This window comes from Lentzea miocenica (assembly GCF_033949945.1).
In the GTDB taxonomy this organism is placed as follows: Bacteria; Actinomycetota; Actinomycetes; order Mycobacteriales; family Pseudonocardiaceae; genus Lentzea; species Lentzea miocenica.
This window is the reverse complement of record NZ_JAXAVW010000036.1, coordinates 1-111,407: the sequence shown is the minus strand read 5'-3', so window position 1 is coordinate 111,407 and position 111,407 is coordinate 1. Positions and strand designations below refer to the sequence as shown.

115 protein-coding genes and 4 pseudogenes (1 of these 119 running past the window's edge) are annotated in these 111,407 nt (G+C 68.7%); 65 read left to right on the top strand and 54 right to left on the bottom strand.

The genetic code is table 11. From position 1 onward, the window contains the following. Window positions 1-1,839, top strand: the 3' portion of a protein-coding gene (locus SK803_RS35990) for a S9 family peptidase (protein ID WP_319970654.1). 24 nt of this gene lie to the left of the window's left edge; 1,839 of the gene's 1,863 nt are visible here — the last part of the coding sequence; the start codon falls outside the window, past its left edge; its stop codon occupies window positions 1,837-1,839. Window positions 1,840-1,884: 45 nt separating this feature from the next. On the opposite strand, the gene SK803_RS35985 is transcribed toward SK803_RS35990, so the two are convergent. The 5 genes from SK803_RS35985 to SK803_RS35965 form a co-directional block, all read right to left on the bottom strand. Next, the gene (locus SK803_RS35985) at window positions 1,885-2,349 is read right to left on the bottom strand and encodes a hypothetical protein (protein ID WP_319970653.1); all 465 of its coding nucleotides are present in this window, start codon (window positions 2,347-2,349) and stop codon (window positions 1,885-1,887) included. Between the two features lie 118 nt (window positions 2,350-2,467). After that, a complete protein-coding gene (locus SK803_RS35980) occupies window positions 2,468-3,832 on the bottom strand; it encodes an NAD(P)/FAD-dependent oxidoreductase (RefSeq protein WP_319970652.1) in 1,365 nt (454 codons plus the stop codon). 84 nt (window positions 3,833-3,916) lie between these two features. Beyond that, the gene (locus SK803_RS35975; protein WP_319970651.1) at window positions 3,917-4,294 is read right to left on the bottom strand and encodes a hypothetical protein; all 378 of its coding nucleotides are present in this window, start codon (window positions 4,292-4,294) and stop codon (window positions 3,917-3,919) included. Between the two features lie 4 nt (window positions 4,295-4,298). After that, entirely contained in the window at window positions 4,299-4,955 is a 657-nt protein-coding gene (locus SK803_RS35970) for an RES family NAD+ phosphorylase (RefSeq protein ID WP_030466547.1), read from the bottom strand. Window positions 4,956-4,983: 28 nt separating this feature from the next. Then, window positions 4,984-5,568, bottom strand: coding sequence for a DNA-binding protein (locus tag SK803_RS35965; RefSeq protein ID WP_319970650.1), 585 nt, complete (start codon window positions 5,566-5,568; stop codon window positions 4,984-4,986). Window positions 5,569-5,724: 156 nt separating this feature from the next. Here SK803_RS35965 and SK803_RS35960 point away from each other — a divergent pair, with 156 nt between their 5' ends. Continuing rightward, entirely contained in the window at window positions 5,725-6,894 is a 1,170-nt protein-coding gene (locus SK803_RS35960) for a glycosyltransferase 87 family protein (RefSeq protein WP_319970649.1), read from the top strand. On the opposite strand, the gene SK803_RS35955 is transcribed toward SK803_RS35960, so the two are convergent. After that, window positions 6,836-7,381, bottom strand: a complete 546-nt coding sequence (locus SK803_RS35955; protein WP_319970648.1) for an HdeD family acid-resistance protein — start codon at window positions 7,379-7,381, stop codon at window positions 6,836-6,838. The genes SK803_RS35960 and SK803_RS35955 overlap by 59 nt on opposite strands. Window positions 7,382-7,435: 54 nt before the next feature. Here SK803_RS35955 and SK803_RS35950 point away from each other — a divergent pair, with 54 nt between their 5' ends. Continuing rightward, window positions 7,436-7,960, top strand: coding sequence for a hypothetical protein (locus SK803_RS35950; protein WP_319970647.1), 525 nt, complete (start codon window positions 7,436-7,438; stop codon window positions 7,958-7,960). Here SK803_RS35950 and SK803_RS35945 read toward each other — a convergent pair. The 7 genes from SK803_RS35945 to SK803_RS35915 all read right to left on the bottom strand — a co-directional run bounded on the left by SK803_RS35945 (window position 7,957) and on the right by SK803_RS35915 (window position 15,769). After that, window positions 7,957-8,886, bottom strand: coding sequence for a hypothetical protein (locus SK803_RS35945; protein ID WP_319970646.1), 930 nt, complete (start codon window positions 8,884-8,886; stop codon window positions 7,957-7,959). The genes SK803_RS35950 and SK803_RS35945 overlap by 4 nt on opposite strands. Window positions 8,887-9,077: 191 nt before the next feature. Continuing rightward, window positions 9,078-9,521: a hypothetical protein gene (locus tag SK803_RS35940; protein ID WP_319970645.1), complete on the bottom strand. Its 444-nt coding sequence runs from the start codon at window positions 9,519-9,521 to the stop codon at window positions 9,078-9,080. Window positions 9,522-9,556: 35 nt separating this feature from the next. Then, complete coding sequence (locus tag SK803_RS35935; RefSeq protein WP_319970644.1) at window positions 9,557-10,030, bottom strand: hypothetical protein; 474 nt, start codon at window positions 10,028-10,030, stop codon at window positions 9,557-9,559. Beyond that, entirely contained in the window at window positions 10,005-14,381 is a 4,377-nt protein-coding gene (locus SK803_RS35930; RefSeq protein WP_319970643.1) for a hypothetical protein, read from the bottom strand. Before SK803_RS35930 ends, SK803_RS35935 begins: the two co-directional genes overlap by 26 nt. Next, window positions 14,381-14,686 (bottom strand): type VII secretion target, encoded by a 306-nt coding sequence (locus SK803_RS35925; protein WP_319970642.1) that lies wholly within the window; start codon window positions 14,684-14,686, stop codon window positions 14,381-14,383. Before SK803_RS35925 ends, SK803_RS35930 begins: the two co-directional genes overlap by 1 nt. A gap of 35 nt (window positions 14,687-14,721) precedes the next feature. Further along, on the bottom strand, window positions 14,722-15,252 hold the full coding sequence (locus SK803_RS35920) for a YbaB/EbfC family nucleoid-associated protein (protein ID WP_319970641.1): 531 nt from the start codon (window positions 15,250-15,252) through the stop codon (window positions 14,722-14,724). A 142-nt stretch (window positions 15,253-15,394) separates the two neighbouring features. Further along, entirely contained in the window at window positions 15,395-15,769 is a 375-nt protein-coding gene (locus SK803_RS35915) for an FKBP-type peptidyl-prolyl cis-trans isomerase (protein WP_319970640.1), read from the bottom strand. A 169-nt stretch (window positions 15,770-15,938) separates the two neighbouring features. On the opposite strand from SK803_RS35915, the gene SK803_RS35910 reads away from it, so the two are divergent. Further along, window positions 15,939-16,748 carry a S1 family peptidase gene (locus tag SK803_RS35910; protein ID WP_319970639.1) on the top strand — a complete coding sequence of 270 codons (810 nt, stop codon included), beginning with the start codon at window positions 15,939-15,941 and terminating at the stop codon, window positions 16,746-16,748. A gap of 76 nt (window positions 16,749-16,824) precedes the next feature. After that, a complete protein-coding gene (locus SK803_RS35905) occupies window positions 16,825-18,774 on the top strand; it encodes a beta-propeller domain-containing protein (RefSeq protein WP_319970638.1) in 1,950 nt (649 codons plus the stop codon). A 10-nt stretch (window positions 18,775-18,784) separates the two neighbouring features. Here the strand turns inward: SK803_RS35905 and SK803_RS35900 are convergent, their stop codons facing one another. After that, the gene (locus tag SK803_RS35900; RefSeq protein WP_319970637.1) at window positions 18,785-19,564 is read right to left on the bottom strand and encodes an EI24 domain-containing protein; all 780 of its coding nucleotides are present in this window, start codon (window positions 19,562-19,564) and stop codon (window positions 18,785-18,787) included. Window positions 19,565-19,704: 140 nt separating this feature from the next. On the opposite strand from SK803_RS35900, the gene SK803_RS35895 reads away from it, so the two are divergent. The 3 genes from SK803_RS35895 to SK803_RS35885 all read left to right on the top strand — a co-directional run bounded on the left by SK803_RS35895 (window position 19,705) and on the right by SK803_RS35885 (window position 21,549). Continuing rightward, a complete protein-coding gene (locus tag SK803_RS35895; RefSeq protein WP_319970636.1) occupies window positions 19,705-21,033 on the top strand; it encodes a helix-turn-helix domain-containing protein in 1,329 nt (442 codons plus the stop codon). Window positions 21,034-21,118: 85 nt separating this feature from the next. Next, window positions 21,119-21,280 (top strand): hypothetical protein, encoded by a 162-nt coding sequence (locus SK803_RS35890; RefSeq protein ID WP_319970635.1) that lies wholly within the window; start codon window positions 21,119-21,121, stop codon window positions 21,278-21,280. Between the two features lie 26 nt (window positions 21,281-21,306). Then, complete coding sequence (locus SK803_RS35885; RefSeq protein WP_319970634.1) at window positions 21,307-21,549, top strand: hypothetical protein; 243 nt, start codon at window positions 21,307-21,309, stop codon at window positions 21,547-21,549. Here SK803_RS35885 and SK803_RS35880 read toward each other — a convergent pair. After that, window positions 21,532-22,209, bottom strand: coding sequence for a GNAT family N-acetyltransferase (locus SK803_RS35880; RefSeq protein ID WP_319970633.1), 678 nt, complete (start codon window positions 22,207-22,209; stop codon window positions 21,532-21,534). The two genes, SK803_RS35885 and SK803_RS35880, sit on opposite strands and share 18 nt — an antisense overlap. Before the next feature lie 104 nt (window positions 22,210-22,313). Between SK803_RS35880 and SK803_RS35875 the strand changes: the two genes are divergently transcribed. Both SK803_RS35875 and SK803_RS35870 read left to right on the top strand, forming a co-directional pair. After that, a complete protein-coding gene (locus tag SK803_RS35875; protein WP_319970632.1) occupies window positions 22,314-22,751 on the top strand; it encodes a nitroreductase/quinone reductase family protein in 438 nt (145 codons plus the stop codon). After that, window positions 22,748-23,113, top strand: coding sequence for a hypothetical protein (locus SK803_RS35870; RefSeq protein ID WP_319970631.1), 366 nt, complete (start codon window positions 22,748-22,750; stop codon window positions 23,111-23,113). Before SK803_RS35875 ends, SK803_RS35870 begins: the two co-directional genes overlap by 4 nt. Here the strand turns inward: SK803_RS35870 and SK803_RS35865 are convergent. After that, window positions 23,084-24,010, bottom strand: coding sequence for a YihY/virulence factor BrkB family protein (locus tag SK803_RS35865; protein WP_319970630.1), 927 nt, complete (start codon window positions 24,008-24,010; stop codon window positions 23,084-23,086). The genes SK803_RS35870 and SK803_RS35865 overlap by 30 nt on opposite strands. Then, a complete protein-coding gene (locus SK803_RS35860; RefSeq protein ID WP_319970629.1) occupies window positions 23,997-24,185 on the bottom strand; it encodes a hypothetical protein in 189 nt (62 codons plus the stop codon). Before SK803_RS35860 ends, SK803_RS35865 begins: the two co-directional genes overlap by 14 nt. Before the next feature lie 92 nt (window positions 24,186-24,277). Here SK803_RS35860 and SK803_RS35855 point away from each other — a divergent pair, with 92 nt between their 5' ends. Continuing rightward, a complete protein-coding gene (locus SK803_RS35855) occupies window positions 24,278-25,879 on the top strand; it encodes a hypothetical protein (protein ID WP_319970628.1) in 1,602 nt (533 codons plus the stop codon). Between the two features lie 5 nt (window positions 25,880-25,884). Here the strand turns inward: SK803_RS35855 and SK803_RS35850 are convergent, their stop codons facing one another. From SK803_RS35850 to SK803_RS35835, 4 genes are read right to left on the bottom strand one after another with little or no spacing between them, the layout of a single operon-like run. Continuing rightward, the gene (locus SK803_RS35850) at window positions 25,885-27,027 is read right to left on the bottom strand and encodes a cysteine desulfurase-like protein (protein ID WP_319970627.1); all 1,143 of its coding nucleotides are present in this window, start codon (window positions 27,025-27,027) and stop codon (window positions 25,885-25,887) included. A gap of 4 nt (window positions 27,028-27,031) precedes the next feature. Beyond that, complete coding sequence (locus SK803_RS35845) at window positions 27,032-27,628, bottom strand: TetR/AcrR family transcriptional regulator (protein ID WP_319970626.1); 597 nt, start codon at window positions 27,626-27,628, stop codon at window positions 27,032-27,034. After that, entirely contained in the window at window positions 27,616-28,281 is a 666-nt protein-coding gene (locus tag SK803_RS35840; protein ID WP_319970625.1) for a YqeB family protein, read from the bottom strand. Before SK803_RS35840 ends, SK803_RS35845 begins: the two co-directional genes overlap by 13 nt. 39 nt (window positions 28,282-28,320) lie before the next feature. Continuing rightward, entirely contained in the window at window positions 28,321-29,460 is a 1,140-nt protein-coding gene (locus tag SK803_RS35835; RefSeq protein ID WP_319970624.1) for a GNAT family N-acetyltransferase, read from the bottom strand. Between the two features lie 55 nt (window positions 29,461-29,515). Between SK803_RS35835 and SK803_RS35830 the strand changes: the two genes are divergently transcribed. From SK803_RS35830 to SK803_RS46650, 3 genes are all read left to right on the top strand, one after another. Then, window positions 29,516-30,019 (top strand): DinB family protein, encoded by a 504-nt coding sequence (locus SK803_RS35830; RefSeq protein ID WP_319970623.1) that lies wholly within the window; start codon window positions 29,516-29,518, stop codon window positions 30,017-30,019. Between the two features lie 79 nt (window positions 30,020-30,098). Continuing rightward, on the top strand, window positions 30,099-31,013 hold the full coding sequence (locus SK803_RS35825) for an NADP-dependent oxidoreductase (protein ID WP_319970622.1): 915 nt from the start codon (window positions 30,099-30,101) through the stop codon (window positions 31,011-31,013). 71 nt (window positions 31,014-31,084) lie between these two features. Continuing rightward, window positions 31,085-32,218: an endonuclease gene (locus SK803_RS46650; protein WP_406601631.1), complete on the top strand. Its 1,134-nt coding sequence runs from the start codon at window positions 31,085-31,087 to the stop codon at window positions 32,216-32,218. Here the strand turns inward: SK803_RS46650 and SK803_RS35810 are convergent. Further along, window positions 32,205-32,651: an NUDIX domain-containing protein gene (locus SK803_RS35810; protein WP_319970621.1), complete on the bottom strand. Its 447-nt coding sequence runs from the start codon at window positions 32,649-32,651 to the stop codon at window positions 32,205-32,207. The two genes, SK803_RS46650 and SK803_RS35810, sit on opposite strands and share 14 nt — an antisense overlap. A gap of 10 nt (window positions 32,652-32,661) precedes the next feature. Between SK803_RS35810 and SK803_RS35805 the strand changes: the two genes are divergently transcribed. After that, a complete protein-coding gene (locus tag SK803_RS35805) occupies window positions 32,662-33,726 on the top strand; it encodes a DNA polymerase IV (RefSeq protein WP_319970620.1) in 1,065 nt (354 codons plus the stop codon). A gap of 28 nt (window positions 33,727-33,754) precedes the next feature. Further along, window positions 33,755-33,970, top strand: coding sequence for a hypothetical protein (locus tag SK803_RS35800; protein WP_319970619.1), 216 nt, complete (start codon window positions 33,755-33,757; stop codon window positions 33,968-33,970). A gap of 4 nt (window positions 33,971-33,974) precedes the next feature. On the opposite strand, the gene SK803_RS35795 is transcribed toward SK803_RS35800, so the two are convergent. Beyond that, window positions 33,975-34,712 (bottom strand): class I SAM-dependent methyltransferase, encoded by a 738-nt coding sequence (locus tag SK803_RS35795; protein ID WP_319970618.1) that lies wholly within the window; start codon window positions 34,710-34,712, stop codon window positions 33,975-33,977. Window positions 34,713-34,785: 73 nt separating this feature from the next. Here SK803_RS35795 and SK803_RS35790 point away from each other — a divergent pair, with 73 nt between their 5' ends. The 4 genes from SK803_RS35790 (at window position 34,786) to SK803_RS35775 (ending at window position 38,853) form a co-directional block, all read left to right on the top strand. Then, window positions 34,786-35,613 (top strand): hypothetical protein, encoded by an 828-nt coding sequence (locus SK803_RS35790; RefSeq protein ID WP_319970617.1) that lies wholly within the window; start codon window positions 34,786-34,788, stop codon window positions 35,611-35,613. 156 nt (window positions 35,614-35,769) lie between these two features. Next, entirely contained in the window at window positions 35,770-35,949 is a 180-nt protein-coding gene (locus SK803_RS35785; protein WP_319970616.1) for a DUF397 domain-containing protein, read from the top strand. 168 nt (window positions 35,950-36,117) lie between these two features. After that, window positions 36,118-36,984, top strand: coding sequence for a helix-turn-helix domain-containing protein (locus tag SK803_RS35780; RefSeq protein ID WP_319970615.1), 867 nt, complete (start codon window positions 36,118-36,120; stop codon window positions 36,982-36,984). 282 nt (window positions 36,985-37,266) lie between these two features. Then, complete coding sequence (locus tag SK803_RS35775; protein WP_319970614.1) at window positions 37,267-38,853, top strand: toll/interleukin-1 receptor domain-containing protein; 1,587 nt, start codon at window positions 37,267-37,269, stop codon at window positions 38,851-38,853. Window positions 38,854-38,920: 67 nt separating this feature from the next. On the opposite strand, the gene SK803_RS35770 is transcribed toward SK803_RS35775, so the two are convergent. From SK803_RS35770 to SK803_RS35760, 3 genes are read right to left on the bottom strand one after another with little or no spacing between them, the layout of a single operon-like run. Next, window positions 38,921-39,802, bottom strand: a complete 882-nt coding sequence (locus SK803_RS35770; RefSeq protein ID WP_319970613.1) for an SRPBCC domain-containing protein — start codon at window positions 39,800-39,802, stop codon at window positions 38,921-38,923. 4 nt (window positions 39,803-39,806) lie between these two features. Beyond that, the gene (locus tag SK803_RS35765) at window positions 39,807-40,118 is read right to left on the bottom strand and encodes an ArsR/SmtB family transcription factor (protein ID WP_086664002.1); all 312 of its coding nucleotides are present in this window, start codon (window positions 40,116-40,118) and stop codon (window positions 39,807-39,809) included. A gap of 37 nt (window positions 40,119-40,155) precedes the next feature. Beyond that, window positions 40,156-40,611, bottom strand: coding sequence for a GyrI-like domain-containing protein (locus SK803_RS35760; protein WP_319970612.1), 456 nt, complete (start codon window positions 40,609-40,611; stop codon window positions 40,156-40,158). 74 nt (window positions 40,612-40,685) lie between these two features. On the opposite strand from SK803_RS35760, the gene SK803_RS35755 reads away from it, so the two are divergent. Continuing rightward, window positions 40,686-41,822: an aminotransferase-like domain-containing protein gene (locus SK803_RS35755; protein WP_319970611.1), complete on the top strand. Its 1,137-nt coding sequence runs from the start codon at window positions 40,686-40,688 to the stop codon at window positions 41,820-41,822. Between the two features lie 535 nt (window positions 41,823-42,357). Here SK803_RS35755 and SK803_RS35750 read toward each other — a convergent pair. Continuing rightward, a complete protein-coding gene (locus SK803_RS35750) occupies window positions 42,358-42,780 on the bottom strand; it encodes a PPOX class F420-dependent oxidoreductase (protein ID WP_319970610.1) in 423 nt (140 codons plus the stop codon). A 102-nt stretch (window positions 42,781-42,882) separates the two neighbouring features. Here SK803_RS35750 and SK803_RS35745 point away from each other — a divergent pair, with 102 nt between their 5' ends. Continuing rightward, window positions 42,883-43,575: an SDR family NAD(P)-dependent oxidoreductase gene (locus SK803_RS35745; protein WP_319970609.1), complete on the top strand. Its 693-nt coding sequence runs from the start codon at window positions 42,883-42,885 to the stop codon at window positions 43,573-43,575. Then, window positions 43,575-44,366: a helix-turn-helix transcriptional regulator gene (locus SK803_RS35740; RefSeq protein ID WP_319970665.1), complete on the top strand. Its 792-nt coding sequence runs from the start codon at window positions 43,575-43,577 to the stop codon at window positions 44,364-44,366. The genes SK803_RS35745 and SK803_RS35740 overlap by 1 nt, the downstream gene beginning before the upstream one ends. Window positions 44,367-44,616: 250 nt before the next feature. Here SK803_RS35740 and rnhA read toward each other — a convergent pair. The 3 genes and pseudogenes from rnhA to SK803_RS35725 all read right to left on the bottom strand — a co-directional run. Continuing rightward, window positions 44,617-45,054: pseudogene (gene rnhA, locus SK803_RS35735) on the bottom strand (ribonuclease HI); the annotation flags it as partial. 11 nt (window positions 45,055-45,065) lie between these two features. Beyond that, complete coding sequence (locus SK803_RS35730; RefSeq protein WP_319970608.1) at window positions 45,066-45,443, bottom strand: DUF1801 domain-containing protein; 378 nt, start codon at window positions 45,441-45,443, stop codon at window positions 45,066-45,068. Next, window positions 45,427-46,038, bottom strand: coding sequence for a TetR/AcrR family transcriptional regulator (locus SK803_RS35725; RefSeq protein ID WP_319970607.1), 612 nt, complete (start codon window positions 46,036-46,038; stop codon window positions 45,427-45,429). Before SK803_RS35725 ends, SK803_RS35730 begins: the two co-directional genes overlap by 17 nt. Before the next feature lie 61 nt (window positions 46,039-46,099). Between SK803_RS35725 and SK803_RS35720 the strand changes: the two genes are divergently transcribed. After that, window positions 46,100-46,642: an NADPH-dependent FMN reductase gene (locus SK803_RS35720; protein WP_319970606.1), complete on the top strand. Its 543-nt coding sequence runs from the start codon at window positions 46,100-46,102 to the stop codon at window positions 46,640-46,642. On the opposite strand, the gene SK803_RS35715 is transcribed toward SK803_RS35720, so the two are convergent. The 3 genes from SK803_RS35715 to SK803_RS35705 form a co-directional block, all read right to left on the bottom strand. After that, on the bottom strand, window positions 46,639-47,289 hold the full coding sequence (locus SK803_RS35715; RefSeq protein ID WP_319970605.1) for a hypothetical protein: 651 nt from the start codon (window positions 47,287-47,289) through the stop codon (window positions 46,639-46,641). The genes SK803_RS35720 and SK803_RS35715 overlap by 4 nt on opposite strands. A 79-nt stretch (window positions 47,290-47,368) precedes the next feature. Beyond that, entirely contained in the window at window positions 47,369-47,689 is a 321-nt protein-coding gene (locus tag SK803_RS35710) for a hypothetical protein (RefSeq protein WP_319970604.1), read from the bottom strand. Beyond that, complete coding sequence (locus tag SK803_RS35705) at window positions 47,686-48,639, bottom strand: amidase (protein ID WP_319970603.1); 954 nt, start codon at window positions 48,637-48,639, stop codon at window positions 47,686-47,688. Before SK803_RS35705 ends, SK803_RS35710 begins: the two co-directional genes overlap by 4 nt. A 10-nt stretch (window positions 48,640-48,649) precedes the next feature. Between SK803_RS35705 and SK803_RS35700 the strand changes: the two genes are divergently transcribed. After that, window positions 48,650-49,225 (top strand): DUF7711 family protein, encoded by a 576-nt coding sequence (locus SK803_RS35700; protein ID WP_319970602.1) that lies wholly within the window; start codon window positions 48,650-48,652, stop codon window positions 49,223-49,225. A gap of 4 nt (window positions 49,226-49,229) precedes the next feature. Here SK803_RS35700 and SK803_RS35695 read toward each other — a convergent pair. Then, a pseudogene (locus SK803_RS35695) lies at window positions 49,230-49,444 on the bottom strand (MBL fold metallo-hydrolase); the annotation flags it as partial. A gap of 37 nt (window positions 49,445-49,481) precedes the next feature. Between SK803_RS35695 and SK803_RS35690 the strand changes: the two are divergent. Continuing rightward, window positions 49,482-49,760, top strand: coding sequence for a type II toxin-antitoxin system Phd/YefM family antitoxin (locus SK803_RS35690; protein WP_319970601.1), 279 nt, complete (start codon window positions 49,482-49,484; stop codon window positions 49,758-49,760). Then, window positions 49,753-50,157, top strand: a complete 405-nt coding sequence (locus SK803_RS35685) for a type II toxin-antitoxin system VapC family toxin (RefSeq protein WP_319970600.1) — start codon at window positions 49,753-49,755, stop codon at window positions 50,155-50,157. Before SK803_RS35690 ends, SK803_RS35685 begins: the two co-directional genes overlap by 8 nt. A gap of 41 nt (window positions 50,158-50,198) precedes the next feature. Here SK803_RS35685 and SK803_RS35680 read toward each other — a convergent pair. Together SK803_RS35680 and SK803_RS35675 are read right to left on the bottom strand one after the other, a co-directional pair. Then, window positions 50,199-50,390, bottom strand: a pseudogene (locus SK803_RS35680) (MBL fold metallo-hydrolase); the annotation flags it as partial. A gap of 36 nt (window positions 50,391-50,426) precedes the next feature. Further along, window positions 50,427-51,677, bottom strand: coding sequence for an ATP-binding protein (locus SK803_RS35675; RefSeq protein WP_319970599.1), 1,251 nt, complete (start codon window positions 51,675-51,677; stop codon window positions 50,427-50,429). 335 nt (window positions 51,678-52,012) lie between these two features. On the opposite strand from SK803_RS35675, the gene SK803_RS35670 reads away from it, so the two are divergent. Continuing rightward, window positions 52,013-52,354, top strand: coding sequence for a hypothetical protein (locus tag SK803_RS35670; protein ID WP_319970598.1), 342 nt, complete (start codon window positions 52,013-52,015; stop codon window positions 52,352-52,354). A 380-nt stretch (window positions 52,355-52,734) separates the two neighbouring features. Here the strand turns inward: SK803_RS35670 and SK803_RS35665 are convergent, their stop codons facing one another. Next, window positions 52,735-53,412 (bottom strand): MBL fold metallo-hydrolase, encoded by a 678-nt coding sequence (locus tag SK803_RS35665; RefSeq protein ID WP_319970597.1) that lies wholly within the window; start codon window positions 53,410-53,412, stop codon window positions 52,735-52,737. Between the two features lie 139 nt (window positions 53,413-53,551). Between SK803_RS35665 and SK803_RS35660 the strand changes: the two are divergent. After that, a pseudogene (locus SK803_RS35660) lies at window positions 53,552-54,511 on the top strand (acyltransferase family protein); the annotation flags it as partial. Between the two features lie 47 nt (window positions 54,512-54,558). Here the strand turns inward: SK803_RS35660 and SK803_RS35655 are convergent. Then, window positions 54,559-55,311: a maleylpyruvate isomerase family mycothiol-dependent enzyme gene (locus tag SK803_RS35655; RefSeq protein ID WP_319970596.1), complete on the bottom strand. Its 753-nt coding sequence runs from the start codon at window positions 55,309-55,311 to the stop codon at window positions 54,559-54,561. A 225-nt stretch (window positions 55,312-55,536) separates the two neighbouring features. Between SK803_RS35655 and uvrA the strand changes: the two genes are divergently transcribed. From uvrA to SK803_RS35640, 3 genes are all read left to right on the top strand, one after another. Beyond that, window positions 55,537-58,416, top strand: a complete 2,880-nt coding sequence (gene uvrA / locus SK803_RS35650) for an excinuclease ABC subunit UvrA (RefSeq protein WP_319970595.1) — start codon at window positions 55,537-55,539, stop codon at window positions 58,414-58,416. After that, window positions 58,413-58,601, top strand: a complete 189-nt coding sequence (locus tag SK803_RS35645; protein ID WP_319970594.1) for a hypothetical protein — start codon at window positions 58,413-58,415, stop codon at window positions 58,599-58,601. Before uvrA ends, SK803_RS35645 begins: the two co-directional genes overlap by 4 nt. 129 nt (window positions 58,602-58,730) lie before the next feature. Then, complete coding sequence (locus SK803_RS35640) at window positions 58,731-59,198, top strand: SRPBCC family protein (RefSeq protein ID WP_319970593.1); 468 nt, start codon at window positions 58,731-58,733, stop codon at window positions 59,196-59,198. Here SK803_RS35640 and SK803_RS35635 read toward each other — a convergent pair. After that, window positions 59,195-59,791, bottom strand: coding sequence for a TetR/AcrR family transcriptional regulator (locus SK803_RS35635; protein ID WP_319970592.1), 597 nt, complete (start codon window positions 59,789-59,791; stop codon window positions 59,195-59,197). The genes SK803_RS35640 and SK803_RS35635 overlap by 4 nt on opposite strands. A gap of 75 nt (window positions 59,792-59,866) precedes the next feature. Between SK803_RS35635 and SK803_RS35630 the strand changes: the two genes are divergently transcribed. Both SK803_RS35630 and SK803_RS35625 read left to right on the top strand, forming a co-directional pair. Further along, the gene (locus tag SK803_RS35630; RefSeq protein ID WP_319970591.1) at window positions 59,867-61,018 is read left to right on the top strand and encodes an FAD-dependent oxidoreductase; all 1,152 of its coding nucleotides are present in this window, start codon (window positions 59,867-59,869) and stop codon (window positions 61,016-61,018) included. 70 nt (window positions 61,019-61,088) lie between these two features. Next, window positions 61,089-62,246, top strand: coding sequence for a hypothetical protein (locus tag SK803_RS35625; RefSeq protein ID WP_319970590.1), 1,158 nt, complete (start codon window positions 61,089-61,091; stop codon window positions 62,244-62,246). A 46-nt stretch (window positions 62,247-62,292) separates the two neighbouring features. On the opposite strand, the gene SK803_RS35620 is transcribed toward SK803_RS35625, so the two are convergent. From SK803_RS35620 to SK803_RS35605, 4 genes are all read right to left on the bottom strand, one after another. Next, the gene (locus SK803_RS35620; protein WP_319970589.1) at window positions 62,293-64,383 is read right to left on the bottom strand and encodes an alpha-galactosidase; all 2,091 of its coding nucleotides are present in this window, start codon (window positions 64,381-64,383) and stop codon (window positions 62,293-62,295) included. A gap of 98 nt (window positions 64,384-64,481) precedes the next feature. Beyond that, the gene (locus SK803_RS35615; RefSeq protein WP_319970588.1) at window positions 64,482-65,879 is read right to left on the bottom strand and encodes a GntP family permease; all 1,398 of its coding nucleotides are present in this window, start codon (window positions 65,877-65,879) and stop codon (window positions 64,482-64,484) included. Beyond that, entirely contained in the window at window positions 65,876-67,459 is a 1,584-nt protein-coding gene (locus SK803_RS35610; protein ID WP_319970587.1) for an N-acyl-D-amino-acid deacylase family protein, read from the bottom strand. Before SK803_RS35610 ends, SK803_RS35615 begins: the two co-directional genes overlap by 4 nt. A gap of 12 nt (window positions 67,460-67,471) precedes the next feature. Then, window positions 67,472-68,752, bottom strand: a complete 1,281-nt coding sequence (locus SK803_RS35605; RefSeq protein WP_319970586.1) for an amino acid deaminase — start codon at window positions 68,750-68,752, stop codon at window positions 67,472-67,474. A gap of 97 nt (window positions 68,753-68,849) precedes the next feature. On the opposite strand from SK803_RS35605, the gene SK803_RS35600 reads away from it, so the two are divergent. The 5 genes from SK803_RS35600 (at window position 68,850) to SK803_RS35580 (ending at window position 72,272) form a co-directional block, all read left to right on the top strand. Beyond that, a complete protein-coding gene (locus SK803_RS35600; protein ID WP_319970585.1) occupies window positions 68,850-69,815 on the top strand; it encodes a sugar kinase in 966 nt (321 codons plus the stop codon). Further along, window positions 69,816-70,562: an IclR family transcriptional regulator gene (locus SK803_RS35595; RefSeq protein ID WP_319970584.1), complete on the top strand. Its 747-nt coding sequence runs from the start codon at window positions 69,816-69,818 to the stop codon at window positions 70,560-70,562. A 15-nt stretch (window positions 70,563-70,577) separates the two neighbouring features. Beyond that, the gene (locus SK803_RS35590; protein ID WP_189159655.1) at window positions 70,578-70,958 is read left to right on the top strand and encodes a RidA family protein; all 381 of its coding nucleotides are present in this window, start codon (window positions 70,578-70,580) and stop codon (window positions 70,956-70,958) included. Between the two features lie 76 nt (window positions 70,959-71,034). Next, window positions 71,035-71,625, top strand: a complete 591-nt coding sequence (locus SK803_RS35585) for a hypothetical protein (protein ID WP_319970583.1) — start codon at window positions 71,035-71,037, stop codon at window positions 71,623-71,625. Next, a complete protein-coding gene (locus tag SK803_RS35580) occupies window positions 71,622-72,272 on the top strand; it encodes a hypothetical protein (protein ID WP_319970582.1) in 651 nt (216 codons plus the stop codon). Before SK803_RS35585 ends, SK803_RS35580 begins: the two co-directional genes overlap by 4 nt. Here SK803_RS35580 and SK803_RS35575 read toward each other — a convergent pair. Further along, a complete protein-coding gene (locus SK803_RS35575) occupies window positions 72,266-72,607 on the bottom strand; it encodes a DUF1844 domain-containing protein (RefSeq protein WP_090012317.1) in 342 nt (113 codons plus the stop codon). The two genes, SK803_RS35580 and SK803_RS35575, sit on opposite strands and share 7 nt — an antisense overlap. Before the next feature lie 287 nt (window positions 72,608-72,894). On the opposite strand from SK803_RS35575, the gene infC reads away from it, so the two are divergent. From infC to SK803_RS35550, 5 genes are all read left to right on the top strand, one after another. Then, window positions 72,895-73,503 (top strand): translation initiation factor IF-3, encoded by a 609-nt coding sequence (gene infC / locus SK803_RS35570; RefSeq protein ID WP_319970581.1) that lies wholly within the window; start codon window positions 72,895-72,897, stop codon window positions 73,501-73,503. Window positions 73,504-73,552: 49 nt separating this feature from the next. Further along, window positions 73,553-73,747, top strand: a complete 195-nt coding sequence (gene rpmI / locus SK803_RS35565) for a 50S ribosomal protein L35 (RefSeq protein WP_319970580.1) — start codon at window positions 73,553-73,555, stop codon at window positions 73,745-73,747. Between the two features lie 82 nt (window positions 73,748-73,829). Beyond that, on the top strand, window positions 73,830-74,219 hold the full coding sequence (gene rplT / locus SK803_RS35560; RefSeq protein ID WP_319970579.1) for a 50S ribosomal protein L20: 390 nt from the start codon (window positions 73,830-73,832) through the stop codon (window positions 74,217-74,219). 83 nt (window positions 74,220-74,302) lie between these two features. Next, window positions 74,303-75,061, top strand: a complete 759-nt coding sequence (locus tag SK803_RS35555) for a TrmH family RNA methyltransferase (RefSeq protein ID WP_406601633.1) — start codon at window positions 74,303-74,305, stop codon at window positions 75,059-75,061. A 124-nt stretch (window positions 75,062-75,185) separates the two neighbouring features. Further along, window positions 75,186-76,136: a S41 family peptidase gene (locus SK803_RS35550; protein ID WP_319970578.1), complete on the top strand. Its 951-nt coding sequence runs from the start codon at window positions 75,186-75,188 to the stop codon at window positions 76,134-76,136. A gap of 36 nt (window positions 76,137-76,172) precedes the next feature. Here SK803_RS35550 and SK803_RS35545 read toward each other — a convergent pair whose 3' ends face one another. Continuing rightward, window positions 76,173-78,881 carry a hypothetical protein gene (locus SK803_RS35545; RefSeq protein WP_319970577.1) on the bottom strand — a complete coding sequence of 903 codons (2,709 nt, stop codon included), beginning with the start codon at window positions 78,879-78,881 and terminating at the stop codon, window positions 76,173-76,175. A gap of 2 nt (window positions 78,882-78,883) precedes the next feature. Continuing rightward, entirely contained in the window at window positions 78,884-80,653 is a 1,770-nt protein-coding gene (locus tag SK803_RS35540; protein WP_319970576.1) for an HSP90 family protein, read from the bottom strand. A 147-nt stretch (window positions 80,654-80,800) separates the two neighbouring features. Here SK803_RS35540 and pheS point away from each other — a divergent pair, with 147 nt between their 5' ends. The 7 genes from pheS to SK803_RS35505 all read left to right on the top strand — a co-directional run bounded on the left by pheS (window position 80,801) and on the right by SK803_RS35505 (window position 87,004). Further along, entirely contained in the window at window positions 80,801-81,868 is a 1,068-nt protein-coding gene (gene pheS / locus SK803_RS35535) for a phenylalanine--tRNA ligase subunit alpha (protein WP_319970575.1), read from the top strand. 5 nt (window positions 81,869-81,873) lie between these two features. Then, complete coding sequence (gene pheT, locus SK803_RS35530) at window positions 81,874-84,351, top strand: phenylalanine--tRNA ligase subunit beta (RefSeq protein ID WP_319970574.1); 2,478 nt, start codon at window positions 81,874-81,876, stop codon at window positions 84,349-84,351. Between the two features lie 222 nt (window positions 84,352-84,573). After that, entirely contained in the window at window positions 84,574-85,014 is a 441-nt protein-coding gene (locus SK803_RS35525; protein WP_319970573.1) for a hypothetical protein, read from the top strand. Between the two features lie 3 nt (window positions 85,015-85,017). After that, window positions 85,018-85,407 carry a hypothetical protein gene (locus tag SK803_RS35520; RefSeq protein ID WP_319970572.1) on the top strand — a complete coding sequence of 130 codons (390 nt, stop codon included), beginning with the start codon at window positions 85,018-85,020 and terminating at the stop codon, window positions 85,405-85,407. Then, entirely contained in the window at window positions 85,404-85,868 is a 465-nt protein-coding gene (locus tag SK803_RS35515) for a hypothetical protein (protein WP_319970571.1), read from the top strand. Before SK803_RS35520 ends, SK803_RS35515 begins: the two co-directional genes overlap by 4 nt. Next, entirely contained in the window at window positions 85,865-86,224 is a 360-nt protein-coding gene (locus tag SK803_RS35510; protein WP_319970570.1) for a hypothetical protein, read from the top strand. The genes SK803_RS35515 and SK803_RS35510 overlap by 4 nt, the downstream gene beginning before the upstream one ends. Before the next feature lie 282 nt (window positions 86,225-86,506). Then, on the top strand, window positions 86,507-87,004 hold the full coding sequence (locus SK803_RS35505) for a hypothetical protein (protein WP_319970569.1): 498 nt from the start codon (window positions 86,507-86,509) through the stop codon (window positions 87,002-87,004). Here SK803_RS35505 and SK803_RS35500 read toward each other — a convergent pair. Continuing rightward, window positions 86,973-87,536, bottom strand: coding sequence for a GNAT family N-acetyltransferase (locus SK803_RS35500; protein WP_319970568.1), 564 nt, complete (start codon window positions 87,534-87,536; stop codon window positions 86,973-86,975). The genes SK803_RS35505 and SK803_RS35500 overlap by 32 nt on opposite strands. A gap of 175 nt (window positions 87,537-87,711) precedes the next feature. Next, window positions 87,712-88,380, bottom strand: coding sequence for a DNA alkylation repair protein (locus tag SK803_RS35495; RefSeq protein WP_319970567.1), 669 nt, complete (start codon window positions 88,378-88,380; stop codon window positions 87,712-87,714). A gap of 144 nt (window positions 88,381-88,524) precedes the next feature. On the opposite strand from SK803_RS35495, the gene SK803_RS35490 reads away from it, so the two are divergent. Beyond that, the gene (locus SK803_RS35490) at window positions 88,525-89,529 is read left to right on the top strand and encodes a hypothetical protein (protein WP_319970566.1); all 1,005 of its coding nucleotides are present in this window, start codon (window positions 88,525-88,527) and stop codon (window positions 89,527-89,529) included. Here SK803_RS35490 and SK803_RS35485 read toward each other — a convergent pair. Further along, on the bottom strand, window positions 89,495-90,538 hold the full coding sequence (locus tag SK803_RS35485; RefSeq protein ID WP_319970565.1) for a 2-oxoglutarate and iron-dependent oxygenase domain-containing protein: 1,044 nt from the start codon (window positions 90,536-90,538) through the stop codon (window positions 89,495-89,497). The genes SK803_RS35490 and SK803_RS35485 overlap by 35 nt on opposite strands. A gap of 83 nt (window positions 90,539-90,621) precedes the next feature. Between SK803_RS35485 and sthA the strand changes: the two genes are divergently transcribed. Next, window positions 90,622-92,037: a Si-specific NAD(P)(+) transhydrogenase gene (gene sthA, locus SK803_RS35480; protein ID WP_319970564.1), complete on the top strand. Its 1,416-nt coding sequence runs from the start codon at window positions 90,622-90,624 to the stop codon at window positions 92,035-92,037. Here the strand turns inward: sthA and SK803_RS35475 are convergent, their stop codons facing one another. The 3 genes from SK803_RS35475 to SK803_RS35465 are packed head-to-tail and all read right to left on the bottom strand — an operon-like array spanning window position 92,038 to window position 95,658. Further along, entirely contained in the window at window positions 92,038-92,679 is a 642-nt protein-coding gene (locus SK803_RS35475; RefSeq protein ID WP_319970563.1) for a response regulator transcription factor, read from the bottom strand. A gap of 10 nt (window positions 92,680-92,689) precedes the next feature. Beyond that, window positions 92,690-94,171, bottom strand: a complete 1,482-nt coding sequence (locus SK803_RS35470; protein WP_319970562.1) for a sensor histidine kinase — start codon at window positions 94,169-94,171, stop codon at window positions 92,690-92,692. After that, window positions 94,168-95,658, bottom strand: coding sequence for a sensor histidine kinase (locus SK803_RS35465; protein WP_319970561.1), 1,491 nt, complete (start codon window positions 95,656-95,658; stop codon window positions 94,168-94,170). The genes SK803_RS35470 and SK803_RS35465 overlap by 4 nt, the downstream gene beginning before the upstream one ends. 115 nt (window positions 95,659-95,773) lie before the next feature. Between SK803_RS35465 and argC the strand changes: the two genes are divergently transcribed. From argC to SK803_RS35420, 9 genes are read left to right on the top strand one after another with little or no spacing between them, the layout of a single operon-like run. After that, window positions 95,774-96,787 (top strand): N-acetyl-gamma-glutamyl-phosphate reductase, encoded by a 1,014-nt coding sequence (argC, locus tag SK803_RS35460; protein WP_319970560.1) that lies wholly within the window; start codon window positions 95,774-95,776, stop codon window positions 96,785-96,787. Then, on the top strand, window positions 96,784-97,956 hold the full coding sequence (argJ, locus tag SK803_RS35455; RefSeq protein ID WP_319970559.1) for a bifunctional glutamate N-acetyltransferase/amino-acid acetyltransferase ArgJ: 1,173 nt from the start codon (window positions 96,784-96,786) through the stop codon (window positions 97,954-97,956). The genes argC and argJ overlap by 4 nt, the downstream gene beginning before the upstream one ends. Further along, window positions 97,953-98,825, top strand: a complete 873-nt coding sequence (argB, locus tag SK803_RS35450) for an acetylglutamate kinase (RefSeq protein ID WP_319970558.1) — start codon at window positions 97,953-97,955, stop codon at window positions 98,823-98,825. Before argJ ends, argB begins: the two co-directional genes overlap by 4 nt. 20 nt (window positions 98,826-98,845) lie before the next feature. After that, complete coding sequence (locus SK803_RS35445) at window positions 98,846-99,979, top strand: acetylornithine transaminase (protein WP_319970557.1); 1,134 nt, start codon at window positions 98,846-98,848, stop codon at window positions 99,977-99,979. Continuing rightward, window positions 99,976-100,908: an ornithine carbamoyltransferase gene (argF, locus tag SK803_RS35440; RefSeq protein WP_319970556.1), complete on the top strand. Its 933-nt coding sequence runs from the start codon at window positions 99,976-99,978 to the stop codon at window positions 100,906-100,908. The genes SK803_RS35445 and argF overlap by 4 nt, the downstream gene beginning before the upstream one ends. After that, window positions 100,905-101,390 (top strand): arginine repressor, encoded by a 486-nt coding sequence (locus tag SK803_RS35435; RefSeq protein ID WP_030474027.1) that lies wholly within the window; start codon window positions 100,905-100,907, stop codon window positions 101,388-101,390. The genes argF and SK803_RS35435 overlap by 4 nt, the downstream gene beginning before the upstream one ends. Then, a complete protein-coding gene (locus SK803_RS46645) occupies window positions 101,383-101,649 on the top strand; it encodes an argininosuccinate synthase (protein WP_406601630.1) in 267 nt (88 codons plus the stop codon). Before SK803_RS35435 ends, SK803_RS46645 begins: the two co-directional genes overlap by 8 nt. Before the next feature lie 28 nt (window positions 101,650-101,677). Continuing rightward, a complete protein-coding gene (gene argH, locus SK803_RS35425) occupies window positions 101,678-103,069 on the top strand; it encodes an argininosuccinate lyase (protein ID WP_319970555.1) in 1,392 nt (463 codons plus the stop codon). Next, window positions 103,059-103,661: a DNA-3-methyladenine glycosylase gene (locus tag SK803_RS35420; protein ID WP_319970554.1), complete on the top strand. Its 603-nt coding sequence runs from the start codon at window positions 103,059-103,061 to the stop codon at window positions 103,659-103,661. The genes argH and SK803_RS35420 overlap by 11 nt, the downstream gene beginning before the upstream one ends. Here SK803_RS35420 and SK803_RS35415 read toward each other — a convergent pair. Next, window positions 103,653-104,693: a toll/interleukin-1 receptor domain-containing protein gene (locus SK803_RS35415; RefSeq protein ID WP_319970553.1), complete on the bottom strand. Its 1,041-nt coding sequence runs from the start codon at window positions 104,691-104,693 to the stop codon at window positions 103,653-103,655. The two genes, SK803_RS35420 and SK803_RS35415, sit on opposite strands and share 9 nt — an antisense overlap. Window positions 104,694-104,703: 10 nt before the next feature. After that, the gene (locus SK803_RS35410; RefSeq protein WP_319970552.1) at window positions 104,704-105,153 is read right to left on the bottom strand and encodes a hypothetical protein; all 450 of its coding nucleotides are present in this window, start codon (window positions 105,151-105,153) and stop codon (window positions 104,704-104,706) included. 124 nt (window positions 105,154-105,277) lie between these two features. On the opposite strand from SK803_RS35410, the gene SK803_RS35405 reads away from it, so the two are divergent. From SK803_RS35405 to tyrS, 3 genes are all read left to right on the top strand, one after another. Continuing rightward, on the top strand, window positions 105,278-106,495 hold the full coding sequence (locus SK803_RS35405; RefSeq protein ID WP_319970551.1) for a calcium-binding protein: 1,218 nt from the start codon (window positions 105,278-105,280) through the stop codon (window positions 106,493-106,495). A gap of 63 nt (window positions 106,496-106,558) precedes the next feature. Then, entirely contained in the window at window positions 106,559-109,654 is a 3,096-nt protein-coding gene (locus tag SK803_RS35400) for an AfsR/SARP family transcriptional regulator (protein WP_319970550.1), read from the top strand. A 43-nt stretch (window positions 109,655-109,697) separates the two neighbouring features. Continuing rightward, entirely contained in the window at window positions 109,698-110,972 is a 1,275-nt protein-coding gene (gene tyrS / locus SK803_RS35395; RefSeq protein WP_319970549.1) for a tyrosine--tRNA ligase, read from the top strand. Window positions 110,973-111,407 lie beyond the last annotated feature (435 nt).

Sequence of the window (111,407 nt, the reverse complement as noted above, 5' to 3'; positions counted from 1 at the left end):
CTCACCACGCCCGGCACCGTCGCCGTGTCCGGAGACCTGGTGCTGGTCAGCATCACGACGCCCGACCTCGACAAGAACACCTACCGGGGCGGTCTGCACCGGGTGTTCCCCGATGGCACGACAACGCCGTGGACACACGGTGATCGAGACAATGCGCAGCGCATTTCTCCGGATGGTCGCCTGGTCGCGTTCCTGCGCGTTTCCGGTAAGTCCAAACCGCAGCTCTACGTCGTTCCCGTGGACGGCGGCGAGCCCCGCCGGCTGACCGATCTGCCGCTGGGCGCCGGTGCCCCGGTGTGGTCGCCGGACTCGTCCCGCCTGGCGTTCGTGGCCCGTGTCCCCGAAGCCGGCCGCTACGGCACGACCGACGACGGCCCCGAGTCCGAGGCGCCGCGCCGCATCACGCGCCTGGACTACCGCGTCGACGACGTCGGCTTCCTCGCCGACCGCCGCACGCGCCTGCACGTCGTCGACCTGGACGGTTCGGTCTCCGAGGTGACCGACGGTTCGTTCGACGTCTCCGACCCGGCCTGGATCGACGACTCGACGCTGGTGTTCGTGGCGCAGCGCGATCTCGGCGTCGTCGAGACCCTGCACTCCGACCTGTACACCGTGCCTGCTGCCGGTGGTGACGTGTCGCTGCTCGTGCGCGGTGCCGGTGAGGTCTCGATGCCGTTCGTGGCCGGGTCCTCGCTGTACTGGCTGGGCACCGAGTTCACCGGGATCGACGTGGTGGCGCGCAACCACGGCCTGTGGCGGTGGTCGCTGGACGGGTCCTCGGATCCGGTTCGGCTCACCGATGTCGAAACCGTTGACGTGGAACGGCTTTCGGGTCAGCCCGTGGCCGATGCCTCGGGTGTTCTGCTCGTCGTGCGCAACCGCGGTGCGCTGGAACTCCAGCGGATTCCGTTCGACGGTGGGCCCGGTGAGGTCCTCGCCGGATCCTCGGCCGCGGTTCGCTCGTTCGCTTCGGACGGGTCCACTGTGGTCGCTGTCGTGTCCACTCCGGACAGCCCCGGTCAGGTCGAGTTCGTCGGAACCGGTGTGCGCACGTCGTTCTCGTCGGTGCCGGCCTGCCGAGTCGTCGAACTTTCCGGTTCGGCCTCCGACGGCTACCCGGTGCACGGCTGGCTGGTGCTGCCGGAGGGCGACGGCCCGCACCCGGTCGTCATGGCCGTGCACGGCGGTCCGTTCATGTACCACAGCTGGGGTTTCTTCGACGAGGCCCAGGTCTACGCCACCGCCGGATACGCCGTCGTGCTGCCGAACCCGCGCGGCTCGGCGGGCTACGGCCAGGCCCACGGCCAAGCGGTGATCGGCAAGTTCGGCACCGTGGACGTGGACGACGTGCTGTCCCTTTTGGACGTGGCGCTGGCACGGCCTGACTGCGATCCCGAGCGCGTCGGCGTGATGGGCGGCTCCTACGGCGGCTTCATGACGTCCTGGCTGTCCGCGCACCACGGCGAACGCTTCAAGGCCGCCTGGAGCGAGCGCGCCGTGAACGCCTGGGACTCGTTCTCCGGCTCGTCCGACATCGGCTACTTCTTCACCGACGCCTACTGCGGCACCGACCCGGAGGCTCAGCGCGTGATGTCGCCGCTGACCTACGTCGAGAAGATCAACCTGCCGTTCGCCGTCGTCCACTCCGAACAGGACTGGCGCTGTCCGCTCGAACAGGCCCAGCGCATGTTCGTGGCGCTGAAGCGGCGCGGGGTCGAGGCGGAGATGCTGATCTTCCCGGGCGAAGGCCACGAGCTGACCAGGTCGGGGCAGCCGCGGCACCGCAGGCAGCGCTTTGACGCGGTGCTGGAGTGGTGGGGCCGCTACCTCAAGGCCTGACGCGGGCGGGCTGCTCCGGCGGGGATCGCCGGAGCAGCCTCCCGGTCAGCTGATCTGGACGCAGGTGGCCCTGTTCTGCCAGTTCACGCCGCCGAGCCGCAGGTCCTCGCTCCGGTCGATCCACGTGGAGCGCAGGCCGCCGCCGGGGCAGTCGGCCGCGTCGAAGAGCCTGACGTCGCACTGGTGGGCGGTCGTCACGGAGCCCGCACGGTTGTCCCAGCCCCAGGCGGCGAGGTTGAACTGCCCGTTGATGTCGCTGGTGGACGCCGAGCAGTTGCCGTACTTCCAGAACGTGATGCAGGCACCAGAGCGTCCGGTGCCGTCGAAAAGGGTGAACGCGTCCACCGTGTTCGCCACCTTGCCGACGTTGGTGCACGCCACGGCCTGGGCGGCCGGAGCCGCCTGCGCGCCCGTCGTCCCCGTGATCAGCGCACCGACGGTGAACGCCAGCGCGACGGTCGGCCCGGCCGCCCTGCGCACCGACCGCGCCCCCTGCTCCTTCGTGATCATCCCCGGATCCCCTCTCCTCGTGGCCGCGGCTTCACCGCCTCGGCTGGGAGTGATCGTGGGAGGCCGATCGTGCAGAACCCTTGCACGATTCCTGCAATGACCAGGTCGGGTCGCTGCCTCAAGACCTGACGAGCTCGTCGGTGACGGTCCGGAGCAGCTGCTCTCGCGGCGGTCCACAGGGCGTGCGGGTGAGCTGCGGCCAGATCCGTTCGATGCGGTCGTGCAGGTCGCTGTCGGTGTCGAAGACGGAGACCGGGTCGAGCAACCCGACGCGGCCGACGGTCCGGCGCAGCACGTGGTCGTCGTGCGGTGCGGTGGCCAGCGCCGCCGCGAAGGCGAACAGCGGATAGCAACCGTCGCGGCGGCTGACGTCGACCGGCGTGCCGCTCCAGGCGAGCGTGCGCGCAGCGTCGGTCTCCAGCGCGAAGGTGTGGCGTTCGCGGGCTTCCGGCCCGACGTCGGCGAGATAGGCCTCGGTGAGGTCCTCCGGTGTCGTGTGCGCGGCACTGGCGCGACCCAGTGCCTGCGCGTGCACCAACGAGAAGGACAGCCCGTAGGCGAACGCGGGATCGGTGTGGCACAACGCGTCGCCGACGGGGACGAGCCCCGCGACACCGGACCCCGCGGTGCGGTCGATGTTGGCCAGGCCGCCCATCGGCATCACGTCGGTGATCGGCAGCGCGTGCTCCGGTGAGGTCATCACGTCCAGCGGGGTGATGGCTCTGGCCGCGGCCATCCACGCGCGGTCGTCCCGCAGCACCCGCAGGTCGTGGTCGGCGGTCGGCACCAGGAAGATCACCGCGAAGGTCCGGTTGTCCCCGCGGAACGTGTTGAACCCCATGTACCCGAGGTCGCCACGCGGGTTGAGCAGCCACGGTCCCGTGACGTGCTCGGCGCCGGGAACGAGCGCGAAGTAGCGGCAGTAGTAGATCGCGCCGCACTCGCTGGGCCGGGCCGCGGCGCGTGGCCAGCCCGGCGGGACGCGGTACCGGCCGAGCGCGTCGACCACCACGTCCGCGCAGATCTCCTGCCCGTCGTCGAGGTGGAACCCGCCCGCACCGGGCACGAAGCCGGTGATCTGCCTGCCCGCGACCAGCCGCACTCCGGGTTCGGCGGCAGCGGCGCGGCGCAGGGCCCATTCGACCATCGGGCGCCGCACCCAGAGGTAGACCAGGTCGTCGTCGCCAGGCACGCGGGGACCTGACAGCTTGGCGGACAGGTCCTGTTCCTCCGCGCCGGCGTCGAGCAGCGTGGCGATGACGTCCGGTGCGAGGTCGCGCAACACCCGGCGGCCCCGCGGCAGGAACGTGTGCGGCTGCTGGAAGTGCGGAATGCCCTTGCGAACGACGTCGAACGCACCGTCCGGCTCGTCCTGCGCCATCACGTGGTCGCGTTCCACCACGACCGCCGAATGCCCGGCACGCGCCACCGCCAGGCCGGCGGCCAGCCCGGCGACACCACCCCCGGCGATCGCGAACCGCATCCGTTCAGGCTAGGCGTGCGGCCGATCGGCCTACCAGGGTCATCGGGCCCCTGTCCGTCCCGAGTGGACCGGAGGTAGCGGCGGTCACCCTGGAGCGGTGCCGGCCCGGCTGAGATCCGGCGGAAGCTCGAAGGCCTGGAAGCGGGCCAGCAGTTCCTCGGCCCACACGGATTTCGGGTCGAACGGCACGAGGCGCTGACGGTGGCCCGGCTCCCGTACGCCCACCCAGTTGCACCGGTAGCAGAACTCGAGGTCGAACAAGAGCGAGTCGTCGGCCGCGTACGCCCAGATCGCGTAGCCGGGGTTGAAGCAGCGCATGCCTTCCCCGGCGGGGAAGGCCGCGACCAGTTCGAGCACCGCCGCCGCGGCCGAGCCTTCCCAGGTGCCCAGCAGGTCGCCGGCGATGTTCCACGCTTCGAGGCGGTGAGCCCTCGAGAAGCTGTCCGGCAAGTCGTCCCGCACGTCATCACCCCAGCAGCGTGTAGTTGAGCTCCTCGCACACCCGCGCCAGCGGCAGATCGAGCCCGGGGTGGTCCAGCGGCAGCAACACGTCCGGCGCCGCGGGCAGGCCGGAAGCCCCCGGCGGGTCCCAGAGGCAGATGGCAGGGTCGCCGGAGTCCATCGATGACCGGTACCAAAGCCCGTCCAGCTCCGGATAGGCCGCCCGGATCGCCCGCGACCAGGCCTGCGTCACCAGCTTCGGCCCCGTGGAGATCTCCTGCGACGCACCCACGCGCGTGGGCCACAGTCCGCCGAGGTCCAGCAGCCGCAACGTGCGGCGCGGACGCAGGACCACGAGGAACGGGCTGCGGGTGCGGCGGTCGACGATCGAGGTGGCCTGGAAGACCTCGGCGATCGACGTGCGCACGGACAGGCCGAAGTAGAGGACGCCGTTCTCGTGGTCCTGGACGGGGGAGCCGTCGTCGGCCGGTTGTTGCGCGTCGAAGCGGGCGTGGGGGAGCGGGCCCGTGTAGCGGAACGTGTTCCAGCGCTGGGGGTGGGAGCCCTTTGCCGTGAACACGCGGACCAGGCGGGTTGCCCGGTGCACCGCCACCACGTCCTCGGTGCGGCGCAGGTGTGCTTGCAGCACGGCAGGGGCAGGCGGCTGCGGAAGCCGTGACATTCGGGTCCTGTCGGGTGTTCGGGAGCGCTCAGGCGGGGGTGCCGAGCACGGAGGCCAGGGTGGCGACTCGGCGCGGGTCTCCTCCGGCGAGGAGCCAGTCGCGCGGGGTCGCGGGCTTGCCGTCCACTGGCAGGTCCTCCTGGAGGGTGGTCATGAACGCCGCTACCACCAGTGCCGGTTGGTCCGACGGGATTTCCGTCAGCACGGTCTCCAGGCCTGGCAGCACGCCGGTCCCCGCGAACTGCCACGCGGGCAGGCGCCAGCTGCCGCGGTCCTTCCAGCCCACCAGCCTGCCCACGCCCAGGCGGTGCCGGATGCGGCTGGTGTCGACCTGGAGCTGGCGCGCGGCCTCGGCGACGGTCAGCGCCGAGTCGCGCAGCACGGCGTGAGCCACGACCGTGCGGGTGCGGGGCTTGGCGTCGGCAGGGCCGGCCGGGGACAGGTCGAGGCCCACGTCGGTGAGCGCTGCCTGCTGGTCCGGGGTGAAGTACGTGGCCGGTTCCGGGTGTGGTGGAGCGAGCCTTCGCGCCGCGTCGGTCACGAGGGCGAGGAACTCGTCGGGGCTCACCTGCAGGCCGGCCTTGGCCAGCACCGTCTCCAGTGCGGGACTCATGCGCACAGAATAACCCGCGCGTGCGCATCTGTGCGCCCTACGAACGGCTTAAGCAGGAACGTTCCACGGTGCGCGCTCACGCGACGACGCTACGTGAGTTTTGCCGGTCCAGACCGGTGACGTGGGCCTCATGTGGCACATCGATACCATTCCCCGATGCACCTGGACCGCACCGCCAAGCGGGTCGTGGTGGCGTGGGCCGCCGTCATGGTCGCCACGCTCACCTACGTCATGATCCGCCCGCCGGGGTGGTCGCTCGACCTGCGCGTCTACCGCAACGGCGGCGATGCGCTGCTGCAGGGCCTGCCGCTGTACGTCGAGGGTTTCGCGAAGCCGCTCGGTGGTCCTGACCTGCCGTTCACCTACCCGCCGATCGCGGCGGCGCTGTTCAGCCTGCTGGCGCTCGTGCCGCTGGTCGTCGCCATCTTCGTGGTGGCCGCGGCGAACCTCGCGATGCTCACGGTGTTGTGCCTGATCGCGGCGCAACGGGTGCTCGGCTGGGGTCCCGAGGCGGTGAAGTGGGGTCTGGGCGCCGCGGCGGTGTCGTCGATCTTCGACCCGCTGCGCGAGACGCTCTGGTTCGGTCAGATCAACCTGCTGCTGGCCGTGCTCGTGATGGCCGACTGCCTGCTGGAACGCACCCGCTGGTGGCCGCGCGGCGCGCTGATCGGGCTGGCCGCCGCCATCAAGCTGACGCCGGCGTTCTTCGCGTTGTACTTCGTCGCGCGACGGCAGTGGAAGCCCGTGTTCGTGTCCATCGGGTCGTTCTTCTTCTTCGGTCTGGTGGGGTTTCTCATCACGTTCGGCGACGCGAAGGAGTACTGGACGCACGCGCTGCTCGACCCGAGCCGGGTCGGACGCCTGACCTACGCGTCGAACCAGGCGATTCGCGGCACGTTGGCGCGCTTCGGTTTGGAGAACACCGCCCAGGTCGCCGTGTGGGTCGTGCTGGCGCTTCTGGTCGTGGCGACGGTGTGGTGGTTGGCGTCGCGTCTGGGCGAAGTCGAAGCCTTCTTCGTGGTCGCGATCGGTGGTCTGCTGATCTCGCCGGTGTCATGGGGACACCACTGGGTGTGGATCGCGCCCGCGCTCGTGTTGCTGTCGCGCCCCGCGTTGCGCCGCCACTGGGCGCCGTGGGTGATCGTGGCGGTGTTCGCGATCGGGCCGCACTGGCTGTTCCCGCGCGACAACGACGTCGAGCGCAACTGGGCGTGGTGGCAGCAGGTGATCGGCAACCTCTACGTGTTCGCCGGGGTCGCCGTGCTGGTCACGCTCGCGGTGCAGGTGGTGCGAGACCGGCGTCGAGCCGCTTCAAGCGCAGGCTGAACAGCACCAGCACCACGCCCCACAGGATCGCGAACGCGCCGATCGTGATCACGAACGCCAGCGCGCCCGCCGTCGGGTTCACGATCAGGATGATGCCGAGCAGCACCGTCAGCGCGCCGGTGATGACGTAGAACCACTCGTTCGTCATCACCTTGCGCAGGCGGATGGCGTCGACGATCTGCAGCACGCCGGTGACCAGGGCCCACGCCGCGATCAACAGCAGCAGCGCGGTCGCCGTGATGCCCGGCCAGAACAACGCGATCAAGCCCGTGACCAGGCCCAATACGCCGATGAGGCCGAGCGCCCACCGGGCGGGCCACTCCTTGTGGGTCAGCGTGAGGTACAGCATCATCGCGCCGTCGATGAACGCGTAGGCACCCCACAGGATGATCAGGGCGAGCAGCGTGAGGCCGGGCCAGATCAGAGCGGCCAGGCCGAACAGGACAGCGAACACTCCGCGCACCGTGAAGAGCCACCAGCGTTGCATGGTCTCAGATCGTCTCGGCTGTCGGCGGGGTCGGCAACCTGAGACCCTCGTTCGGTGCTGATCCGAGTGGCTGACTGGGAACGGATCCGTTCCGGCGAGGTCACGCTGCAGTTCCGGCGGTGGAAGCGGCCGACGGTGCGTGCCGGCGGGACGTTGCGCACGTCGTTGGGCGTGCTGGCGATCGACGCGGTGGACGTCGTGTCGCGGGTGACGAGGGCAGAGGCGGTGGCGGCCGGGTTTCCGACGGTGGCCGCACTGATGTCCTCAGTGGACAGACGTGAGGGCTCGCTTTACCGGATCCGGCTGCGTTTCGCGGGCGAGGACCCGCGGATCGAGCTGCGTTCGTCGTCCGATGTGGACGGACTGGAGCTGACGGAACCGGCCGTGGCGCTGCTGCGGCTGATCGCGGCGAACCCCGGTGTGCGGGCCGCGGATCTGGCCGCCTCGGTGGGCCGCGAGAAGCTGCCGTTCAAGGCGGACGTCCGCAAGCTCAAGGCGAAAGGGCTCACCGAGTCGCTCGAGGTGGGGTATCGCCTCTCCCCGCGGGGAGAGGCGTACCTGCGAACAATTGCTGACTAACCCTGGCCCGTGATGAGCGACACCGCGAGATCCTGCGTCTGCTCGGTGACCTCACCGACCTGGAAGTCGTGCGCCACCACGTGCGCCACCAGTTCGGGCTCCGGCGGGAGGCCGTACTTGCGCAGGTAGTGCGGCACGGCGCCGGCCCAGATCCAGGTGCCGTCGGTGCGGAAGTTGAGCGGCACGTCCTGCTCGCCGTTCTGCGAGAACTCGTCGAGGTCGTAGCTGCGCGCGGCGAGCACGACCGGCGCGGACTCGAGGTAGTTGAGCAGGCCGTCCATCAGCTGCGGGTCGACGGGCTGGCGGTTGACGATGATGCGGCCGTCGTCGCTCTTGCCGTCGTACACGCGCGCGGTCCGCAGCTCGTTCGAGCCGGCGAACTGGTCCGGCTGGTCCGGCGCGGTCAGCGGCGAAACCTGGTACTCCTGCTGAGGATTCGCCGGTGGTGCCAGTACCGGTGCCGGGTCGGGCTCGAGCGGGGGCAGCGGCGGCAGGCCGACGCGCTGGCGCCACCAGTCCGGGATCTGCCGGTCCGGGCGCGGGAACGTCTGCAGCTCGTCGCGGAAACCGATGGGCGGTGGCGCGTTGCGCCAGCGCGGCTCGTCCTCGGCGTTGAAGTCGACGGTGAACGCCGCGGGCGCCTCGATCTCGTACGTGGCGCTCAGCCAGGTGCCGCGGTCGGGGTGGTACATGCCCCCGCGCAGGTGGCCGAACATCTGCACCACGTCCATCGGCGGCCGCACCGGGCGCAGCTGCCCGTCCGGTCCCGCGAACGCCAGATCGACCTCGATGTGCCGTCCGGCCGCGCGGTACTCGGCCCGGATGCGCTGCCAGCCCTGCGGTACGGCCGGCAGCATGGCACGGCCGATCTGCCTCACCAACTGCTGCTGGTCCTGCTCGCTCAGCGGTGTAGCCGGCTGGCTCATGTGGTCCTCGCCCCTCTTTTCCCCGTGCAAACCGCAGTGATCTTATCGGGCGGCCGCGGCTCGCGCGGGCCGGTCACGGACCTCGGGTCGTCAACACCACTCCGAGTGGGTGTGAAGCTCTGAGGCTGGGCCGATCGGGGCGCTGGAGGAGTCAGAGCTGCTTCTCGCCGACGTCGGAGACCGCGGACGGGTCACGAGGCCCCTTGGGCCAGCCCCTCGCGGTACCAGTCGGGCTGGTGGGACTCGACGCGGGGGAACCGTTCCTGCTCCACCGCGTACTGGTCGGGGCCGGGTTCGCTGGTGAACTCCGGCTTGCGGTCCCAGTTGAACTTGATCGCGAACTTGTCCGGCTTCTCGAGCTTGTACTGGGCGCCGAACCAGGTGCCCTCGCCCTCGGCGTACATGCCGCGGCGGAGATCCTGGAAGCGGTGCCACGTCTCGAGCGGCGGGTCCCAGTCGCGCATGACGCCGTCGGACCGGGTGAGCCCGACGCGGCCGTTGCTGTAGCTGCCGACGACCCGGTACTCGATCACCAGCCGCTGCCAGTCCTCCGGCAGGACTTCGAGCAGCATCACCGTCAGGCGGTCGAGCACTTCCTTCTGTCCGGCGGGGTCGAGCTTGGGCCAGCCTGTCATCGCGTTCCGGTCCTCCTCCGGTCGGTAGCCCGACCCTATCCTTCGCCCTGCCAGCCTTCGGTCTCCGCCGTCGCGGCGAGCTCGACCTGCTCGCGCAGCCAGTCCGGCATGTGCTCGTCGTCGCGCGGGAAGAACTCCAGGTCGCGGACGTACGAGTACGGGTGTGGCCAGGCGTCGAGCGGCCACTCGGGCTTCTCGTCGTAGTAGAGCTGGACGTCCGGCTCGGCGCCGTCCCGCAGCGTGATGGCGGCGGAGTACCAGGTACCCCGCCCCGGCTCGTAGCACGCCGCGCGGAACTGGTCGAGCTTCTTCGAGAACACGTCGGGCATCGCGTAGGACTTGCGCGTGCCGTCCTTTCGCACGGCGGACGCGGTCGACGTGTCGGTGAGGACGGTCGACTGCACGGCGAACCGAGCGCTCTCCCAGTTCAGCGGCGTGGACAGGGTCATGATCTCGAGCAGCTCGGCCAGGAGCTGATCAGCTTCAGGCGTAGGGAGTTTTGGCTGCATAATTAGCGTTCTCCGGCACGTTCTTGATGGTCTTCGTGAACACCTCGGACGAGGCGACCGTACCGTCGGCGTTGTAGACGACCTGGGTCCAGCGCATGGTGACCTCCTCGGGGAGGCCGTCCGCTCGCCTGGTCATCCGCACCTGGTAGTCGGCGATGGCCTGGTTCGGCTTGGCGTCGAACTTGGCCAGCTTCGCCTCCTCGTGGCGCCAGGAGGCCGCGTTGGTGAAGCCGTCCTTGTAGTGGCCGCTGTTCGACGCGTTCATCTGGCCGAACATGTTGATGTACTCGCCGGGACCGCCCGCCTCGTTCGCGACGATGTGCCCGCCGGCCCACCTGACGTTGTCGTACTGGGTGCCGTCGTAGGCGGCCTTGCCCTCATGGCCGGCGCGGCCCTGGCCCGTGTACTTGCCACCGTCGTCGCGGAAGTCGTCGTTGGACTTGCTGTAGGTCGGGGTACCGGAGACCGCGTCGGTCTGGCCGTGCTGGTTGGTGTGGAAGTCCCACTGGTCGTTGACCCGGTACTGCACGTCACCGAGCAACGGGTAGTCGAGGTCCGGGTTGAAGCCGTGCATGTCGGGCGTGGCCTGAGCCTTTGAGCCCGAGGTCGCCTCGACCCACTTCACGTTGCCGTCGGCGTCGGTGAAGAACTTCGTCGAGGTGCCGTTCGGGTTGCTGACGTTGAACTGCGTGTTCGGCGGCAGGCTGGTGTGGTCCGGCGGCAGTGTGTGGCTGCTGAGGACCTCCGGGAACTTCGGCACGTCCTCCGGCGCGCGGGGCGGACCGGGGACGTCCTTGATGCGGTCGCGCGGCGGCGCGTCCACGTCCCGCGGCGAACCCAGGTCGTCCGGCGGGTTCGGGTCGCGGTGGTAGGGCGAGTTGTTCGGGTCGTTGTGTCCAGGACGGTCGTAGTCGACGAACCTCTCGTCGAAGTCCGAAGCGTCCTCTTCGATGCGGTCGCGCGTCGGCGGTGCGTCGTACTGGTTGTTCGGGCTCGCCGCGCGGTCCCGCGCGTCGGTGGGGTCGAGGTCGGTGTCGTTGTCGCGCGAGCCGGGCGCGAAGCCGTCGTCGCTCGCCCTGGTCCTGGACCCGTCCGGGTGGTGGGTCTCCCACTCGCCGTTCGGGGGGATCCGGGGCTCACGGGTGCCGTCGGGACGGATCTCGGCGTCACTCGAGAAGACACGGCCGTGGCTGTCGGTCCAGGCGGGCCTGGTCGGGGCGACCACCGGCGCGTCGAGGTGCCGGGACAGCTGCTGGGCGAAGTCGTTGCTGCCCGCGTCACACCCGATCAGGCGAACCGGCCGGCTGCCGTCGTACCCGCTGCGCCGCAACATGTCCGCGTACTCGGCCGGCGTGTAGTCGTGGCCGCCGATGCGCGCCCTGCCGTCGGGCGTGATGTGCACGTCCGCCGTGAAGAAGCGCGGGTCGTTGGGGACGCGGTGGGGCAGGTCGCCCATGTCGCGGTCGCCGCCGTGGTGGGAGACGCCGGCGGGGGTGGACTCGGCGTGCCTCGCGTGCGCCTCTTCTGGGCTCGGGCGGTCCGCGGGCGGGGCGTCCGGGTCGTGGCTGTTCGGGCCGTCGGGGTCGCCGTCGTGCGGGCGGTCCGGGGAGTTGTCGTGCGGCTTTTCGGCGTCCGGGCCGTGGTGGGGCGCGTCGGGGCTGTGGGGCGCGTCCGGGCCGTGCGGGGTGCTCGCGTCCGGACGGTGCGGAGTCGCGGCTTCCGGGCGGGTGGAGTCCGGGGTGCGGTGCGGGGCCTCGGCGGTGCCGGTGCCGCGGGAGCGGGGGCCGTCCGGGCTGTGCGGTCGCGAGCCGTCTGGGCGCGAGCCGTCTGGGCGGGTGCCGTCGGGGCGGTTGCCGGGGCCGCTGCCGTCCGGGCGCGACGGGGAGTCGGGACGGTGTGGCGCGTCCGGACGGTTAGGTGCGTCGGGACGGGATGGGCCGCCGTGCGGTGCGTTGGGTGAGTGGGGAGCGTTTGGCCCGCCGTGTGGCGCGTTGGGCGAGTGGGGAGTGTTCGGGCCGGCGTGCGGTGCGTTGGGGGAGTGGGGAGCGTTTGGCCCGGCGTGTGGTGCGTTCGGTGAGTGGGGAGCGTTCGGTCCGTCAGGCCGCGACGGAGCGAACGGACCGTTGTGCGGTGCGTTGGGGCGCGTCGGTGCGTGCGGCGCGTCGGTGCGCGACGACGGTGTGGTGCCGCCGTGGGGAGCGTCGGGACGCGACGGTGCGCTGGGTCCGCCGTGTGGCGCGTCGGGGCGGGTGGGCGCAAAGGGTCCGCCGTGCGGGGTGGACTGGGGAGCGTTCGGCCTCGACGGGGCCTGCGGGGCGTCCGTGCGGGCAGCCGGTGCCGAGGGGGAGTTGGGGCTGTGCGGGGCGTTCGGGGCCGTCGGTGCGGACGACTGCGGGCGCATCGGGGAGTCGGTGCGCGGGGCGCCGCCCGCTGACGGGCCGCCTGCGGACGGGCTGTGCGGTGCGCCCGCTGAAGGAGCGTGCGGGGTGCCGGCCGGGGGCATGTTCGGAGTGGACGGTGCTGACGGCGCGTGCGGGGCCGACGGAGCCGCCGCGGACGGTGCGGTCGCGCGGCTCGGAGGGGTCGCGTCCGGGCGGGCGGCGTTCGGGTTGCCGGTCGATGGGCTGTGCGGAGCGCCTCCCGATGGGGCGTGCGGGGCGCCTCCCGAAGGGGCGTGCGGCATGCCGCCTGAGGGCAGGCCGCCTGACGGGGCGCTGGGCGTCGAAGGCATCGACGGGGTGGAAGGAGCGGACGGGGGCGGCGGCATCGAGGCGGGGCGGGCGGGGGCGTCTGCTCGGGAGGCAGAGGTCGACATGTCGGGGGTGCGCGGCGCGGGTGCGCCGGAGCCCAGGTCGCCGCGGCTGCCGGGAGTGCCGGTCCAGCCCTGGCCGCCGGTCGCGGGACGGCCCGCGGCAGGGGAGGACGGTGCGCCGGAACCGCCGGCGTTCGGGGTGCCGCCCATCGGGCCTGCCTGGGACGGGGTCGACGGGGAGCTGTCCGGGGTGCGCGACGGGGCTTGCGGGACGTCCGCCCGGGACGGGGCTTCCGGTGGTGCCACCGAGGACTGGACGGTCTGGCCCGTGTTGCGGACCGGAGCCGGGGCGTCCGGAGTGGAGGACGGGCTCGTGTGCGGGGTGCCGGGGCCCGCGGGAGACGGGGAACTGTCCGGAGTGCGGGTGGAGGACGGGCTGTCCGGCGTCCGCGACGGCGATGGCGCGTCGGGGGCGGAGCTGTCCGGCGTCCGGGACGGCGATGGCGTGTCCGGTGTCGACGGGCTGTCGGGGGTGCGCGCCGGCGAAGGCGCGGACGACGGCGACGAGCTGTCCGGGGTTCGCGAAGGGCCGTCCGGTGTGGAGGACGGCGACGACGGCGAAGATGGCGACGACGGCGAGGACGGCGAGCTGTCCGGAGTGGACGGAGAGCTGTCCGGCGAGGACGAGGGAGAGGACGACGAAGGCGCGCCGTGCCCGCCGGAAGGGGAGAGGTCCGGGCTGTCGGTGCGGTGGAACAGGCCACCGGGCTTGATGGACTTCGTGGAGATGACGTCGAGACCGGTCACCTTGCCGACCAGCTTGCCGACGACCTTCATGATCTTCGTGAAGATCTCGACCAGACGGCCCAGCAACGGCGAGACCTTCTTGATGGTCTTGATGAGCTTCTGGATCAGCTCACCGATGCGGGTCGCCCACTTGGAGATGGCGGTCACGGCCTGCGCGACGATCACCGGCGTGCCGAAGCCCAGCGTGAAGACGGCTTCCAGGACCCACGTGATCAGCTTGGCGACCAGGTCGGCGATCAGGTCGCGGACCATCTCGCGCACGAACCCGACGACCATGCCCATCACGCCGACGACGGTGCCGACCGAGCCGGCGGTGGAAGCGGCGCCGGACAACGCGTCCAGCTGCTCGCCCGCGGCCTTGCGGTAGGCGTCACCGGCCGCGCCGGTCCACGACGCGGTCTGGTCCACGGCGGCCTTGTAGTCGGCCGCGACCTTGCCCAGTTCGGCGGAGACGTTGCCCCACGTCGTGGAGTACGACTGGATCACCGGCGGGTCGCCAGCCAGCCAGTCCAGCGCCTCCTTCAGCGGCTGCATGTGTTCCATCAGGAACGAGGCGGCGGAGGACAGCAGGGTGCCGAACGGGTCGATCGCCATCGAGGCGGCGTCGGCCACGAGGCCGACGACGCCGAGGCCGCCCTCGATCCAGCTGCCCTCGGAGATGCCCTTGTAGGCGTCGACCGCTGAGTCGGCGATGGAGAAGCCGGTCGCCCAGCCGTTGTCACCGGTGCCGGCGTTGAAGAAACCGGACGGTTCTGCGGGGGCCTGCGCCACCAACGGGTTCGGTGTGGACATCAGAAGCCCTTCAGCGACTTGGCGATCTGGTCCTCGACCTCTTGGTAGTGCTTCGCGGTCTCGGTGACCTTCTTCGCGGTGGAGTCCATCGCCTCGGCGACGCCCTTCAACGCGTTCATGCCCCACTGCTCAACGGGGTCGAGCAACATCCGGAACGGCTGGCAGATGATCCCGTACGCGTCGGTCGGCATCGACACGGTGTTGGCCGCGTCCATCGCTCCCTGCAACCGCCCGTGCAGGCCCTCCAAGGCCTTGGCGTGCGCTTCCAGCACGTCCGAGGTGACGTTGAAACCACCGGAAGTCATCGAACCCCCTCAAGTTCGAGCAACGGACAGGAAGATCAGCTGAGCACGGACTGCCCGCCGAAGTCGTCGTCATCGTCCGACGGGGGACGGCGACGAGGCGGAGGTGGCGCGGAATGCCTCGGGGGAGGCGGTGCGTCGTCCTCGACTCGGAAGTTGATCTCGTTGTTGTCGTACGGCGAGCGACTGGGCTCCTCGGCCGGTGGCGCGGGGAAGTTCTTCTTGGCCTCGTTGAACAACACGTTGGCCGTCTCGTCCTGCGTGCCGATCGTGTCGGCCATCGCTTCCTGCAGCAGCTCGGGAATCCGGGACTGCGCGCGCTGCAACAGCTTCATGATCTCGCCGCTGATCTCGGACATGCGCTTGCCGGAGGCAGACTCGTTGATCACGAGGTTCTGCAGGATCCCGTTGGACCCGACCGTCATCTCGATGGAACCGTCCGACGACCGCTCGGAGATCGTCATCCCCTGCACGCGCGTCGCCATCTCCTGATAGCGGGCAGCGCGCTGCTGGATGGTCTGGTTCCAGTTCGCGAGCATCTGCTCGGACCCGGCGATGTCCTCGGGCACCGGTGTTCCTTCCCAAAGCGGCGGCGGACTCAAAGGATGACGCAGCCGGACGTGATCCAGTTCCGTCGACGTGGCAAATCGGCCGTACAGACCAGCGGCGCCCCACTGATCGGACCAGTGGAGCGCCGCTGAAGTCAACGCACTAGTTCACGCCGAGCAGGTCGACGACGAAGATCAGCGTCTCGTTGGGCTTGATCACGCCACCGGCTCCGCGCGCGCCGTAGCCCAGGTGCGGCGGGATGACCAGCTTGCGGCGGCCACCGACCTTCATGCCCTGAACGCCCCGGTCCCAGCCGGCGATGACGCGGCCGCCACCGAGCGGGAACTGGAACGCCTCGCCGCGGTCCCAGGACGCGTCGAACTGCTCGCCGGACGAGTGCGAGACGCCGACGTAGTGCACGGACACGAACTGACCGGCCGTGGCCTCCGCACCGTCGCCAACGGTGATGTCCTCGATCAGCAGGTCGGCGGGCGCCGGGCCGTCGTGCGGGTCGACCTCAGGCTTCGTGGGGGCCATCACAACTTCCTCTCGGAACGGGATTGTTCGCGCTCGATCCAATCACGCGCGCGCGTGAGCGGCCGAATGGCCTACGCAGACCAGCCCTACCCGGTCTCGGAATCCTCTGTTGATCTGTAACCACCTCCGGCCCTGCATCCGGGGGACACAACAGAAGAAGGAGATGATCATGGCGGCAACCCTGCACCGCCTCCGGTCACTGCTCGGTGCGGCATTGGCGGCGGCGACGCTGTCGATGGCGTGCGTGAGCGTGGCCGAAGCAGCTCCGACCCCGCCGACCACCGACGGTGAGTTCGGCACCCAGATCGTCGGCGGCACGCGCGCGAGCACGTCCACCTACCCGTGGGTCGTCTACCTGGCGACCAGCAGCGGCTTCCAGTACTGCGGCGGCACGCTCGTCGCTCCCAACAAGGTCGTCACCGCCGCGCACTGCACCGTGGGCGACTCCGCGTCCGCGGTCCGCGTGGTGGCCGGCCGCGACGACAAGAACTCCACCGCGGGCACCGTCGCCCGCGTCACGAGGATCTGGATCCACCCGAGCTACACCGACGTGACCCGCGGCTACGACGTCTCGGTGCTCACGCTCGACCGCAACCTGTCGCAGACCCCGATCAAGTTCGCCACCTCGGCGGACAGCGCGCTGTACGCGGCGGGCACCAGCTCGACGATCCTCGGCTGGGGCACCACGTCGTCCGGTGGTTCGGCCTCGCGCTACCTGCTCAAGGCCACCGTGCCGCTGACCAGCAGTTCGACCTGTTCCAGCGCGTACGGCAGCGACTTCAACGCCACGCACATGGTGTGCGCCGGCTACACCCAGGGCGGCACCGACACCTGCCAGGGCGACTCCGGTGGCCCGCTCGTGGCCGGTGGCAAGCTGATCGGCATCACGTCGTGGGGCGAGGGTTGTGCCGCCGCCGGTTACCCCGGCGTCTACTCCCGCGTCTCCACCTACGCCGCGCAGATCCAGGCACAGCTGTAAGAGGTACGAACGAACTCCGGGAAGGGTTGTCGCAACGGCGCGCAACCCTTCCCGGTGTTGTTTCCGTCCTGGTGGCATGAACGGCAGAAAGCTGTTGGCCGGCGCCGCCGTGCTGGTCGTCGCCGGAGTGAGCGTGAGCTCCGCGGTGCGAGACGAAACCCTCGCGCCAACACCGATCGTGGACTACGGGCCGGTGCGTCTTGTCGCGTTCGACTCGTGCGACAACGCAGTGACCGAACTGCGCAACGCCATGGCCCCGTACGTCAGCGCGTACGGCCTCGGCGGCCGTCCCATCATGTACGCCGAAGGCATGGCAGCGGACACCAACAGCAGTGCGGGTGTCGCGCAGAAGAGCATGCCCGACGCGAGGGCCGCCACGCCGCCCGCGCAGCAGCAGGAGCACTCGACGACGAACGTCCACGAACAGGGCGTCGACGAGCCGGACATCGTCAAGACGGACGGAAAACGCGTCGTCTCCATCGCGGACGGCAAGCTGCGGGTGATCGACGTCGCGAGCAGGTCCATCACCGGCACGGTCGATCTCGGTCAACGTCACGCGAGCCAGCTGCTGGTCTCCGGTGACCGCGCGCTGGTCGTCGCCGAGAACCAGGTCCCGATCATGGAGAAGCCGGTTCCACCGGACCGCCCGTACCTCCCGGAGCCCGGCACCGAGCTGGTTCTCGTGGATCTCAAGGCGCTCAAGGAGATCAGCAGCCTCAAGACCGACGGCTTCTACCTCGACGCCCGCCAGATCGGCGGCACCGCCCGCGTCGTCGTCCGCTCACAGCCGCGCATGCCGTGGGTCTACCCGAACGAGACGATCAACGAAGCGGGATCCCTGCGGCGCAACAAGGAGATTCTGCACAGCGAGCCCATCCAGTCGTGGCTGCCGCGCTACGAGCTGAACCAGAACGGCGCCAGGACGAGCGGAACTCTCGTCGACTGCGCGAACATCAGCCACCCCGTGGTGCACTCGGCGGCCTCGATGCTGACCGTGCTGACGTTCGACCTGTCCGGCCAGCTCGGCACCGGCCAGCCGGTCTCGATCGTGGCCGACGGCGACACGGTCTACGGCACCGACCGCAGCCTCTACATCGCCGACGACCACCGCCTGCTGCCCGAACTTCCCGCCAAGCCACCGGTCCAGCGTCCGATCACCACGGCGATCCACCAGTTCGACATCAGTCAGGCGGGACCGCCCAAGCACGTCGCGTCCGGTGACGTCGGTGGCACGCTGCTGAACCAGTACTCGCTGTCCGAGCACGACGGCGTCCTCCGCGTCGCCACGACAACCGGCACGGCGGCTCCCTGCTGCTGGCGCATGGGCGATTTCGCGCCGCCGCAGCCGCAACAGCCGTCGGAGAGCTTCGTCACGACGTTGCGCCGCAACGGGAACGAGCTGACCAAGGTCGGCCAGATCGGCGGGCTCGGCAAGGGCGAGCGCATCTACAGCGTCCGGTTCATCGGCAAGACGGGCTACGTCGTCACCTTCCGGCAGACCGACCCGCTGTACACGCTGGACCTGAGCGATCCTGAGCAGCCCAAGGTGACGGGCGAGCTGAAGATCACCGGCTACTCCGCCTACCTGCACCCCGCGGGCGACGGCAGGCTGATCGGCGTCGGCCAGGAGGCGACGGATCAGGGCAGGGTCACCGGAACGCAGGTGTCGCTGTTCGACGTGAGCAATCCCGCGTCACCACAACGGCTAGCGCAGTACCACCTGCCGAACTCGAACTCCGAGGCCCAGTTCGACCCGCACGCGTTCCTGTACTGGCCCCAGGACGGCACGCTCGTCGTCCCGGTGTCGCAGTACAAGACGACCTACGAGGTCGCCTCGCTGGTGCTCAAGGTCGAGGGCGCCCAGTTGCGCGAGTCCGGCAAGATCGTCGAGCCGTCGAACCAGAACTACGGCGGCGGTCAGCGGCGCACGATCGTGATCGGCGACCAGCTGTGGTCCATCTCCAACGCGGGCGTGCAGATCAACGCGCGCAACGGCTTGGCCCAGCAGGCCTGGCTGCCGTTCTAGGCGGCGTCCACTAGTACGTGTTCGGGTAGCCGTTCTGGGCCGGAGCGCGGTCCCCGTTGAGCAGGCGGTGCGACAACACCGTGCCGCCTGCCATCGCGGCCGGGATCACGACGATCGCGGCCAGCGGGATCAGGCACAGCAGGTAGGTGGGCACGGCGAACCCGAGCACCAGCGCGCGGCGGGTCGCGAGGATCTTCCTGCGCTGCTTGAACGACCGGCCGCGGCGCGTGAACGGGATGCCGGTCAGCTCGATCCCGAGCAGGTACCCGTTGATGCACACGGCCAGCACCGGCACCACGGTCTGCCCGACGACGGGGATGAAGCCGCAGAGGAACAACGGGATCGCGAACAGGATCGAGGTGCCGACCAGCAGGAGCGTGCCGCGCAGCCCCACCAGGAACCCGCGCCACCAGCCGACCTGCTCGGCCTCTGGCACCCCGCCGAGCTCGTCCTCGACCTCCTCGGCGATGTACTCGTAGAACGGGCCGCCGATCATGAGTGTGATCGCGGTGAACAGCAGCACGCTCAGACCGAGGATCGCCGCGACCACCGAAATTCCGACGGCGACCTCGACGACGCCCCGCCAGGTCTCGCTCCACGAGTCAGCGAACCCGGTGAGCCAGCCCGCGATCGAGTCGATGTAGAGGAACAGCAGCACCCAGCCGGTGATCATCAGCACCGCGGTGATGACCGCGGGCAGCGCCCCGACCAGCACGCGCTTCGGCGAGCTGAACACCAGCCTGAACCCGCGCAGCAGCAGAGCGATGCCGGCCCCGAAATCCTTGATCACGCGCGCAGAATAGTCGGTTCGAACCTCCCGGTCGGCGAATACGTGTGAGGAGAGGGGCCTTCGGGACCCATTTGAGATGAGGGGGCGCGCGAATTCGTTCGGACGGGCATGATGCGTGCTGATCGCTGGAGGCGTTGAGGTTGAGCAACCCAGCTAAGAACGCCGTCGTCGTCCCGGACGGGCCGCTGCCGATGCTGCCGCCCGCCATCTGGGAGTCGAAGGACGTGCAGGACGCGTTCGCCGCGGATTCCCCCGGAGCCGTGGTGGCGATCGCGCGCAAGGCGCACGGTCTGCGCCAGGACGAACTCGGGACGCTGGCGGGGTTCTCCCAGTCGGCGATCTCGCGCCTGGAGGCCGGCAGCAACATCGCCTACGACATGCGCGTGCTCAGAACGCTCCAGCGGCTGCTCGGCATCCCCTCCCACCTGCTGGGCCTGACCGACCGCACCGTGCCGATGCGCGTGGGCGAAGCCAGGCGTCTGCACGCGGAGGGCTTCGAGGCCGTGGCGAAGGACCTGATCGTGGGCATGGAGGGCAAGGCACTGATGGCGTTGTGCACCTCCGCTGCGTTCACCACGGCGAACGGCACCGGCGCGTTGGCCGACGACGCTGTGAGCCAGCTGCTCGTGTTGCGCCGGATCGTCAACGACGCGCACAACTGGCGTGGCACCGGTGCGCTCATGCCCGCCGTGCGCAACATGTACGACTTCATCGACGTACTGCGCCGCAACGCGCGTGGCGACGTCCGCAGGCGGTTGCTCGGCACGGGCGCGATGTACGCCGAGTTCTACGGCTGGCTGCACGAGGAGATCGGCGACCTGCGCGGTGCGGGCGCGTGGACGTCCAGGGCGATGGAACAGGGCCAGGCCGCGGACGACAGGGACGTCGTCGCGTACTGCTACGTGCGGATGAGCCAGCTCGCCGAGGTCGAGGGCGACGACGACCGCGTCATCGGCCTGGCGCGGGCCGCCCAGCGCGAGACCGGGCTGAGTCCGATCGTGCGGGCGATGGCAGTGCGGCAGGAGGCCCGTGGTCTCGCGCGGGCGGGTCAGGACGCTTGCATGCCGCGGTTCGACCTCTCGCACTCGCTGGTGCAGGCCGCGGAACGGACGCAGACCGACGAGTACTCCATCGGCTACTGCTTCACCGAGCTGCACGTCCTCATGCAGCGCGCCGGCAGCATGGTGGATCTCGCCGACCACAAACGCGCCATCGACGCGTACACGAGTCTCATGCCCAGGTGGGGCGGCATCTGCCAGTGGGAACAGGGCGTGCACACGGCCAAGCTCGCCTACGCGCACGCCGCCAACGGTGACGTGGAGCAGGCCGTCGGCTTCGGGTTCGCGGCGCTCGACCTGGCGCGCGCGACCGGCTCGCGGCTGATCGTGAACGAGCTGGACAAGCTCGACCCGTGGGCGGCGGCTCCGGCGATCGCCGAACTGGCCGCCGAGGTCTCCCACCTGCGGTAGGGGCCTGTATGCGAGATTCGCATACGGCACCCGCAATTAGTATGTAACCCTCCCCATTTCGTGCCGCACGTCGCACGATCTAGGTGTGATCGACCTAGCCGAACGAACGCCGCGCTCGGACGAGGTCAGCTCCGAGAAGTTCTGCGCGGCAGTGGCAGAGCGGAACGCGGGCCCGTACCGGCTCAAGTTCTACGCCACCACACACGCCGTCGTGTGTGTGGTGGACGACGCCGAGGTGAAGGCATGAGCACTCAAGAACGAACGGATGCGCGCATGCCTGTATTGCTGGTCCGCAAGCGTGCGGGTGTCGTAGGAGAGACACAACGCACGTGCCACCTCGTACCTGTGCCCGACGACGATGACGACCGCACGCCGCTCGCGCTCACCGCGTACTGCGGCGAACTCATCCACCGCGGTGAGGCCGAACTGCTCGCCCAGCCGTCCGGAATGCCTTGTGTCGGCTGCCTGTTTCGCATTCCGATGCCCCGCGACGGACAGCTAGCCCACGACTGGTGAGGCGATGCAGGCCGTTCCGGCGAGCCGGAACCCGACGCGCTCGTACACCCGCGCGATCTCCGGGCTGCCGGCCGAGAGGAACACCAGCTTCGCGCCGCGATCCAGTGCGTCGCGCGCCAGTTCCGCGGTGACCGCACCACCGAGGCCACGTCGCCGCGCCGCCGGCAACGTGCCGATTCCCGCGACCTCCACGACGTCACCCGCCCGTTGCGCGGTGCCTACCGCCAGCACGCCCTCGCCTGGCAGGTCGGCCACCGCGTGACGGTGCCGGGTGCTCATCGGGGTCGCCTCCAGTAGTGCCGCGTCCCGTTCGGCCACACCGACGTCCCCCTGCGAGGTGCCCGGTGAGGAGAACGCCAGCTGGGCCACCACCGACACCTCCACCGGCCGGGTGCCGAGCACCCGGACGTGCGGACGCGGTTCCGGCAACCGGTCGGGGTCGAGCACCAGCAGCGGCGCCCTGAGCACCTCCAGGCCGGCCTCGATCGCGATGTCGTACAGGTCCGGAGTGGTCTCGTGCACCCACTCGAACGCTTCGGGCACGCCGAGTTCGCGCTGCCGTTCCCGCACCTTCACGACGTCCGCGAGCGTCGGTTTCCCACCGGGATGCCGCGGCCGCGCGTAGTACGGATAGCCGTCGCCGGCCTGAACGAACAGCACCAGCTCGCCGTGATCCTCAACGCGAGATCCCGGTCGGGGCACAGAGTCGTAAAAGTCCTCGAGAACGTCCCACACGGACGATCACGCTAGCTACCTTTGGCGGTATGACGCACGGCAATTCCCGCCCGAGCGGCTTCGAGCAGTTCGCCAACAGGCTCGTGGGCTCTCTGGTGAAGCTCGGGACCGGCCCCAGGAGCATGCGCTCCCTGTCCGTGCGAGGCCGCAGCAGCGGCAAGTGGTACAGCACCCCGGTGAACGTCCTGGACCTGGACGGCACCCGCTACCTGCTCGCTCCACGCGGCACCACGCAGTGGGTCCGCAACCTGCGTGCCGCCGGCTCCGGTGAGCTGCGCCGCGGCAGGTTCGTCGAGACGTTCAAGGCGGTCGAGCTGCCGGACGAGGTCAAGCCGGTGATCATCCAGGCCTATCTGAAGCGCTGGCACGGGCAGGTCAAGAAGTTCTTCCCCGGCATGGACGCTTCCACTCCGCTGGACAAGCTGCTGGCGCGAGCCGGCGACTATCCCGTTTTCGAGCTGTCATGAGAATCGTGGCGGCGGTGCTGGCCCTGTTGATGGTCCTGACCGGCTGCGGCAGCGACCGCGAGGACCGGTTCGCCCGGCCCGGCGCGCCCAAGTCGTCGCCGAGCGGGAAGTTCGTCGCGCACGCCGAGAGCTCGAGCGAGGTGCGCGTGACCGACCGCAACGGCGGTGACGTGTTCCGGAAGTCCTACGAGTACGCCACGAGTTCGCGCGCCGACGGCATCGGAGTGGTGTGGCTGTCCAAGAAGGACCAGCTGTGGGTGCTCGTGCCCGGTGACACGAGCGAGCGCATCGAAGCCGGGCCGGACGGCGTCTGGACCGCGGTCGAGGCCGAACTACCCGGGGAGATCACGCGGCTCGGGTGACGCGTCGGCCGCGGGCTGGCCCTGTGCCATGCGGCGGCCGCGCTCCAGTTCCGCGTCGAACTCGGCGCCCAGCAGCACGGCGATGTTGGAGATCCACAGCCACACCAGGAAGACGATGACACCACCGAGCGAGCCGTAGGTCTTGTTGTAGGACGCGAAGTTCGCCACGTAGATCGCGAAGCCGACGGTCGCGAGCGCCCACAGCATGATCGCGAGCAGGCTGCCGGGGGTGACCCAGCGGAAGGCGGGCTGCCGGACGTTCGGCGCCGCCCAGTAGAGCACCGCGAACGCGAGGCTCACGAGCAGCAGGATCACCGGCCACTTCGCGACGTCCCACACGGTGACGACCGTGTCGCCGAGGCCGATCGCGTTGCCGACGGTGTCCGCGACACCACCGGTCAGCACGAGCGCGCCCAGCGTGAGCGACACCAGCACCACCGAACCGAGCGTCAGCGCGAGGCGCAACGGCACGGTCTTCCAGAACGGGCGGCCTTCCTCGACGTCGTACACGGCGTTGCACGCGCGCATGAACGCACCGAGGTAGCCAGACGCGGTCCAGAACGCCGTCAGCAGACCGATGATGCCCAGCAGTCCGGCGGCGCTCTGACCTTTCTGCAACTCCTCGACGGACGACTTCACGAGCTCGCCCGCCTGACCGGGTGCGACCTGGTCGACGTACTTCAGCAGCTCTTGTGTCGTCGAATCGCCGAGCAGCGCGAGCGCGGACGTCAGCACGATGAGACCTGGGAACAACGACAGCACCGCGTAGTAGGTGAGCGCGGCTGCCCAGTCGGTCAGGTTGTCGTCGTTGAACTCTTTGACTGTCCGTTTGAGAACGCCCCACCAAGCGCCCTTGGGCAACTTGGTGGGACGTTCGACCGTTTTACCTGCGGGCACGGCGCCGCCAGTTCCACGACCGGCTACCGGTGCCGACACCGGCCAGGTGCAGGGCGATGAGCAGCAACCCGAGCGTAACGAGGGTCCCGGTGGTGATCGCACTACCGAGAGACACGTCCGCGAGGTCGAACAGCAGGGCGAGGCCGAACGCCACCGCGGCGATGATTGCCAGCACGAGCAACCTCCTCAATCAAGTGACCTGCGGATACCCACTTCGTTGCGGGGGAATCACACCGTTCGGAGCAATGGTCGTGCCATGATCCGCACATGAACGTCCAGCGGTGGCAGGCGGCCGCGGTTCCGTGGTGGGTGACCAGGGTCGGTCTCGTCGGTGGCTGGATCGTCGCCTTCTACTTCGCGGCGAGCGCGAACGAGGCGCCCTGCACAACCGCACAGCCGTGTGTGCCGGACCCGTTGTTCTCTCTCGCTGTGGTGCCGCTGCTCGCCACGCCGTTGCTGCTGCTGTTCGGCCGTGTGCTCACGGGCTGCGCGATGGGCGTGGCGTTCGGTGTGCTGGACATCGTGCTCGACGGCAGTGCGGCGGCCAACGTCGCGTTTGGTCTGCACGCCGGCGCGTGCGCGATCGTGGCGGCGTGGACCCTCAGGTCGCGGGCGGACCAGCACGAGGCCGCGGGTGCGACGATCGTGTCGTTGCCGGACATGCCGCCGACGCGCGGAGTTCTGCGCATCGTCGCGGTGCTGCTGGTCGTCTTCGGGTTCCTCACGTTCGTGCAGTACGACCTCTCCAGCAGCGAGATCGAGCAGCACATCGCCAAGGCCAGCCGGGTGGAGGCCGAGGTCGTTGAGATCAAGGACACCTACGAGGTGTGGGTGGAGCTGCCGGATCGGCAACGCACCTCGTTCGAACCGCTCTCGCCGGAGTCGTACCAGGTGGGCGACGCGGTGCCGGTGATGGCGGACGGCACGTGGGTGCGGATGGCGAACGAGCCCGACGACGTCACGTGGTGGCTGACCCTCGGCGGCGCCGCCGTGTTCATGGCGGTCATGCTGGCCGTGCGGGAACGCCGCCGCCGCGCGTTGTGGACGGGCCCGGTCAAGGCGATCAAGCTGCAGGCCCATCCGGTCGGCCCGCGCCGGATCCTGTTGCGGCACAACAAACAGGACATCGCCACGGTCACCACGCTCGCGGATCTGGGGCTGGAGGAGCCGCTCTACCACGACACCGAGCAGTTCGGCCGGGTGTGGCGCGGCGAGGAGGATCCACCGGTGCAGCTCGACCCGGCGGAGATCCTCGTCGCGGGCGAGTGGCACCACGGCGGCCAGGTCGCGCTGCTGGTCGAGGGCGAGGTGGTGGCGACCAGCACGCTCAACAGGGTGCGTCCGCGGCACACCGTCCACAGTGCACACCTGCCGGGCGAACCCGTCACCGCGGGCACGGCGGTCGACCTGCCGCACGCGATGTGGCCCGGCGACCGGCGGCGCACCGAGGGCGTGGTGTTCCTGCTCGCCGCGGCCGGTGCGTTGATCGCGATGAAGTACTACCCGAGCCTGATCCTGCTCGGCCTGATCGGCGGGCAGTTCCTGTTGTCGGCGGTGAACAGGTTCCAGCCGTTGATGCGTCTCGACCACACGGCGGTGTTCCTCTACACAGGCGTGTGGACATACCGCGTGCCGTGGTCGCAGCTGCACGGAGTCCGCCGCTCGGGTCCCCAGCTCATGCTCGCGTTCGGCCCGCACGGCGACGTCATCACGACGCCGTACCTGCCGGACGCGCAGGCAGGCGAGAAGCTGATGTGGGCGCGCGCCCGGTCGTTGATCGCCGACCACACCGGTGAGCGGGTGACCCGCAGGCTGAACATCAGCGTGGTGGTCGGCCTGATCTACCTCGGGCTGATCCTGTTCATCTGACGCGGTTACCTCAAGCGGGCCACGGCCTTGAGCAGACGGTCCACATCGGACTCGTCGGTGTACGGCCCGATGCCGGCCCGCACCGCGCCCTTGTCGCCCAGGCCGAGCCACCGCGCGCACTCGATGGCGTAGAAGTGGCCGGCGGGCGCGTTCACGCCCTCGGCGCCGAGCCTGCGGTACACCTCGGCGGGATCCAGCCCGTCGACCGAGAACAGCACGGTCGGCGTGCGTGAGGAAGCCTTGCTGTAGATGCGGACGCCGAGTTCCCGCAGCCCGGACTCCAGCTGCTCGCGCAACCCGAGTTCGTGCTCCTCCAAGCCCTCCAGCGTGCGCATGAACTCCACCGCCGCGGTCGTCCCCGCCAGCAGTTCGTACGGCAGCGTGCCCAGCTCGAACCGTTCCGGCACGGCGTTCGTCGACGGCAGCAGCTTGTCCGGCCGCAGCGTCTCCAGCAGCTCCGGCGCGGCCGCCAGCACGCCGAGGTGCGGGCCGAGGAACTTGTACGGCGAGCACACGAAGAAGTCCGCGTCCAACGCCTCGACGTCGACCGGCACGTGCGGTGTGTAGTGCACGCCGTCGACGTAGACGAACGCCGCCATCTCGTGCGCCGCCCGCGCGATCTCCGCGACGTCCGGACGCGTGCCGAGCAGGTTCGACGCCGCCGTGATCGCGACGACGCGGGTGCGGTCGGACAGCAGCTTCGTCACCGACTCGACGGGCAGCTCCCCGGTCGTGCGGTCGAACGGCGCCCAGCGGACCGTGGCCCTGGCCGCCTCTGCCGCCTGCACCCACGGCCGGATGTTCGCGTCGTGGTCGATCCTGGTCACGATGATCTCGTCACCCGGCCGCCAGTTCTTCGACAGCGTGCGGGCGAAGTCGTAGGTCAGCTGGGTCATGCTGCGGCCGAACACGATGCTGCCCGCGTTCAGGAACTCGCTCATCGTCCTGCGCGCGGTCTGCACGACCTCCTCTGCCCGGCGTTCGGCTGCGGTGACCGAGCCGCGGTTCGCGATCGCCGAGGTCAGGGTGTCCCTGACCGCCTCGGCGACGACGTCGGGCACCTGCGCGCCGCCGGGCCCGTCGAAGTGCGCGGCACCCTCGCGCAACGCGGGGAAGTGGGCGCGGACCGCGGCGACGTCGTAAGCCATGACCTCATGGTGCTTGAGCACCCACGAATCGGGAAAGGATCAACCGGAGGGTGCTCACCTGATCGGCCGCGTCGAAGTCCGGGTCGACCAGCCTGCCGAACAGGCCGTCGACGAGTCCCTGCGCCCAGCTCGCCGCCGTCCGCGCGTCCACCGCGAGCGCGATCTGGCCGGCGTCGTGCGCGTTCTGCAGGAGTCGGGCCAGGCCGTCGCGCACCACCTGCTCGTTGCGGCCGACCAGCTCCCACAGCTCCGGATCGCGGCTCGCCTGCATCACGACCTCCAGCACCAGCCCGGCCACCGACCGGTCCAGCGCGGGCACGCACAGGTGGTCGACCACCATCAGCACGCCGTCCCACGGGCTGAGCTCCGCGGCCCTGGCGAAGACCTCGGCGTTGTCCTGGCCGTCCTGCTCGAAGATCTCGCGGAAGATCGCCCGTTTGGTGGGGAAGTAGTGGAACAGGCTGCCGGTGCTGATCCCGGCGGCCCTGCAGATGTCCGCGACGGTCGTCCGGTCGTAGCCCTTCTCCGCGAACAGGCCTGCCGCGGTGTCGGTGATGTGCCTCTTCTTCGCGGCGTGCTTGACCGGATCTACCGTTCGCACCTGTAGTACTGCCTCTTCTTCTCGTCCTTGACGTAGACACCGCGCTTGCGGATCTCCCGCGCCAATTCTGCGGCCTCCTCGTTCTCGTACTTCGAGATGGCCTTCCTGCGGGCGGTGAACAGCGCGTTCACGTCCGCCGCCAGGTCGGGCGCGTGTTCGACCCACATCCTGAAGTCGTTCGCGAACGGGTCGCCGTCGCGCCACCGGTAGCCCTGGCCGGTGAAGGCACGTTCGAGCCTGGCCTTGCTGAGATCGGACGTCTCACGGGCCAGCTCGGCGCCGTCCGGGGAGAGCAGGACGAGCTGCTTGCCGTCCGCGAACGCCGACTCGACCTCGTTGCGGCCGAAGTCGAAGGTCTTGTCGTCCTTCCTGAGCGTGACCCGGTCGTGCGAGATCTCGACCGTCATCATCTCCGCGGCCCAGAACAACGCGAACACCCCGCCGACGAGCGCGCCCACCGCGAGCGCCGCGACGGTCGCCCACGGCTCGGGGATGTCCGTGACCAGCTCGAACACGCCCTGGAACGGGAACCACCCGAGGGTGGTGATCCACCTGGCCGCCAGCTTGAGCCCCCACACCGCGGCGGCGCCGACAGCCGGGCAGAGCACCCAGATGCCGTACCGGACCGCCGCGATCTCCTGCACAGTCGTCATGGAGCCCAATACTAGACCGAGCGCTCGGTTTATTCTGATTCACGGCAGGTAGAAGGTGAGCAGATCGCTCGTGACCGGCGGGAACAGCGCGTACATCAGGTCCTTGTCCGGGCCTGGGTAGACGTCGGTGAACTGGCGTTGCAGCCCGTCGATGCCGTGCGGACCGAACAGCAGTGGTGCGAGGAGGTCCGGGGCGATGCCGGCTCCGCCCTGCTCGCCCGGCCCGATCACCGTGCCACCCCACTCGTACGGCCCGATTTCCTCGCCGTCCCAGCGGAAGCGGACGTGCGTGCGGTAGAAGCCGAGCAACACGTCGGTGGGTTCCTTGCCTCGCAACCGTTTCGTGAACACCGGGCGCAGGTGTTCGAAGAGCTTCGGGACGTCCGGAATTCGCACCAGGTACTGCTCCAGGCCGGGACGTCGCGGTTCGAGGAACTCCTCCAGCACCGGCAGTCGTTCCACGACCGAGTCCGGATTCACCAGGTGCACCAATGCTTTGACCGCATCGTCGTCGCCCGCGATCTCGCCGAGGACGACGTCGCCCTCTTCCGCCGGAGTGCTGCGACCGGTGGCGACCGGGGTGCCGTCGCGCTCGACCACCCACGTGGTGGAGCCGGTGCGGTTGATCAGCCAGCGCCAGCACGGCGTGGTGTGGCCCATGCGCAGATCGAAATTGCGCTGGACGTCGTCCTGGAACCGCTTCAGTGCGGGCACATCGGATTCGGTGGCGCGCCGGATCGTGTGTCCCGCAACGGCTTCGGGCCTCTTCGCGAGCGCCCTGGTCTGCTTGATCGGGATCGAGTACGTGTAGCCGAACTGGCGGTAGAAGTACGGGATGCCGATCATGATCTGGATCAGGTGACCGCGCCGGGCCGACCTCTCGTGCGCCCAGTCCATCAGTTGCCGCACCAGGCCCCTGCCCTCGTGTTCGACGTCCGTGGCGACCTGTTCGACCTGACCGGCAGGGATGTCGAGACCGGCGAGCGTCACGGTCTCGTCCATCAGGGTGGCGGTGGAGACGATCCGATCGCCTTCCGCCGCCACCCCGACCCAGTCGCAGCCCGCGTCCTGGTCGGTCATCAGCAGGCGGGCGTCGACGCCGTCGCTGGGATCCATCCGCGCGACGATGAGCTTCTCGACCTGGTCCACGTCTTCTGGGCGCGAGGCGCGAATGTCCACCGGCGGAGTGTTTCCAGGACGGTCGTTGTCCGCAAACGGTTTTAGGGTCGAGGGCATGGACTGGAACAAGCAGTTGACTGATCAGCTCGACTTCCACTGGAACCTCCAGTTGCGACCACGGCTGGAGGGGATGAGTGACGACGAGTACTTCTGGAAGCCCGTGCCGGACGCGTGGACCGTTCACCAGGACCACTCGATCGACTGGCAACACCCGACACCCGAGCCCGCGCCGGTCACCACGATCGCGTGGCGGATGGCGCACATCATCGTGGGCGTGTTCAACATGCGCACGGCCTCGCACTTCGGTGGACCGCCGGCCGACTACATGACGTGGCAGTACGCATCGACCGCCGACGACGCGCTGAAGCAGTTGGACGACGCGTACGAGGCGTGGATGGCCGGCGCGCGCAAGGCTGACCTCTCGCTGCCGGTGGGTCCGGCGGAGGGACCGTTCGCCGCGGAACCGATGGCGACCCTGGTGCTGCACATCAACCGGGAGGTGATCCACCACGGTGCGGAGATCGCACTGCTGCGGGATCTGTATCTGCGGGAGAGCTAGTCACCTCGAAGTGTATACTTTCTAAAAGTTTGCGCTAACTGCAAGATGGTGCCCACAGGGAACATCGAAGGGGATCATCATGCGAGTCATCACGCAGAAGACCGTGGGCGACACGTCCGTGCTGGAGGTCGCGGAGGTGGCGACGCCGGCGCCCGGTGCGGGTGAGGTGCTGGTCAAGGTAGATGCGGCCGGCGTGAACCCGGTCGACACGTACATCCGCGGCGGTGGGTTCCCCGCGCTCGGCGAGCCGCCGTTCACGCTGGGCTGGGACGTCGCGGGCACCGTCGAGCAGCTCGGCGAGGGCGTGCGGGGGTTCGCGGCCGGTGACGAGGTGTACGGGCTGCTCCCGTTCCCCGGCACGGGCGGTGGCTACGCCGAGTACGCCGTGGTGAACGCCTCCGACGTCGTGCGGCGGCCCTCGTGGCTGACCGTCGAGCAGGCGGGTGCGACGCCGATGGTGGCGCTGACGGCATGGCAGGCGCTCGTCGGTCGGGGCGGGCTTTCCGCTGGTCAGCGGGTGCTGATCCACGCCGCGGCGGGCGGTGTCGGGCACGTCGCGGTGCAGATCGCGAAGGCTCGGGGCGCGTACGTGATCGGCACGGCGTCGGCGGCCAAGCACGACTTCCTGCGCTCGCTCGGCGTGGACGAGGTGATCGACTACCGGCACCAGGACTTCACCGAGATCGAGCCGGTCGACGTGGTGCTCGACGCGATCGGCGGGGACGACGCCGAGCGCTCCGCCAAGGTGATCAAGCCGGGTGGCGTGCTCGTGTCGATCATTCCGGGCAACCCGGGTTTTGACGTTGACCGAGCTGTGGACCTCGGCATCCGGTTCGAGCTCTTCGCCAGCGTCTCCGCGTCCGGTACCGATCTCGCCGCGTTGCCGCAGCTCAAGGTGCAGATCGACCACGTCGTGCCGCTCGCGGACGTCGCGAAGGCGCACGAGCTCGTCGAGTCCGGGAGGACCACGGGCAAGGTCGTCCTGGTGCCGTGACCGCTCGTTAACCATCCGTTGACCATGTACATCGATCGTGTGCGAAACATTCACACGATCGGGGAGTGCTCATGGCGCGGTGGAGTCCACTTGCTTTAGTCGTCGCACTGTTGGCGGCGGTCGGCCTGTACGGGTCGACCGCCGCTTTTGCCGAGGAGCCGCTCAAGGTCGCCGACGCGATCAGTCAGCAGTCCGGGGCGTCGGCGACTGTCCGCGGGTACGTCGTGGGCCAGCCCACGGCCACGAACACGGTCGTCACTTCGGGTTATCCGAACGACTACGCCCTCGCGCTGGCTGACTCGGCCTCCCAGACCAGCACTTCGAGCATGATCTACGTGCAGATCCCGTCGGCGTTCCGCGCCTCGTGGGGGCTTCGCACCAACCCGTCGCTGCTGGGCAAGCAGATCGACGTGACGGGCACGTTGAGCGCGTACTTCTCGCACCCCGGTCTGACCTCGTCCACGGCGTTCGCGTTCGCCGGCACAACACCGCCGCCGACGTCGACACCACCTTCGACGTGCACCGGCTACTACGCGACGGCCTGCAACAAGACCGGCACGGCGTTGAAGTCGGCGTTGAACAGCATCATCCGCACCCAGACCAAGCTCAGCTACGACCAGGTCTGGAACGCGCTGAAGGACACCGACCAGGACCCGGCCAACCCGAACAACGTGATCCTGCTGTACAGCGGCCGTTCGCAGTCGAAGTCGACCAACGGTGGCGGCGTGAACGACTGGAACCGCGAGCACGTCTGGGCGAAGTCGCACGGTGACTTCGGCACGGCGACCGGTCCAGGCACCGACATCCACCACCTGCGGCCGGAGGACGTGTCGGTGAACGCCACCCGCGGCAACCTGGACTTCGACAACGGCGGATCTGCCGTCCCCGAGGCGTCCGGCAGCTTCTACGACGGTGACTCGTTCGAGCCGCGCGCCGCCGTGAAGGGCGACGTCGCGCGCATGCTGTTCTACATGGCCGTGCGCTACGAGGGCACCGACGGCTTCGCGAACCTGGAGATGAACAACTTCGTCAACAACGGGTCCGCGCCGTACATGGGCAAGCTGTCGGTCCTGAAGCAGTGGAGCCAGCTGGACCCGCCGGACGCGTTCGAGCAGCGGCGCAACCAGGTGATCTTCGACAGCTACCAGCACAACCGGAACCCGTTCATCGACCACCCGGAGTGGGTCAGCTCTATCTGGCCGTGAGTCGTTCGAGGAAGGGGCGTTGCGCGGAGACGATCTTCGCGCTCGCCTCCTCCACGCTGAACCACTGAACGCGGTCGACCTCGGGGAACGTCTTCTTCTGGCCGGACTTCGGCGGCCACTCCATCTCGAACGTGCCGGGCGTGACCGTCTCCGGGTCGAGGTCGCCCTCGAGCGCCCACACGGTGATGACCTTGCCGGAGCCCTTGGCCTCGCCGAGCGGGATCAGTTCACCCTCGGGCACCGGCAGACCGAGCTCTTCGGTGAACTCGCGCCGCGCGGCTGCCTCGGGCGTCTCGTCGTCGGTGTACTCGCCCTTCGGCACGGACCACGCGCCGGCGTCCTTGCGGGCCCAGAACGGGCCGCCCATGTGCCCCAGCAGCACTTCGAGCTGGGTGGTTCGTCTGAACAGCAGGATTCCGGCCGACCGTTTCATACTGTCCAGCATGGCGGACGACTGGGTCCTGCACGTGGACCTCGACCAGTTCATCGCCGCGGTCGAGGTGCTGCGCGATCCGTCGTTGCGCGGAAAGCCCGTGGTGGTGGGTGGCAACGGCGACCCGACCGAGCGCGCGGTCGTGGCCACGGCGTCCTACGAGGCACGCGAGTTCGGCGTGCACTCCGGGATGCCGTTGCGGACCGCGTTCAAGAAGCTGCCGGACGCGATCTTCCTGCCCGCCGACCACGCGCTGTACGAGGCGGCGTCGGCGGACGTGATGGCCGTGCTGAGGTCGTTCCCGGTCGTCGTCGAGGTGATGGGCTGGGACGAGGCGTTCGTGGGCGCCACCGTGGATGATCCGGTCGTGCTGGCGCGGTCGTTGCAGGCGGCGGTCCTGGAGTCGACCGGGCTGCACTGCTCGGTGGGCATCGGCGACAACAAGCTGCGCGCCAAGATCGCGACCGACTTCGGCAAGCCCGCCGGGGTGTTCGAGCTGACCCGCGCGAACTGGGCCGAGGTGATGGGACACCGGCCGACGTCCGCGCTGTGGGGCATCGGCGCGAAGACCGAGCGCAAGCTGGCTGAGCTGGGCTTCTCGACCGTCGCGGAGCTGGCGTCCGCTTCCGTGGACGCGCTGGCCGCCCGGTTCGGCCCGCGGATGGGCCCGTACTACCGGACCGTGGCGCTCGGTGCGGGCGACACGGTCGTGAGCGCGACACCGTGGGTCGTGAAGTCGCGTTCGCACGAGAAGACCTTTCAGCAGGACCTCGCGTCGTTGGAGGACATCCGCCGTGAGGTCGTGGCGCTGGCCCACCAGGTTGCTGTTGACGTGGTCGCCGAGGGCCGTCCTGCCGTGCGCGTCGGCGTGAAGGTGCGCTTCGTGCCGTTCTTCACGAAGGTGCGCGCGATGAAGCTGCCTGCGCCGACGTCCTCCGCGGACGAGCTGGCAGAGGCCGCGCTGACCGTGCTGGACCGCTTCGAACACGGTCGCGCCGTACGTCTTTTGGGGGTACGCGCAGAATTCTCTGCCGATGATGTCGAACCGAAGCCTTCTCCTTCGACGTATCCATGAGTAGACGCTTTACGGCTAGGAGAAGAAGATGACCGCCTCATCGCTCACACACCGCGACCGCGCCGTTCTCAGAGCCGTTGCCGACGGCCGATGCGAGCTCACCGGAAGCTTCCTGCTCGTCGACGGCTTGTGCTGTGCCGACCAGTTCGCCGGCCTGCGCCTGACCTCGGCGGGCCTGATCAACGCCGGTTCCGGCCCGGCGGCGCTCACCACTGCGGGCTACGAGATCCTCGCCGCGGCCTGATTTCTCACTTTCTGGGGATCTCGTTCTTGCGGAAGACCGACATCAGGTACCTGTTGGCGAACAGATAGCCGCCGTCCGCGGTTCGGAACTGTTCTGTCGCCGCCCTGATCTTGGCCGCGACACTTTCTTCACCCTCGCTCTCGATGATGGGCTGGACGCTGCCCACGCTCAGCATGGCGCGCAGCATCGTGGCCTCGTCGGGATGTTCCTGAGGAATGTCGATCGTGAGTTTCTGCCGCGGCTCCGGCAACCTCGTGCCCCTGCGCCCGCTCGGCCCCCGGACGGCCCGCGCGATGGTGATGATGTCGCTCGGCTGCTCCGGATGCCACTCGCACACGACCACGTAGTCCTTGCTGACCCTGACCGCCTCCGCGAAGGCCTCCTCGGGATCGGCCGCGAAGAACAGCGCGTTGAACGCCGTCACGACGTCGAACGTGCCGTCGGGCCAAGGCAACGGCCCCAACGCGCGTTCGTGGAACTCGGCGGTGCTCGACTGCCGCGCCAACGCGATCATGGCGGGCGAGATGTCGATCCCGGTGGCCTTGGCGCCTGCTTCCGTTGCGGTGGCGCAGAACTCGCCGCTGCCGCAGGCCAGGTCGAGGACCGTGGTGCCGGCGCCGATGCCCGTGCGTTCGATCGCGGTCTTCCAGGCGGGCATGGACATCTTCGCGCCGTGCGCTGCTCGATGCGCGGCCCGGCGGCCCCACAGCTCGCCTTCCCGGACTGCCTGCGAGTCGGTCATCCCCCGACCCTATCCAGGTGATCGACTGGGTGCTCGCGGAAATCCGCTGGCCGGTCTGCGGATCATGGCCGGTATGGGCGTCTTGACGCGGGTGCTTCGCGAACTGGGTGGTGAAGAGGCGCTGGACCGGCTCGCGCGGCTGTCCGGCAGCGACCTCACGTCCGTGCTGCTCGCGCTGATGCGACGGCGTGCGGGCGCGTTGTCCGGGCCGGATGTGTTGCGGCAGTACCGTTCCGACCGCTTCGTGGCGCCGGCGGAGGTGCCGTTCGCGGTGCTGCGTGCCGCGGAGGACCGGCTGCTGGCCGCGCTGCCCTCGTCGTTCTCCGTGCTGGGTCTCGCACCCGTGGCCCCGCTGGGGACGTGCTCCGCGGTGGCCGAGCAGAACCAGAACAACGTGCTGTCGACCGTGCGCGGCACCGAGGTCGCGGCCGACCCGACCAACGCGCTGGCGCTCGAAGCCGCGGTGCGCAGGCAATCCGGGCCGGACGACGTGCGGCTCGCGGCCGTGCAGCGCGTCGTGCGGGCGCAGTTGTTCGGCGGTGCCGGGAGGTTCGCGCACTTCACGTTGTTCGCCGCGGTGTCGGCGGGGCGGGATCGTGGGTCGCTTTCCTTTGAGCGCCAGCACTTCGCCGAGCACATCGCGTTCCTGCGCGAGGCGTGCGGGGACATCGAGGTGCGCGTGACGGTGCTGGATCCGCGGTTCGAGGTGGTGCGCGGTGAGTTGCCCGCGGACCCGTCGAGGCACACCGGGTACTACGAAGGCCTGTGCTTCAAGGTCTTTCGTGGCGGCGTGGAAATCGGCGACGGCGGGTTCGTCGACTGGACACAGCGGCTGACGGGCAACCGCAAGGAACGGTTGTTGATCAGCGGCGTGGGTGTTGACCGTTTCGCCACTTGTTGATTCCATGTGGTACCAACAACTTCTGCTTGCGCTGTCCTTGAAATGACACCTTTCTGTCTACTGGGTGGCGCACCTCTGGCGGTGTCTCGATCAACTTGCCGGACCTAGGCTCGGGTGTGGCCTTGTCGGGTCGGGGACCTTGCCGGGAGGGCGACGATGGCGGCGGAGCTCAGGTGGAAGCGCAGTTCGTACAGCGGCGGCGACGCCAACACTTGTGTTGAGTGTGCTGGTGACGGCCGGGCAGTGCGGATCAGGGACTCCAAGGACCGTCGCCGGCTGGAGCTCCACGTTGCGACGGCCGGATGGCGCGCGTTCCTGGCTTTTGCTCGTTCGTGAGTGTGCCGAACGGGTGACGCCTCCACACGGAAGGCGTCAAAGGCTTGATCAACTATGCCTCGGGCTGCTATCTCTCCCTTCGAAACCTGGCCAATTGGTTGACATCAGTATGGAACCTCTCCAATTGGCCGCTACCATTCTGCTACCTAGCAGATTGAGGGAGGAGGGGTGTTGCCCCGCAAGGAAAGTCCCGTCGTTCTGCAGAAGCGACTGCTCACGGAGTTGAGGCAGACGCGGGACGGACTCGGTCTCAGTCAGCAGGCTGTCGCGGAAGCGATGGACTGGTCCGTTTCGAAACTGATCAGGATTGAAAAGGGGGAGAACAAGATCTCCGTCACCGACGTCCAGGCACTTCTCTTCCATTACGGCGTGCGGGACGACGCCCGTGTCGCCGAGATGGTGGGGATGACCCGGGCGATCCGGCAGTTGAAGTCGGCGTGGATGGAGAAGTACCGCGGCTCGTTCAGCGAGCAGTTCGCGAAGTTCGTGGAGCTGGAAACCGCCGCCATCCGCATCCGGCAGCTTCAGCTCAACGTCGTGTCCGGACTGCTGCAGACTCCCGACTACGCGCACGCGCTGGTCAAGAGCTACGGGAACCCGGACGAGGTCGTCGAACGCGGTGTCGAGATCCGCATGCACCGCCAGGCGGTGCTGGATCCGGACGGTCCCGAGATCTACATCATCCTCGACGAGTCGGTGCTGCACCGGGTCATCGGCAACGAGGGCGTGCTCCGCAGGCAGTTGCTGCGGATCAGGGAGGTCGCGGCGCTGGACCACGTGACGATCCAGATCGTGCCGTTCTCCGCGGGCATCCACCCGGCGATGAAGGGCTCGTTCTCGATCCTCGAGTTCTCCGAGGGGGAGGAGGACTTCGCTTTGCTGCTCGAACATCCAGGTCGTGACGAGCTGATGACGTCGGGGCCGGAGCTCAAGGAGTACCTGAACCACTTCTTCAAGCTGGAGGACTTCGCGTTGCCCGCCGCTGAAACGCCGAACGTGATCGACCGCCGACTCGCAGAGCTGGGAGGTTCCTGATTCGCAGGTCCGGGCGGGTGGCTGCGCCACAGCCACCCGTCCGATGGCAACTCACAACCGAACCCCAAGTCCCATGAGGCGAGGCGATGTCGCCGTCCGTCAGCGTATGACGTTCGAACCCTGATGAGTGCCGCCATCCAGGTCCCGTTCGGGTGATTGGTCCTCGCCGCACCGGTCCAGCCGGATCGGTGCGCGACCGCACCCGCAGGAGGCGCACCATGTGCAACGTCACCAGAGATCGCGTTCAGCCCCTCGTGAGTCATTCCGGGAAGGGTTGCCGCGATGGCCATATTCGTTAGCTACAGCAGTAGCGATGGAGGCCCTGCGGCGTCGGCGGTGGTGGAAGCGTTGCGGGCCCGTGGTTTCGACGTGCTCTGGGACGGCGATCTCACGATCATCCACCCGTTGTCCATTCCGGCCTGGATGGAGAGCGCCGTCCGCGATCGGACGGTGCTGGTCATCGTGTCGGACGACTACCTGAAAGCGTTGCTGTCCAACGACTTCGTGGAGCGCAGGGGAGTGCGCTACGAAGCGGGACTGGTGCGGCACAAGATCTACCACCACGGCGGGGCGCACGGCTGCGCGGTGTTGCCGGTGGTGCCGCCGGAGGTCGACGCGAACGCGTTGCCGTCCGTCCTGCAGCAGCTGGTGATCCACCGCTTCGATCCCAGCACCCGCAACGGAGAGGAGGACCTGGTGCGCAGTCTCGGTGTGCTCGAGGTGGGGAACGGGGGTGGCGCGATGTACCCGGAATCCGAAGGGGTGCACCGGACCCGGATGATGCTGGCCGGTCTGGAGGCCTGCCCGCCGTCCTCCGCGCAGGCCTATCAGCTGGCGCACGACCTGGTGGAGCACGGCGAGGGCGATCTCGAACTCGCCAGGGCGTTCGACTCGGTGGTCGGTGTGGCCAAGGCGCACGGCGACGTGCGGCTGGTCAGCCGGTTGTCCGAGGTGTGCCTGAAGACGCTCTCGTCGACGTTGCCGCTGAAGGGCGAAGGGGCGTTGAAGGCGAAGGTCCTCGTCTCGGGGCAGGCGTGGCACCTGTTGCGGGAGCACCGTTTCAGTCAGGCGGCCTCGGTGGCCGAGGAGGGGACGCAGATCGCGAAGAAGTACCGCGACCTGTACACGGCCGCCCGCGGGCAACGTGCCCATGCGCGGGTTTTCCTGCACATGGCAACGGAAGCGCTGCCGTACGACCGCGAGTTCTACCTGCGCAACTGCGAGCATCTGCTGATCCTCGCGACCACGTTGTTCCGTTCCATCTCCGGTCCGACGAGCGAGGAGGTCGGGGTGTGCGCCTCGCTCAACGCGGAGAAGCAGTTGCTGCGGTACGAGATGACGGGGGAACGCGCCGAGCTCACGGCCGCGTGGGAACGCTCGCAGGTGGCCGAGGGACTGCTCACGCCGGGCACCGAGCCGTACCAGTGGCTCACCGTCCTGCAGGCGCGGTTGTCCCTCGCCGCCCGGAAGTACAACGAGGGCAAGGAGTTCGTCACCGACGTCATCGCCACCGCGGACTTCCCCGAGGTGGTCGCGAGGTCCAGACAGGTGCGCGCCGACCTGCTGCTCGCCACTCGCGAGAAGGCAGAAGCGCTGCGGGACCTCCTCGACGCCGAGGAGCAGTTCCGCGAGCTCGGCTGCGACTACGCGGCGGCGACGTGCTGGTGGACGATCGCGAAGATCGACTCGACGAAGCTCGTCAGCTTCCGGCTCTCGACGGCCGACGTGCTCCGGCTGGAAGACCTCGCGCCGGACCCGCGTGACCGGCGGCTGGCCGTGCTCGAACACGAACACCGGTCGGCGAAGCGGCTCGGCCGGCGCAGCGCGCCGGACTGGGCCTGTCTCGTCGACCGCGTGCAGCACGAGTGACTTCTTCGACGCGGCCGTTGCGCGACGGCCGCGTCCGGGTTGCCAGGCGGTCTTGTCCTGTCGCTCCTCAGCGCTCGGCGTAGCGCTTGACCAGTTCCTCCTCTCGTTCCGCCGGCCACGGGCAGCGGATCTCGCCCTGCGTGGCCGCGAAGAACAGCTCCAGGTGCACGTGCCACGCCGCGAGCGCCTCGGGGCCGTGTGCGTTCTCCTGGACCAGCGTGACCGTGGTGCCCTGCAGCGGCACGTGGTCGAACTCCCAGCGCACGACGCCCTTCGGTGCGCCGTCCTGGAGCCACTCGTACTCCAGCAGGCGCGGCGCCTCGGACCGTGTGACCTCGCCGGGCTGGATGCCGGGATGTGCGGCGCGCGCGGGCACGCCGTCCTCGGTGCCCTCGGTGAGCACGTTCCAGACGTCGTCGAGCGGTTTCCAGACCAGATCGCGGACGAACCGCACGCCCGCGGCCTCGTCCGTGCCCTCGTCGAGGCCGAACTTCGCGACGTAGTGCTCGATCCGCGACAGCCATTCCGTCGGCGGTTCGAACTCGGTGCCGTCGGCGTGGGCGACCAGCGCGTCCAGGCAGGTGGTCCAGCCGGGCGCGTCGCGGCCGATGGTGAGCTTCGTGGTGACCACGGCGGTGAACACCAGCAGACAGCCGTCCTCGTCCGGCAGGATCTCGAAGCGCAGCACGTCGTTGATCCAGCGGAAGGCGAACACCTTCGGCGGGTCGGACTCGAGCAGTTCGCCCTCGCCGCCGTCCGCGTCGACGGGTGCCGCCTCCGGGAACGTGAAGCGCATCTTCTGGCCGTCGATCTCGACCTCGGCCGGGAACCAGTGCTTCATCTCGGCCGGCTCGGTGACCACCCGCCAGACCTTCTCCGGTGAGTGCCGCAGCCTGCGCTCGAAGCGCAGGACGGGCTTGCCTTCGATCATCCGCAGTTCGGCGTCCACGGGTTCAGTCCCCTTCGATCTCGTCGAGTCGTCGTTCGAGCGCGTCCAGGCTCTTCTCCCACATCCGCCGGTAGGGCGCGAGCCAGGCGTCGATCTCCTCCAGCGGACCGGGGGAGAGCCGGTACCAGCGCCGTTGGGCGTCGGTGCGCACCTCGACCAGACCGGCCTCGCGCAACACCTTGAGGTGCTTCGAGACGGTCGGCTGCGTCAGCGTCAGCCGGTCGACGAGATAGCCGACCGGCCGCTCGCGTTCACGCAGCAGGTCGAGGATCTCCCGGCGACTCGGATCCGCCAGCACGGCGAATGTAGATGCCATGCCAGCAATATAGCTCGGTCGGCATATAAGCGCGACCTCAGTCGGCGATTCGGATCGCCACCTCCGTCTTCCAGTTGGCGGGGTCGGGCTCGACCGCGGGGTCGGTGAAGTACGTCTCCAGCCGGGCACCCCAGTTGTCGCCGTCGCGGTCGAAGCGCAGGGTGCTGCCGGTGAGCCGTTCGGTGACGGCGGCGAGCCCGTCCAGGTGGCCCTCGTGCAACTCCACCGCGTACTGGCCGCCGGGCAGCGTCGCGGTGAACACCTCCCCGTCGCCCGGCACCTCGGCGATGGTGGGGATCCCGGCCTCCACCTCGTACTCCTCGCCCGTGACGCGTAAGTACCGGAAGAACGGCGCGCCGAGGATCGGTAACTCGCGATCGGCCAGCCACTGCATGACCTCGGGAAAGCGGTCGGCGATCTTGGCGAACGTCTCCGGCGTCACGGTGGCCCGGACGGCGGCGTAGGGCTGGTCTTCACGCGTCTCGATGTCCATGCCACCACGCTAGCCACGAGCCCTGACAGAAAATCGCGGTTCACTCGGAACCATCCCCGATTAACGTGAAGTTCATGCACCGCACCCTCTCCGTGGCCAGCTCCCCGGTGCGCGACCTGCTCGCGCTGACCTCGCGCCCCGAGGTGATTTCCTTCGCGGGTGGACTTCCCGCCCCCGAACTGTTCGACCTGGACGGTCTGCGCACCGCCTACGAGACCGCGTTGCAGGACCGCTCAGTGCTGCAATACGCCCCCACAGAAGGAAACCCGGCCCTGCGCGAGCTGGTCTCCTCCCGCCTGACCGGCCGCGGACTGCCCACTCCGGACGTCCTGATCACCACCGGCTCCCAGCAGGCCCTGAGCCTGGTGGCCACCGCCCTGCTGCAACCAGGCGCCGTCGTGGCCGTCGAAGAACCGACGTATCTGGCTGCGCTGCAATGCTTCCAGATGGCCGGCGCCCGAATCGCGCCCGTCGCCGGCGACGCCGACGGCCTGGATCCGGACTCGTTGCGGTCCGTCGTCGCCACGCACCAGCCGTCGTTGTTGTACCTGGTTCCCACCTTCGCGAACCCGACCGGCCGCACCCTGTCCGCCGCCCGCCGCGCGGAAGTCGCCGCACTGGCCGCCGAGCGCGACTTCTGGATCGTCGAGGACGACCCGTACGGCGAACTCCGCTACCGCGGTTCGGCCGTCGCACCACTCGCATCCATCAGCGATAGAACCGTTTACCTGGGCAGCTTCTCGAAGATCGGCGCGCCGGGCATGCGGCTGGGATGGCTCCGGGCGCCCGCGGACCTGCTCCGCACGTTGGTGATCGTGAAACAGGCCACCGACCTGCACACGTCCACAGTGGACCAAGCTGCCGCGGCTTTGTATTTGACGCACAACGATCTTGACGCCCACGTTGCCCGGCTGTGCGTCGAATACGGCGCGCGCCGTGACGCGATGATCGCCGCGCTGCCCGCCACGGTTCCGGACGGCACGACTTGGTCGGATCCGGACGGCGGCATGTTCGTGTGGCTGCGGTTGCCGGGCTCCGCGGACAGCGCCGTGCTGCTGAAGGAGGCGCTGCGGCATGACGTCGCTTTCGTGCCGGGCGCACCGTTCTTCGCCACGACGCCTGATCACGCGACGTTCCGGATGTCCTTCACCACCAACACGCCGGCGGAGATCGCGGAAGGCATGTCGCGCCTGGCTGAGGTGCTCCGGTGAGCCTGCTCGCCTGAGAGTGTCGGACCTCGTGAGTACGTTGAAACGCAGGGGTTCCCAGCTCGGGGGTACCCCTGCGCAAGCGTGCGCGGGGTCGCCGCGTGGCCGGTTTGGCAGGCCTGCGAGCTGCGGCTGGGAGGTTGACTCGCCGAAGCGTTCGACGTCTTCGGGCGTGTTTCGCCGATCGTCGTGTCCGCGCGCTCAGGCCTGAGTTCGTCGTCGCGGCGGCCGACAACTGGAGTCTGCGAGCTCGTTGATCTCGTGATGTGCACGGCTTCACCACATGGGCGACAACTCGGCCCGCTGGTGTGCGTTGCGTCCTGGCTCGCGCCCGGAGGCCGGGTTCGTTGCGAGTTTCGGCGTATCCGGCGCGCGCCGCGGCGACGGGATCCGTTGGGCCGTGCACTGGTCAACGTATTGCGCGAGAGACGCATCGCCGACGGCAACGGCCGGGTCAGCCTCGGCTGCCGTTCGCCTACCTGGGCGCAGACGACCGGGCCGGCCCGAACTGCACGGGCCAGCCCGCTGTCCACTCGTACTACGAGCCCTGCTGAACCCAGGGGCCGACACCGGCCACGCGGTCGACCTTGATGCGCGTCACGAAGCCGGGAGGCGGGTTGTCCATCGGCGGGAACTTCACGTCCGGACCGAGGTAGGTGTGCGCGAGGCGTTGGAGCAACTCCGGCGCCCCGCCCTCGGTGATGCGCGCGGTGCCGTAGACGACGAGGTACTCCTGCAGACCGTGGTCGTTGATGTTGGGCGTTTCGACGGACAGCACCACACGGCCGTCGTTGCGGATGTTGCGGACCTTCTGGTGTTGGGCCAGGTGGCCGGAGACGATCTCGTCGCCGTCCAGGCCCACCCAGACGATGGTGACCTGCGGGGCGCCGTCCTGGCCGAGTGTCACTAGGTGGCCGAGCGCGTTGGACTCCAGCACCGCCCTGGCGGATTCGGGAAGCATGACGAGGACGCTACGCCGGTTCGGGCGGGTCAGCCTGGTCTCGGCAGACCCAGGAAACGGCGGGTCTGGTTCGGGGGCCGGGATCGGCCGAGTCTTGGCGGCATGAAGACGTTTCTGATCACGGGTGGCGGTAGCGGTATCGGGCTGGCGACGGCGCGGGTGCTGGTCGACGAGGGCGCGCGGGTGGTGGTGGCCGGGCGTTCGGAGGAGCGGTTGGCGTTGGCGCGCAAGGAGCTCGGTGTCGAGACCGTGGTCGCGGACGTGTCGAGGGTGGCCGATGTCGAGGCGCTGGCCGAGCGGGTGGGGGAGGTCGACGGGGTCTTCGCGAACGCCGGGGTCGGGGTCTTCACCGAGTTCGCGAAGGTCACCGAGGACGACGTGGATCGGGTGCTGGCGACGAACTTCAAGGGCGTGTACTTCACGGTGCAGCGCGTGCGCTTGAGGCCTGGTGCGTCGGTGGTGCTCAACGCGTCGTGGACGGTGCACCGCGGGTTTGCCGGTGCGTCGCTTTACACCGCCAGCAAGGCGGCGGTGCACAGCTTGGCGCGCACACTCGGTGCGGAGATGCCGGGGGTTCGGGTCAACACGGTGAGTCCTGGGTACATCGCGACGGACATGTTCCGGGAGAACGTGGAGGACGACGAGCCGTTCCGCCGTCAGGTGCCGATGGGGCGACTTGGTGCGCCGGAGGACGTGGCGCACGTGGTGGCGTTCTTGCTTTCTGACCGTGCGGCTTATGTGACGGGGCAGGACTTCGTGGTCGACGGCGGCCTGGTCGGAGCCATCCCGGCATGATGGGGACCGTGAGCGAGTTGGGGGAGTTTCTGCGCGCCCGCCGGGCGGCACTGGATCCGCCGGAGCGGGCGTCCCGGCGGCGCGTTCCGGGGCTGCGCCGCGAGGAGCTGGCGCAGCTGGCCGGGATCAGCGTCGACTACTACACGCGCATGGAACAGGGGCGTGCGTCGAACGCGTCCGACTCGATCCTGGACGCGTTGGCACAGGCGCTCGGCCTGGACGGTGCTGAGCGCACGCACCTGTACCGGCTGGCGCGGCCCACGCGTGTGGAGTCGCCGTCGGAGGAGGTGCGGCCGGCGTTGCGGTGGCTGCTCGACGCGCTGCACGGCGTGCCGGCGATGGTCCTCGGCCGGCGGCTCGACGTGCTGGCGTGGAACCCGCTCGCTGCGGCGCTGGTGACGGACTTCCGCGAGCAGCCGAACATGGTGCGGTACATGTTCACCGACCCGGCCGCACGGGAGCTGTTCCCCGGCTGGACGGACTGCGCGCGCGAGAACGTCGGCTACCTGCGTGCGGACTACGGCGTGCATCCCGACGACCCGGCGCTGCTCGCGCTGGTCGAGGAGATGTCCGGGAGGTCGCCGTTGTTCCGCTCGTTGTGGGCGGAACATCCGGTGCGCGAGCGGGAGCCCATGTTCAAGCGCATGAACCACCCGCAACTCGGTCCGCTGGAGCTGGCCGTGGAGACGTTGACCTCGGACGCGGGGCAGGCGTTGGTGACCTATGTGGCCGCGCCTGGTAGTCCGTCGGAGGAGGCCTTGCGACTGCTGGCTTCTCTAGCCGTTACGTGAACAGCTCCAGTGAGTGCTGGTGGTGTTCGCACCGGCCGCCGCCGGTCGCGATCGTGCAGGGCATGCCCTTCTTGGTGAGGGCACCGCACTGCAACGCCGGGTCGTGGATGTGACACAGCCCGTTCGCCCCAGCCGTGATCGGGCACGGCGTGCCCTTCTTCGTGGGCGCGCCACACGGTTCGCCGCTCAGCTCACGCGGTTGCCTCGGCTTCGTCGCCTTTTTGGTTTTCGCTTGGGGCTGAATGATTTCCCGCCCCGTCACCTCCTCCACGCCGCGCACCGCCAGACGGTCCGCGCGCTCGTTCTCCGGATGGCCCGCATGGCCCTTCACCCAGTGCCACTCCACCTCGTGCCTGTTGGCAGCTTCTTCCAGGCGGCGCCACAGGTCGGCGTTCTTGACCGGCTCACGTGCCTTCGTGAGCCAGCCGTTCGCCTTCCACCCGTGCACCCATGAGGTGATTCCGTTGCGGACGTAGGTGCTGTCTGTGTAGAGGTCCACGGTGGACGGCCGGGTGAGGCTCTCCAACGCCATGATGGGAGCCATCAGTTCCATGCGGTTGTTCGTCGTAGGGCCGATGTCACCGCCGTACATGTCCTTCTCGTGCTCGCCGTAGCGCAACACAGCACCCCAGCCGCCCGGACCGGGATTGGGGCTGCACGCACCGTCGGTGTAGATCTCGACCGCCATGCTTGATGAGGCTACCGACGGGGTCCGACACTCTTTCGGCGGCGGTTGTTCGCGATGATGTGGCGGAACATCTCGACCAGCGCCGGCGCGTTGATCGGCTGGTCGCGGTACACGGAGATCATGCGGGCCGTCTTGTTGCCGTGGCCGCTCGTGATGATGTTCTGCGGGTCCGGCACGATCGCCTTGTCGTAGAGCATCACGTTCACGTGGTCCTTGGTGCCGAGCAACGCGCAGATGTTGCCGTCGAGCACGAAGTACGGCCGGTTCGTGAACTTGATCGTCTCCTCGACGTCCTGGTCGGCCTCGTGGACGAGCCTGCGGACCTCGCGGCAGATGTCCTGCTGCCACTCGGGCAGCCCGGCGATGTAGTCGTCAACGCGTGTGTCCATGACCCTGTGTCGCAGCTCCTTCCGCGTTCTCGACATCGTGCCCGTGCAGAAATACCCGGACGCCCGCCGCGATGTCGTCTTCGTCCGGACGGGTGCCTCTGATGCTGGGCTCGCCCGTCAGCGTGAGCAACATCAGGTGCACCGCCGCGCGCTTCGGATCCTTGAACCCGAGCTTCCCGAGTTCCGCCGCGAGGGCGCGCTTCACCCTGCGCGGCCCCGTCTCCTGCCACGCCTCGATGGCCTCGGCGGGGATGTGACCGAGTTCGGCGTTGATCTGCCGGACCAGCGCGAAGTGCTCGGCGTGCCCGATCTCGGCGCCCATCGCCCTGCCGAACGCGACGAGGTCCTGCTCCAGGTCGGTGACCCGGTGGAAGTGCCGCTCGATGATCGCGATCTGGTCCCGCGCCGCGTCGTCCGCGCTGGCCTGGATGACGTTGCGGAAGAGGTCGGCCTTGTCCGCGAAGTGGTTGTACAGCGTGCGCGTCGAGACCTCGGCCTCCTTCGCGATGCCGTCGATGCTCGCGCGCGAGTACCCGTCCCTCGCGAACACGCTCAACGCCCCGCGCAGGATCGCCTGCCGCTTGTCCGGTCGCATGACGCGAGCTTAGTACAACGGCCGTTGCACTAAGTACTACGAGCGTTGTACTTTGGCTGGCATGCGAATCGCAGTGATCTTGGGGAGCACGCGTCCTGGCCGTCGTTCCGAGGCCGTGGCGCAGTGGGTCGTGAACGTCGCCAACGCTCGTGACGACGCATCGTTCGACCTCGTCGACCTGGCGGAGTTCGATCTGCCGATGCTCGACGAACCGATGCCCGCGATCGTCGGTCAGTACCAGCACGCACACACGAGAGAGTGGGCGTCGCGCATCGCGTCGTACGACGGTTTTGTGTTCGTCACGCCCGAGTACAACCACTCTTTCTCTGCTGCGCTGAAGAACGCCATCGACTACCTGTACGCGGAGTGGAACGACAAGGCGGCCGGGTTCGTGGGGATCGGCGGCACCGGTGGCCTGCGCGCGGTGGAGCAGCTTCGGCTCGTGCTGGCGGAACTGAAGGTGGCGACCGTGCGCACTCAGGTCGCGTTCGCGCGTGGTGATCTGCAAGGGGAGCCGCAACATCACGACACGCTCAACGTGATGCTCGACGAACTGGTGGCGTGGGCGTCGGCGCTCAGGTCGGTGCGCTCGGTCGCGGCCTAACGCGGCAGCCAGCTCGCCATGTCGGCGGCCGCGTCCAGCACCTCACCGCTGACCTGACCGGACGCGGACTCCGTCTCGGCGATCACGACGGTGCTGCCGTCCGTTCGGGACTGGTAGTGCAGGCCGGTGAACCTGATGTCCGCCATGTCCAGCAACGGCGTGGCGAGCGGGGTGATGTCGCCCGTGCCGTGCACGTCGATCAGCTTCTTGAACTCGCCGGCGTCGCGGCGGTTCCGGAAGCCGACCCACGCCACGGACACGACGGCGACGTTGCCCTGGTCGTCGCCGATCGCGAACAGGGTGCGGTCGAGGGACTTGCACGGGTTGCGTGCGAAGTGGTCTCGCACCTGACCGAACGAATGTGTGAGGCACTCCAACGCCGGCTTGGCCGTGCGCTTGAGAGTGCGCATCTTCACCTGACGCCACGCGCCGTCCGCGTCGCCGCTGCGGGCCGACTTCCTGCCTTCGGACTTGGCCTTGGTGAGGTTCGTTCCGGCGGACTCGACCGAGGTCGCGCCGCTTCCCAGCGACAGCCCGCCGCCGCCCGCGGCGACCGACACCGCCAGCACCCCCGCGGCCAACACGGCGCCGGCCTTGCCCGCACCTGGGTCCGACCCGCCTCCAGCACCACCGATTCGTCGCGCCATTCGTGGCCTCCTCGAGCGACGAGGACACCGCAAGCGACGTGGCCGCCGAGGTGGATTGGGATCAAATCACTCGTTCGGGTCAGTTCAGCCGCTCCGGCTCGGTGCGGACCGGCGGAATGACCTCCATGACGTGTCTGAGCACCTCGAGCGGCAGATCGGCAGGGAAGACCGGCATGTACTCGCTGTAGATCTCCACCGCCGTCCCGTCCTCCGCGTAGAGGTCGGGGTGCGCGCCGACGTTGAAGAACGTCATGCCGTCGCGGTGGTGCACGACCTCGACGGAGACGTCGTCGTCGAACCGGACCACGATCGAGGCACCGGGCAGGAGCGTGTACTGGTTGGCCCAGGGTTCGAAGCACAACCAGAGCGACTGTTGTTCCGCTCGCACAACGAGGTTCATGGGCGTGAGGGTGCAACCTCCACCGCACTGGAGGTCAACACCGCGCGAGCCGCGGCCACCAGATCCGCTTCCCGCCCGTGTCGTGCCACGGCCTGCAGCCCGACCGGCAGGCCGTCGGAGTCGAACCCCGCCGGGATGCTGATCGCCGGATGTCCGCTGAGGTTGAACGCCCAGGTCAGCGAGGTGTTGATGCGCGCGCCCGGCCCGTCGTGGCCGTGCGGTGGGCCGGGCGTCGTCGGGGTGAGCAACAGGTCCGTGGTCTCGAACAACGCGTCCAGCGCGGGATTCGGGCCGCAGCGGCCGGCGAACCAGTCGTCGGCGGGATCTCGCAGCACCAGATCAACCGGTCGTGGCCGCAATGGAGCGGCCGCGCGCCAGGCGATCTCCGCCTGCTCGTCGTCCACCGCGGCAAAGCCCAGGTCGGATGACCACACCGCGGTGGGCGAGCTGACCTCGGACGTGCCCAGGTAGATCGCGAGCAGCGACGGATCGCGGGTGAACACGCCGACCGCGGCCCGTTCCGACGAGGTGGTCTTCAGGCCGAGCACGCCGCACCACGCGGCCGGGACGCGGATCGAGCCCGCGCCGTCGACGCCCGTCGCCAGCGGCACCACGCCGGACGCGACGGCCACGGCGGAACCGGCCGAGGAGCCGCCGGGCGTGCGGGCGAGGTTCCACGGGTTGCGTGTGACGCCACGAGAGTTGCGGCCCCACGTCTGCCAGGGAGTGGTGCCATCGGGCGTGGTGGTCAGACCGATGGGCACGCAGCCGAGAGCCATCAACGACGAACGGTGGCTGCGGCGCTCGCCTCGCTTCACCGCGATGGGCAGCCCGGCGAGCGGCAGGGACGGGTCGGCCGGCGCGAACCAGCGGTACACCTCGTGGAAGGCACACAGGACAGGTTCGAGCTGGTCCAGCCGCGCCAACGCCTCCGCCACCCGGTCAGGCATGATCCACCCCGTGAAATGGACTCGCGCTGTGCACCACCTGGCTGAGCTCGCTGAGAAGTGCGGCGAGCTGCCGGCCTCGTTCTTCCGGTTCCAGGTGGTCGAGCTGTGGGTCTTCGGCGATCTGCTGGACGTGCCCCGCGACCTCGACGTCATCGAGGTCGCGCTGGTCACCGACCTGCCGGTGGAAGAGGTGCCGTGGCTCACCGAGCCGGTCGGCGCCGAGCACTGGGCGAACTCGACGAGGCTGTCGCGCAATCCGTTCGAGGCGCGGTGGCGGTCCAAGGACGCGCCCGTGTGGAACCACCGCATCGAACGGCCCGCGCTGATCTGGAGCGCGGCCGACGGCATCAACGAGGAAGCACTCGTGGCGGTCAGCGACGGCACGGCCGAGCTGGTCAGGCAGGCCGCGCCGTCGCCGGAAGAGCTGGCCGCGCGGGTCGCGGACGAGCTCGTGGTGAGCCTCGCCGCGCTCAGGCAGGCGAACCAGGCCTACACCGACCGCCGCTGGAGCCCCGGCAAGCTCACTCCGCAGTCGGACGCCCTGTGGCGCACGACCACCGGTTACCTGGACCTGTTGGACGCCTGAGCCGTCACCAGCCGCGGGCGCGCCACTCCGCGAGGGACGGGCGTTCCTTGCCGAGCGTCGAGTCGTCGCCGTGGCCCGGTAGAACCAGGTGTCGTCGGGCGGGACGGCGAAGATCCGGTCCTCGACGTTGTTGATCAGCGAGGCGAAGTTGTCGGCCGACGTGGTCTCTCCCACCCCCGGAAAGAGTGAATCACGCGAGCGGTGAACAAATCCAGCTGGCGTAGCCCGGCGGGCTACATGGCGCTACGCTCGTGGTGTGAAGGTCATCAGCCAGCGGGAGTTCCGCAACCACTCCGCAGCCGTCATGGACGCGGTGGAGGCGGGCGAGACGTACCACGTGACGCGCAACGGCGTTGAGGTCGCCGAACTCCGGCCCTTGGCTCGCCGCCGCCGGCTCACCGCCGAGGAACTCGTCGAACGGCACAGGACTCTGCCTCGGGTCGACCACGCCGGCATGCGCCGGGAAGCCGACGAGTTCTTCGGCGACGAAGACCGCGTGGGCGACTTCGACCCGTGGGAGCGCAGTCGTGGCTGAACGACCCGAGTCCGGAGTGCTCGACACGTGCGCGTACATCGACCTCGGGCTTCTGGACTCTGCCGCGCTGCCGGAGATACCCGAGCTCACTGCGGTCACGATGGCTGAGTTGCACCAGGGCGTGGCGATGGCGAAGGACGCGGCGGTCAGAGCCGCGCGCACGGAGAAGCTGGGCGCCGCGATTGTGGACTTCGAGCCGTTGCCCTTCGACGGTCAGGCCGCCGCGCGCTACGGAACGCTGGTCGCACTGACCATGGCGGCGAACCAGGCTCCGAAGCCGCGGCGGATGGACCTGATGATCGCAGCCATCGCGTCATCACGCGGGCTGCCGCTGTACACGCGGAACGCCGATGACTTCAAAGGCCTCGACGGCATGATCACGATCTTCGAGGTCTGATCGTGCGGGGAGCCCGCATCGGGTTCCCCGCAGGCCCGAACTCACCAGCCGCGGGCGCGCCACTCCGCGAGGGACGGGCGTTCCTTGCCGAGCGTCGAGTCGTCGCCGTGACCCGGGTAGAACCAGGTGTCGTCGGGCAGGACGGCGAAGATCCGGTCCTCGACGTCGTTGATCAGCGAGGCGAAGTCTTCGGCCGGCGTGGTCTTTCCCACACCCCCCGGAAAGAGTGAATCACACTAGCGGTGAACATCGGTATCACCGCATATGCCCTACGGGGCGAGTCGCCAGAGTGCGTCAAGTGGCAGGGCCCTGATCTTCTCGCCGAATGGCAGGGTCTGGTGGCCGGCGTAGAGCACATATCCAGCGACGAACCGATCTCCCAAGTGGTTGGCCAGATTTCGCAGGCCGGTGAGGTCCTCAGTGCGCACCGTCGCCCCGGCTTTGACCTCAACCCCGATCACTCGGCCGTCGGGTGTCTCGATGACAGCGTCAACCTCCTGCTTCTCCTTGGTGCGGTAGTGATAAAGCCGTCCACGCTCCTCGGACCATGTGAGTTGGCGAGCGAGTTCCATGACTACGAAGTTCTCCATCATGGATCCTGCGGCTCCGCCCGGCTCACCGAGTCGTACAGGATCTTGACCGATGAGGTGACACGCGATCCCGGTGTCCACGAACGCAAGTTTGGGTGTGCCCACGGCACGGCGTGTCTGACCGGATGACCATGCGGGGATGCTCTTGATGAGAAAGACCGACGCCAGCAACTCCAGATAGCGGATCAGAGTGGTTCGCGGGATACCGGATTGAGAAGCAAGAACGGTCGGCTCCAGTAGGCCGCCGGCGCGCCCGGCCAGCAGGGCGACCAGTTTGAGCAAGTCGCCTCGGCGCTCGATGCTCGCGAGCTCCAGGACGTCACGTTCGATCAAGGTGGACAGGTAGGAGTCGAAGAATGCGGTGCGGCGGCGTGGGGTGCGACGCCTGGCTTCCGGGAAGCCGCCGACGACGAGGCGTTCGAGGTAGTCGCGGCGCCGCAGTTCCGATGAGTGGTTGATCCGAGGGCCATGCTGGAACGCGGCATCTACGAATCGGTCAGGAGATCCATGCATCTCTCCCTGGGAGAATGGCCATAGCTCGATTACCTCCATGCGTCCGGGTAGTGCGTCCGGGAGGGTTCGCATGGCCAGGATCCGTGATGAGCCCGTCAGGAGGTAGCGGCCTGAAGTGGGATCCAGATCCACGGACACCTTGATCGGCTGCAGAAGCTCCGGAACCAGCTGGATCTCGTCGATGACCATGAGACTGTCGTGCTCGACGAACCCGGTGGGATCGTCCTTGGCGGCACGTAGCGTCGCCGGGTCGTCGAGAAGACGTAGCACTGTGGGCTGACGATCTGTGGCGAGCCTGGTCAGCGTGCTCTTGCCCACCTGTCGAGCACCGTTGACCAGGACAACACGTGTGTCCTCGAGCGCTTCATGAACCAGCGACTCGGCGCGACGGGGGACCAGGCGGGACGTGTCAGGCATGGACCCAGTGTGCCGTACAAGCAAGATCAGTGGTCATCTGGCCATATAAGAGTGGTCATCTAGTCGGTATCAATGTGGTTATCTGGACGCTATAGCGATGGCCTCCCGGTCAGCTCCCTTCGTCCAGGGGGTTGGAGCGTTGAGGACGTCTGCAACTCACGTCCCGGATGGGTGTGCGATCGGATGTCGGCCCGTTCTGGCCCTCGATTCACAGCGAGGCCGCAGGGGTGGACACGTGGTCCTTTGCGGGTCAGTGGTCGCGTTCGCGCCACTCCGTCAGATGCGGCCACCGCGCCCCGATCGTCGAGCCGTCACCCTGACCGAGGTAGAACCAGGTGAACCGGACATCCGGCGGCTCAGGTAACCAAAAAATTGCTGATCTTGTACGACGCGTAGTTCCTGACAGCTACTTCTTGATGATCAAGGTGATGGTCGCAGCGACGGCGGACGCGAAACTTCCCACTGCTCCGACGGTTGCCGCCTGTGCGCCGATGGTCGACCATGAGCGTCGGCACAGATCCGCCCACTTCTGGCGCCTGAAGATCATCTTCAATTTTTCCCACTTGTGCTTCCTGATCCAGCATCCGATCAAGAGTCCATGTGCGTTGTTGCTGCACGGGTTTCCGTTGGTGCTGTTCGGTGCCATGCACCACATCGGGGCTGCGAACAGCATGTAAAGAAATGACAAGCTGGATAGGATCAAGATCACCAATAGATTGGTGTCATTGCTGGTCCAGACATATACCGCGGCGGCCAAGACCAGGTATCCCCAGAAGCGCCACAGTGCCTTCTTTGCCCTGCTTCCTGTTCTCCCCATCGGCAGGAAACTACTTGTCTGCGCGATGACGCAGTACGGCCAGTCGAGTGCTCTGTCAGCTCATTCGGGTGTCTTGGGATTCAACACAAGAACACTGGTCTCACGTGCAACAGCAGTCGCGGCCTACGGTACGACTCGGCTGCGTCGTGCGGTCATGCACGAACGGCGCTAAGACCACCTTCGCCGCGTCAACTTCGTCGTTCATGCTCAATTGGCGAAGGTGGTCATAACGCACACGTGTCACCAGCCGCGAGCGCGCCACTCGGCTAGCGCCGGGCGTTCCTTGCCCAGCGTCGAGTCGTCGCCGTGGCCGGGGTAGAACCAGGTGTCGTCGGGCAGGACGGCGAAGATCCGGTCCTCGACGTCGTTGATCAGCGAGGCGAAGTTGTCGGCCGACGTGGTCTTTCCCACACCCCCCGGAAAGAGTGAATCTCCGGTGAAGAGGTGCGGGTGGCCCGTCGGGTCGTCGTAGACGACCGCGATGGAGCCTGGGGTGTGGCCGCGCAGGTGGATGATCGACAACGGGACTTCGCCCACGTTGATGGTGTCGCCGTGGTCCACCAGGAGGTCCGGTGGGACGGGGAGGACGGGGGCGTCCAGTTCGTGCGCGACGGTGTTCGCGCCGTGGGCGCCGGCGAGCGCGCCGAGTGCCTGCCAGTGATCGGCGTGCTGGTGCGTTGTCACGATCGTGCGCAGGCGCGGGCGGTTGGGGATGTGGCCGAACAGGTCGGAGAGGCGCTCGTAGTCGTTGGCCGCGTCGATGAGCAACGCCTCGTTCGTGGACCGGCATACGAGCAGGTAGGCGTTGTTGTCCATCGGCCCGACGGAGATCTTCGTGATGGTCAGCGCGTCCAGGGTGCGGCGGGCGGCCGGGCCCTCCGGATCGACGTGACCGGTGTAGTTCTCTAGTACGTCCACGGTGGCAGACGGTAGTCGCTCAAAGCGGCGAGGCGCACACCTTCAGGTTGCATACAGGTCTCACTCATAGGGTAAGTAAGGATCAAGCTCCTACCCTCCGAGTACGCCGAATGAACCAACGAACAGGTCCCCGCCTCTCGTGATTCCAGCGCAACGACAAAAGCCCCGGACTGCCCGCAGGGTCAGCTGGGACGTCCTTCGCGTCGTCGCCATCGGGTGCGTGTTGCTCCACCACGCCACGCTCACGAGCGTCAGCAGCCACCCCGATCTCGGGCCGCTGCCGTTCGCCTTCCCGATGTCGATGGGCGCCAGCACGCTGATGGTCGTCTCCGCCTTCTTCGCGTGCGCCTCGCTCAACAGCGGCAAACCGGGGCAGTTCCTGTGGAGAAGACTCGCGCGTCTGCTGCCGGCGTACATGGCTGCGGTGCTGCTCACATATGCGGTCCAACGGTGGATCGCGCCGGAGGGGTGGAGTCAGCTCGACGGCCGTGACGTCGTCTACAACCTGCTGCTGATCAACCAGTGGATGCCGGACGTCAACATCGTCGACTTCGCGTACTGGACCGTGCCGGTGCAGATCGCGGCGTTCATCGCGGGGGCGGTGCTCGTGAAGCACCTAAGAGGTGCGAAGCTCCGGGTCTTCCTGTGGGCGCTCATCGTCACGCCGCTGCTGCTGCGGCCGTTGCTCGACCACTCGCACACGCTGTTCGTCGTCTACAACGGGTTCGCGCTGCACAGGGCGCAGTTGTTCGCGGCCGGCATCGCGATCTGGCTGTGGCACAAGGACCGGCTGAAGATCCCGCACTTGGTCGCGCTGCTCGTCGCCACCCTTGTGGCCCAGGCGATTCACACGACCGAGTACGGTTCGACGCTCGGCTTCGCCGTGCTGCTGCTCATGGTGTGCGCGGCGGCCGCTGGGCCCGACTGGGTGTTCTTCAACCCGATCGCCAAGCCGGTCACGTGGCTCGCCGGCATCTCGTACGGGGTCTACCTCGTGCACCAGCAGATCGGCACGGTGGTGATGGACCGCATGCACGCCGTTGGGCTGCGGTCCTGGTGGCTGCTCGCCGGGTTCGTCACCTCGGCGCTGGTGCTCGGCTGGCTGATGACGAAGTTCGTCGAACAGCCCGCGTACCGGTTGCTGACTCAGATCCAGTCGGGCAGTTCCGGCAGCTCACCGCGCAGGTCGCCGCCGTCGGTCCTGCCGGTCAGCCACCCGAGGACGGCGCTCGCCGACCCGCTCACCGAGTTGCGGCTGGTCGGCCCGTTGACGGTCCAGATGCGCTGAGAGCCGTCGGGCAGGGTCACCTCGATGCTGAACGGGTCGACCCTGCCCTCGAACTGCTCGACGGCGTCGTCGAGGAACTCCTCCACGAAGTCGGCCGGCAGGTCGCCGAACCCCACACCGGCGTTCAGGTCGATGAGGTGGATCCAGATCTCACGCAGGCGGAACAGCGGCACGGTGGACGCCGGAATCGACTGGCCCTTGGGTGCCGTGACCTCGGAACGCCACGCATGAGCGGGAAACTCGCGGCACGCGGCGTCGAACCGCTGGCACGCGGAGTCGAGATCGGCCTTGATCACCTGGAGGATGCGGCGCGAACCCTCCTCGATGTCCGCGTCACGGTCCGCGCGCGAGGCGTACGCCTGGTGCTCGACCCCGGTCTTGGCCCAGGTGAGCAGGTTCACCAGCGCGTCGGCGTTGCGCGCGAGGTGGGTGATGACGTGTCCGCGGGACCAGCCGGGCAGCAGGCTCGCGCCGCGCATCGCGGCCTCGTCCAGTTCCTCGACGGTCTCGTACAGCACGTCCGTCGCTTCGCGCACCGCGTTGATGTGCCGGTCGGGCACCCCTCGCGGTGCAGGTACGGACGTGTGCTGCGTGGACGGCGTGTAGGTCATGTGCTGCCTCTCCCCGACGTTGAGGCTCTGATCGAAGTGACCAGACTAGTGAGTAACACCTGCTCAGGGGAATGCGGTAGCGGCCAGAACCGTTTTTGTCAGGGGTGGGACCTAGCATGGTCGGCGGGTCGGTCGCAGCCTCCGAATTGATGCTAGTACTCTTCGAACGCTTGTTCGGGAGAGTGTGGCGTGAGTGACCCGCCGATCACAGCCGAAGGGACCCCAGTGGCAGACCGTCTTGTTGTTCGCGGCGCCCGCGAGCACAACCTGCGCGGCGTGGATATCGACCTGCCGCGGGACAGCTTGATCGTTTTCACGGGGCTGTCCGGCTCCGGCAAGTCGAGTCTCGCGTTCGACACGATCTTCGCAGAGGGCCAGCGCCGCTACGTCGAGTCGCTCTCGGCGTACGCGCGCCAGTTCCTCGGGCAGATGGACAAGCCCGACGTCGACTTCATCGAGGGCCTGTCGCCCGCGGTGTCGATCGACCAGAAGTCGACGTCGCGCAACCCGCGGTCGACCGTCGGCACCATCACCGAGGTCTACGACTACCTGCGCCTGCTCTACGCGCGCGCCGGCAAGCCGCACTGCCCGCAGTGCGGTGAGGCGATCGGCAAGCAGACGCCGCAGGAGATCGTCGACCAGGTGCTCGCGATGGAGCAGGGCACCAAGTTCCAGGTGCTCGCGCCGGTCATCCGCGGCCGCAAGGGCGAGTACGTCGATCTTTTCCAGAACCTGCAGTCGCAGGGCTACTCGCGCGCGAAGGTCGACGGTGTCGTCTACGCGCTGGGCGAGGTGCCCAAGCTCAAGAAGCAGGAGAAGCACCACATCGCGGTCGTCATCGACCGGCTGAGCGTCAAGGCGTCGTCCAAGCAGCGCCTCACCGACTCGGTCGAGACGGCGCTGCGGCTGGCGGACGGCCTGGTCGAGCTCGAGTTCGTGGACCTCCCGGAGACGGACCCGAAGCGGATCAGGGGTTTCTCCGAGAACCTGGCGTGCCCCAACGGCCACCCGCTCGCGATCGAGGACCTGGAGCCGCGGTCGTTCTCCTTCAACTCGCCGTACGGCGCGTGCGTGGTCTGCACGGGCATCGGCGTGCGCAAGGAGGTCGACCCGGAGCTCGTCGTGCCGGACGACGAGATGACGCTCGAAGAGGGCGCCATCGCGCCGTGGGCCGGCGGGCAGACCGCCGAGTACTTCACCCGCCTGCTGCAGTCGCTCGGCGAGACCATCGGCTTCCGCATGGACCAGCAGTGGCGGTTGCTGCCCGCCAAGGCGCAGAAGGCGATCCTGCACGGCATCGACGAGCAGGTGCACGTCCGCTACAAGAACCGCTACGGCCGTGAGCGCTCCTACTACGCCAACTTCGAGGGCGTCATCCCGTTCCTCGAACGGCGCCAGGAGCAGACCGAGTCCGAGTACATGCGGGAGAAGTACGAGGGCTACATGCGCGAGGTCCCGTGCCCCGCGTGTTCCGGCACCCGCCTCAAACCCGAGATCCTCGCCGTCACGCTGCACCACGGCAAAAAGGGCGACAGGTCCATCGCCGAGGTCTGCGCGATGAGCGTCTCGGAGTGCTCCGACTTCCTCGACGGCCTCAAGCTCGGCAAGCGCGAGTCGATGATCGCGGGCGCGGTGCTCAAGGAGATCCAGGCCCGCCTGCACTTCCTGCTCGACGTCGGCCTCGACTACCTGTCGCTCGACCGCGCCTCCGGCACCCTGTCCGGCGGCGAGGCGCAGCGCATCCGGCTCGCCACGCAGATCGGCTCCGGCCTGGTCGGTGTGCTGTACGTGCTGGACGAGCCGTCGATCGGCCTGCACCAGCGCGACAACCACCGGCTGATCGAGACGCTCACGAGGCTGCGCAACCTGGGCAACACGCTGATCGTCGTCGAGCACGACGAGGACACGATCCGCAACTCGGACTGGGTCGTCGACATCGGCCCCGGCGCCGGTGAGCACGGCGGCAAGGTCGTGCACAGCGGCCCGTACAAGAAGCTGCTCACGAACAAGGAGTCGATCACCGGCGCGTACCTGTCGGGGCGCAAGTCGATCCCGATGCCCGCCAAGCGCCGCAAGATCGACAAGAAGCGCCAGCTGACGGTCGTCGGCGCCCGCGAGCACAACCTGCGCGGCATCGACGTGTCGTTCCCGCTCGGCACGCTCACGTCGGTCACGGGCGTGTCCGGCTCCGGCAAGTCGACGCTGGTCAACGACATCCTGGCCACGGTGCTCGCGAACAAGCTCAACGGCGCACGTCAGGTGCCGGGCCGCCACACCCGGATCAACGGCCTGAACGAGGTCGACAAGCTGGTGCGGGTCGACCAGTCGCCGATCGGCCGCACCCCGCGGTCGAACCCGGCCACCTACACGGGCGTGTTCGACCACGTCCGCAAGCTCTTCGCGGCGACGACCGAGGCGAAGGTCCGCGGCTACCAGCCGGGCCGGTTCTCGTTCAACGTCAAGGGCGGCCGCTGCGAGGCGTGCGCGGGCGACGGCACGATCAAGATCGAGATGAACTTCCTCCCGGACGTCTATGTCCCCTGCGAGGTGTGCAAGGGCGCGCGGTACAACCGCGAGACCCTCGAGGTGCACTACAAGGGCAAGACGATCTCCGAGGTCCTCGACATGCCGATCGAGGAAGCGGCCACGTTCTTCGAGCCGATCAACGCCATCCACCGCCACCTGCGCACGCTCGTCGACGTGGGTCTCGGCTACGTCCGGCTGGGTCAGCCCGCGCCGACGTTGTCCGGTGGTGAGGCGCAGCGCGTGAAGCTCGCGTCGGAGCTGCAGAAGCGGTCGACCGGCAAGACCGTCTACATCCTCGACGAGCCCACGACGGGCCTGCACTTCGAGGACATCCGCAAGCTGCTGGGCGTGATCAACGGCCTGGTGGACAAGGGCAACACCGTCATCGTGATCGAGCACAACCTCGACGTCATCAAGACGTCCGACTGGGTCGTCGACATGGGTCCCGAAGGGGGCTCCGGCGGCGGTATGGTCATTGCAGAGGGCACACCCGAGCAGGTCTCCGAGGTCGAGAAGAGCTACACGGGGCAGTTCTTGCTGCAGGTGCTCGAGAACGAGGAGGTGTCAGCGGCCGGGTGATGATCCCACTCGACGCCCTGGCCGCCCGCGAGCGCGCTGTTCAGGCGTCGCGTGGCGAGCCCCTGGCGGCGTACCCCTTCAACCTCGTAGAGGTGCTCGACGCGTCGGAGCTGTCACTCCGGCGGGTCGCGGCTGTCAGCTGGATGCGGGTCCTGGAACGGTTCCCGCGCCTCAGCGGCAAGTGAACACGGCCGGCCTGGTGAGACGCTCAAGTCTCACTTGAGCCGTATTACACGCCGTGAGGAATTCCCGGTTCGGTGTGACTTTTGTCGAGAACCTGTCACTCGAACGAGGTATCCGGGATGATGGCGGCCGTGTCACTCAACCGCTATCGCTTCCGCAGCGTGTGGCACGTGGACGCGTGTCCGGACGATGTGTACGAGGTGCTGTCCGACATCGCGAACTACCCGCTGTGGTGGCACGAGATCCGGAAAGCCACCAAGATCGACGACGAGACCGGCGAGCTCCGGTGTCGATCGTTTCTGCCCTTCGACCTCGTGGTCCAGGTCAAGCACAGCATCAGGAACCAGCAGGCAGGCCTGCTGCGGGCGACGTTGTCCGGCGATCTCGAAGGCTTTGCGAGCTGGGAGATCACCGGTCGTGACGGCGGCACGGACCTGATGTTCGACCAGGAGGTAGTGGTCAACAAGGCGCTGCTCAGGCGCCTGGTGCTGATCGCCAAGCCGTTCTTCCGGGGCAACCACGACCTGATGATGCGGGGCGGCTTCAAGGGGCTGAAGCAGGTCCTCGAGGCGAAAACGGCCAGCCGCCGCGACTCCTAGCCGCGACCGGACAGGTGGCGCACCAGCAGGGCCAGCTGGGCCGCGTACTTCTCGGCGAACTCAGGCGTGGCCGGGTCCTCGCCGGTGATCTGGCTCGCCGTCTGCCGCAGGGTCAACGGCGCCGCGGCCGCCGCCATCAGCGCCAGCAGCAGTAGGCCGGGGTCCAGGTCCGCGGGCAGTTCACCGGCGGCCTGACGCTCCCGCATCTGGTCGACCTGGGCGCGCAGGAACGCCTCGTCGGTGGGCGGGCTGTCGCCTGCCAGATTCGACCACGCCCACAGCCGGCCGTGATCGGTCATCGTCGTCGCCACGAAGCTCGCCAGCACCTCGTCCAGCGGCTGGTCCTGGCTCGCCATCTCGGCCGCGGAGCTGTGCCAGCTCGTCGCGAGCTCCTTGTACAGGCCTTCCTTGCCGCCGAAGTAGTACGAGATCAGCTGCTTGTTCACGCCCGCCCGCGCCGCGATGTCCGTCGTGCGCGTGGCCGCGTACCCCTTCGCGCCGAACTCCGCCGCCGCCGCCTCGACGATGCGGGCCCGCGTGCGTTCCGGGTCGCGCTTGCGTTCCGAGGCGCTGGGAGAGCGGCGTTGATCCACGGCGTCACGGTAGCCGACGGGCTGTTTTCAACCAACAGGTTGACTTAATCAACCAAGCGGTTGAAACTCGGTGGCATGAGAATCGCAGTCGTTGGTGGGGGAATCGGCGGGCTGTGCCTGGCGCACGGGTTGCGCAAGGCCGGCGTGGAGGTGGCGGTGTACGAGCGCGAGCTCTCGCGCACGGACCGCCTGCAGGGGTACCGGGTGCACATCAACCCGCGCGGTGCCGCTGCCTTGAGAGAGTGTTTACCTGTGGCGAACTGGGAGAAGTTCGAGCAGAGCGCGGGATCGAGCGACAACGGGTTCGGCTTCCTGACCGAACAGCTCAAGCCTCTGCTCGTGCTCGATCCGGAGGAGGAGAAGCACTACTCCGCCAGCCGGATCACACTCCGGCAGGTGCTGCTCGACGGTCTGGACGTGCAGTTCGGCAAACGGTTCGAGCGCTACGAAAACAACGGCGCCATCACCCTGCACTTCGAGGACGGCACCACCGCCGAAGCCGACGTGCTCGTCGGCGCGGACGGCATCCAGTCGCGGGTGCGCAGGCAGTACCTGCCGCACGCGGGCACCGAGGAGGTCGGGGTCACCGCGGTCGCGGGCAAGCTCTTCCTCGACGACCACGACTGGATTCCGCGGAGCCTGCTCATCAGGGCCAACTCGATCATCCCGACCAGCAGGTGCGGCATGTTCCTGGCGGCTCACGACGGACTGGGTCACACGGACCACGACGGCCTGTTGTTCGACAACGTGCGTCCGTACCTGATGTGGGCGTACGCGGCGAGAGATCTCGACGTGCACAACGGGTTGCAGGCGGAGGTGCTGAGGCGGATCGCCGGGTGGAGTCCTGACCTGCGCAGGGTGGTCGAGTCGTCGCCTCCGGAGACGGTCAGTCAGTGGCACATCAGGTCCTCGAAGCCGATCGAACGGTGGGAGAGCACGAACGTCACGTTGCTCGGTGACGCCATCCACGCGATGACGCCGATGCGCGGAATCGGCGCGAACGTCGCATTGCGCGACGCGCAGCTGCTCGCGCGGTGCCTCGTCGAGGGTGGTGACGCGATCGCCCGATATGAGGCGGAGATGTACGACTACGGGTTCGCGGCGGTGCGCGACTCGCTGCGCGCTGCCAGGCAGTTCGCGGAGGGCGGCCCGGTCGCGCGGACGCTGTTCCGCACGGTGCTCAGGACGGCGGCCGCGGTGCCGGCGTTGAAGCGCGCGATGTTCTGAAAAAAGATTGAACCGTTCTGGCTCGCTCTACGTGTGAGAGGCGTTGCACGGCACGAGCCAGGAGGTTGGGATGATCCGCAAGAGCGTCGCAGTGATCGCACTGGGGTTGATCTCGCTGACCGCCTGCACCGGTACGCCGGAGAGCAAGCCGGTCGCGCAACAGCAACAGGAAAGCGTTGTGGCGCTGAAGGTCGCCGAGATCGAGGACCTCGGTCCGGTCGTCACGGACGTCAAGGGCTTCACGCTCTACCGCTTCGACGGCGACAAGCCGAACGAGTCCACTTGCGACGGTGAGTGCGCCGCGACCTGGCCGCCCGCGACCGTCACCGACGAGAACTTCACGGTGGAGGGCGTCGACGAGGTAGGCAGCATCGTTCGCAAGGACGGCAGCCGCCAGCTCACCGTCGACGGCATGCCGCAGTACCGGTTCTCCAAGGACGGCAAGCCCGGCGAGACCAAAGGACAGGGCTTGCAGGGCAAGTGGTTCGCCACGGGCAAGAGCGGCGAACGCACTCAGCTCGCCGCGAGGACGGGTGTCATCACCGGTCTCGGTGCGGTGCTGACGAACAACGCCGGCCTCACGCTCTACCGGTTCGACGGCGACACGGCCCAGCCGCCGGTGTCCAATTGCGACGGTGGATGCGCCGAGAGCTGGCCGCCGGTGTACGTGGAGGGCGAACAGCCGCGGGTGAAGGGCATCGACCCGAAGCTGCTCGGGACGATCACCCGCAAGGACGGCAAGAAGCAGCTCACGATCGCGAACTGGCCGCAGTACACGTTCAAGAACGACACCAAGCCCGGTGAGGCAAAGGGTGTCACGGTGCCGAAGTGGTTCGCCACGGCCACCGATGGCAAGAAAGCCCAGCAGAACAAGGCGATCGCGCTCACCAGCGCGACCGTCGCGGACCTCGGCGTCATCGCGACCGACTCCGACGGCATGACGCTCTACCGGTTCGACAACGACTCCGCGGAACCGCCCACGAGCAACTGCTCCGGCGACTGCGCGGTGCAATGGCCGCCCGCTTACGTCAGCGAGGGTTTCCAGGTGCAGGGCGTGGACGCCTCGCTCGTGGGGACGATCGAGCGGGACGGGAAGAAACAGCTCACCATCGCCGGATGGCCGCAGTACCGCTTCTCAGGTGACAAGGTCTGCGGTGAAGCCAACGGGCAGGGCGTTGGTGGCAAGTGGTGGGCTACCAAGGCCGACGGAAGTCGCGCCGGCCAGTAACAGGGGAGAGGAAGGCCCCGGCGGGAGTTTCCCGCCGGGGCCTTTCTCACTTCAGGCGCAACAGAAGTGCTTGTTCCGGTTCGAGCACCGGCAGCTGGATCCCGGCCTCCGAGAGCACGGAACCGGGCAGTTCCACGGACTTCCAGTCCGCGGGCAGCCTCTGGATCTGCTTGGGCCGCCCCGCCGGAGCGTCGAACGACAGCCGGTAGGTCCGCGCCGGGTCGAGTCCTGGCAGCCGCACCCGCCGCGGCTTGTTCTGCACCGAGGTCGCCAGTTGCACGTAGCCGAACAGGGCCTCGGACTGGTCCGCGGCAACGATTCCGTGCACCCAGGCGGCGGCGTCCGGGTGGTCGGAGTGCACGGTGACGCCGGTCTGCACCAACGACCGCACGTCCTTGTAGTACTCGATCGCGGCCTGCAGCCCGGCGCGTTCCTCGTCCGTCGCCGAGTTGATGTCCCATTCGATCCCGAAGTGCCCGAACACGGCGGTGGCCACGCGGAACGACAGGTCGTGCACGCGTCCGGTCGTGTGTGACTTCGTGGGACCGACGTGCGCTCCCATCAGCTCCGGCGGCAGGAACACTCCGGTCCACCGCTGGATCAGCTGGCGTTCCAGGGCGTCGTTGCAGTCGGAGGTCCACACGCGGTCGGTGCGCGACAGCACGCCGAGGTCGATCCGGCCGCCGCCCGACGAGCAGCTTTCGATCTCCACGTGCGGGTGCCGCAACCGCAGTTCGTCCAGCAGCCGGTAGTACGCGGCGGTCTGGTCGTGCACGCGCGAGCCGATCAGGTCGCGGTTGTGGTCCCACTTCACGAACGCGATGTCGTTGTCCGACAACACGGACGAGACGCGATCGAGGATGTACGCGTACGCCTCGGGGTGCGCGATGTTCAGCACCTGCTGGTTGCGCGACGGCGGAGGCAGCACCCCGGGACGCGGGCCGAGCACCCAGTCCGGGTGAGCTCGGTAGAGGTCGGAGTCCGTGTTGATCATCTCGGGCTCGAACCACAGCCCGAACTCCATGCCGAGCGCGCGCACGTGCTTGATCAACGGGGTCAGCCCGTCCGGCCACACCGTCTCGTCGACGTACCAGTCACCCAGGCCCGCCGAGTCGTCACGGCGGTGCCGGAACCAGCCGTCGTCCAGCACGAACCGCTCGACACCGATGGCGGCGGCGGTGTCGGCCAACGACGTCAGGCGCGCGAGGTCGTGGTCGAAGTAGACGGCCTCCCACGTGTTGAGCACGACCGGGCGGGGCCTCAGCTCGCGCTCGCGCAGCTGCCGGTGGAACGCCGCCCCGATTCCGTCGATGCCGGCGGGCGAGTAGGCGGCGTAGATCCACGGCGACTCGTACTGCTCGCCGGGCGCCAGCGTGATCTCGCCCGGCAGCAGCAGTTCGCCGCCGCCCAGGACGGGCGAGCCGTCGACCAGGTTCTCCGCGTACGTCACGTGGTTGCCGCTCCACGCCACGTGCAGCGCCCACACCTCGCCGTCGCGGAACGAGAACCCCGGCGTGCCGGCCAGCAACCCGATCGTCGCGTCGTGCCCGGTGCGCCCGCGCCGGTTCTCCCGCACCCACGAGCCGTGGTTGAACGTCTGCCGCTGCGGTGCTCGTTCGCGGCTCCAGCGTCCGGTGAAGTCGAGGAGTTCGGTGGCGTGCGAGGGGACGGGGAGCGCGGTTTCCAGGCCCTCCAACGCATACGGCGTCGTGCCGTCGTTGCGGATGACGTGCCGGAGTCGAACCATGCCGGACGCCAGCAGTTCCAGAGTGCCGGTGACGGTCAGTTCGGCGGCCTCGTCCGACGCGACGTAGCGGAAGATCGCGCCGTCCTCGCCGGAGAACGAGGTCACCGCCAGCGAGGGCGCGAAGTGCTCGCCGCCGCGGTGGCCGCGCAGTCCGGGGCGGCCGACGTAGCCGGCGCCGGCGTCGGGCAGCAGTGCCAGCGGAACCGGTGCGTCCGGCGCGTTGTTCGGGTTCGACCATGAAACGACGTCGACCAGGCCATGAAGTGCGGCCTGGTCGACGTTTCCGAGCGTTCGGCCCCAGTGCGTCATGACCGGCAGGCCTGCGCCCTGGAGGGTGATGACGACGCTGGAGGTGTCGTCGTGCAGGTGCACGACCTCCGTGTTGTTCATGCGGGCCCCGTCCACATCAAACACAAATGAACATTGAGCCGATCCTCAGATGTGTGGCCCGCGTTGTCAAGCGTTGGAGAATGTTGGTTTTTGTCCGATCAGACAACCAGGCTGAGCAGCGCGGCGACCACGAAACCGACCACGGAGAGGATGGTCTCGAGGACCGTCCACGACTGCAGCGTCTCCTTCACCGACAGCCCGAAGTAGCGGGACACGATCCAGAACCCGCCGTCGTTGACGTGCGAGGCGATGATCGAGCCGGACGCGATGGCCATGACCACCAGCGCCAGCTGCGGTTGCGAGAGGTTCATGTCCGCCAGCACCGGTGCCACGATGCCCGCGGTCGTCACGATCGCGACCGTCGCCGAGCCCTGCGCGATCCGGATGACGCAGCTGATCACGTACGCCAGTGCGATCACCGGCAGGCCGAGGTCCGAAAGTTCGCCGGCGAGCGTCTTGCCGATGCCCGTCGCGGCCAGCACGGCGCCGAAGAAGCCACCGGCACCGACGACCAGCAGGATCATCGCGACCGGCCGCAGCGAGGCGGCGGACAGCTCCGCGATCTTCTCCCGCGTCATGCCGCGCCGGAAACCCAGCAGCCAGAACGCGATCAGCACCGAGATCGTCAACGCCACCGCCGGGGTGCCGAAGAACGTGGCGATCGAGTACGGCCGCGAACCCTTCTGCAGCAGGATCGAGCCGAACGTGCCGGCGAGGATCAGCACGAGTGGCAGACCGATGATCGACAGCACCAGGCCGAGCGACGGCGCCTCGCGGTCGCCGTTCTCCTCGCGGGCGGCTTCTGCCGCGACCAGCATCTCCTCCGGCACCGGCACGTTGATGCGCTTGCCGATCCAGTACGAGTAGAGGACACCGCCGACGAACCACGACGGGATCGCCACCGCGAGACCCATGATGATGATCCAGCCGAGCGACACCTTCAGCAGACCGGCCGCCGCCACCGGTCCCGGGTGAGGTGGCATGAACGCGTGCATGACCGAAAGGCCCGCCAGCAACGGCATGCTGAACAGCACGATCGACTTGCCGCTGCGCTTGGCCGCCACGTAGACCAGCGGCGCCAGCACGAAGATGCCGATGTCGAAGAAGACCGGCACGCCGAAGATCAGACCGGCGAGGCCGATCGCGACCGGCGCCTTCTTCTCGCCGAACGCGTGCATCAGCTTGTCCATCAGGACCTGCGCGCCACCGGACGCCTCGAGGATCGCGCCCAGCAGCGTGCCGAGCCCGATGATCGCGGCGATGTGGCCGAGGATGCTGCCGAAGCCCTTCTCCAGCAACGAGTCCGACGCCTTCTGCGCCGACCCGACCAGTGTCTCCGTCGGCACGCCCGCGGCGAGTGCCACCAGCAGCGCGACGACGATCAGCGCGATGAACGGCTCGACCTTGAACTTGATGATGAGGAGCAGCAGCACCGCGATGCTGACTACCGCGAGGGTCAGCAGACCCGGTGTTGAGTGTTGCAACCAGTCGATCACGGGCGGCTCCTGAGTGAATGGCCTGGCAATGCGCCGGTGGCGGTTCCGTCGTCGATCACCGGCACCCCGTTGCAGAACACGAACGGGATGCCGGCGGCCTGCTGCCGAGGCTGGTCGAACGTCGCCGTGTCGGCGATCGTCGAGGCGTCGAACAGCACCAGGTCGGCCGCGTAGCCTTCGCGGACCAGACCTCGGTCGGTGAGCCGCAAACGCTTGGCGGCACGGCCGGTGAGGTGCTCGACGCACTCCTCCAGGCTCAGCACGCCCAGTTCACGGACGTAGCGCGCGAAGTAGCGGGGGAACGTGCCCCACGCGCGCGGATGTGGCCGGTCACCCACGAGCAGCCCGTCGCTGCCGCCGGTGTGCGCCGGATGCTTCATGATCGTCTGCACGTTCTCCTCGTGGCCCACGTGCATGAGGCACGAGGTGCCCATGCGTTCGTCGACCAGCACGTCGAAGTACAGCTCGGCCGGCGCCTGTCCCAGCCGCAGCGCGGACGCGTGGACACTCGCGCCGACCAGGTGCGCGTTGCGGTCGTTGCGGACGCCGTTGATCTCGATGGAGTCCCAGTCGACCGGCACGCCGTGGCAACCGTCCGAGCCGATCTCCTCGATCTCCTCCCGGATGCGCTCTCGGGTGTCCACATCGGACAACCTCGCCAGCGCGCGTTCCGGCCCGCCCTCCGTCGCCCACGACGGGAGCAGCGCGCTCAGGTAGGTCGCGCCCGGCAGGTACGGATAGGTGTCCAGCGAGATGTCCGCGCCACCGGCGATCGCGTCGTCCAGCAACGTCAACAGCTCCGGCGCCCTGCCCTTGTTGACCGGGAAGTTCATCGTGGCGTGCGCGAGGTGCAGCGCGCAGCCGGAACGTTTCGAAACGTCCACCATCTCGGCGTACGCCTCCAACGCGCCGGCGCCGTAGCTGCGGTGGTGCGGGCTGTAGAACCCGCCGTGCTGCCCGACGACCTCGCAGAGCTGCACGAGTTCGGACGTGTCGGCGTACATGCCCGGCGTGTAGGTGAGCCCCGACGACATGCCCATCGCGCCCTCGGCAAGCGATTGCGCGAGAACGGACCTCATCGTGTCCATTTCGGACTTCGTCGGCGGCCGGTCGTCCCAGCCGACCACGAGCATCCGCAGCGTCCCCTGCGGCACCAGGTACGCGGCGTTCACCGCGATGCCCTGGTCGAGCCGGTCGAGGTACTCGCCGACCGAGCGCCAGTTCCAGTCGAAGCCAGGCGGGTCGTCGTTCCACCCGGCGAGCTGACCGCGCAGCGTCGCCAGCACCTCGTCGTTCACCGGTGCGTAGGACAGGCCGTCCTGGCCGAGCACCTCGGTCGTGACGCCCTGCGAGACCTTCGCCAGGTGGTCCGGCTCGGCGAGGATCCGCAGGTCGGAATGCGAGTGCATGTCGATGAACCCCGGGGCGAGCACCAGCCCGTCCGCGTCGATCGACCGCGTGGCCGAGATCGCGTCACCAATCGAGGCGATGACGCCGTCCTTGATCCCCACATCCGCTCGGTAAGCCGGTGTGCCCGTGCCGTCGGCGATCAGTGGACCGCGCAGGACGACGTCGTCCATCGGACGCTCCCTCTAGAAGTAGGTGCGAATCAGGTCGACCACGGTCGTGCCCTCGACGACCGGGATGAGCTGCCACTTGTCGAACACCGTGCAGGGGTGCGAAAGGCCGAGCCCTACCCAGTCGCCGACCCGGACCGTGGACTCCGGGCCCAGGGACAGGAACGCGTGCTGGTCGTTGAGCGCGGTGACCTTCGCCTGGGCCAGCGGGGCGACCGCGCCGTCGTGGCGGCGCACCAGCTGCGGTTCCGGCAGGCCCTCGTCGAACGACGCGTCGCGCTTGCCGATCGTCAGCAACGCCAGGTCGCGCTGCGGCCGGGACGTCACCTGGGCCCACGCCCTGAGCGCGGAACGGAACGGCTCCACGCCCTCGATCCGCGCGAACGGCGAGATCCCGCGGTAGAAGCCGTCGTCGTGCGTGATGTACGCGCCGCTGCGCAGGACCGGCGTCACCGGCACCGGCCACGGCTGGGCCAGCGTCGCCGCCACCTGGTCGAAGTACGCGCTGCCGCCCGCGGTGACGATCACCGAGTCCAGCTCGTCGAGCATCCCGGCGTCGGCCATCCGCAGCACCAACGTCCGCAGGCCGGCCAGATAGGCGTCCACAGTGGACTGTGAAGACTCGGACGCGTCGTGTGCCAGCGCGCCCTCGTAGCCGGAGGCGCCGGCCAGTCGCAGCACCGGGCTCTGGTCGATCGCCCTGGCCACGGCCAGCGCTGTCTCCAGGTCGCGGGCGCCGGTCCGGCCGCCGGGAGCGCCGAGTTCGACCAGCACGTCGATCGGCCGCGAGGGTGTGAGTTCCCGCAGCGTCTCGCTGAGCAGCGTGACACCGGCCTCTGAGTCGGCCCAGCAGCTGAACTCGAAGCCGGGGTCGCTGTCCAGTTCGGTGACGAGCCAGCGCAGCGCGCCGAGGTCGAGCAGCTGGTTCGCGAGCAGGATCCGGCTGACGCCGAACGCCCGGTACACCCGCAGCTGCGACGCGTTGGCGGCGGTGAGGCCCCAGGCGCCGTGCTCGATCTGCCGCTGGAAGAGCTGCGGTGCCATCGTCGTCTTGCCGTGCGGCGCCAGCTTGACGCCGTGGTTGTCACACCACTTGGACATCGTCGTCAGGTTGTGCGTCAACGCGTCCGCGTCCAGCACGACGAGCGGGCCGACGAACTCGTCGGCGAAGAGGTCCAGCCGCTGGTCCGCGACCTCGCCGATGGTCGAGCCGAAGGTGCTCGAGGGCAGGCCCTTGAACCGCCAGCTGATCCGTTCCGACCTGATGTCCGCGACGGCCGAGAGGTCCATCTCCATCAGATGTTGCATATTTTGCAACTCCCATTGCGCGATGTGATGCTGGAGTGTGTAGCATTCGGTCTCGCCGCCGTCAACGAACACCTCTGGAGCACGCATGCGGTTCGAACACGTCGGCGGTGTCGTGTGTCTCGGCGAAACCATGGTGATGATGGTTCCGGCAGAACCCGGTCCCGTGCATCTGGTGCGCACCTGGCACCGGGCCGTCGGTGGCGCGGAGTCCAACGTCGCCTGTCATCTCGCCCGCCTCGGCGTGCCGTCGTCGTGGGTCAGCGCGGTCGGCGACGACTCGTTCGGGCAGGCGGTGGTCGGCACGGTGGGCGGTTTCGGCGTGGACACCTCACGGGTGCGGATCGACGCGACCCGGCCGACCGGCCTCTACGTGAAGGAGGCCTCGCCGAACGGCAGTCCGGTCCGGTACTACCGGCGCGGCTCCGCGGCGTCCGGCATGGGCCTGGAGATGATCGACCGGCTCGGGCTCGGCGAGGTGAAACTGGTGCACCTCAGCGGAATCACGGCCGCTCTGTCCGATTCGTGCCTCGCGCTGATGCGTGAGCTGCTGCGCCGGCCGCGGCACGGGTTCCGGATCTCGTTCGACCTGAACTGGCGGTCCGCGCTGTGGTCCGACCGCGACCCGCGCGTGCTGCGGGAGCTCGCGGACATGGCGGACGTGGTGCTGGCCGGGGCCGACGAGGCGGAGCTCGTGTGGGGCACGGGTGATCCGCAACGGTTGCGCGCGCTGCTGCCCGGCCCGGCGTCGCTGGTGGTGAAGCAGGGTGCGGAGGGTGCGACGCTGCTCGAAGGCGATTCGTCGTACTTCGAACCGGCGCTGGAAGTCGACGTCGTGGAACCGGTCGGGGCGGGTGACGCGTTCGCCGCGGGGTACCTCGCGGCCACGCTGGCGGGGGAGACTCCGTCGGTCCGGTTGCGGGCCGGGCACCTCCAGGCGGCCTCCGCTTTGCTGACCGCGGAGGACGTCGGAGATCCTTTGCCGGACGACGTGACAGATCCGCTGCTGCGCGCCGACCCGCAGACCTGGGCGTCCGCCCGCCTGGAGGTGTAGATGAGCCAGAGTCTCGACAGAGCGCTCACACTCGTGAGCCAGCTCGCCACGGGACCGAAGACGCTGGACGAACTGTCCGGCGTGATCGGTGTGCACAAGTCGACGACGCTGCGGTTGCTGCGCACGCTGGAGTCGCACCGGTTCGTGCAGCGCGACGGCGTGCACCACTACCGCCTCGGCACCGCGTTGTTCGACCTCGCCAACCGCGCTCTCGAGGAACGCGACGTCCGGCGCTCGGCCGAGCCCGCGTTGCGCGACCTCAACTCGCGCCTCGGCTACACGATCCACCTCGCGTCCTATGAGGACGGTGAGGTGATCTACATCGACAAGTACGAGTCGACGCACCAGATGCGCATGTACTCACGCATCGGCCGCCGCGCGCCGTTGCACTGCACGGCCGTGGCGAAGATCCTGCTGGCGGACTTGTCCTCCGTCGCGCTGCAGAAGGTTCTGGCGACGATGGAGTTCCCGCGCTTGACGGCGAACACCATCATCGGCCCGACGGCGTACATGGCGGAGCTGGAACGCGTGCGCGCCAACGGTTACGCGGTCGACAACGCCGAACACGAGGACTTCATCCACTGCATCGCCGCCCCGATCAAGGGTTCGCGGGGCGAGGTGATCGCCGCCGTGTCGATGTCGGTGCCGAAGGTGCTGCTCGACTTCGACGGGCTGCTCGCCCACCTGCCCGACCTGCTCGCCACCGCCGAAGCTGCTTCAGTCGAATGCGGTTACGTTCCAAGATGAATAAGGGGAAGTCCGTTGTCCAAGGTTGAGATCAAGACTGCCGACGCTCCGCAGCCGGTGGCCCGTTTCTCGCAGGGTGTGCGCAAGGGCAACATCCTGCAGGTGGCCGGTCAGGTCGCGTTCGACCCGAAGTCCGGCGACATCGTCGGCACCACCGTCGCGGAGCAGACCCGTCAGACGTTCGCGAACCTGCACGCGGTGCTCGCCGCCGGCGGCGCGTCCATCGACGACGTGGTGATGATCCGCGTCTACCTCACCGACACCGCGCACTTCGCGGAGCTGAACGAGGTCTACGGCGAGTTCGTGACGGACCCGGCGCCCGCCCGCACGACCGTCTACGTCGGGCTTCCGGCCGGTCTGCTGGTGGAGATCGACGCGCTCGCAGTCGTCGACTGATCTGTTCGCAGCAACGGCGGTTCGGACGGCTCGCAGGGCCTCCGGACCGCCGTTGACGTTGTGACACCATCCGCACATGAAGTGGTACGCGGACAGACCTGCCAGGTTCACGCGTCAGCTGATCGCCGACCTCCTCGCCGCCGGATGGGTGGCGCTGTGGATCTGGGTCGCGAGCACCGCCCACGACTGGGTGCTGGAGCTCAGAGCACCTGGTGACGGCCTGGTCAACGCGGGCGGCGACATTCGCGACGTCTTCACCAACGCTGCGAGCAAGGCCAAGGGCGTTCCCTTCGTGGGCGACGACCTGTCCGGCGCGCTGGGCAACGGCACCAAGGCCGGCGAGACCCTCATCGGTGCCGGTAACACGCAGATCGGTGTGGTGCAGGACACGGCGTTCTGGCTCGCCGTGGCCGTCGTCACCATTCCGGTGCTGTTCCTGCTCATCACGTGGTTGCCGCTGCGGCTGCGATACGCGCGCAAGGCCGGCGACATCGCGAAGCTGAGGGACAAGCCCGATCTGCTCGCGCTGCGAGCGCTCACCAGCCTGTCGCCGAAGGAGCTGAGCAAGTTCTCCGGCGATCCCGCGGTGGGCTGGCGCACCGGCGACACCGACGTCATCGACGACCTCGCCCGCCGGCAGCTCCTGGCGCTGGGGGTGCGGGCATGATCGCGCTCTCGGTGATCGCCGCCGTCGTGGCGATGTGTGCGACGGCCATCGCGTTGTGGCAGGCGCGCGAGGCGAAGAACGCTCAGGCCGCCGCGAACAGGGCGCAGGACGCGGCCCAGCGGGCGCAGGACGAGGCGCAGGCCGCCCGCAAGGCCGTGGAACAGGCGACGGCCAGCGCGTTGCAGTCCAAGACGGCGGTCGAAGAAGCCAGGAAGGCCGTCGCGGACGCACAGGAGGCGGCGGCGGCGTCACGGCTGCTGGCGGACGAGGCCCAGTTCGCGGCCCAGCAGGCGACCGCGCAGATCAACGAGCTCACCGAGTTCCTCGCCGCCGAACGCAGCAGGAGGGGCATGCCGACGTTCGCGATCACGCCCGGCGCGCCCGACGAGTTCCGGCTCAGCTACTTCGGCGGGCCCGCGGTCATCGACGAGCTGACGGTGTCGGTCGTGCCGGGATCACGGGTGCTCGGGCTCTCCCAGTACGACGAGCCGCCGACGGAGCACCTCAGCCTCGGCCCGCTCCACAACGGCTCCGCCGTCACGTTCCGGGCGGCCACCGGGCAACGTGCCTCGGCGGTGTTCCAGATCAGGGCGGAGCCGTGGGAACCGGTCGTGGTCAGAGCGGATCAGCAGGGGGCGGGTCAGTAGACGGGACCGGTGAACTTCTCGCCGGGACCCTGGCCGGGCTCGTCCGGCACGGCGGAGGCCTCGCGGAACGCGCGCTGCACCGACTGCAGGCCGTCCTTGAGCGGCGCGGCGTGCGGGCCGAGGTACTCGGAGGTCGCCGTGACCAGGCCGGCCAGGCCCGTGATCAGGCGGCGGGCCTCGTCCAGGTCGCGGCGCGGGGAGTTGTCGGGGTCCGGGTCGGCGAGGCCCAGGCGCTCCGCGGAGGCGGACAGCAGCATCACCGCCGCCCGGCTGATCACCTCGATGCTGGGGACATCGCCCAGGTCACGGATGCTGTCTTCAAGCGGATCGGTCACCCCGACATTCAAGCAACCCCACGTCACACCTCCTCGATTCGGGGGTTGACAAGAGCGTCTGCTAGTATTTCCGACGCGACCAGCTCTCGTTAGTGCGAGAGCGGCAAGTGGAGCCCCGCTCCCACCCGCGTTCACCGTCTCAAGAGGTGGCCGGGTCCGGTCCTCCTGACACGCAGGGCACACGGGTGCCCCAGAGCCAGGTAAGTGATCGGTCGGAAGCGGGCCCTGTCGTCGACATCGACGACGGGGCTCTTGTCTTTGGCGCAAACGAGTCTCAAAGGACGTGAATGACAAGTCCCTCGAACCGAGGTGCTCCCGTCAGCACCGAGCCGCGCATCAACGACCGCATTCGGGTGCCGGAGGTCCGTCTGGTCGGGCCGAATGGTGAGCAGGTCGGGATCGTTCGCATCGAGGACGCGCTCCGACTCGCGCAGGAAGCGGATCTGGACCTCGTCGAGGTCGCCGCGCAGGCTCGACCGCCGGTCTGCAAGCTCATGGACTACGGCAAGTTCAAGTACGAGACGGCGCAGAAGGCCCGCGAGTCTCGTCGGAACCAGCAGCTGACCGTGATCAAGGAGCAGAAGCTCCGGCCGAAGATCGACCCGCACGACTACCAGACGAAGAAGGGCCACGTGGCCCGCTTCCTGTCGCACGGGAACAAGGTCAAGGTGACCATCATGTTCCGCGGCCGCGAGCAGTCGCGCCCGGAGCTCGGTTACCGGTTGCTGCAGAAGCTGGCGGAGGACGTCGCGGAGCTGGGCTTCGTCGAGTCCAACCCGAAGCAGGACGGCCGCAACATGATCATGGTGTTGGCGCCGCACAAGAACATCAAGGCGCGTCCGGTCAAGCAGGACGGCGACGTCGACACCGACGAAGCCACCGAACCCGCTGAATAGGACGCATGGCCGCCCCCGACCCGGTGGGTAGCACGAGACGAGGACGGAAATGCCGAAGAACAAGACGCACAAGGGGACCTCGAAGCGAGTCAAGGTCACCGGCAGCGGGAAGCTCGTCCGTGAGAAGACGGGCAAGCGCCACCGCCTGGAGGTCAAGTCCAGCAAGGAGACGCGCGCCATGGCCGGCACGGTCGTGGTGTCTCCCGCTGACGCGCCCCGCTTGAAGAAGCTGCTCGGTCTCTGACCGTTTTCCCCTAGCTAACTCGGGGCGGCAGTGCCAGATCTTCTGGCGAACACCGCCCCCATGAGATCGACAGGATGGACCCGTGGCACGCGTCAAGCGGGCTGTAAACGCCCAGAAGAAGCGCCGTACCACCCTTGAGCTGGCGAGCGGTTACCGCGGCCAGCGCTCGAGGCTGTACCGCAAGGCCAAGGAGCAGGTGCTCCACTCGCTCAACTACGCGTACCGCGACCGCCGTGCGCGCAAGGGCGACTTCCGCAAGCTGTGGATCCAGCGCATCAACGCCGCTGCCCGCGCGAACGGCATGACCTACAACCGTCTGATCCAGGGCCTTCGCCTTGGTGGCGTCGAGGTCGACCGCAAGATCCTCGCGGACCTCGCCGTGCACGACGCCAACGCCTTCACCGCTCTCGTCGAGATCGCCCGTGGGGCGCTCCCGGCCGACGTGAACGCTCCGGCCGGGGACCAGGCCTGAGCGAGCACGCTCGCGGCAGCTTTCATCGACCCGAGGCAGATCCGTTCACCGAACGGACGCCTCGGGTCGTTGCTGCTCGCCACCTGACCCGCCGCCAGGGCCGTGACAAGGCCGGCCGCTTCCTCGTCGAGGGAGCCCAGGCCGTGCGCGAGGCACTTGCCTGGAAAACCGGTGAGGTGCACGAACTCTTCGTCACGGCAACGGCAGCGGACCGCAACGCCGAACTGCTCCAGTCCGCCTCCGAGCGAGGCATCCGGATCAGCGAGGTCACCGACAAGGCCGCCACGTCGCTGTCGGAAACCGTGACGCCCCAGGGCCTCGTCGCGGTCTGCGACGCCGTGCCGCAGCCGCTCGACCAGGCCCTGCAAGGCACCCCGAGGCTCGTCGCCGTCCTCTACGGCGTCTCGGACCCCGGCAACGCGGGCACCGTCACGCGCGTCGCCGACGCGGCCGGAGCCGACGCGGTGATCTTCGCGGGCGACACGGTCGACCCGCACAACGGCAAGTGCGTGCGCGCCTCCACCGGCTCGCTCTTCCACCTGCCGATCGCCCGTTCCCGCGACGCGTCCGAAGTGTTCGCCGCCTGCCGCGCAGCCGGGCTGAAGCTCGTGGCCGCCGACGGCCACGCGAAGGACGACCTCGTCGAGGCCTCGGTCAAGGGCGACCTGAAGCAGCCCACGGCGTGGGTGTTCGGCAGCGAGGCCCACGGCCTGCCCGACGCCGTGCTGGCGGAGCTCGACACGTCGCTGAAGGTGCCGCTGTACGGCGCCGCCGAGAGCCTGAACCTCGCGACGGCCGCCGCGGTCTGCCTCTACGCCTCGGCGCGGGATCAGCGCAGCTGACGCTCGGCGCGAACCGGTAGTCCGGCAACGGTCGACGTGGTCGAACTGCCAGGCGGGGGCGCATACCCAGTGCCCACACCAAAAATCGGCTGTCGGTTCGCCGAGCGTCTCGTATCGTGGGCCGGTGCGCGAACCCGAGATCGAACTCCTGTGCTCCCAGCTCGCCTCCTACTACGTGTTCCCGGACACCGCCAACGAGATCGCGACCGTCCTGCGCACCCGCCTGGCCGAGGGCGCCTACGTCGACGCCGTGGACGACGAGGAGTTCGCGGCCCGAGTCACCGCGGATCTGCAAAGTGTCAACGGGGACAAGCATCTCCGGCTGCTCCACAGCGTCGAGGAGGTTCCCGAGACCGGCCAGGAGCCGGCGTGGGACCCGGTGGCGTACCGGAAGGAGGCCGAGCTCGACGCGTTCGGCGTCAGGAAGATCGAGCGCCTGAAGGGCAACGTCGGCCTGCTGGAGTTCAACCTGCTGCACGACGCCGAGATCGCTACGCCCGCTGTCATCGCCGCGATGAACCTCATCGCGCACACCGACGCGTTGATCATCGACCTGCGCGCCAACGGCGGCGGCGACCCCAACACGGTCGCGTTGATCTGCAGCTACCTGTTCGACGAAGAAGTGCACCTCAACGACATCTACAACCGCCCGGACGACACCACCCGGCAGTTCTGGACGCTGCCGCACGTGCCCGGCCCGAAGTTCGGCGGGAAGAAGCCGATCTACGTCCTCACCAGCGCCCGCACGTTCTCCGGCGCGGAGGAGCTGAGTTACAACCTCCAGCAGAGCGAGCGCGCCACCCTCATCGGTGAGACCACGAAGGGCGGCGCCCACCCCGGTGAGCGCTACCGCGTCGGCCCGCACCTCAAGTCGGCCGTGCCCAACGGGCGCGCCATCAACCCGGTCTCCGGCACCAACTGGGAAGGCGTCGGCGTCGTCCCGCACGTCGAGGTGCCCGCGGACAAGGCGTTCGAGATCGCCTACGAGAAGGCCCTCGAACACGTTCTGACGCTCGGCGACGACGGCCCCCGCCGCCTGATCGCGGCGGCAGCCGCAGAAGCCCTGAAGGGGTAGTGCCGTGGCCGCTGCCCGACAGCAGCGGCCGCACAACTAATCCAGGCGAGAGGTCAGCTCGCGCACCAGCGGATCGGTGCCGGACGGCTTGTTCTGGCGCCGCAACGCTTCCGAGAGCACCGACAGCACGGTCCCGACCTGGATGTCGTCGGGCAGCAGCGATGCCGCCCGGCGCGCCTCGGCCTCCGCGCCCTCGGCGTCGTCGGCGTTCAGCAGCACGTGGGCCGCCCTCAGCACCACGAACACCCGCCAGCTCTCGTCTCCCAGCGACACCACCAACGCCTCGGCGTCGCGGTAGTGCTTCATCGCCAGCGCGAACTCGCCCGCCTGGCCGTGCACCCACGCGCGGATCGCGACGATCTCCGCCTGCCGCCGGGTGACCTCCTGCGGGTCGTCCAGCGTCGGCAGCAGTGCCTCGGCCTCGTCGACGGCCGCGCGGGTCTCGACGATCTCGTCCTCCGGCAGGTTCGAGGCCAGCTCGATCAACGAGCCGATCGCCTCCGTGGCGTTGCCCTCCTGCTGCCACAGCGCGGAAGCCGCGCGCCACGACGCGGTCGCTTCGTCGTGCTTCTCCAGCCGGCCCTGCACGGAGGCGAGCGCGTCCAGCAGGAACGCCCGGCGCCCGATCTCCTCCGGCGGCAGCAGAACGGACGCCTCGCGCAGGTAGCGCTCGGCCGCCGGGAGTTCGCCCAGCTTGCGGCACACCTGCCCGAGCCGGAACACCACCTGCAGGCGCAGGTCCTCCTGGCCGTCCTGCAGCAGCCGCAGCGACTCCTCCAGCACCTCGGCGGCCTCGACGAACCGGTCCGTCTGCACGTAGCCGCCGCTCAGCGCGAAGCAGAAGTGCGCGGTGTGACCGGGGGAGAGGTGCACGCGCGAGATCGCCACGGCCTCGCGCAGGTCGGCCAGGCAGGCGCCTTCCTGGTCCAGCTCCTGGATCGAGGCCACCTGGTACCAGCGCGCCTCGGCGGATTCCGGCAGCGGGAACGCCGCCACGAACGCGCGGGCCGTCGCGATCGCCTCGGGGGCGCGGCCCAGCAACGTCTCCAGCCGCAGCCGCAACCGGAAGCCCTCGAACCTGGCGCTCATCGGCAGTTCGCCCGCCATGGCCGCCACGATCGCCGCGTACGCGCCGTCGAGGTCCTGTTGCCGCGCCTGGTGTTCCGCCGCCTCGACCAGCACCCGGCCGCGCAGCTCCGGAACGTCCAAAGAGGACGCCAGGGCCAGCATCTCGGAGGCCCGTTCGTGGGCGTGCGTGTCGTCCAGCAGTTCGGCCAGCGTCAACGCCGCGACCGTCCGGGTGAAGTCGCTCTCGGCCTCGGCCAGGCACCGCTCGGCGACCGCCAGGCCGTCCTCCAGCCCGATCGCCAGCCGCGCCTGGTAGCGCAACGCGAGATCGGCGGGCAGCGCGGTCAGCAGCGACTCGAACGCCGCCGGGTCGAACGGCACGAGCCCGGTCGTCATCCGCCGGATGCCCGCGTGCGCCGCGAGATCGGGCGGCAGCAACGAGTCCATGTCCGCGGGCAGCGAGTCGAGCATCCGGCGCGCCTTCACGAAGTCGCCCTGCTCGTACAGCGTCACCATCGCCTCGGCGATCTCCACCGGGTCGCCGAACACGACGGACTCCTCGGCGGGAGCCGCCGCCACCACCGGTGCCGACGGAACGGCCAGCTCGACGTGCGGGTAGTCGGCCTGCGACAAGGCCTGCGAGACCCGCTCGTGCCACGCAGGCGTCCCGTTGCGGTCGTCGAAGGAGTCCGCCAGCTCCAGCGCCCGCGCCGCGAGACGGTCGAGCAGCTCGGAGGCCGACATCAGGCCGACGTTGGGCACGTCGAACTCCACGTCCGGCGAGATCCGTTGCAGCAGAACGGAAGCGCATTCCGCGAAGGACATCTCGTCGGCCGGCAGCTGGACCGTGGTCACCTTGTGCAGTGACCTGCGCAGGATCTCCTCACCGCGCGCCACGTTGCCGGTCAACGCGCAGAACCTGATGTGCTCGTGCACGTACGAGGTGATCTCGTCTTCCTTGATCAACCGGTACGCGGTCGTGTGCGCGTGCGCCGCGCGTTCGGTGTCGCCGATCTCCAGCAACGGCCACAGCAGCGCGGACAGGATGCCCTGCGGCTGCGTGGCGCAGTTCGTGTTGCCGGACAGGCCTTCCCAGCCGTGCGCGGCGGCCTCCTGGTGCCGGCCCAGCCGGGCCAGCATCCAGACCTGCTCCTCGACCACGCACGCGTCGCAGTCCGCCATCGGACCGGACTCGGCGGCCAGGTACTTCCCGAGGTGCTCGGCGAGGCCGGCCATGTCACCAACGTGGTAGGCGTGTTCGGCGCGCGCCCCGTGCACCGGCTGCACCGAGAACCCGAGCCGTCCGTAGCGGTCGGCGAGCTGCCCGATCACCGCCTGCAGCTGCTCCAGCGTGAACCGCGGGTCCCGGCGCAGGCCCGTCGCGACCCACTTGTGGGACCAGTTCAGCGAGTGGATCTCGTACTCGTTGAACGCCTCCGGGTCCTTCTCCTCAGCGGCGCGCACCCACGCGAACGGTGCCAGCATCAGGTCGTAGCGCGCCAGGTAGTAGGCCGAGTCGATCATCGCGACCCGGCACGACACCCCGAGCGGCAGGTGCCCGAGCGAGTCGGACATGCGCGCGGCACGTTCGAGCGCCTCGTGCTTCGGCATGCCCGTCGGCATGTTGTACGCCTCGAGAAACGCTCGTTCGGCGTCCTCGGCGGTGAAGTCGGCCATGATCACTTACCCCCAACGGCGCGGTCGAGAAGTTCGAGGAACGAGCGGTTCAGCGCCGCCGTGTCCTTCGGTCGCATCGCCCGCCGAGCCTGCAGAACGGCGTGCACGTAAAGAGATTCCAGCGTCAGCTCGACCAGCGCCGGGTCGGTCAACCGGGCCAGGCGCTGCACGAGTGGGTTGCGGCAGTTCAACACCAGCTGTTCCGCGCGGGACGAGTCCGAGCCGGCGGTCAGCTGTCCGAGCAACTCGGCCCACAACGGGTCCGTCGTCTCCTCTGCGGTCTGCTCGGTGTCGAGCTTGCGCTGCTGCTCGGCGTTGCTGATCAGCAGCGCGGGCAACGAGACCGGGTCGAAGTCGCGGATCACCGCGTCGCAGTCGTGCCGGTCCAGCGCCGCCGCGGCCTCGGACAGCCGCAACCGCAACGCCGTCTCGATGTCCGGTTCCGGATCGGCCAGCGCCGCCAGCAGCTCCGAAGGCGCGACCCGGCGTGCGACGGCCGGGCCGTCCAGCGCGCTGAGCCGGTTCAGCAGCTCCATGTCGTAGGCGTACCCGGCGTTGACCAGCCCGAGTCCCTGCGCGGCCGCGACCGGCGCCAGCTGGTGGAACTCGTCGACGTCCGGGATGTAGAGGATCGCGCCGTGCTTGCGCTTGAACTGCCGCAACGGGATCGCGCCGTCCGTGGTCTCGAACGGCAGCCAGCGCTCGACCAGCCGCAGCATCTCGTCGTCGGAGCGCGCCAGCGACTTGATGCCCAGGTGGTGCGCGGCCAGCAGCTCACCGGCGCGGCGCGGCTCGATCGCGTCCAGCCTGATCAGCCAGTCGCGGATCTGCTCGCCCAGCTCCTCGCGCACCGCCAGCAGCATCTCGTCCTGGTACAGCGACTCACGCGACGCCGTTGGCCGGATCGCGGACGCGTCGACCACGCACCGCACGAAGTACGCCCAGTCCGGCAGCAGGCCCTCGACGTTGTCGCCGACGAGCATCCGCTTCAGATACACCCGGTGCGTCTGCCGCGTCCCGGGGTGCACGCCCTCCGGCAGCACGAACGCGACACCGGTCAGCCCCGCGGCCTCGACCTCGATCGGGATCGCCTCGAACGGCTTGAACCCGAAGATCTGCTCGCAGTACTCGGAAAGATCAGCCTCTTCGTCGTCGGCGCTGTCCCACGGCCGTTCGCCGCGGGTCACCACCGCGCCGTCCAGCGTCACGACGGCCGGGAGCAGGTCGCCGTAGTCGCTCACCAGCGGCCGCACGACGTCCGCTTCCAGCCAGTGCTCGCTGCCACGTGACGCGGTCAGCACCACCGTCGTCCCGACCGGCACCTCACCGTCCACTGTGTCCACTTCGGACACTGTGTAGTTGCCCGACGAGTCGGCTTCCCAGCGGACGGCCTGGCCCCCGCGAGCGGACCGCGTGATGACTGTCACTGAAGAAGCGACCAGGAAGCACGACAGCATGCCGACGCCGAACTGCCCGAGGAACCCTTCGCGGGCGAACCCCAGGTCATCGCGCTTCGAGGTGCGGCCGAGCGTCGACAGCAGCTCGTGCACCTCGGCCTCGGTGAGGCCCACGCCCGTGTCGGTGATCCTGAGTTCCGCACCGCAGGTGATCGTGACCTCGGCCGGGCAGGACGGGTCGAACTCACGCCTCGCCGTGATCGCGTCGACGGCGTTCTGCAGCAGTTCCCGCACGTAGACGCGCGGACTGCTGTACAGGTGGTGGCTGAGCAGGTCGATGATGCCGCGCAGGTCGACGCGGAAGGTGTGCGACATGATGCCGCCCATCCTAGGGACGCGTAAGGGGCCGGTGCCGCTCTTTAACGGAACGTCCGCGAGAGGTCAACACGTCACCGACTAGGATCGGCCTGTTGATTTCCGAAGTCCGCGTGTGGATCAGAACCTGGGAGCCGTCGACCAACCATGTCCGGAGCCAACGACCCGTACGACCCGAAAGAGGTCGCGGCGCTGTCGGCCGAGCACCTCGACGCGGCCGTGCAGAAGGCGCGCGAGGCGTTCGCCGGAGCTGCCGACCTGGAGGCGCTCGCCTCGGTCAAGCCTGGCCACCTCGGTGACCGGTCGCCAGTGCTGCTGGCCCGCCGCGAGATCGGTGCACTGCCTCCCAAGGCGAAGGCCGAGGCCGGCAAGCGGGTGAACGAGGCGCAGTCCGCGATCAAGACCGCGTTCGACGAGCGCTTCGCCGTGCTCCAGGTCGAGCGCGACGAGCGGGTGCTGCGCGAGGAGTCCGTCGACGTCACGCTGCCGTGGGACCGCTTCCCGCGCGGCGCGCGCCACCCGATCACCACGCTCGCCGAGCGCATCGGTGACGTCTTCGTGGCCATGGGCTACGAGATCGCCGAAGGCCCCGAGCTCGAGACCGAGTGGTTCAACTTCGACGCGCTGAACTTCGGCAAGGACCACCCGGCCCGCTCGATGCAGGACACCTTCTACATCGCGCCGTCCGACTCCGCGCTCGTCCTGCGCACGCACACCTCGCCGGTGCAGGCCCGCACGCTGCTCGACCGCGAGCTGCCGGTGTACGTCGTGTGCCCCGGCCGCACGTTCCGCACCGACGAGCTCGACGCGACCCACACCCCGGTGTTCCACCAGGTCGAGGGCCTCGCGGTCGACAAGGGCCTGACCATGGGCCACCTCAAGGGCACCCTGGACGCCTTCGCGCGTTCGATGTTCGGTGAGGACTCCAAGACGCGCCTGCGCCCGTCGTTCTTCCCCTTCACCGAGCCGTCGGCCGAGGTCGACGTGTGGTTCCCGGAGAAGAAGGGCGGCGCCGGCTGGGTCGAGTGGGGCGGCTGCGGCATGGTCAACCCCAACGTGCTGCGCGCCACCGGCGTCGACCCGGACGTCTACTCCGGCTTCGCCTTCGGCATGGGCCTCGAGCGGACGCTGCAGTTCCGCAACGGCCTGCCCGACATGCGGGACATGGTCGAGGGCGACGTCCGCTTCACCCAGCCATTCGGAACGGAGGCCTGAGCCGGATGCGAGTCCCGGTCAGCTGGCTGGTCGAACACCTCGGTTTCGACGAAGTCCCCACGCCCGACGAGCTCGCCGAGGCGTTCATCCGCATCGGCATCGAGGTCGAGGAGGTGACCCCGCTCGGTCCGGTGACCGGCCCGATCGTCGCGGGTCGCGTCGTCGAGATCGAGGAGCTCACCGAGTTCAAGAAGCCGATCCGCTACTGCAAGGTCGAGGTCGGCCCCGAGCAGGTCAACCAGATCATCTGCGGTGCCACGAACTTCGTCGAGGGCGACTCGGTCGTCGTCGCGCTACCCGGCGCCGTCCTGCCGGGTGACTTCACGATCGCCGAGCGCAAGACGTACGGCCGCGTGTCCCAGGGCATGATCTGCGCCTCCGACGAGCTCGGCATCGGCGATGACCACTCCGGCATCCTCGTGCTGCCCACCGGCACCGCGCAGCCCGGCGACGACGCGCTGGAACTGCTCGGCCTGAACGACAGTGTCATCGAGCTCGCGCCGACCCCCGACCGCGGCTACGCGTTCTCGGTCCGCGGCCTGGCCCGCGAGATCGCCTGCGCGCTGGACGTGCCGTTCGGCGACCCCGGTGTGATCGAGATCCCCGAGGCCGAGGGCGAGGTGTGGCCCGTCCACATCGAGGACCGCGTCGCCTGCTCGCGGTTCGTCGCGCGCAGGGTCACCGGTGTCGACCCGACCGCGCCCACGCCGTGGTGGATGATCCGCCGCCTGATGCTCGCGGGCATGCGTTCGATCTCGCTGCCGGTCGACATCACGAACTACGTGATGCTCGAACTGGGCCAGCCGTTGCACGCGTTCGACGCTTCTTCGCTCTCCGGCGCGCTGACGGTCCGGCGCGCGCACTCGGGCGAGAAGCTCACGACGCTGGACGACTCGGTGCGCGCTCTCGACACCGACGACATCGTGATCGCCGACGACTCCGGCGTGATCTCGCTGGCCGGTGTCATGGGCGGCGCGTCCACGGAGGTCCAGGACTCGTCCTCGGACATCCTGCTGGAAGCCGCGAACTGGGACCCTGCGTCCATCGCGCGCACGGTCCGCCGCCACAAGCTGCCGTCCGAGGCCGCGAAGCGCTTCGAGCGCACCGTCGACCCGGCGCTGGCGCCGGTGGCGCTGGAGCGGGCAGCGAAGCTGCTCAACCACTACGCCGAGGGCCAGATCAAGCCGGGCCGCACCGACGTCGGCCGGGCCACGCTGCCCGAGCCGGTGTCGATGCCGATCGACCTGCCGGACCGCATCGCGGGTGTCCGCTACGCCCGTGGCGTCACCGCGCGCCGTCTCGGCCAGATCGGCTGCCAGGTCTCCGTGACCACCTCGGACGACGGCCAGACGATCGTCACGGCCGTGCCGCCGACCTGGCGCGCGGACCTCGTGCAGCCCGCCGACCTGGTGGAGGAGGTGCTGCGGCTGGAGGGTTACGACACGATCCCCTCGGTGCTGCCGCCCGCTCCCGCCGGCCGCGGCCTGACCGAGCAGCAGCGCCGCCGCCGGACCGTGTGGCGCACCCTGGCCGAGGACGGTTTCGTCGAGGTCAAGCCGTTCCCGTTCATCGACCCGTCGGTGTTCGACAGCTTCGGTCTGGCCGCGGACGACATCCGCCGCAACACGGTCAGCGTGCTGAACCCGTTGGAGGCGGACAAGAACGTCCTCGCCACCACCCTGCTGCCCGGTCTGTTGGAGACGCTCCAACGGAACCTGGCCCGTGGTGCCAAGGACGTCGCGCTGTACAACATCGCGCAGGTGACTTTGCCGCGTGCGCAACAGGTTCCGGTGCCGTCCCTGGGCGTCGACCGCAAGCCCACCGAGGCCGAGGTCGCGTCGATGCTCGCCGCGCTGCCGCAGCAGCCGCTGCACGTGGCGGGTGTGCTGGTGGGCCACCGCGAGCTCGCCGGTTGGTGGGGCAAGGGCCGCATGGCCACCTGGTCGGACGCCGTCGAGGCCGCCCGCCGCGTCGGTGAGGCCTATGGCGTGTCGTTGCGCGTCGTGGCTTCCGACCTGCTCCCGTGGCACCCCGGCCGCTGTGCCGAGTTGCGCGTGGGCGACTGGCCCGTCGGTCACGCCGGCGAGCTGCACCCGAAGGTGATCGAGGCCCTGGGCCTGCCCAAGCGCACCGTGGCGTTCGAACTCGACCTCGACGCCCTCCCGCTGGACGACCACCGCCCGGCCCCGATGGTGTCGCCGTACCCGCCGGTGCTCCTGGACGTCGCGCTGGTCGTGGACGCCTCCGTGCCGGTGCAGTCGGTGTCCGAGGTGCTGGGCCGCTCCGCCGGCGAACTGCTGGAGGACATCCGCCTGTTCGACGTCTACACGGGCGAGCAGGTGGGCGAGGGCAAGAAGTCGCTCGCCTACTCCTTGCGGTTCCGCGCGCCGGACCGCACGCTGACGGTGGAAGAAGCGACGAGTGCTCGCGATGCGGCCGTCGCAGCCGCCGCCGAACGTTTGGGTGCAGCCCTCCGCGCTTGATCGGTTACACTTGGTGAAGCCCGGGATTCTTCGTGAATCCCGGGCTTTTCCGCGTCATGAGTGCCCTGACCTCTAGTCCACGTGCGCGGGTAACCGATCCATGCGCGATGACAACAGTGCCTGCCGGGCCCTCGTTCTGGTGTCTTGTGCACGCTGTGTAGTGATTGAACGTTCTTCAAACTTGGTGCCGTACCCACCGAGCACCACCCCAGGAGAACGAAAATGCGCAAGCGCACCGCAGTCATCGCAGCAGTCGCCGTCCTCGCCGTCGGCGGAGGCGTCGCCTACGCCGCCTGGTCCAGCACCGGCGCCGGTTCCGGTTCGGTCGGCTCCACCGCGAGCGTCAACTCGACGATCAGCCCGGTCAACGGCGCGAGCGGCCTGTACCCCGGCGCCACCGTCAGTTTCCAGGTGACGATCGACAACCCGAACGGCTACGCCGTCGCGGTCACGTCGATCAGCGCGGGCGCCTCGCAGCTGACCGCCGACGGCTGCGCCGCGGGCACCGTCACCAGCCCGGCCGTGACCAACCAGGGCACGATCGCCGCGGGTCAGTCCGGCACCTACACGCTGCAGGCGACCATGAACGCCGACGCCGCGGACAACTGCAAGTCCCAGACCTTCACGCTGCCGCTGACCGCCGCGCTCGTCTCGGCCGCCTGAGTCATGCGCCGCGCCCTGATCGTGCTCGCCGCGCTGCTGGTGCTCTCGCCGGTTTCCAGTGCGGCGGACAGCCCCGCCAAGGCGTTCACGATCGCGGACGCCGGCGTGGCGACGGGGTTGGTCCCCGGTGGGACGGTGACACGGAAAGTTCGGGTCACCAACCCCAACAACCAGGACATCAAAGTCACCCGGCTCGACACCTCGGTCGGGCGGCCCTCCCCGAACTGCCCGGCGAACGCGGTGACCGTGGACGCACTGGCGGCGCCGGTCCTGGTCGCCAGGAACAGCTCCGCCGACGTGTTCCTCACCGTCCGCATGGCCCGCAGCGCCCCGGACGCCTGCAAGAACCTCACCTTCCCCCTCACCTACTCGGGAACGGCCATCAAGCCATGATCAGCTTCAGGGAACTCGTCCGGAGGCGGTACGTCCGCCGCGGCGTCATCGTCTTCGCGGTCATGACGGCCGCGCTCGGCTCGGGTGTCGCCTACGCGGCCTGGACGAGCTCCGGCACCGGCAGTGCCACCACCCAGGCGGGCACCGCACTGGCTCCGGTGGTGACCGGCGGCGCGGTCACCACCGGCCTGCTCTACCCCGGCGGCACCGGCAACGCCGTCGTCACGGTGTCGAACCCCAACCCGTACCCGGTGACGGTCACGTCGATCGCGCCCAACGGCCCGGCCACCTGCGGCGTCTCGTTCGCCGAGCGGTTCCCCGGCACCCAGCTGGCCGCCCAGAGCGGTCCGGTCGCCATCACGTTCACGGTGTCGATGGCGTTGAGCGCGGCGAACTCGTGCCAGGGCGCGGCGATCGACGTACCGGTCGTCGTCACGATCGCGAGCGGGACCGGGGCATGAAACGGCCCGTGATCGCGGGAGCCGCGGTGCTGTGCCTGCTCGCGGCACAGCCCGCCTCGGCGGCCTGGCAGACGAGCGCTCCCGGAACGGCCAAGGCCAAGGCCGGGACCGTGCAGGCGTTGGTGATCACCTCGTGCGTGCAGGGCACCCCGACGGCCGTCAGGTGGGAGGCGGTGCCGGGCGCTTCTATGTACACAGTATTGTGGCAACAGGGAAACGGGGCCAACGCGCCGTACGCCAACAGCGGCACCACGTCCGCCCTGACGTACTCCGTGCCCGACTCGATCAGCCGGGTACGGGTTCAGGCCACGGTCGGCACCTGGGCGACCAACTACACGCAGATAAATTGTTCATGAAAGTTCATACGATCGGCTGAGTCCCGGAAATCGGGATTTGGAATCAAACCAGCAGGTGGTAGCCCTGCGTAGCTGTCAAGGTGCCAAAGGTCCCGCATTACAGGGGGAAATCGGCAACCGTCCGACGCTTGCGCAGTACGTGAAGCTTCTCCAAGATTGGCGACGCGGCCCGCTAGGGCCGAGGGGCGAAGCGATGAACCACCGGGCGAGTTTGGTCGCCGGTCCGGTGGGGAGCTAGAGGCGAACCCACCGCCTGGAGCAACAACTCTGGAGAGTTGCGCCATGCGTAGTCTGGGACCGCGCCTTGAGATCGCCGTGTCGTTGACGATCCTCATGGTCGGCGCGGCTGTCGTGGCGGCCATGCATCTGACGTGGCCCAAGCCGCACCTGCCGGCGATGGCGTACTCCGTGAGCAGCGGCGAGTCGGACATGCAGCAGCTGAAGCCGTTTGAAATCAACGACATCTCCGGCGCGGCGGTGGAACTCACACCGGGTGCCGAGGGTGAGCGCACGGTGCGGCTGTCCAACCCGAACCCCGTCGACATCATCGTCGAGAGCCTGTCCGCGGTTCCGGGTCAGCCGCTCGACGCCACCCAGCAGCGCGTCGCGGCGTGTCCCGCCGGCGTGCTGACCGTCGTGCCGCTCACGGACATCGTGGAGATCCCCGCCGGAGGCGCGGTCGAGGTCACCATGAAGGTTCAGGTGGCCACGGACGTTCCGTCGGCGTGTGCCGAGCTCGTCTTCCCGCTCACTTACTCGGGTCGCGCGAAACACGGCTGAGGAGCCGTTCGCGCGCCGCCGGCCATTCCGCGGGAATCATCGAGTAGACGACCGTGTCGCGCTGGGATCCGTCCGGCCGCGTGACGTTCGCGCGCAGCACCCCGTCTCGTACGGCACCGAGCTTCTCGATGGCCCGTTGCGAGCGGATGTTCGCGAGATCCGTGTACCAGGCCACCCGCAACGCGCCGCGCACCTCGAACGCCTCGGACAACAACAGCAGCTTGGCCTCCGGGTTGATCGCCGTGCCGTGCCACGCGCTGCCCACGATCGTGTAGCCGATCACCAGCCTGCGGTGCTCCGGCGCCACCTCGTAGAACGACGTGGTCCCCACCACGCGTCCCGTGGAGACCTCGATCTGCGCGAACGCCTCGCGCTGGCCTTCCGCGGCGAGGATCCAGCCGCGCATCTCGGCGACGTTGCGCGGCTGGCTGCTCAGCAACCACGTCCAGATGTCCGGGTCCTGGGTGGCCTCGAAGAGTCCTTCGGCGTGATCGGGTGACAGCGGCTCCAGTCGTACGTGCTTGCCTTCCATGAGACGCACCTTAGTGCTGTGACCGTCAGCCTTCGCCCCGTATTCCGCTGCTCAGACGGGTGCATCGTGGTGCCGGCCCCGCGTCCTCATCCTGGTTGGCTGTGGGCGTGGGGCCGGTGCCGCGAGGCACCCTGCTGAGCACGGGAAGACGCGGCGGAGGTTGGCGGTCACAGCACTACATGTGCTTGAGGGCTTCTCGCCGGGACAGCGGGGAGAGTCCAGGCCTGGACTCCACGAACGAGCGCACCCAGCCGGGCTCGGTCTTCGCGAACTCCCGCAGCGCCCACCCGATCCCCTTGCGCAGGAAGAAGTCGCGATCGTCCACGTTGGCGTCGACGCACGCGGTCAGCAGCTCCACGTCCGTCGCCCCTTTGGCCCCGAGCTGGCAGATGATCGACGTCCGCCGCCGCCACCTGTCCGCGTCGACGGACCACTTCAGCATCAACGGCCGCACGACCTCCGGCGCCGACCGCAGCAACGGCCCGACGCGACGGGCGGCGATCTCGTCCACGTAGTCCCACCACGCGCCGGTCACGATCATCTCGTCGAACCACGGCATCAGCTCTACCGACTGGAAGCGGCGATCCCCGCTCAACGCCAACGCCACGTACCGCTCCTCGCGGTAGGTCGCCTCGCGCCACAACGTCTGCACGGCTTCGAGCCACTCGTCCCGATCGGTCAGCACCGGCAGCGACTTGAGCAGCGTCACCCGCTCCGGCTTCTGCACGCCCAGGAACGGCATGTCGGACTTCATGTACGCCTGCATCTCCGGCGCTTTCGCCGGATTCGCGAGTTCCTCGAGTCCTGCCCGGACCGCCTGGATCAAGGACACCTCAAGAGTCACTGGAGCACCGTATAGGCAGAAGGAGTAGGCCGTTGAGATCGATGGCCGATTCGCGCGGAGAGTGCTGACGAACACGCAGAACATTGCTTGTCCGAGCACGTGTGTGAACGGAAAGCCCGCTGGACGCGACTACGATTCGCATTCATGCGCGTGCTCATGGTTGTGGCGGCGCTCGTGCTCACCAGCATGGGTGCCACCAAGGCGGATACGGTGGACTACCTGGATCTGCCGCTGGTCAACGGAAACGGCGAAGAACGGGGTGGAGTCCACCCCGACCTGCCGTACGACCGGGCCACGATCGAGCGCGCCCTGGACGGTTATCGCGGCAAGGGCATCACGCCGGTCCGGTTCCAGGCGTTGCTGTGGCAGTACTGGATCGTCCGCGCCGCGGAGGACGCGGGCGTGTCCCTGTCCGAGTGGGACCCGCAGCGCACCGCCGAGCACAACCGCGCGACGATCTTCGCCGTCTACGACTTCTACGCGCGGCTGTACGTGACGCACCCGGACACGTTGCGGTGGATGGGTTTCGCGAACATCGGCGCGCCCGCGTTCGCCGCCGGGATGCTCGACCTCGGCACCGTGCCGGAGCTCCGCTGGTTCTCTTCGATGCTGATGTCCATGCAGAAGCACATCTTCATGGACCTCGGCGCGATGCACGCCGCCTACCTGCACGGCGGGATCAAGGCCGTGGAGGAACTGCGCGACGCTGGGATCATCGACCCGGCCACCACCGCGGCGTGGGCGGATCCGGCGCAGGCCGTCATGGAGTTCTCGTCGCGCGAGCAGAACCTGGTGATCGCCGAGCAGTTCGACCGGATGCGCGCCCGGTTGCTGCCGCCCGGTGAGGTCGTCACGTACGCGATCACGGTGGCCGGCCCGATGCCGGTGCCGGGTGGGAAGACCCCGGCGCAGTACCGGCCGTTGTTCGGCGGTCCGTTGCCCGCGTTCAACTACGCGGACCGGGTGGCCCGGTGGGACTTCCTCAGCAACGACACCGTGCCGGCCTACGAGAGGTTGTCGAAGGACTCGGTGCGGAAGATCGTGCAACGGCCGTTCGCGGACCGCGTCGCGGAGTACCGCGCCACGGCCCGCCTGATCGACCTGATCGTGCCGTTCAGGAGTGACGAATCCCGGACCGGAGTTCGCTGAGCACGGTCAGCCGGTCCTCGTCGAGGATGCGTTGTGTCGTGACGCGGTCGGGATAGCAGCGCATGAACATGTTGGTGAAGTGCGTTCCGTAGTGAATGACGTCGTCCCCGTGGGGATCGTCCAACGGGCGCACGACCGCTTCGAAGTTCGGCTCGTGGAAGTACGCCATCGTGAACCGTTCGCGGTTGTTCAGCAGCACCTTGTGCGGCGTGGAAAGCAGCTTGCCGCCGGTGAGGAACTGCAGGATGTCGCCGGGGAACACGGTGAAGACGTGCTGGACCGGTTCGACGAAGTTCCAGCCCTCCGCGTCCTGGAAACACCCGGCGGCCGACTCGTCCGGCAGCCAGTTGCGCGGCCGTTCCTCGCCTTCGATCGGCGGACGGACGTAGAGCCCGCCGACGTCGTCCTGCGCGGCCAGGACGAGCATGCCGTAGTCGGTGTGGGCGCCGATGCCGCGGTCGACCGTCTCGGATCTGGTGGGGAAGCGCAGCACCCGCATGTGGTGCCAGCCGTCCGCGGTCAGCTTGGTGAAGGTGTCGACGTCGAGCCCGAAGCCCAGTGCGGTGAGCTTCAGGATCTTCTCGCCGGCGTCGCCGAGCATCGCCATGAACTCGCCCATGGCGTCGCGGTAGTCGTCGTCGGGCCACGGCACCGGTCCGTGACACGGCCACTTCTCGACCACGCGTGAGTCGTCGAGCGGAACGTCCTTGCAGACCGTGAAGATCTCCGAGTAGTCCGCGATGCCGTCGGTGACCTCCTCTCCGGACGCGATGTAACCGGCGTAGGTGAGGTCGCTGACGAGCCGTGACTTCTCTTCGAGGGACAAACCGTGGAAGAACCGCCGGCTGGCCGCCATGGCCGCCGCGGTCTTCCGGTCCTGCACCGCGTCGGTCGCGATCTGCAGAATCCCGTCGGCCTGCCAGGCTGCGATGAGCCGGCGGCCGAGGTCGACGTCGTCGTCCGAGCCGGTGACGGTCCCGGGGAGACGGAAGGTGCTGAGTTCGGTCATGGCCCAACGAACGAACCTTGTGGCCATGGGGTTCATATTTCGTTCAGGGGTGGAATCGGATCCGTCTTAGTAGGCTGCTGACCATGACGCCGTACGACTACGACCTGATCGTCATCGGCTCTGGCCCTGGTGGCCAGAAGGCGGCGATCGCGGGTGCGAAACTGGGCAAGCGCGTAGCGATCATCGACAAACAGGAGATGGTCGGCGGCGTCTGTGCGAACACGGGCACGATCCCGTCGAAAACCCTGCGCGAAGCCGTCATGTTCCTGACGGGCATGAGCCAGCGCGAGCTGTACGGCGCGAGCTACCGCGTCAAGCAGGACATCACGATCACCGACCTGATGGCCCGCACGCAGCACGTGATCGGCCGCGAGGTCCAGGTCGTTCGTGCGCAACTGCACCGCAACGGCGTCGACCTCCTGAACGGCTTCGGCCGGTTCGTCGACGAGCACACCATCGCGGTGGACGGAAGTCACCGCGGCGACCACACGACGATCACCGGCGAGTTCGTCGTCATCGCGACCGGTACGACGCCCGCGCGTCCGTCCGTGGTGGACTTCGACGAGGAGCGGATCCTCGACTCCGACGAGGTTTTCGCGCTCCAGGAGATCCCGTCGTCGTTGGTCGTGGTCGGCGCCGGCGTGATCGGCATCGAGTACGCCTCGATGTTCGCCGCTCTGGGCACCCGCGTGACGGTCGTCGAGCAGCGCGAGAAGATGCTGGACTTCTGCGATCCCGAGATCGTCGAGTCGCTGAAGTTCCACCTGCGCGACCAGGCCGTCACGTTCCGGTTCGGCGAGAAGGTGGTGAACGTCCAGGTCACCCAGGGCGGCACCATCACGACCCTGGCCTCTGGCAAGCGCATCCCCGCCGCCGCCGTCATGTACTCGGCGGGCCGCCAGGGCACCACGGAGAAGCTGGACCTGGCCGCCGCGGGCCTGGAGGCGGACAACCGCGGCCGGCTGAGCGTCGACGAGCACTACCGCACGCCCGTCGAGCACATCTACGCCGTCGGTGACGTGATCGGCTTCCCGGCGCTGGCCGCGACGTCGATGGACCAGGGCCGCCTGGCCGCGTACCACGCGTTCGGCGAGCCGGTGCACGATCTGACCGCGTTGCAGCCGATCGGCATCTACACGATCCCGGAGATCTCGTACTGCGGCGCGACGGAGACCGAGCTCACCTCGTCCGCGATTCCTTATGAGGTCGGCATCTCCCGCTACCGCGAACTCGCGCGCGGCCAGATCGTCGGTGACGCGTACGGGATGCTGAAGCTGCTCGTGTCCACTGTGGACCGCAAGATCCTCGGCGTGCACGTGTTCGGCACAGGTGCCACGGACCTGGTGCACATCGGCCAGGCCGTGATGGGTTGCGGTGGCACGGTCGACTACCTCGTCGACACGGTCTTCAACTACCCGACGCTGTCCGAGGCCTACAAGGTCGCCGCGCTGGACGCCACCAACAAGATCCGCGCCCTGGACCGCTTCACGACCCAGTGATCACGACCGGGTGAGGCCGGCGTCGTGGGCCACGATGGCGGCCTGCACGCGGTTGGAGCACTCCAGCTTGGGCAGGATCCGGCTGATGTGCGCCTTCACCGTGCCGGTCGCCAGGTAGAGCTGCTCGCCGATCTCGGTGTTGGACAACCCCTCGCCCACGAGCCGGAGCACGTTGCGCTCGGTGTCGGTGAGCGTGTCGATCTTCCGGCGCGCCTCGGTTCCGTGATCCGGTGCGGTGAGGTGGCGTTCGATCAGGCGCTTGGTGATCTGCGGGGCGAGGATCGGTTCGCCTGCCGCCGCCTTGCGGACCGCGTTGATCAGTTCCTGCGGCGGGGTGTCCTTGAGCAGGAACCCGGTCGCGCCGACCTTCATCGCCTGTGCCACGTACGAGTCCTCGCCGAACGTCGTGAGCATGACGACGTGGGTGTCCTCGGCGATCTGCTCGGCGGCTTTGAGACCGTCGCCGCCGGGCATGCGGATGTCGAGCAGCGCGACGTCGATCTGGTGGGCGCGGGTGAGTTCCACGGCTTGTTTGCCGTCGCCCGCCTCGGCGACCACGGTGATCTCGGGGTCGTTCTCCAGGATCAGGCGGATCCCGGCACGCATCAACGTCTCGTCGTCAGCGATGAGGACTCGGATCACGCGCGCCAGACTACGGGCCTTCCTGCTCCTTGGTGTGGAGCTTGCCGTCACGGAAGCACAGCTTGTAGTGCAGCTCCGTGTTGTGCGAGGTCTGGAATCGCGAGCACCCGTCCACCCCGAGCTGCCCGACGCCGAACTGGTCCAGCACCTCTTCCTCTGGCGTGACACCGACCTTCAACGAGTCGAAGTACGGCGCGTTCATCTGCGTCGGGTTGAACAACGCGAACAGCAGCAGCACGATCAGCGCCCCGGCGATCGGCAGCAACGCCAGCAGACCGAGGCACCCGCCGCCCAGCACGCGCGGCACGGTCAGCACCTCGGCCGCGAGCGGTGGCGGTACCTCGGCGACCTCGGTGACGGTCTGGTCGGACTGCGCGGCCGGGTGCAACGGCACGTCCGCGGCCACCCGGAAGCCGCCCTCGGCCGGTGGACCCGCGCTGAACGAGCCGCCGAGCAGTCCGACGCGTTCCTCCAGGCCGATCAGGCCTCGCCGGGTGCCCTTGCCCGGCACCGCGGAGGCCGGTCCGTTGACCACCTGGATGCGTGCGCGGCCGCCCTGCACCGCGATCTGCACTCGCGTTCGGGCGGACGCGGCGTGTTTGTGCACGTTGGTCAACGCCTCGCGGACCACCCGGTGCACGGCGCGGCGGGTGCGGGGGTCGGCGCCGTGCAGGTCGTCGCCGGACCAGTCGAGCGAGACGGAGATCCCGGCGTCCACCGAGCTCGCGACCAGCGCGGCGATGTCGGATCTGGTGCCGGTGTCCTCGTCCAGCGTCTCCGGCTCGGGGTTCGTCCGCAGCACGCCGAGGATCTCGCGCAGCTCGGCCATCGCGAGCGACGACGTGGTGCGGATCAGCTCGGCCTGTTCGTGCAGCTGCGGCGCGCGGGAAGCGGTCGCGAGCTCCAGCGCCCCGGCGTGGATGGAGATCAGGCTGAGCCGGTGGCCGAGCATGTCGTGCATCTCGCCCGCGATGTGCGCTCGTTCCTCGGAACGGGCCGACGCGGCGGTCAACGCCCGTGCGCGCTCCAGGTACTCGTTGCGCTCCTGCAGCAACCGGACCATCGGCCTGCGGCGGCCGAGCAGCATGCCGGACGTGGCGGGGACGAGCACGAAGAACACCGAACCGACCACCGCACCCAGCAGCGCCTCGTCCCACGGCAGGGTCTGGTAGCTGACCTGCAGCAGGCTGAACGCGCTCTGCAGCACCATCGTCGCGCCCAGCAGCGCCCACAGCCGGCCCAGCCGGGGGACGCGCCGGCACGCGGCGAAGATGACGAACGCCGTGGTGGCGTGCGCCCAGAGGTTGTTGACCGCGAAGAGCGGTCCGGTGAGCAGCAGCGCCCACTCCGGTTTGCGCGGCGCGAGCCAGACGAGCCCCGCGATCCACAGCGCCGTCGCGACGGTCAGCGCCGAGTGGGGGACCGGGGCCAGCGGCGCGATCAGCGGCACCAGGCCGACCAGGAACGCGAGCACCGGCCAGACGAACCTCATCGGGCCAGCTCCTTCTTGCTGATCAGCACGCTGTCGCGGTCGAAGCACAACTCGAAGTCGCGGTCGGCCGAGTCGCGCACGGGGTAGCGGAAGCACCCGGTGTGGTCCGACCGCACGCCGAAACCGTGGGTCTCGGTGACGTCCTCCTCGTGCGCGACGGACACCTGGAACGCGTCGAACTCCTCCCTGCTCATCTCGGCACGGCTGAAGATCGCGACGACGAGCAGGACGAACGCCGTGCCGAGCGCGGGGATCACGGAGAGCGTGGCGAGGCAGCCGCTGCCGACCACCCGCGGCACGGTCAGGACCTCGGCGGTGATCGGCGGTGGCGCCTCCGCCACGGCACCCGCCGCACCCGTTTCCTCCTGCACCACCGGGCGCAACGGCAGGTCGGCCGCCACCCGGAACCCACCGGCGAGCGGTCCGGCGGCGAACGACCCGCCGATCAGGTCGACGCGTTCCTCCAGTCCGATCAACCCGCGACGCGTGCCGCCACCCCGAGGCTCCGCGCTGGCACCGTTGACCACCTCGACGAGCACCCGGTCGGTCACCAACACCGAGACTCGTGTTCGTGCTGACGGCGCATGCTTGTGCACGTTCGTGAGTGCCTCACGCACGACCCGATGCACAGCTCTGCGCAACCGTGCGTCGGCATCGGCCAAGTCGGGGCCGGACCAGCCGAGATAGACGGACACGCCCGCAGCACTAGACGCTGCCACGAGCCGTTCGACGTCCGCGCGCGTGCCGGCGTCCTCGTCCGCATCGGCTGATGTCCCGAGCACGCCGAGGATCTCGTGCAGCTCCTCCATCGCGACGGCGGACGTCTTGCGGATCAGCTCGACCTGTTCACGCAGCTCAGGGGCTTCTTCGGCAGCAGACCGCTCCAACGCCCCCGCGTGCACCGTGAGCTGCCGGAGCCGGTGGCTGAGCATGTCGTGCATCTCGCTCGCGATGTGCGCGCGAGTGGCGGACCTCGCGGTGTTCGCGGTCAACAGCCGTGCGTGTTCCAGGTAGTCGTTGCGCTCCATCAGCACCTGCGTCAACGGCTTGCGCCGCCCCACAAGTGCACCGGACACGGCCGGGAACACCAGCAGGAACACGACCGTGAACGCCGTACCGAGCAGGTATTCCGTCAGGCCGTCGCCCGCCCGCCACGCGTGCAGCGCGCCGAAGCCGGCCTGGAGCACCGCCGTGGCGCTCACCAACGCCCACAGCTGCCACGGCGAACGAACGGACCGGGCCGACCGGAAGATCACGAGCGAAGTGGGTGCGATCGCGAGCAGGTTGTTCACCGCGTGCAGGGGAGTGGTGAGCAGAATCGCCCACCGCGGCCAGCGCGCGCTGATCGGCACGAGCGCGGCCGCCCACGCGGACGACGCCACGATCAGCACCGGCTCGACGGGCCTGCCAAGCGGTGCCAGCAGCGTCACCAGCGCCAACAGGAAGGCGCCTGCCGCCCACAGCCCGTCGCGCAGACTCACTTTCACGCTGATCATCATGGTCGACCCGCCCGGACCGGCCCAGCGCCAGGTGGCCCCGATCGGGTGGCCGGGTGGCCATAGTCAGTTGAGTGAGTTTGCACGACCGTGCATAATCATGCGCATGACAGTGAGGATCGCGGTCGCGGGCGCCAGCGGGTACGCGGGTGGCGAACTGCTCCGCCTGCTACTGGCTCATCCGGACATCGAGATCGGCGCCCTGACGGCGCACAGCAGCGCCGGCGACTTGCTGCTCAAGCACCAGCCGCACCTCCTGCCGCTCGCGGACCGCCGGCTCCAAGACACCACAGTCGAGACCCTCAAGGGGCACGACGTGGTGTTCCTCGCACTTCCCCACGGTCACTCAGCCGAGCTGGCCGGGCAACTCGGCGACGACACCGTGGTGATCGACTGCGGTGCCGACCACCGGCTGACCAGCGCGGACGACTGGGCGCGGTGGTACGGCGGCGAGCACGCGGGCACCTGGCCGTACGGGCTGCCGGAGCTTCCCAACCAGCGGGACAGGCTCGTCGGAGCGCGCCGCGTGGCCGTTCCGGGCTGCTACCCGACGGTCTCGTCGCTGGCGCTCGCGCCGGCCGTGGACCTCATCGAGGACGAGGTCGTCATCGTCGCCGTGTCGGGCACCAGTGGTGCCGGCAAGTCGCTGAAGCCGAACCTGCTCGGGTCCGAGGTCATGGGCTCGGCCAGCGCGTACGGCGTCGGTGGCGCGCACCGGCACACGCCGGAGATCACCCAGAACCTGAGCGCCGCGGCGGGCCGTCCGATCAAGGTCAGCTTCACGCCGGTGCTCGCACCGATGTCGCGCGGCATTCTCGCCACCTGTACTGCGCAGCTCAGGGACGGCGCAAACGTTCGCGAGGCCTACGAGAAGGCGTACGCGGACGAGCCGTTCGTACACCTGCTGCCCGAAGGATTCTGGCCGACGACGAACGCCGTTCTCGGGTCGAACGCCGTCCAGCTGCAAGTCACCGTCGACGAGGACCTGGGCAGGCTCGTGGTCGTGGCCGCCGTCGACAACCTGGCCAAGGGCACCGCGGGTGCCGCTGTCCAGTGCATGAACCTCGCTCTCGGACTGCCGGAAACGACCGGCCTCTCGACCGTTGGAGTCGCTCCGTGAACCGCAACAAGGGCGTCACCGGACCCCAGGGCTTCCGTGCCGCCGGGATCGCCGCCGGAATCAAGGAATCCGGCGCTCTCGACCTCACGCTCGTCGTGAACGACGGGCCGACCGACGCCGCCGCGGGTGTCTTCACCACGAACAAGGTGAAGGCCGCGCCGGTGTTGTGGTCGCAGCAGGTGATCCAGTCCCGACGCCTCACCGCGGTCGTGCTCAACTCCGGCGGCGCCAACGCGTGCACCGGTCCCGAGGGCTTCCAGGACACCCACGCCACCGCGGAGAAGGTCGCCGAGGTGCTCGGCACCGGCGCCGTCGACGTCGCGGTCTGCTCGACCGGCCTGATCGGCGAGCGCCTCCCGATGGACAAGGTGCTGACCGGCGTCGAGAACGTCGTGAAGGCGCTGGACTCCTCGGTCGAGGCCGGTCTCAACGCCGCCACCGGTGTCATGACCACGGACAGCCGCCCCAAGCAGTCGTGGAAGGCCTCCGAGCAGGGCTGGTCCGTCGGCGGGTTCGTGAAGGGCGCTGGCATGCTCGCCCCGAACATGGCCACGATGCTGTCGGTCATCACCACCGACGCCAAGATCTCCGGCGACTCGCTGGACAAGGCACTGCGCCTCGCCACGGGTCGTACGTTCGACCGGCTCGACGTCGACGGTGGCACGTCCACCAACGACACCGTGCTGGTGCTGGCTTCGGGTGCTTCGGGTGTCGAGCCCTCGTTCGAGGACTTCGTGGCTCTGCTGACCGAGGTCTCCGCCGACCTGGTCAAGCAGCTCCAGGGCGACGCCGAGGGTGTGACGAAGGAAATCAGCATCACCGTCAAGCAGGCCGCCACCGAGGCCGAGGCCGTCCACGTCGGACGGACCGTCGCCGAGGACAACCTGGTCAAGACCGCACTCTTCGGCAGCGACCCGAACTGGGGCCGCATCGCGATGGCGCTCGGCCGCGCGGACGCCGAGATCGACCCGGACGTGCTGCAGATCCTGATCAACGGCGTTTCGCTGTACCGCAACGGAACGCGCGACCGCGACCGTTCGGAAGCCGACCTTTCGGGCCGCGACATCGAGATCGTCATCGACCTCAACGTCGGTGACGCCGAAGCCACCGTGCTCACCACGGACCTGTCCCACGACTACGTCGAAGAGAACAGCGCTTACTCCTCATGAACGCACAAGAAAAAGCGGCAGTCCTCGTCGAAGCGCTGCCGTGGCTGGAGCGTTTCCGCAGCGCGCTCGTGGTCGTGAAGTACGGCGGCAACGCCATGGTCGACGACGAGCTGAAGAAGGCGTTCGCCGAGGACATGGTGTTCCTGCGGCTGTGCGGCCTGCGCCCGGTCGTCGTGCACGGCGGCGGTCCGCAGATCAAGTCGATGCTGGACAGGCTCGGCATCCACAGCGAGTTCCGCGGCGGCCTGCGCGTCACGACCCCGGAAGCCATGGACGTCGTGCGGATGGTGCTGGTCGGCCAGGTCGGGCGTGAGCTCGTCGGCCTGATCAACCAGCACGGTCCCTACGCGGTGGGTATTTCCGGTGAGGACGCGCACCTGTTCACGGCCACGCGCCGTGGTGCGATCGTGGACGGCGAAGAGGTCGACATCGGTCTCGTCGGTGACATCACGGAAGTCAACCCGGACGCGGTGCTCGACATCGTGCGTGCGGGCCGCATTCCGGTCGTGTCGTCGGTCGCGCCGGACATCCACGGTGTGCCGCACAACGTGAACGCGGACACGGCCGCCGGCGCTCTCGCGGTCGCGTTGGGAGCGGAGAAGCTGGTCGTGCTGACCGACGTCGAGGGGCTCTACGCGAACTGGCCGGACAAGTCGTCGCTGTTGAACCAGATCCGGGCCTCCGAGCTGGAGAAGATCCTGCCGGACCTGGAAAGCGGCATGGTGCCGAAGATGGAGGCCTGCCTGCGCGCGGTGCGCGGCGGGGTCCCGCAGGCGCACGTGATCGACGGCCGGCTGGCGCACAGCGTGTTGCTCGAAGTCTTCACCACTGAAGGTGTCGGAACGATGGTCTTGGGGGACGGCAAGTGACCTCGCGGTGGCAACAGTCCATGATGGACAATTACGGCACACCTTCGCTGACACTGGAACGCGGCGAGGGCGCGCACGTCTGGGACGCGGACGGAAACCGTTACGTCGACCTGCTGACCGGCCTCGCCGTCAACGCTCTCGGCCACGCCCACCCGGCGATCGTCGAAGCGGTGTCCACCCAGATCGCGAAGCTCGGCCACACCGGCAACCTGTACGTCAACGAGCCCGCGCTGAAGCTCGCCGAACGCCTGCTGGACCTGGCGGGCGAACCGGGCAAGGTCTTCTTCTGCAACTCCGGCGCCGAGGCGAACGAGGCGGCGCTGAAGATGGCGCGCCTCACCGGCCGCACCAAGATCGTCTCCACGATCGGAGGGTTCCACGGCCGCACGATGGGCGCGCTGACGCTCACCGGGCAGGAGCCGAAGCGCGCGCCGTTCGAACCGCTCGTGCCGGGCGTCTCGCACATCCCGTTCGGTGACGTGGCGGCGTTGGAAGCGGCGATCGACGACGACACGGCGGCGTTCATCGTCGAACCGATCCAGGGCGAGCAGGGCGTCATGGTGCCGCCCGCCGGTTACCTCCAGGAGGTCCGCCGGATCACCTCCGAGCACGGCGCGCTGTTCATCCTCGACGAGGTGCAGACCGGCGTCGGCAGGCTCGGCACGTGGTTCGCGTTCCAGCAGGCCGGGATCGTGCCGGACGTCATGACGCTGGCCAAGGGCATCGGCGGCGGCCTGCCGCTGGGCGTGACGATCGGGTTCGGCGCGGCGGCGGAGCTGTTCAAGCCCGGCCACCACGGCACCACCTACGGCGGCAACCCGGTGTGCTGCGCCGCCGGTCTCGCGGTGCTCGACACGATCGCCTCGGAAGGCCTGCTGGAGCACGCCTCGTCCGTGGGCAAGGAGATCGCCGCGGGCGTGGAGGCGTTGCACCACCCCGCCATCTCCGGAGTGCGGGGAGCCGGTCTGCTGCTCGGCATCACGCTGCGCGAGGCGGTCTCGGCGAAGGCCGCGGCGGCCGCGCAGAAGGCCGGTTACCTGATCAACCCGATCCAGCCGGACGTGCTGCGGCTCGCCCCGCCGCTCGTGCTGGAGGAGTCCGACGCGCAGGCCTTCGTCGCCGCGCTCCCCACTTTCTTCGAGGAGACGCCGTGAGCCCGAGGCACTTCCTGCGCGACGACGACCTGACGCCGGCCGAGCAGTCCGCCGTGCTCGACCTGGCCGACGAGTACAAGGCCGACCGGTTCACCGCGAAGCCGTTGGCGGGCCCCAAGTCCGTCGCGGTGATCTTCGAGAAGAACTCCACCCGCACGCGGTTGTCGTTCGAGGTCGGCATCGCGCAGCTCGGTGGCAACCCGGTGATCATCGACGGTCGTTCGATGCAGCTGGGTCGCGAGGAGACCATCGAGGACACCTCGCGCATCCTGTCCGGCTACGTCGACGCGGTGGTGTGGCGGACGTTCGCGCAGGCGCGCATGGAGGCGATGGCTTCCGTGTCGCGCATTCCCGTGGTCAACGCGCTGACCGACGAGTTCCACCCGTGCCAGGTGCTCGCGGACCTGCAGACGATCCGCCGCCGTTACGGCAAGCTGGCCGGTCTCACGTTGACGTACCTGGGCGACGGCGCCAACAACATGGCGCACTCGCTGCTGCTGGGTGGCGCCACGGCCGGTATGCACGTTCGCATCGGTGCACCGGCTTCGTTCGTACCGAACCCGCAGTTCCTCGAAGACGCCAAGAAGCGCGCCGCGGAGACCGGTGGTTCGGTCGCGTTGATCAACGACCCGCGGGCGTCGGTCGACGGGTCGGACGTGCTGGTCACCGACACGTGGACGTCGATGGGCCAGGAGAACGACGGCAAGGACCGCGTCGGCCCGTTCCGGCCGTACCAGGTCAACGCCGATCTGCTGGCCGCGACCGGCAAGCCCGACTCGACCGTGCTGCACTGCCTGCCCGCGCACCGCGGTTGGGAGATCACCGACGAGGTGCTCGACGGCCCGCAGTCGCTCGTGTGGCAGGAAGCCGAAAACCGCCTGCACGCGCAGAAGGCGTTGCTCGTGTGGTTGCTGGAGCAGTCGTCATGACCCGCACCGCCCGTCAGGGCCGCATCGTCGAGATGGTGTCCCAGCGCGCCGTCCGCAGCCAGTCCGAACTCGCGAAACTGCTTGCGGCGGAAGGCATCGACGTCACCCAGGCCACGTTGTCACGCGACCTCGACGAGCTGGGCGCGGTCAAGCTGCGCGGCCCTGACGGCGGTGCGCCGGTCTACGTGATCCCGGAGGACGGCAGCCCGGTGCGTGGCGTCCAGGGCGGCACCACTCGGCTCGTGCGTGTACTTGGCGAGCTGCTGGTGTCGACCGACTTCTCGGGCAACCTCGCGGTGCTGCGGACCCCGCCGGGCGCCGCGCAGTTCCTCGCCTCCGCTTTGGACCGCGCCGCGTTGCACGAGGTCGTCGGCACGATCGCGGGTGACGACACGATCCTGGTCGTGGCCCGCGAGCCGATGACCGGCGCCGAGCTCGCCGACCGGATCACCGCGCTGGCCTCGGGTTCCGTCGATGAATGAGCCCGTGCACGCCGTTCTGACGTTCGACGCGGGCGTGCCGGTGGCGGTGGACGGCGAGACCGTCTCCGTCGCCGAGGCCGTCCGCGAGCTCAACTTCCGTGCCGGTGTCGTGAGGTCCAGTCTGGGATCCGTCGCGGTGCGGGTCGCACGAATGGCACTGACCTCGGGTTCCGGTGAGGTCGACGTCGCGCTGTACGAGGGGCGCGTGGTCGGGCTGGTGGCCCGTTCGGAAGAATCGCTGTACGACTTCGCTAGCTGAAAGTTCGCCAAATGAAAGTTGCGCTTCGATGAGTTCTTTGTGGGGTGGCCGGTTCGAGTCGGGGCCGGCCGAGGCGATGGCCCGCCTGTCGCTGTCGACGCACTTCGACTGGCGGCTGGCGCCGTATGACATCGCCGGTTCGCGCGCACACGCCCGTGTGCTGCACGCGGCGGGTCTGCTCACGGACGACGAGCTCGCCGGCATGCAGAAGGCGCTGGACGAGCTGCTGGCCGACGTCGAGTCCGGTGCCTTCACCCCGGTGCTCGAGGACGAGGACGTCCACACGGCGTTGGAGCGCGGCCTGATCGACCGCGCGGGCACCGAGCTGGGCGGCAAGCTGCGCGCCGGCCGTTCCCGCAACGACCAGGTCGCCACGCTGTTCCGCATGTGGCTGCGCGACGGTGCCCGCCGCGTCGCCGCCGGCGTGCTGGACGTCGTGGACGCGCTGGCCGCGCAGTCCGAGTCGAACTTCGGTGCGGTCATGCCGGGCCGCACGCACCTGCAGTCCGCACAGCCCGTGCTGCTGTCCCACCACCTGCTGGCACACGCGCACGCGCTGCTGCGTGACGTCGACCGCCTGCACGACTGGGACAAGCGCGCCGCGTTCTCCCCGTACGGCTCGGGCGCCCTGGCGGGTTCCTCGCTCGGCCTCGACCCGGCGAAGGTGGCCGCTGACCTGGGCTTCTACGCGCCGGTCGAGAACTCCATCGACGGCACCGCGTCCCGCGACTTCGCCGCCGAGATCGCGTTCGTGCTGGCGATGATCAGCGTGAACCTCTCGCGCATCGCGGAAGAGGTCATCATCTGGACCACCGCCGAGTTCCGCTTCGCGGTGCTGGACGACGCGTGGTCCACCGGCAGCTCGATCATGCCGCAGAAGAAGAACCCGGACGTCGCCGAACTCGCGCGCGGCAAGTCCGGCCGCCTGATCGGCAACCTCGCCGGCCTGCTCGCGACGTTGAAGGCCCAGCCGCTGGCCTACAACCGCGACCTGCAGGAGGACAAGGAACCGCTGTTCGACTCGGTCGAGCAGCTCGAAGTGTTGCTGCCCGCCTTCGCCGGCATGGTCGCGACTCTTCGCTTCGACGTCGAACGCATGGCGTCACTGGCTCCGGCCGGTTTCACCCTCGCCACGGACATCGCGGAATGGCTTGTGCGCCAAGGAGTTCCGTTCCGCGTGGCACACGAGGCCGCCGGGTCCTGCGTCCGCGCCGCCGAGTCCCGCGGCGTCGGCCTGGAAGACCTGACCGACGACGAGTTCGCCGCGATCTCTCCTGCCCTGACCCCGGAGGTGCGCTCGGTGCTGACCGTCGAGGGCTCCATCGCCTCGCGCAACGCCCACGGCGGCACCGCCCCCGAACGCGTCCGCGAACAGCTCGACGCACTCGTGGCGAAGGCTGCCTCCGCACGTGAGTTCTAGGCTGCTGACCAGGGAGGAGCTGGCCATCGACCCGGTCGATGCCGCCCAGCTCCTCCTCGGGTCCTACCTGGAGGCGGGCGACGTGCGGGTGCGCATCGTCGAGGTGGAGGCGTACCGGGGCGGCGACGACCCGGCCTCCCACTGCTACCGCGGCATGACCCCGCGCAACGAGGTGATGTTCGGCCCGGCCGGCTTCCTGTACGTCTACTTCGTCTACGGCATGCACTTCTGCGCCAACGTGGTCTCGCTGACCGACGGCGTGCCCGGCGCGGTTTTGTTGCGAGCCGGCGAGGTCGTGTCCGGTGAGGACGTCGCCTTCTCTCGACGGCCGGCCTCGCGTTCTGCCGCCGAACTGGCGAAAGGACCCGCACGGCTGTGCAAGGTCCTGGGGTTGGACCGCACTCAGAACGGCGTTGACCTGACGTCCGCCGACTCGCCGGTGCGGTTGTACGCGGGGGAGCCGGCGACTGCGGTTCGTTCCGGCCCGCGCGTTGGTGTCGCCGTTGCGATGGATGTGCCGTGGCGGTTCTGGATCGACTCTCCGGCCGTGTCGACCTACAAGAGAGGCGGCAAGCGCCGCACGTCAGCGTGAGAGCTTGTCCAACGCTGCCTTGAACTTCCGCTCCAGCTCCGGATCCACCTCGAACACCAGCGGCACGGTCATGTTGATCTGCTCACCGGCGGTCAGCCGTTCGACCAGCGTGTCCGCCACCAGGCGCAGGTCCTGCGCCACCGCGTGCATCGCCCGTAGCTGCTGGTCAGCGAACTGCGCCTGAATCCGGGCCGCGACCCGTGCGGGGTCCTGCGCGTAGCTGGTCCCGTGGATCCCCCGCGCCCACTCGAGGATCTCGTCGAACGTCCGCACGAACAGCTCGCCCAGATGCACGATCCGGTCGGGGTCGCCCGGCACGCCCGGCTGGCCGAACGCGGCCTCCTGGGTGTCCGCCGTGAAGACCGTGTCGACCGCGACCTTGATGATCTCGCTCAGCATCACGTTGCGGTCCCGGATCAGGGTGATCCCGTTGCCGTGCTCGACGGCCCCGTTGCGCGGCGCGTACCGGAGGAAGTGCTCCCAGTACTTCGACTCCAGCTCGGCAAGCCCTTGCGACACAACGGTCACGTAGAGCAGGTACTCCCAGCCGCGCGGCTTCTCCCGCACGAGCGCGGCCACTGACTGGGGTGTGATCGGCGTAGTGGCCGTGAAGTCCGCACGGTGTTGCGCGAGCTTCTGCACGACGGCCTGTGCGATCACGTCCGGTTCGTGAACGCGCAGGTCCAGATAGCCGATGGTCGACGGAAGACCAGGTATCTCGGTGTCGTCGATGCGGATCGGCAGCACGTACTCGGTGTGCTGCTCCAACGCGCGTGCGAGTGCAGCGCGCCGTTGGAGCCGTGCCCACTTGTCCACGTAGTGCTGTGAGCCGAAGAGGAGGACGTACCTCGCGCGTCGGCTGTACGCCTGAGAGAAGTACTCCACCAGGTCGAGGCCCCACATCTCGACCTGGCGTTCCTTGTCGTAGAAGACCTCGACGTCCAGGTCCTTCAGGCGTTGGACGATCGGGAACACCAACGCCTGGTCCTCTTCGGCGCAGGACAGGGCGACGTCGAACTCGTACTCGGCCACCCCGCCATTCTTACGGCCTGACGGTCCTGCGGTACCAGGCGCGCCGGTAGTCGACCGGCAATGCCAGGCGGGTGATCAGGTTGGTCAGCAACGCGCCGATGATCAACCACAGCGCCGCGGCCAGGCCCTCGTTGAACAGGACCGCCACGGACTGGTTGTCCGGCGTGAAGAGACCGTCCAGGCCGAGGGTGATCCCGCTCGCCCAGCCAGCGATGAACTGGAAGAACCCGTTGCCGGCGTTCGCGCCTGCGACCACCAGGAAGATGTGCACCAACAGCACGATGGCGAACGTCCAGCACACGATGTCGATCACCGCGCAGACGGTCCGCACCGTCCGCACCTTGCTGTAGTCGTCGCGTTCGACGACACGCTCCTCCGCGACCGGCTCGTTCACGCGCTCGTTCACGCGCGGCATGTGCTCGGTGGGCCGGCGCAGCTCCGCATCACGTGGGTCCGTCATGGTGACGGCGTACCCGCCGCGGTACCAGGTCGAAACCCGTTCTCCCAGCGGATACCCAGAAGTTGCCCATCCCGCTCGGGCAGCGTCCGCCCCACGCACTTGATGGCAAGGGGAGGAACATTCGATGCGAAAGGCACTCCTGGTGGCCGCCGGGCTCGCCGGCGCGCTGCTGATCCCGGTGGCGCCCGCTCACGCGGCGCTGACCTGCAACGGGTTGACGGTGACCAGATCCGGTGACGACAACAACAACTCGATCATCGGGACCGAGGGCAACGACGTCATCTTCGCTGGTGGGGGCAACGACACCGTCCTGGGGCTGGGTGGCAACGACACCGTGTGCCTCGGCGCGGGGAACGACCGCTTCGAGGGTGGCGCCGGCAACGACACGATGGTCTCCGACGTGGCCGCGGACGGCGCGGACACGTTCATCGGGAGCCCCAACAATCCGTTCAACGGTGTCGACACCGCCCTCTACAGCGGCAGGACCACGCCGGTCACCGTCACCCTCGACGGCAACGCCAACGACGGCGCGGCGAACGAGCGCGACAACATCGCCTCCGACGTCACGCGGGTCGTGGGCGGCTCGGGCAACGACGTGATCGACCTGAGCGCGGGCCTCGGCCAGACGACCGTGGACGGCGGCCCTGGCAACGACACGCTCGCCGCGAACACCAACCTCGCGGGCGGCGCCGGAGACGACACCCTCAGACTGGTCGTCGGCGGCAGCGGGTCGTTGTTCGGCGGCGATGGCAACGACCGGGTCTTCGGCGGCCCGTTCAGCGACAACATCAGCGGTGGCAACGGCAATGATCGGTTGTCCGGCGGCGACGGCAACGACGCGCTCTTCGGCGGCGAGGGCGACGACCTCATCACCGGTGAGGCGGGCCCTGACTTCCTCTTCGGTGAGGCGGGGAACGACGAGCTGATCGGCGGGCTCGGCAACGACGGCGCGATCGGTGGGGACGGCAACGACAGCTCCGGCGCACTGGTCTCCCTCGACGGTGCCGACACCTTCGACGGTGGCGCGGGCATCGACACGGCGAACTACAGCGCACGCCAGTTCGGTGCCGGCCGGACGATGACGGTGAGCCTGGACAGCGTCGCCAACGACGGCGAACCGGGTGAGGGCGACAACAACCGGACCGACGTCGAGAACGTCAACGGCGCGATCGGGCCGAACGTCATCACCGGCAACAGCAGCGCGAACGTGCTGCGTGGAGGGCAGTCGGCGGACGTCATCCGGGCTGTCGACGGGATCTCCGGCAACGACACGGTCATCGGCGGATTCGGCGGCGACGTCTGCTTCGTCGACCTCGCTGACATCGAGGACTGCGAGTTCTGACGTATCGCGGCACGGCGCGGCGGGTCTTCACTGGGTGTTCTCCAAACCCAGTGGAGGTCCGCCGTGCCCGTCGAGTTCAGAATCCTCGGACCGCTGGAGGTGCTGTCCGACGGCCTGCCGGTCGCGTTGGGCGGGCCGCAGCAACGGGGACTGCTCGCGTTGCTGCTGCTCGACGCGAACCGGGTGGTGTCGAGGGACCGGCTGGTGACAGACCTGTGGGGAGACGCGCCACCGGCCAACGCGCGGGGTCTGCTGCACGGCTGCGTCGCAGGGCTGCGGCGGGTGTTGCCCGCCGGTCGGCTGGTGACCCGATCGCCCGGCTACCTGCTGCGGGTCGGCGCGGGTGAGCTGGACGCCGACCGGTTCGAGGAACTCACCGACGACGACTCGCCGCGGACGGCGCTCGAACTGTGGCGCGGACCCGCGTTGCACGACATCGCCCTCGACTCCTGCCGGCCGGCCGCGGTCAGGCTCGACGAACGGCGGCTCGCGGTGCTGGAACGCCGCGTCGACCTCGATCTGCGGCTCGGGCGGTTCGCCGATCTCGCCGCCGAACTCACCGTGCTGGTGCGGGAACACCCGTTGCGCGAACGGTTGTGGGCGCAGCTGATGCTCGCGCTGTACGGCGCGGGCAGGCAGAGCGAAGCGCTCGCCGCGTTCCGGCGGCTGCGGGCCACGCTGGTCGAAGAACTCGGGATCGAACCGAGCTCCGTGCCGCGGCAGGTGGAACAGGCCGTGCTCGCGGGCGGCGACGCGCTCGGTGCCTACTGGGGCCGGTCTGCCGATCCCGTACCGGAGGCCACGGCTCCCGCGCAGCTGCCCGCGGCGATCTCGGCGTTCACCGGACGGGCGGGCGATCTGGACCGGCTCGACGCACTTCTCGGTGGCACAACGGAATCGATGGCCATCGCGGTGATCGCCGGAGTGCCGGGAGTCGGCAAGACCACGCTCGCCGTGCATTGGGCGCACCGCGTGCGCGACCGGTTCGGCGGCGGCCAGCTGTACGTGAACCTGCGTGGCCACGCGCCGGCTTCACCGATGTCGCCGATCGAGGCGTTGTCCGGGTTCCTGTCGGCGTTGGGAGTGCCGGCCGGGCAGATTCCACTGGACCTCGATCGCGCCGCCGATCTCTACCGGACCCTGCTCGCCGACCGGCGGATGCTGGTGCTGCTCGACGACGCGCGCGACGTCGAGCAGGTACGTCCGCTGCTTCCCGGCGGTCCAGCCGCCGCGGTGGTCGTGACCAGCAGATACGGCCTCGGTGGCCTGATCGCCCGCGACGGAGCGGCCCACCTCCCCCTCGGTCTGCTCACCCCGCAGGAGGCGCACGCGTTGCTCGTCAGGACGTTGGGCGTCGCGCGCGCCCAGGCCGACCCCGACGCGACGGCGGAGCTCGCCCGGCTGTGCGGGTTCCTGCCGCTCGCACTGCGGATCGCGGCAGCCAACCTGACCCTGCGTCCCGAACGGACGGTCTCGGACCACGTCGCCGAACTCGCGGCGGACGACCGGCTCGACCTGCTCTCGGTCGTCGGCGACGACGAGACGGCCGTGCGGGTCGCGTTCGACCACTCCTTCGCCGCCCTGCCCGCGGCGGCCGCCAGGTTGTTCCGGCTGCTCGGCCTCGTCCCTGGACCTGACTTCGGCGTCTCGGCCGCGACCGCGTTGATCGGCTCCGACGCCGGACCGGTGCTGGCCCTGCTCGCCGACGCGCACCTGCTGCTCCGACCGGCGCCTGGCCGCTACGCGTTCCACGACCTGCTCCGGCTGTACGCGGCCGAGCGGGAGGAGAACGACGCGGAGCGGTCGGAGGCCACCGGCCGGCTGCTCGACTGGTACCTCGCAGGCGTCGAGGCAGGCGCCAGAACTCTCTTCCCGCAACGCGTCCGGCTGCCGATTCCGGTTGCGGCAGAAGGCTTTGGCGCTTCGGCGGAAGCACTGGCGTGGCTCGACGCCGAGCTGCCGAACCTCGTCGCCGCCGCCCGGCTCGCAGCCGAACAGGGACCGGCGCGGGCCGCCTGGCTGCTGGCCGACTCGCTGCGCGGCTACTGCTGGCTGCGGATGTGCACGGTCGAATGGCTGGCGATCGCCACGGCAGGACTCACCGCCGCCACCTCCGCCGGTGATCTGGCCGGCCTGGCCGCGGCGGAACTCAGCCTCGCTGACCTGAACCGCCTGCACGGCCGCTACCGGGTGGCCATCGAGCACTACACCAGAGCTGTCGAGCAGGCGCGGTCCGGAGGATGGCTCGACGGAGCGAACATCGCGCTGAGCAACCTCGGCACCGCGTACTTCTGGCTGGGCGAACTGCCTGCGGCCGCCGAGCACTACCGGCAGAGCCTCGACGTGGCGATCCGGACCGGACGCCTGGTGGGAGAGGCGAACGCACTCGGCAACCTCGGCCTCGTCCACGAGCTGCAGGGCGAGCTCGAACGCGCCGTCGAGCACCACACGCGCGCGCTCGAGCTGCACCGCCGGCTTGGATCCCGCACCAACGAGGCGGTGAACCTCGCGAACCTCGGCGAGACCTACCACCTGCTCGGCCGGTTCGACACCGCGCACGACCACGTAGCCCTGGCGTTGGCGCTGCATCGCGAGATCGGCGACCGCGGCGCGGAGGCCGAGTCCTTGCGCGTCCTCGCCGAGATCTGGCTGGACCAGGGCGAACACGACCGCGCGCTGGACCGCGCCGTCGAGGCGGCAGCGCTGGCCGCCGAGACCGGCCACCTTCCAGTGCGGACCAACGCGCTCAACACCCTCGGCGGGGTACGGCTGCGCCTCGGTCAGGCCGCCGCCGCACGCGCCGACCACGAGCACGCGCTGCGGCTCGCACGTGACGCGAACACCGGCTATGCCGAGGTCGTCGCCCTCACCGGCCTCGCCGCCTGCCACCTCAGGCTCGGCGGGCACGACCACGCCCGGATCCTGGCCGAACACGCACTCGCCGAGGCCGACCGGGTCGGCTTCCGCATCGTCGCGGCCGATGCGCTCACCGTGCTGCTCGACATCCACCTCACCAACGGCGACCTGCCCCAGGCCCTCGCCTGTGGCGAACGAGCGCTCGCGTTGCACCGGTCCACCGGCCACCGCCGAGGTGAGGCGCGCACCGCGCTGCTGCTCGATCGAGCACGCCTGGCCGACGCCCGCGTCCAGCTCGGGTAGGCAGGTCGAAACCGGTTTGGGCAGGTGGGGGAGAATCAGCGTCGTGAGCGAGCACATCCTTGACGAACTTTCCTGGCGCGGCCTGATCGCGACGTCCACCGACCTCGACGCACTCCGGAAGGACCTGGACGCCGGCCCGCTCACGCTCTATTGCGGTTTCGACCCGACGGCGCCGTCGTTGCACGCCGGCAACCTGGTCCCGCTGTTGATGCTCAAGCGCTTCCAGATGGCGGGGCACCGGCCGATCGTCCTGGCGGGCGGCGCGACGGGCATGATCGGCGACCCGCGCGACACCGGTGAGCGCACGCTGAACTCGCTGGACACCGTCGCCGAGTGGGCCGACCGGATCCGCGGCCAGCTGGAGCGGTTCGTCGACTTCGACTCGTCGCCCACGGGCGCGGTCGTCGAGAACAACCTGAACTGGACCGGCCAGATCAGCGCGCTGGAGTTCCTGCGTGACGTCGGCAAGCACTTCTCGATCAACGTCATGCTGTCGCGGGAGACGGTGAAGCGCCGCCTCGAGGGCGATGGCATGTCGTACACCGAGTTCAGCTACCTGCTGCTGCAGTCGAACGACTACCTGGAGCTGCACCGCAAGTACGGCACCGCGCTGCAGATCGGCGGCTCGGACCAGTGGGGCAACATCGTCGGCGGGGTGGACCTGATCCGCCGCGTCGAGGGCAAGCACGTGCACGCGCTGACCGCGCCGCTGGTCACCGACGCCGAGGGCAGGAAGTTCGGCAAGTCCACCGGTGGCGGCAACGTGTGGCTCGACCCGGAGCTGACGTCGCCGTACGCCTGGTACCAGTACTTCGTGAACGTCGGTGACGCCGACGTCCTCCGCTACCTGCGCCTGTTCACGTTCCTCACGCGTGAGGAACTGGACCAGCTGGAGAAGGAGACCGCGGAGAAGCCGCACCTGCGTTCCGCGCAGAAGCGTCTCGCGCAGGAGTTCACCGACCTGGTGCACGGGGAGCGCGCGACGCAGCAGGTCATCCTGGCGTCATCGGCGCTGTTCGGCCGCGGCGAGCTGCGTGACCTCGACGCTTCCGTGCTGGAAGCGGCACTGGCCGAAGCGCCCAAGGGACAGGTGCGGCTTGCCGACGAGCCCACGATCGTCGACCTGCTGATCGCGTCGGGCCTGGCCGAGAGCCGGGGTGCCGCACGGCGGACGGTGAACGAGGGCGGGGCCTACGTGAACAACGCGAAGGTGACCGACGAGGAGTGGAAGCCGGCCGTCTCGGACCTGCTGCACGGCAAGTGGCTGGTGCTCCGACGCGGCAAGCGCAACAACGCAGGCGTGCAGGTAGAGCTCTGACCTGCACGTTCGGTGCCTCGGAGGCCGTCGATCCCACTGCGGATCGGCGGCCTCCGATCTTTCTCGGTGTGACGGCGGCCACAGTGTGCACGGCTATGGCGCTGCGATAGCTTGTTCGTGGGTCCTGTACGGGGCTGCTGACCTGCGATTTCTTAATCGCAGGTGGCTGGGTTGCCCCCGATTTGACCCTGAGTTGGCGTGCGTGTAACTTTCTCTCTGTCAGCGCGGAACGGGCCGGGAACACCGGAACGGAGTGCGGCGGGGGTCACGAACCAAGCTTCCACGGACTGTGGTAGAGTGGGTGACCGCGAAACGATGAAGACCCAGCCGGTAGCTCTTCTGAGCTCAGAGGCCAAGGGCGTCGAAGTTTCAAACACAAGCTTATGTACGACACAGCCTCGGATCGGGTCGCCATGCGGCGGGTCGTGATGATGA

Excerpts from the sequence above, each read along its gene's own strand:
- SK803_RS35985 (WP_319970653.1), bottom strand. The coding sequence starts at position 2,349 with ATGATCACGAAGGAGCAGGGGGCGCGGTCGGTGCGCAGGGCGGCCGGG.
- SK803_RS35980 (WP_319970652.1), bottom strand. The coding sequence starts at position 3,832 with ATGCGGTTCGCGATCGCCGGGGGTGGTGTCGCCGGGCTGGCCGCCGGC.
- SK803_RS35970 (WP_030466547.1), bottom strand. The coding sequence starts at position 4,955 with ATGTCACGGCTTCCGCAGCCGCCTGCCCCTGCCGTGCTGCAAGCACAC.
- SK803_RS35965 (WP_319970650.1), bottom strand. The coding sequence starts at position 5,568 with ATGAGTCCCGCACTGGAGACGGTGCTGGCCAAGGCCGGCCTGCAGGTG.
- SK803_RS35960 (WP_319970649.1), top strand. The coding sequence starts at position 5,725 with ATGCACCTGGACCGCACCGCCAAGCGGGTCGTGGTGGCGTGGGCCGCC.
- SK803_RS35955 (WP_319970648.1), bottom strand. The coding sequence starts at position 7,381 with ATGCAACGCTGGTGGCTCTTCACGGTGCGCGGAGTGTTCGCTGTCCTG.
- SK803_RS35945 (WP_319970646.1), bottom strand. The coding sequence starts at position 8,886 with ATGAGCCAGCCGGCTACACCGCTGAGCGAGCAGGACCAGCAGCAGTTG.
- SK803_RS35940 (WP_319970645.1), bottom strand. The coding sequence starts at position 9,521 with ATGACAGGCTGGCCCAAGCTCGACCCCGCCGGACAGAAGGAAGTGCTC.
- SK803_RS35935 (WP_319970644.1), bottom strand. The coding sequence starts at position 10,030 with ATGCAGCCAAAACTCCCTACGCCTGAAGCTGATCAGCTCCTGGCCGAG.
- SK803_RS35930 (WP_319970643.1), bottom strand. The coding sequence starts at position 14,381 with ATGTCCACACCGAACCCGTTGGTGGCGCAGGCCCCCGCAGAACCGTCC.
- SK803_RS35925 (WP_319970642.1), bottom strand. The coding sequence starts at position 14,686 with ATGACTTCCGGTGGTTTCAACGTCACCTCGGACGTGCTGGAAGCGCAC.
- SK803_RS35915 (WP_319970640.1), bottom strand. The coding sequence starts at position 15,769 with ATGGCCCCCACGAAGCCTGAGGTCGACCCGCACGACGGCCCGGCGCCC.
- SK803_RS35910 (WP_319970639.1), top strand. The coding sequence starts at position 15,939 with ATGGCGGCAACCCTGCACCGCCTCCGGTCACTGCTCGGTGCGGCATTG.
- SK803_RS35905 (WP_319970638.1), top strand. The coding sequence starts at position 16,825 with ATGAACGGCAGAAAGCTGTTGGCCGGCGCCGCCGTGCTGGTCGTCGCC.
- SK803_RS35885 (WP_319970634.1), top strand. The coding sequence starts at position 21,307 with ATGCCTGTATTGCTGGTCCGCAAGCGTGCGGGTGTCGTAGGAGAGACA.
- SK803_RS35875 (WP_319970632.1), top strand. The coding sequence starts at position 22,314 with ATGACGCACGGCAATTCCCGCCCGAGCGGCTTCGAGCAGTTCGCCAAC.
- SK803_RS35870 (WP_319970631.1), top strand. The coding sequence starts at position 22,748 with ATGAGAATCGTGGCGGCGGTGCTGGCCCTGTTGATGGTCCTGACCGGC.
- SK803_RS35855 (WP_319970628.1), top strand. The coding sequence starts at position 24,278 with ATGAACGTCCAGCGGTGGCAGGCGGCCGCGGTTCCGTGGTGGGTGACC.
- SK803_RS35850 (WP_319970627.1), bottom strand. The coding sequence starts at position 27,027 with ATGGCTTACGACGTCGCCGCGGTCCGCGCCCACTTCCCCGCGTTGCGC.
- SK803_RS35840 (WP_319970625.1), bottom strand. The coding sequence starts at position 28,281 with ATGACGACTGTGCAGGAGATCGCGGCGGTCCGGTACGGCATCTGGGTG.
- SK803_RS35830 (WP_319970623.1), top strand. The coding sequence starts at position 29,516 with ATGGACTGGAACAAGCAGTTGACTGATCAGCTCGACTTCCACTGGAAC.
- SK803_RS35825 (WP_319970622.1), top strand. The coding sequence starts at position 30,099 with ATGCGAGTCATCACGCAGAAGACCGTGGGCGACACGTCCGTGCTGGAG.
- SK803_RS46650 (WP_406601631.1), top strand. The coding sequence starts at position 31,085 with ATGGCGCGGTGGAGTCCACTTGCTTTAGTCGTCGCACTGTTGGCGGCG.
- SK803_RS35810 (WP_319970621.1), bottom strand. The coding sequence starts at position 32,651 with ATGAAACGGTCGGCCGGAATCCTGCTGTTCAGACGAACCACCCAGCTC.
- SK803_RS35805 (WP_319970620.1), top strand. The coding sequence starts at position 32,662 with ATGGCGGACGACTGGGTCCTGCACGTGGACCTCGACCAGTTCATCGCC.
- SK803_RS35800 (WP_319970619.1), top strand. The coding sequence starts at position 33,755 with ATGACCGCCTCATCGCTCACACACCGCGACCGCGCCGTTCTCAGAGCC.
- SK803_RS35795 (WP_319970618.1), bottom strand. The coding sequence starts at position 34,712 with ATGACCGACTCGCAGGCAGTCCGGGAAGGCGAGCTGTGGGGCCGCCGG.
- SK803_RS35790 (WP_319970617.1), top strand. The coding sequence starts at position 34,786 with ATGGGCGTCTTGACGCGGGTGCTTCGCGAACTGGGTGGTGAAGAGGCG.
- SK803_RS35785 (WP_319970616.1), top strand. The coding sequence starts at position 35,770 with ATGGCGGCGGAGCTCAGGTGGAAGCGCAGTTCGTACAGCGGCGGCGAC.
- SK803_RS35775 (WP_319970614.1), top strand. The coding sequence starts at position 37,267 with ATGGCCATATTCGTTAGCTACAGCAGTAGCGATGGAGGCCCTGCGGCG.
- SK803_RS35765 (WP_086664002.1), bottom strand. The coding sequence starts at position 40,118 with ATGGCATCTACATTCGCCGTGCTGGCGGATCCGAGTCGCCGGGAGATC.
- SK803_RS35760 (WP_319970612.1), bottom strand. The coding sequence starts at position 40,611 with ATGGACATCGAGACGCGTGAAGACCAGCCCTACGCCGCCGTCCGGGCC.
- SK803_RS35755 (WP_319970611.1), top strand. The coding sequence starts at position 40,686 with ATGCACCGCACCCTCTCCGTGGCCAGCTCCCCGGTGCGCGACCTGCTC.
- SK803_RS35750 (WP_319970610.1), bottom strand. The coding sequence starts at position 42,780 with ATGCTTCCCGAATCCGCCAGGGCGGTGCTGGAGTCCAACGCGCTCGGC.
- SK803_RS35745 (WP_319970609.1), top strand. The coding sequence starts at position 42,883 with ATGAAGACGTTTCTGATCACGGGTGGCGGTAGCGGTATCGGGCTGGCG.
- SK803_RS35740 (WP_319970665.1), top strand. The coding sequence starts at position 43,575 with ATGGGGACCGTGAGCGAGTTGGGGGAGTTTCTGCGCGCCCGCCGGGCG.
- SK803_RS35730 (WP_319970608.1), bottom strand. The coding sequence starts at position 45,443 with ATGGACACACGCGTTGACGACTACATCGCCGGGCTGCCCGAGTGGCAG.
- SK803_RS35725 (WP_319970607.1), bottom strand. The coding sequence starts at position 46,038 with ATGCGACCGGACAAGCGGCAGGCGATCCTGCGCGGGGCGTTGAGCGTG.
- SK803_RS35720 (WP_319970606.1), top strand. The coding sequence starts at position 46,100 with ATGCGAATCGCAGTGATCTTGGGGAGCACGCGTCCTGGCCGTCGTTCC.
- SK803_RS35715 (WP_319970605.1), bottom strand. The coding sequence starts at position 47,289 with ATGGCGCGACGAATCGGTGGTGCTGGAGGCGGGTCGGACCCAGGTGCG.
- SK803_RS35710 (WP_319970604.1), bottom strand. The coding sequence starts at position 47,689 with ATGAACCTCGTTGTGCGAGCGGAACAACAGTCGCTCTGGTTGTGCTTC.
- SK803_RS35705 (WP_319970603.1), bottom strand. The coding sequence starts at position 48,639 with ATGCCTGACCGGGTGGCGGAGGCGTTGGCGCGGCTGGACCAGCTCGAA.
- SK803_RS35675 (WP_319970599.1), bottom strand. The coding sequence starts at position 51,677 with ATGCCTGACACGTCCCGCCTGGTCCCCCGTCGCGCCGAGTCGCTGGTT.
- SK803_RS35655 (WP_319970596.1), bottom strand. The coding sequence starts at position 55,311 with ATGACCTACACGCCGTCCACGCAGCACACGTCCGTACCTGCACCGCGA.
- SK803_RS35630 (WP_319970591.1), top strand. The coding sequence starts at position 59,867 with ATGAGAATCGCAGTCGTTGGTGGGGGAATCGGCGGGCTGTGCCTGGCG.
- SK803_RS35625 (WP_319970590.1), top strand. The coding sequence starts at position 61,089 with ATGATCCGCAAGAGCGTCGCAGTGATCGCACTGGGGTTGATCTCGCTG.
- SK803_RS35620 (WP_319970589.1), bottom strand. The coding sequence starts at position 64,383 with ATGAACAACACGGAGGTCGTGCACCTGCACGACGACACCTCCAGCGTC.
- SK803_RS35610 (WP_319970587.1), bottom strand. The coding sequence starts at position 67,459 with ATGGACGACGTCGTCCTGCGCGGTCCACTGATCGCCGACGGCACGGGC.
- SK803_RS35605 (WP_319970586.1), bottom strand. The coding sequence starts at position 68,752 with ATGGAGATGGACCTCTCGGCCGTCGCGGACATCAGGTCGGAACGGATC.
- SK803_RS35600 (WP_319970585.1), top strand. The coding sequence starts at position 68,850 with ATGCGGTTCGAACACGTCGGCGGTGTCGTGTGTCTCGGCGAAACCATG.
- SK803_RS35595 (WP_319970584.1), top strand. The coding sequence starts at position 69,816 with ATGAGCCAGAGTCTCGACAGAGCGCTCACACTCGTGAGCCAGCTCGCC.
- SK803_RS35585 (WP_319970583.1), top strand. The coding sequence starts at position 71,035 with ATGAAGTGGTACGCGGACAGACCTGCCAGGTTCACGCGTCAGCTGATC.
- SK803_RS35580 (WP_319970582.1), top strand. The coding sequence starts at position 71,622 with ATGATCGCGCTCTCGGTGATCGCCGCCGTCGTGGCGATGTGTGCGACG.
- infC (WP_319970581.1), top strand. The coding sequence starts at position 72,895 with ATGACAAGTCCCTCGAACCGAGGTGCTCCCGTCAGCACCGAGCCGCGC.
- rpmI (WP_319970580.1), top strand. The coding sequence starts at position 73,553 with ATGCCGAAGAACAAGACGCACAAGGGGACCTCGAAGCGAGTCAAGGTC.
- SK803_RS35545 (WP_319970577.1), bottom strand. The coding sequence starts at position 78,881 with ATGGCCGACTTCACCGCCGAGGACGCCGAACGAGCGTTTCTCGAGGCG.
- SK803_RS35540 (WP_319970576.1), bottom strand. The coding sequence starts at position 80,653 with ATGTCGCACACCTTCCGCGTCGACCTGCGCGGCATCATCGACCTGCTC.
- pheS (WP_319970575.1), top strand. The coding sequence starts at position 80,801 with ATGTCCGGAGCCAACGACCCGTACGACCCGAAAGAGGTCGCGGCGCTG.
- pheT (WP_319970574.1), top strand. The coding sequence starts at position 81,874 with ATGCGAGTCCCGGTCAGCTGGCTGGTCGAACACCTCGGTTTCGACGAA.
- SK803_RS35525 (WP_319970573.1), top strand. The coding sequence starts at position 84,574 with ATGCGCAAGCGCACCGCAGTCATCGCAGCAGTCGCCGTCCTCGCCGTC.
- SK803_RS35520 (WP_319970572.1), top strand. The coding sequence starts at position 85,018 with ATGCGCCGCGCCCTGATCGTGCTCGCCGCGCTGCTGGTGCTCTCGCCG.
- SK803_RS35515 (WP_319970571.1), top strand. The coding sequence starts at position 85,404 with ATGATCAGCTTCAGGGAACTCGTCCGGAGGCGGTACGTCCGCCGCGGC.
- SK803_RS35510 (WP_319970570.1), top strand. The coding sequence starts at position 85,865 with ATGAAACGGCCCGTGATCGCGGGAGCCGCGGTGCTGTGCCTGCTCGCG.
- SK803_RS35505 (WP_319970569.1), top strand. The coding sequence starts at position 86,507 with ATGCGTAGTCTGGGACCGCGCCTTGAGATCGCCGTGTCGTTGACGATC.
- SK803_RS35500 (WP_319970568.1), bottom strand. The coding sequence starts at position 87,536 with ATGGAAGGCAAGCACGTACGACTGGAGCCGCTGTCACCCGATCACGCC.
- SK803_RS35490 (WP_319970566.1), top strand. The coding sequence starts at position 88,525 with ATGCGCGTGCTCATGGTTGTGGCGGCGCTCGTGCTCACCAGCATGGGT.
- SK803_RS35485 (WP_319970565.1), bottom strand. The coding sequence starts at position 90,538 with ATGACCGAACTCAGCACCTTCCGTCTCCCCGGGACCGTCACCGGCTCG.
- sthA (WP_319970564.1), top strand. The coding sequence starts at position 90,622 with ATGACGCCGTACGACTACGACCTGATCGTCATCGGCTCTGGCCCTGGT.
- SK803_RS35470 (WP_319970562.1), bottom strand. The coding sequence starts at position 94,171 with ATGAGGTTCGTCTGGCCGGTGCTCGCGTTCCTGGTCGGCCTGGTGCCG.
- argC (WP_319970560.1), top strand. The coding sequence starts at position 95,774 with ATGACAGTGAGGATCGCGGTCGCGGGCGCCAGCGGGTACGCGGGTGGC.
- argB (WP_319970558.1), top strand. The coding sequence starts at position 97,953 with ATGAACGCACAAGAAAAAGCGGCAGTCCTCGTCGAAGCGCTGCCGTGG.
- SK803_RS35445 (WP_319970557.1), top strand. The coding sequence starts at position 98,846 with ATGATGGACAATTACGGCACACCTTCGCTGACACTGGAACGCGGCGAG.
- SK803_RS35435 (WP_030474027.1), top strand. The coding sequence starts at position 100,905 with ATGACCCGCACCGCCCGTCAGGGCCGCATCGTCGAGATGGTGTCCCAG.
- SK803_RS46645 (WP_406601630.1), top strand. The coding sequence starts at position 101,383 with ATGAATGAGCCCGTGCACGCCGTTCTGACGTTCGACGCGGGCGTGCCG.
- argH (WP_319970555.1), top strand. The coding sequence starts at position 101,678 with ATGAGTTCTTTGTGGGGTGGCCGGTTCGAGTCGGGGCCGGCCGAGGCG.
- SK803_RS35410 (WP_319970552.1), bottom strand. The coding sequence starts at position 105,153 with ATGACGGACCCACGTGATGCGGAGCTGCGCCGGCCCACCGAGCACATG.
- SK803_RS35405 (WP_319970551.1), top strand. The coding sequence starts at position 105,278 with ATGCGAAAGGCACTCCTGGTGGCCGCCGGGCTCGCCGGCGCGCTGCTG.